At 54.1% G+C, this 92725-nt stretch carries 91 protein-coding genes, 3 tRNA genes and 2 other annotated features (1 of these 96 only partly in view); of the genes, 78 read left to right on the plus strand and 16 right to left on the minus strand.

Annotated features, from left to right (window positions below):
• From rsmH to NI000_RS18165, 27 genes are all read left to right on the plus strand, one after another.
• On the plus strand, window positions 1-416 hold the final stretch of the coding sequence (gene rsmH, locus NI000_RS18035; protein WP_253412861.1) for a 16S rRNA (cytosine(1402)-N(4))-methyltransferase RsmH. Its footprint begins 541 nt before the window's first position; only the last 416 of its 957 coding nucleotides appear in the window; its start codon lies beyond the left edge, outside the window; it ends in the stop codon at window positions 414-416.
• Between the two features lie 13 nt (window positions 417-429).
• Window positions 430-879: a cell division protein FtsL gene (ftsL, locus tag NI000_RS18040; protein WP_253412862.1), complete on the plus strand. Its 450-nt coding sequence runs from the start codon at window positions 430-432 to the stop codon at window positions 877-879.
• A 29-nt stretch (window positions 880-908) separates the two neighbouring features.
• Window positions 909-3311 carry a penicillin-binding transpeptidase domain-containing protein gene (locus NI000_RS18045; RefSeq protein ID WP_253412863.1) on the plus strand — a complete coding sequence of 801 codons (2403 nt, stop codon included), beginning with the start codon at window positions 909-911 and terminating at the stop codon, window positions 3309-3311.
• Window positions 3312-3385: 74 nt separating this feature from the next.
• Window positions 3386-5326, plus strand: coding sequence for a stage V sporulation protein D (locus NI000_RS18050; protein WP_253412864.1), 1941 nt, complete (start codon window positions 3386-3388; stop codon window positions 5324-5326).
• 118 nt (window positions 5327-5444) lie between these two features.
• The gene (locus NI000_RS18055) at window positions 5445-6938 is read left to right on the plus strand and encodes a UDP-N-acetylmuramoyl-L-alanyl-D-glutamate--2,6-diaminopimelate ligase (RefSeq protein ID WP_253412865.1); all 1494 of its coding nucleotides are present in this window, start codon (window positions 5445-5447) and stop codon (window positions 6936-6938) included.
• Window positions 6935-8344: a UDP-N-acetylmuramoyl-tripeptide--D-alanyl-D-alanine ligase gene (locus NI000_RS18060; RefSeq protein ID WP_253412866.1), complete on the plus strand. Its 1410-nt coding sequence runs from the start codon at window positions 6935-6937 to the stop codon at window positions 8342-8344. Before NI000_RS18055 ends, NI000_RS18060 begins: the two co-directional genes overlap by 4 nt.
• A 4-nt stretch (window positions 8345-8348) precedes the next feature.
• A complete protein-coding gene (gene mraY, locus NI000_RS18065) occupies window positions 8349-9311 on the plus strand; it encodes a phospho-N-acetylmuramoyl-pentapeptide-transferase (RefSeq protein ID WP_253412867.1) in 963 nt (320 codons plus the stop codon).
• Between the two features lie 2 nt (window positions 9312-9313).
• Window positions 9314-10735, plus strand: coding sequence for a UDP-N-acetylmuramoyl-L-alanine--D-glutamate ligase (gene murD, locus NI000_RS18070; protein WP_253412868.1), 1422 nt, complete (start codon window positions 9314-9316; stop codon window positions 10733-10735).
• An 89-nt stretch (window positions 10736-10824) separates the two neighbouring features.
• Window positions 10825-11922, plus strand: a complete 1098-nt coding sequence (gene spoVE / locus NI000_RS18075) for a stage V sporulation protein E (RefSeq protein ID WP_253412869.1) — start codon at window positions 10825-10827, stop codon at window positions 11920-11922.
• A 9-nt stretch (window positions 11923-11931) separates the two neighbouring features.
• A complete protein-coding gene (locus tag NI000_RS18080) occupies window positions 11932-13005 on the plus strand; it encodes an undecaprenyldiphospho-muramoylpentapeptide beta-N-acetylglucosaminyltransferase (RefSeq protein WP_253412870.1) in 1074 nt (357 codons plus the stop codon).
• Between the two features lie 197 nt (window positions 13006-13202).
• Window positions 13203-14108 (plus strand): UDP-N-acetylmuramate dehydrogenase, encoded by a 906-nt coding sequence (gene murB / locus NI000_RS18085; RefSeq protein WP_253412871.1) that lies wholly within the window; start codon window positions 13203-13205, stop codon window positions 14106-14108.
• A 15-nt stretch (window positions 14109-14123) separates the two neighbouring features.
• Window positions 14124-15392 carry a UDP-N-acetylglucosamine 1-carboxyvinyltransferase gene (gene murA, locus NI000_RS18090; protein WP_253412872.1) on the plus strand — a complete coding sequence of 423 codons (1269 nt, stop codon included), beginning with the start codon at window positions 14124-14126 and terminating at the stop codon, window positions 15390-15392.
• Window positions 15393-15642: 250 nt separating this feature from the next.
• A complete protein-coding gene (locus NI000_RS18095) occupies window positions 15643-16566 on the plus strand; it encodes a cell division protein FtsQ/DivIB (protein ID WP_253412873.1) in 924 nt (307 codons plus the stop codon).
• Between the two features lie 182 nt (window positions 16567-16748).
• Complete coding sequence (gene ftsA / locus NI000_RS18100; RefSeq protein WP_253412874.1) at window positions 16749-17996, plus strand: cell division protein FtsA; 1248 nt, start codon at window positions 16749-16751, stop codon at window positions 17994-17996.
• A gap of 49 nt (window positions 17997-18045) precedes the next feature.
• The gene (gene ftsZ, locus NI000_RS18105; RefSeq protein ID WP_253412875.1) at window positions 18046-19182 is read left to right on the plus strand and encodes a cell division protein FtsZ; all 1137 of its coding nucleotides are present in this window, start codon (window positions 18046-18048) and stop codon (window positions 19180-19182) included.
• A 465-nt stretch (window positions 19183-19647) separates the two neighbouring features.
• Window positions 19648-20547 (plus strand): sigma-E processing peptidase SpoIIGA, encoded by a 900-nt coding sequence (gene spoIIGA, locus NI000_RS18110; protein ID WP_253412876.1) that lies wholly within the window; start codon window positions 19648-19650, stop codon window positions 20545-20547.
• Window positions 20548-20695: 148 nt separating this feature from the next.
• Window positions 20696-21418, plus strand: coding sequence for an RNA polymerase sporulation sigma factor SigE (gene sigE / locus NI000_RS18115; RefSeq protein ID WP_025853411.1), 723 nt, complete (start codon window positions 20696-20698; stop codon window positions 21416-21418).
• 171 nt (window positions 21419-21589) lie between these two features.
• Window positions 21590-22372, plus strand: a complete 783-nt coding sequence (sigG, locus tag NI000_RS18120) for an RNA polymerase sporulation sigma factor SigG (RefSeq protein ID WP_010491950.1) — start codon at window positions 21590-21592, stop codon at window positions 22370-22372.
• Window positions 22373-22673: 301 nt separating this feature from the next.
• Complete coding sequence (locus NI000_RS18125) at window positions 22674-22973, plus strand: YlmC/YmxH family sporulation protein (RefSeq protein WP_253412877.1); 300 nt, start codon at window positions 22674-22676, stop codon at window positions 22971-22973.
• 98 nt (window positions 22974-23071) lie between these two features.
• A complete protein-coding gene (gene pgeF / locus NI000_RS18130; RefSeq protein WP_253412878.1) occupies window positions 23072-23932 on the plus strand; it encodes a peptidoglycan editing factor PgeF in 861 nt (286 codons plus the stop codon).
• 79 nt (window positions 23933-24011) lie between these two features.
• Window positions 24012-24701 (plus strand): YggS family pyridoxal phosphate-dependent enzyme, encoded by a 690-nt coding sequence (locus NI000_RS18135; protein ID WP_253412879.1) that lies wholly within the window; start codon window positions 24012-24014, stop codon window positions 24699-24701.
• A gap of 29 nt (window positions 24702-24730) precedes the next feature.
• Window positions 24731-25156 (plus strand): cell division protein SepF, encoded by a 426-nt coding sequence (locus NI000_RS18140; RefSeq protein WP_036677368.1) that lies wholly within the window; start codon window positions 24731-24733, stop codon window positions 25154-25156.
• 28 nt (window positions 25157-25184) lie between these two features.
• Window positions 25185-25454: a YggT family protein gene (locus NI000_RS18145; RefSeq protein ID WP_010491958.1), complete on the plus strand. Its 270-nt coding sequence runs from the start codon at window positions 25185-25187 to the stop codon at window positions 25452-25454.
• 26 nt (window positions 25455-25480) lie between these two features.
• On the plus strand, window positions 25481-26263 hold the full coding sequence (locus NI000_RS18150) for a YlmH family RNA-binding protein (RefSeq protein ID WP_253412880.1): 783 nt from the start codon (window positions 25481-25483) through the stop codon (window positions 26261-26263).
• Window positions 26264-26381: 118 nt separating this feature from the next.
• The gene (locus NI000_RS18155) at window positions 26382-26861 is read left to right on the plus strand and encodes a DivIVA domain-containing protein (RefSeq protein WP_253412881.1); all 480 of its coding nucleotides are present in this window, start codon (window positions 26382-26384) and stop codon (window positions 26859-26861) included.
• Window positions 26862-26921: 60 nt separating this feature from the next.
• Window positions 26922-27191 (plus strand) — a binding site (T-box leader).
• Window positions 27192-27241: 50 nt separating this feature from the next.
• The gene (gene ileS, locus NI000_RS18160; RefSeq protein WP_253412882.1) at window positions 27242-30010 is read left to right on the plus strand and encodes an isoleucine--tRNA ligase; all 2769 of its coding nucleotides are present in this window, start codon (window positions 27242-27244) and stop codon (window positions 30008-30010) included.
• Window positions 30011-30091: 81 nt separating this feature from the next.
• The gene (locus NI000_RS18165; protein WP_253412883.1) at window positions 30092-30418 is read left to right on the plus strand and encodes a DUF5665 domain-containing protein; all 327 of its coding nucleotides are present in this window, start codon (window positions 30092-30094) and stop codon (window positions 30416-30418) included.
• A gap of 7 nt (window positions 30419-30425) precedes the next feature.
• Here the strand turns inward: NI000_RS18165 and NI000_RS18170 are convergent, their stop codons facing one another.
• Window positions 30426-31196 carry a TraR/DksA C4-type zinc finger protein gene (locus NI000_RS18170; RefSeq protein WP_253412884.1) on the minus strand — a complete coding sequence of 257 codons (771 nt, stop codon included), beginning with the start codon at window positions 31194-31196 and terminating at the stop codon, window positions 30426-30428.
• Window positions 31197-31312: 116 nt separating this feature from the next.
• Here NI000_RS18170 and lspA point away from each other — a divergent pair, with 116 nt between their 5' ends.
• The 3 genes from lspA to NI000_RS18185 are packed head-to-tail and all read left to right on the plus strand — an operon-like array spanning window position 31313 to window position 33972.
• A complete protein-coding gene (gene lspA, locus NI000_RS18175; protein WP_054976057.1) occupies window positions 31313-31840 on the plus strand; it encodes a signal peptidase II in 528 nt (175 codons plus the stop codon).
• Window positions 31837-32790: an RluA family pseudouridine synthase gene (locus tag NI000_RS18180; RefSeq protein ID WP_253412885.1), complete on the plus strand. Its 954-nt coding sequence runs from the start codon at window positions 31837-31839 to the stop codon at window positions 32788-32790. The genes lspA and NI000_RS18180 overlap by 4 nt, the downstream gene beginning before the upstream one ends.
• An 18-nt stretch (window positions 32791-32808) precedes the next feature.
• Entirely contained in the window at window positions 32809-33972 is a 1164-nt protein-coding gene (locus NI000_RS18185; protein ID WP_253412886.1) for an aminotransferase A, read from the plus strand.
• Window positions 33973-34034: 62 nt separating this feature from the next.
• Here the strand turns inward: NI000_RS18185 and NI000_RS18190 are convergent, their stop codons facing one another.
• Window positions 34035-35183 carry an N-acetyldiaminopimelate deacetylase gene (locus NI000_RS18190; RefSeq protein ID WP_253412887.1) on the minus strand — a complete coding sequence of 383 codons (1149 nt, stop codon included), beginning with the start codon at window positions 35181-35183 and terminating at the stop codon, window positions 34035-34037.
• Between the two features lie 76 nt (window positions 35184-35259).
• Window positions 35260-35973, minus strand: a complete 714-nt coding sequence (gene dapD / locus NI000_RS18195) for a 2,3,4,5-tetrahydropyridine-2,6-dicarboxylate N-acetyltransferase (protein WP_025853391.1) — start codon at window positions 35971-35973, stop codon at window positions 35260-35262.
• 401 nt (window positions 35974-36374) lie between these two features.
• Here dapD and pyrR point away from each other — a divergent pair, with 401 nt between their 5' ends.
• From pyrR to NI000_RS18250, 11 genes are all read left to right on the plus strand, one after another.
• Complete coding sequence (gene pyrR, locus NI000_RS18200) at window positions 36375-36956, plus strand: bifunctional pyr operon transcriptional regulator/uracil phosphoribosyltransferase PyrR (protein ID WP_253412888.1); 582 nt, start codon at window positions 36375-36377, stop codon at window positions 36954-36956.
• Window positions 36953-37861 carry an aspartate carbamoyltransferase catalytic subunit gene (locus NI000_RS18205; protein WP_253412889.1) on the plus strand — a complete coding sequence of 303 codons (909 nt, stop codon included), beginning with the start codon at window positions 36953-36955 and terminating at the stop codon, window positions 37859-37861. Before pyrR ends, NI000_RS18205 begins: the two co-directional genes overlap by 4 nt.
• Before the next feature lie 46 nt (window positions 37862-37907).
• Complete coding sequence (locus NI000_RS18210; protein ID WP_253412890.1) at window positions 37908-39191, plus strand: dihydroorotase; 1284 nt, start codon at window positions 37908-37910, stop codon at window positions 39189-39191.
• Window positions 39192-39511: 320 nt separating this feature from the next.
• Window positions 39512-40687 carry a carbamoyl phosphate synthase small subunit gene (locus NI000_RS18215; RefSeq protein WP_253412891.1) on the plus strand — a complete coding sequence of 392 codons (1176 nt, stop codon included), beginning with the start codon at window positions 39512-39514 and terminating at the stop codon, window positions 40685-40687.
• On the plus strand, window positions 40674-43889 hold the full coding sequence (gene carB / locus NI000_RS18220; protein WP_253412892.1) for a carbamoyl-phosphate synthase large subunit: 3216 nt from the start codon (window positions 40674-40676) through the stop codon (window positions 43887-43889). Before NI000_RS18215 ends, carB begins: the two co-directional genes overlap by 14 nt.
• Before the next feature lie 119 nt (window positions 43890-44008).
• Window positions 44009-44731 (plus strand): orotidine-5'-phosphate decarboxylase, encoded by a 723-nt coding sequence (gene pyrF, locus NI000_RS18225; protein ID WP_309247912.1) that lies wholly within the window; start codon window positions 44009-44011, stop codon window positions 44729-44731.
• A gap of 50 nt (window positions 44732-44781) precedes the next feature.
• The gene (gene pyrE / locus NI000_RS18230; RefSeq protein WP_301292557.1) at window positions 44782-45441 is read left to right on the plus strand and encodes an orotate phosphoribosyltransferase; all 660 of its coding nucleotides are present in this window, start codon (window positions 44782-44784) and stop codon (window positions 45439-45441) included.
• Between the two features lie 136 nt (window positions 45442-45577).
• Entirely contained in the window at window positions 45578-46096 is a 519-nt protein-coding gene (locus NI000_RS18235; RefSeq protein ID WP_054976067.1) for a sigma-70 family RNA polymerase sigma factor, read from the plus strand.
• A 14-nt stretch (window positions 46097-46110) separates the two neighbouring features.
• Window positions 46111-47235, plus strand: a complete 1125-nt coding sequence (locus tag NI000_RS18240; RefSeq protein ID WP_253412893.1) for a hypothetical protein — start codon at window positions 46111-46113, stop codon at window positions 47233-47235.
• Complete coding sequence (locus NI000_RS18245; RefSeq protein WP_253412894.1) at window positions 47232-48185, plus strand: ABC transporter ATP-binding protein; 954 nt, start codon at window positions 47232-47234, stop codon at window positions 48183-48185. Before NI000_RS18240 ends, NI000_RS18245 begins: the two co-directional genes overlap by 4 nt.
• Window positions 48182-49066 (plus strand): ABC transporter permease, encoded by an 885-nt coding sequence (locus tag NI000_RS18250; protein ID WP_253412895.1) that lies wholly within the window; start codon window positions 48182-48184, stop codon window positions 49064-49066. Before NI000_RS18245 ends, NI000_RS18250 begins: the two co-directional genes overlap by 4 nt.
• Before the next feature lie 128 nt (window positions 49067-49194).
• Here the strand turns inward: NI000_RS18250 and mtnB are convergent, their stop codons facing one another.
• The 7 genes from mtnB to NI000_RS18285 all read right to left on the minus strand — a co-directional run bounded on the left by mtnB (window position 49195) and on the right by NI000_RS18285 (window position 56720).
• The gene (gene mtnB, locus NI000_RS18255; RefSeq protein ID WP_253412896.1) at window positions 49195-49839 is read right to left on the minus strand and encodes a methylthioribulose 1-phosphate dehydratase; all 645 of its coding nucleotides are present in this window, start codon (window positions 49837-49839) and stop codon (window positions 49195-49197) included.
• On the minus strand, window positions 49829-50497 hold the full coding sequence (locus NI000_RS18260) for a 2-hydroxy-3-keto-5-methylthiopentenyl-1-phosphate phosphatase (protein WP_253412897.1): 669 nt from the start codon (window positions 50495-50497) through the stop codon (window positions 49829-49831). The genes mtnB and NI000_RS18260 overlap by 11 nt, the downstream gene beginning before the upstream one ends.
• A complete protein-coding gene (locus tag NI000_RS18265) occupies window positions 50494-51792 on the minus strand; it encodes a 2,3-diketo-5-methylthiopentyl-1-phosphate enolase (RefSeq protein ID WP_253412898.1) in 1299 nt (432 codons plus the stop codon). Before NI000_RS18265 ends, NI000_RS18260 begins: the two co-directional genes overlap by 4 nt.
• Before the next feature lie 15 nt (window positions 51793-51807).
• Entirely contained in the window at window positions 51808-52674 is an 867-nt protein-coding gene (gene proC, locus NI000_RS18270) for a pyrroline-5-carboxylate reductase (protein ID WP_253412899.1), read from the minus strand.
• A 46-nt stretch (window positions 52675-52720) separates the two neighbouring features.
• Window positions 52721-53968: a glutamate-5-semialdehyde dehydrogenase gene (locus NI000_RS18275; protein ID WP_253412943.1), complete on the minus strand. Its 1248-nt coding sequence runs from the start codon at window positions 53966-53968 to the stop codon at window positions 52721-52723.
• Between the two features lie 67 nt (window positions 53969-54035).
• Window positions 54036-55169 carry a glutamate 5-kinase gene (gene proB, locus NI000_RS18280; protein ID WP_253412900.1) on the minus strand — a complete coding sequence of 378 codons (1134 nt, stop codon included), beginning with the start codon at window positions 55167-55169 and terminating at the stop codon, window positions 54036-54038.
• 73 nt (window positions 55170-55242) lie between these two features.
• Window positions 55243-55465: a binding site (T-box leader), on the minus strand.
• Between the two features lie 43 nt (window positions 55466-55508).
• Window positions 55509-56720, minus strand: a complete 1212-nt coding sequence (locus NI000_RS18285) for a pyridoxal phosphate-dependent aminotransferase (RefSeq protein WP_301292558.1) — start codon at window positions 56718-56720, stop codon at window positions 55509-55511.
• 291 nt (window positions 56721-57011) lie between these two features.
• Between NI000_RS18285 and NI000_RS18290 the strand changes: the two genes are divergently transcribed.
• From NI000_RS18290 to NI000_RS18300, 3 genes are all read left to right on the plus strand, one after another.
• Window positions 57012-57359: a class I SAM-dependent methyltransferase gene (locus NI000_RS18290; RefSeq protein ID WP_253412901.1), complete on the plus strand. Its 348-nt coding sequence runs from the start codon at window positions 57012-57014 to the stop codon at window positions 57357-57359.
• 19 nt (window positions 57360-57378) lie between these two features.
• The gene (locus NI000_RS18295) at window positions 57379-57531 is read left to right on the plus strand and encodes a hypothetical protein (RefSeq protein WP_253412902.1); all 153 of its coding nucleotides are present in this window, start codon (window positions 57379-57381) and stop codon (window positions 57529-57531) included.
• A gap of 102 nt (window positions 57532-57633) precedes the next feature.
• Complete coding sequence (locus NI000_RS18300) at window positions 57634-58431, plus strand: carbon-nitrogen family hydrolase (RefSeq protein ID WP_253412903.1); 798 nt, start codon at window positions 57634-57636, stop codon at window positions 58429-58431.
• A 34-nt stretch (window positions 58432-58465) separates the two neighbouring features.
• Here the strand turns inward: NI000_RS18300 and NI000_RS18305 are convergent, their stop codons facing one another.
• From NI000_RS18305 to NI000_RS18315, 3 genes are all read right to left on the minus strand, one after another.
• Window positions 58466-59389 (minus strand): LysR family transcriptional regulator, encoded by a 924-nt coding sequence (locus tag NI000_RS18305; RefSeq protein WP_253412904.1) that lies wholly within the window; start codon window positions 59387-59389, stop codon window positions 58466-58468.
• A 203-nt stretch (window positions 59390-59592) separates the two neighbouring features.
• Complete coding sequence (locus NI000_RS18310; RefSeq protein WP_253412905.1) at window positions 59593-59751, minus strand: hypothetical protein; 159 nt, start codon at window positions 59749-59751, stop codon at window positions 59593-59595.
• A gap of 25 nt (window positions 59752-59776) precedes the next feature.
• On the minus strand, window positions 59777-60118 hold the full coding sequence (locus NI000_RS18315; RefSeq protein WP_253412906.1) for a DUF2512 family protein: 342 nt from the start codon (window positions 60116-60118) through the stop codon (window positions 59777-59779).
• Between the two features lie 214 nt (window positions 60119-60332).
• Here NI000_RS18315 and leuC point away from each other — a divergent pair, with 214 nt between their 5' ends.
• The 23 genes from leuC to NI000_RS18430 all read left to right on the plus strand — a co-directional run bounded on the left by leuC (window position 60333) and on the right by NI000_RS18430 (window position 86846).
• Window positions 60333-61751 carry a 3-isopropylmalate dehydratase large subunit gene (gene leuC, locus NI000_RS18320; RefSeq protein WP_253412907.1) on the plus strand — a complete coding sequence of 473 codons (1419 nt, stop codon included), beginning with the start codon at window positions 60333-60335 and terminating at the stop codon, window positions 61749-61751.
• Between the two features lie 35 nt (window positions 61752-61786).
• Window positions 61787-62392, plus strand: a complete 606-nt coding sequence (gene leuD / locus NI000_RS18325; RefSeq protein ID WP_253412908.1) for a 3-isopropylmalate dehydratase small subunit — start codon at window positions 61787-61789, stop codon at window positions 62390-62392.
• Window positions 62393-62580: 188 nt separating this feature from the next.
• The gene (locus NI000_RS18330) at window positions 62581-63453 is read left to right on the plus strand and encodes a 3-hydroxyacyl-CoA dehydrogenase family protein (protein ID WP_253412909.1); all 873 of its coding nucleotides are present in this window, start codon (window positions 62581-62583) and stop codon (window positions 63451-63453) included.
• Window positions 63450-64664, plus strand: coding sequence for an acetate/propionate family kinase (locus tag NI000_RS18335; RefSeq protein ID WP_253412910.1), 1215 nt, complete (start codon window positions 63450-63452; stop codon window positions 64662-64664). Before NI000_RS18330 ends, NI000_RS18335 begins: the two co-directional genes overlap by 4 nt.
• Window positions 64665-64705: 41 nt before the next feature.
• Window positions 64706-66004, plus strand: a complete 1299-nt coding sequence (asnS, locus tag NI000_RS18340) for an asparagine--tRNA ligase (protein WP_253412911.1) — start codon at window positions 64706-64708, stop codon at window positions 66002-66004.
• 58 nt (window positions 66005-66062) lie between these two features.
• A complete protein-coding gene (locus NI000_RS18345; protein ID WP_253412912.1) occupies window positions 66063-66743 on the plus strand; it encodes a DnaD domain-containing protein in 681 nt (226 codons plus the stop codon).
• 307 nt (window positions 66744-67050) lie between these two features.
• Complete coding sequence (locus NI000_RS18350; RefSeq protein ID WP_253412913.1) at window positions 67051-67905, plus strand: ABC transporter ATP-binding protein; 855 nt, start codon at window positions 67051-67053, stop codon at window positions 67903-67905.
• A complete protein-coding gene (locus NI000_RS18355; protein ID WP_309247913.1) occupies window positions 67865-68968 on the plus strand; it encodes an efflux RND transporter periplasmic adaptor subunit in 1104 nt (367 codons plus the stop codon). Before NI000_RS18350 ends, NI000_RS18355 begins: the two co-directional genes overlap by 41 nt.
• Window positions 68968-71859, plus strand: coding sequence for an ABC transporter permease (locus tag NI000_RS18360; protein ID WP_253412914.1), 2892 nt, complete (start codon window positions 68968-68970; stop codon window positions 71857-71859). The genes NI000_RS18355 and NI000_RS18360 overlap by 1 nt, the downstream gene beginning before the upstream one ends.
• A 4-nt stretch (window positions 71860-71863) precedes the next feature.
• Window positions 71864-72742 (plus strand): ABC transporter ATP-binding protein, encoded by an 879-nt coding sequence (locus tag NI000_RS18365; RefSeq protein WP_253412915.1) that lies wholly within the window; start codon window positions 71864-71866, stop codon window positions 72740-72742.
• Between the two features lie 55 nt (window positions 72743-72797).
• Window positions 72798-74249: an ABC transporter substrate-binding protein gene (locus tag NI000_RS18370; RefSeq protein WP_253412916.1), complete on the plus strand. Its 1452-nt coding sequence runs from the start codon at window positions 72798-72800 to the stop codon at window positions 74247-74249.
• A 58-nt stretch (window positions 74250-74307) separates the two neighbouring features.
• Window positions 74308-75777 (plus strand): ABC transporter substrate-binding protein, encoded by a 1470-nt coding sequence (locus tag NI000_RS18375; protein ID WP_253412917.1) that lies wholly within the window; start codon window positions 74308-74310, stop codon window positions 75775-75777.
• Window positions 75778-75845: 68 nt separating this feature from the next.
• Window positions 75846-78071, plus strand: a complete 2226-nt coding sequence (locus NI000_RS18380; RefSeq protein WP_253412918.1) for a hypothetical protein — start codon at window positions 75846-75848, stop codon at window positions 78069-78071.
• Between the two features lie 208 nt (window positions 78072-78279).
• Window positions 78280-78789 carry a GbsR/MarR family transcriptional regulator gene (locus tag NI000_RS18385; protein WP_253412919.1) on the plus strand — a complete coding sequence of 170 codons (510 nt, stop codon included), beginning with the start codon at window positions 78280-78282 and terminating at the stop codon, window positions 78787-78789.
• A gap of 168 nt (window positions 78790-78957) precedes the next feature.
• A complete protein-coding gene (locus NI000_RS18390; protein WP_253412920.1) occupies window positions 78958-82059 on the plus strand; it encodes an efflux RND transporter permease subunit in 3102 nt (1033 codons plus the stop codon).
• A 54-nt stretch (window positions 82060-82113) separates the two neighbouring features.
• Entirely contained in the window at window positions 82114-83370 is a 1257-nt protein-coding gene (locus NI000_RS18395) for an efflux RND transporter periplasmic adaptor subunit (RefSeq protein ID WP_253412921.1), read from the plus strand.
• A 31-nt stretch (window positions 83371-83401) separates the two neighbouring features.
• Window positions 83402-85195, plus strand: a complete 1794-nt coding sequence (locus NI000_RS18400; protein ID WP_253412922.1) for a hypothetical protein — start codon at window positions 83402-83404, stop codon at window positions 85193-85195.
• A 131-nt stretch (window positions 85196-85326) separates the two neighbouring features.
• On the plus strand, window positions 85327-85878 hold the full coding sequence (locus NI000_RS18405) for a phosphatidylglycerophosphatase A family protein (protein ID WP_253412923.1): 552 nt from the start codon (window positions 85327-85329) through the stop codon (window positions 85876-85878).
• A gap of 114 nt (window positions 85879-85992) precedes the next feature.
• Window positions 85993-86157: a hypothetical protein gene (locus tag NI000_RS18410; RefSeq protein ID WP_010492025.1), complete on the plus strand. Its 165-nt coding sequence runs from the start codon at window positions 85993-85995 to the stop codon at window positions 86155-86157.
• 78 nt (window positions 86158-86235) lie between these two features.
• Window positions 86236-86312: transfer RNA gene (locus tag NI000_RS18415), tRNA-Met, on the plus strand.
• A 9-nt stretch (window positions 86313-86321) separates the two neighbouring features.
• A tRNA-Ile gene (locus NI000_RS18420) sits at window positions 86322-86398 on the plus strand.
• 11 nt (window positions 86399-86409) lie between these two features.
• Window positions 86410-86495: transfer RNA gene (locus NI000_RS18425), tRNA-Leu, on the plus strand.
• Between the two features lie 132 nt (window positions 86496-86627).
• Window positions 86628-86846 carry a spore germination protein gene (locus NI000_RS18430; RefSeq protein ID WP_253412924.1) on the plus strand — a complete coding sequence of 73 codons (219 nt, stop codon included), beginning with the start codon at window positions 86628-86630 and terminating at the stop codon, window positions 86844-86846.
• A 115-nt stretch (window positions 86847-86961) separates the two neighbouring features.
• Here NI000_RS18430 and NI000_RS18435 read toward each other — a convergent pair whose 3' ends face one another.
• Window positions 86962-87435, minus strand: coding sequence for an Hsp20/alpha crystallin family protein (locus tag NI000_RS18435; protein ID WP_253412925.1), 474 nt, complete (start codon window positions 87433-87435; stop codon window positions 86962-86964).
• A 137-nt stretch (window positions 87436-87572) separates the two neighbouring features.
• Between NI000_RS18435 and NI000_RS18440 the strand changes: the two genes are divergently transcribed.
• The 7 genes from NI000_RS18440 (at window position 87573) to NI000_RS18475 (ending at window position 90170) form a co-directional block, all read left to right on the plus strand.
• Entirely contained in the window at window positions 87573-87809 is a 237-nt protein-coding gene (locus tag NI000_RS18440; RefSeq protein ID WP_054972039.1) for a spore germination protein, read from the plus strand.
• Window positions 87810-87815: 6 nt separating this feature from the next.
• Entirely contained in the window at window positions 87816-88067 is a 252-nt protein-coding gene (locus tag NI000_RS18445) for a spore germination protein GerPB (RefSeq protein WP_253412926.1), read from the plus strand.
• Window positions 88068-88082: 15 nt separating this feature from the next.
• Window positions 88083-88709, plus strand: a complete 627-nt coding sequence (gene gerPC, locus NI000_RS18450; protein ID WP_253412927.1) for a spore germination protein GerPC — start codon at window positions 88083-88085, stop codon at window positions 88707-88709.
• Complete coding sequence (locus NI000_RS18455) at window positions 88687-88869, plus strand: spore germination protein (RefSeq protein ID WP_253412928.1); 183 nt, start codon at window positions 88687-88689, stop codon at window positions 88867-88869. The genes gerPC and NI000_RS18455 overlap by 23 nt, the downstream gene beginning before the upstream one ends.
• Window positions 88869-89255 (plus strand): spore germination protein GerPE, encoded by a 387-nt coding sequence (locus tag NI000_RS18460; RefSeq protein WP_253412929.1) that lies wholly within the window; start codon window positions 88869-88871, stop codon window positions 89253-89255. The genes NI000_RS18455 and NI000_RS18460 overlap by 1 nt, the downstream gene beginning before the upstream one ends.
• 108 nt (window positions 89256-89363) lie before the next feature.
• On the plus strand, window positions 89364-89753 hold the full coding sequence (locus tag NI000_RS18465; RefSeq protein WP_253412930.1) for a VOC family protein: 390 nt from the start codon (window positions 89364-89366) through the stop codon (window positions 89751-89753).
• A gap of 216 nt (window positions 89754-89969) precedes the next feature.
• A complete protein-coding gene (locus NI000_RS18475; protein WP_253412931.1) occupies window positions 89970-90170 on the plus strand; it encodes a hypothetical protein in 201 nt (66 codons plus the stop codon).
• 39 nt (window positions 90171-90209) lie between these two features.
• Here NI000_RS18475 and NI000_RS18480 read toward each other — a convergent pair whose 3' ends face one another.
• Window positions 90210-90368 (minus strand): hypothetical protein, encoded by a 159-nt coding sequence (locus tag NI000_RS18480; RefSeq protein WP_253412932.1) that lies wholly within the window; start codon window positions 90366-90368, stop codon window positions 90210-90212.
• A gap of 135 nt (window positions 90369-90503) precedes the next feature.
• On the opposite strand from NI000_RS18480, the gene NI000_RS18485 reads away from it, so the two are divergent.
• Together NI000_RS18485 and NI000_RS18490 are read left to right on the plus strand one after the other, a co-directional pair.
• Window positions 90504-90743: a WYL domain-containing protein gene (locus NI000_RS18485; protein WP_253412933.1), complete on the plus strand. Its 240-nt coding sequence runs from the start codon at window positions 90504-90506 to the stop codon at window positions 90741-90743.
• Between the two features lie 14 nt (window positions 90744-90757).
• Complete coding sequence (locus NI000_RS18490; protein WP_253412946.1) at window positions 90758-90928, plus strand: hypothetical protein; 171 nt, start codon at window positions 90758-90760, stop codon at window positions 90926-90928.
• A gap of 69 nt (window positions 90929-90997) precedes the next feature.
• Here NI000_RS18490 and NI000_RS37150 read toward each other — a convergent pair whose 3' ends face one another.
• A complete protein-coding gene (locus NI000_RS37150; RefSeq protein WP_375540984.1) occupies window positions 90998-91168 on the minus strand; it encodes a DUF3973 domain-containing protein in 171 nt (56 codons plus the stop codon).
• 555 nt (window positions 91169-91723) lie between these two features.
• Here NI000_RS37150 and NI000_RS18495 point away from each other — a divergent pair.
• Window positions 91724-92047 carry a MazG-like family protein gene (locus NI000_RS18495; protein WP_253412934.1) on the plus strand — a complete coding sequence of 108 codons (324 nt, stop codon included), beginning with the start codon at window positions 91724-91726 and terminating at the stop codon, window positions 92045-92047.
• 81 nt (window positions 92048-92128) lie between these two features.
• Window positions 92129-92686 carry a 3'-5' exonuclease gene (locus tag NI000_RS18500; RefSeq protein WP_253412935.1) on the plus strand — a complete coding sequence of 186 codons (558 nt, stop codon included), beginning with the start codon at window positions 92129-92131 and terminating at the stop codon, window positions 92684-92686.
• Window positions 92687-92725: the final 39 nt, after the last annotated feature.

Below are 92725 nucleotides of genomic sequence, written 5' to 3' on the forward strand. Positions count from 1 at the left end.
CGATCGAAACGACGGGACAACTCGTCGACTTGATCAAGGAATCGATACCCGCAGCGGCGAGGCGTACCGGACCGCATCCGGCCAAGCGCAGCTTTCAAGCGCTGCGGATCGCCGTGAACGACGAACTCGGCGCCTTCGAGGACGCGCTGGAGCAAACCATCCGTTGTCTGGCTCCGGGAGGCCGGGCTGCGGTCATTACCTTTCATTCGCTCGAAGACCGGATATGTAAACAAACGTTTTCCAAATATGTGGCCAAGTGCACGTGCCCGCCCGACTTTCCGATGTGCGTGTGCGGATCTGCCGGTATCGTTAAATTGGTGAACCGCAAGCCGATCGAAGCCGGGGCGGAAGAGCTCGAAGCGAATCCGCGCGCGCGCTCGGCCAAGCTGAGAATCGCGGAAAAACTGACGAACTGAGGGGGAAAGCATCTTGCCGGCTTATATTCAAGGGAATTTAGCAGTTGAACAGCGGACCGAGAACAAAGTCAAAGTCAAGGAAACGAAAAAGATCGTATACCGGAACAAAACGTTGCCGGTACAAGAAAAGCTGCTCTATTTGTTTACGGTTGCCGTCTGCGTCGTCGTTGCGGGTGTCATCATTTGGCGTTATGCGCAAATTTACGAGATGAGCTCCAGCATTCAAACCATTGAGAAGAAAATCGCCAACCTGGAAGCGGAGAACAGCATTCTTAAACAAAAGGTCGATGCGCTCTCCGATCATCAGCGTCTTGAGGAAGAAGCCCGTAGCCGCGGCTATAGCGTAGCGGATCCGAATCAGACGAAGCCCCAGGGATCAACCAAGTCTTCGGGACAAAGCGTTGCTTCCAAAACGCCTCCGGCTGGTGGAGCCGCATCCAAAAAAACAAAGGATCAACCCTGATCTGTCCGTTGGAATAGGGAGGATATACGATGACAAAAAAGGTAAAATTGCGTTCGTTAATCATCGGGGGGGGATTCACCCTCCTTTTTGTTGTCCTGATCACCCGCATCTATTGGGTGCAAGTCGTCGATGGCGCCAGACTGGTCACGGAGGTTAAAGACAATCAATGGTCGAAAGAGAAGGCCATTCAGCCGGTCCGCGGCAGTATTTTTGACCGGTACGGCAAGGTGCTTGCGGAAGATTCCCCGGCGTTCACCCTGGCCTTGGTTCCCAAGACGATTAAAGACAATAATAATCAGGAAGAAATTGTAAAAGGTTTGGCGAGTATTTTGGCGGGCTCCGGCGATCCCGCGATCATCCCGGCGCTGGAAGACAAAATCCGCAAGCGCTTGGAAACCAAGCGGGAATGGACGCTGAAGGACCAGATTGAAATCCGCAACGAAGGCTGGAAGATCGACACGGAGACGGCCGATAAAATCAATAAATTCGTGCAAGATTTGCAGTCGAAACTTCCCAAAAAGAACACGCCGGTAGGTATTGTGCTTGTACCCGAAATCAAGAGGTTTTATCCGGCAGGCCAGTTGGCCGCCCATCTGATCGGTTACAGCAATAAGGAAGGCAAGCCGGTGATGGGGATCGAAGCCCAGCTCGACAACTATTTGAAAGGCGTTCCGGGCTTTCTGAACTATGAAAAAGACCGCTACGGCGTTGAGCTGACGGGTTCGAAAAGCCGGTACCAGCCTGCAGTGAACGGCAGCAACGTACAGTTGACCATCGATAAAAACATTCAATTTTACATCGAGAGTGCGCTGCAGAAGACGTATGACAAATGGCATCCGAAAAGTCTTACCGCGATTGCGGTCGATCCGAAAACAATGGAAATTCTTGGGCTTGCGAACATGCCGACGTTTAATCCGAATAAATACGGTGAAACGAAAAACCAATCGGATTTCATCAATCATGCCGTAGCCTCGCAATATGAACCGGGCTCGACGTTCAAGATTGTTGCCCTGGCGGCAGCGGTACAGGAAGGCGTATTTTTTCCGGAAGACAAATATCAGTCCGGCAAAATTATCGTAGCGGACCGCGAGCTGCACGACCACAACGTCGTCGGTTGGGGCAGAATTTCGTACCTTGAGGGTCTGAAACGTTCAAGTAACGTAGCGTTCGTGAAGCTTGGTCTCGAGAAGCTTGGGCCGGACAAGCTGCGGCAGTATATCGATAATTTTGGATTCGGCGCCAAGACGGGCGTCGATATCCCCGGTGAAGTTGCGGGCCGAGTCAAAATGCAGTATGCGCCGGAGTACGCAACGGCGACCTACGGTCAAGGGTTAACCAGCACCATGATCCAGCAAACAGCGGCTTACGCTGCGATTGCAAACGGCGGCAAGCTGATGTGGCCGCATGTCATCAAGCAGATCACGAACCCGGACACGGGGGAAGTCATCGAGAAGTACGACCCGAAGGTTATCCGCGAGGTCGTAACGCCGGAGACGGCAAAACAGGTTGGCGAATATTTAGAGCAGGTCGTGTCGGACCAGGAGAAAGGAACGGGACGCAAGGCATATATCGAGGGCTACCGGGTAGCAGGCAAGACAGGTACCGCAAACTTCGTGCTGCCGGGTCAAGTCAAATATGCTGATGGACGATGGATGGTTTCCTTCATCGGCTACGCGCCTCTGGAGGACCCGCAGATATTAGTAGCCATTATGGCAGACGATCCCGATCTCGGCGGCAACTATCATTTGGGGAGCGATGTAACCGCACCTGCTTTTAAAGAAATCGTATCGCAATCGCTGCGGTCTATGGGAATTGCGCCGAGCACCACCGTGCAGCAAACCTCCCAGCCGACGGAAAAAGCGCCGCAGGGCAAGATGCCGGATCTGACCGATCAGTCGTTGGACGAGGCCAAAGCGGCCATGAACAAGTTCGGCATTTCCGTCGAGCCGATCGGTCAAGGGCCGAAGGTCATCTCCCAATCTCCGCTGCCAGGTACCGAAATCGGCGGGGCGCAGCGAATGTATGTACTGATGCAGGAGGGCGAGGATGTTCCGGTGCCTAACTTGTCCGGGAAATCGCTTCGCGATGCCTTGGAGGTATGCTCTTTCCTTAAGGTTCGCTGCCAGTCGACCGGCGAAGGGTATGTGTCGGATCAGGCGCTGGAAGGCTCCGGCGATTCGCGGGTGCTCACTTTGCAGTTGAAATCGTATAAGGATCTGCAGGAAACTGCGGTAGCCGGCAAGACGGACAAGTCCGACAAGTCGGATAAATCCGATAAATCGGGCAAATCCGATAAAACGACGAAGGCGGATTCGTCCTCGGCCAAGACAACGGGCGACAGCGGAAAGTCAACCGCCGGCAAGAAGAATACCGACTCCGTTAAGCAAACTGCCGACGGCGGGTCCAAAAAAACGGCATCGGCGCAGCCATAGCTTGTTCTAACCCCTGGTTGTCCTGAATAGGGATGATATGAAACGATTCTCTTTCAGGAAGGGGAAGAGCGGGCATGAGGGCATCGAACGTAACGGTTCGCCGTCGGTTGTTCGCCGCGCTGATTGTCGGAACGGCTATTTTTCTGGCCTTGGCGGTGCGGCTCGCGTACGTGCAAATCTGGCTCGGACCGGAACTGTCGGATAAAGCGGAAGATTCATGGCGCCGCGACATTCCCGTCACGGCCAAGCGGGGGGAAATCCTGGACCGGAACGGGGCGCAGCTCGCTTACAACATAAGTTCGCCTACGGTGATGGCCATTCCGGCGCAAATTCAAGATCCTTTGGCAACGGCGGCCAAGCTGGCGGCGGCGCTGGATGCAAGCCAAGAGACGATTTACAAGCAGCTGACGACGAGAGCGTCCAGCGCCTATATCAAGCCGGCCGGCCGCAAAATCACGCAGGAAAAAGCCAAGGAAATCCGCGATATGAAGCTTCCCGGCATCGTTGTGACCGAGGATAATAAGCGATACTATCCGTTCGGGAGTTTGGCTGCGCATGTGCTCGGCTTTACCGGGATTGATAATCAAGGATTGACGGGCATAGAATTGAAGTATAACCGAACATTGACGGGCATAGGGGGCAGTATCTCGTATTTGGCCGACGCCGCAGGCAAGTCGATGCCCGGATCGACCGACGAGTACAAGAAGCCGCTCGACGGCCTGAACCTTCAACTGACGATCGACAGTAACATTCAAGCCATCATGGAACGCGAGCTGGATCAGGCGATGCTGAAATACCAGCCGAACCATGTCATCGCGATTGCCATGGACCCGAATAACGGAGAGATTTTGGCGATGGGGTCGAGGCCGGGCTACGAGCCGGGTAACTATAAGGCGTATCCGGTGGAGAACTACAACCGGAATTTGCCGATTTGGATGACCTACGAACCGGGCTCCACCTTCAAGATTATTACGCTTGCAGCAGCACTAGAGGAGAAAAAGGTTAGCTTGGCGGAAGGTTTTTTCGATCCGGGAGCGATTGAGGTGGCGGGCGCTCGGCTGCGGTGTTGGAAGCGAGGCGGGCATGGCAGCGAAACGTTTCTGCAGGTGGTGGAAAATTCCTGCAACCCGGGCTTCGTGGTGATGGGCCAAAGGCTTGGCAAAGAGAAGCTTTTCGAGTATATTAATAACTTCGGGTTCGGTAAAAAAACGGGGATCGATCTCGGCGGCGAAGAAAACGGAATTATGTTCAAGCCGTCGCGGGTCGGTCCGGTTGAACTGGCCACCACATCGTTCGGGCAAGGGGTCTCCGTCACGCCGATTCAGCAAATTACGGCCGTAGCCGCAGCCGTGAACGGCGGCAAGCTTTTTAAGCCTCATGTGGCGAAGGCTTGGTATAACCCGGATACCGGAGCGCTGGTCGAGGAGATAAAGCCGGAGCTTGTGCGCGAGGTGATCTCCGAAGCGACTTCCAAGCAGGTACGTGAGACGCTGGAGAGCGTCGTGGCGAACGGAACCGGGCGCAATGCGTTCATTGACGGCTATCGGGTAGGAGGAAAGACGGGGACGGCGCAAAAGGTCGTGAACGGACGCTATTCCGCGAGTGAGCACATCGTCTCCTTCATCGGATTTGCTCCGGCCGACGATCCGAAAGTCGTCGTATACGCCGCGGTTGACAATCCCCAGGGCATCCAGTTCGGCGGATTGGTCGCAGCTCCGCTCGTCAAGGGAATTATGGAGGACACGCTTCGTTATATGAAGGTTCCGCCGCGCAAAGATCAAATGGACCGCAAATACGTGTACGGCGATACGAAAATCGTGGAAGTGCCGAATCTGGTAGGCATGAGTATCACGGATATTTACGAGAACATGAATATGAATTTTCAACTGGCGAAATCCGGCACAGGCGCTACTGTGATCAGCCAGGTGCCGAAAGCCGGGACCCGGGTGGAACAAGGCACGACGATTCGGATTTATTTGTCCGATGCGAGCCCGCCGGGAAGCGGGAAACCGTAGGCGCAGTGAAGGCTGACGCATCGATGAAAGTACGGTAACATTTGGGGAAATGGGCTTTTCAGCACGCATTTTTTTGTCCATAATGATACCATGTGCAAAAAACGGAGGGGGACACAACATGCAACTGAAGGAGCTGGCAGCCCAGCTTGCCGTCAGCCGGATAATCGGTGACGGCGATACCCATATTCACGGTCTCGCGGCCGATTCCCGCAAGGTCCGGCCCGGAGATTTGTTTTTCTGCGTACCCGGCCTGAAGACGGACGGTCACGACTATGCCGGGCGGGCGGTTGCGCAGGGAGCTGCGGCTTTGGTTGCGGAACGGGAGATTGAAGCGGACGTCCCCGTGCTGCTGGTGAAACAGGTGCGTTACGCGATGGCGGCATTAGCCTGCCATTTCTACGGATATCCTAGCCGGGAGCTGAAACTCATCGGTGTGACGGGAACGAACGGCAAAACGACGACAACCTATTTATTGGAAAAAATATTATCGGACCAAGGTTTTCAAACCGGATTAATGGGGAATATCCATGTGAAAATCGGTGCTGTCCGTCATCCGAACGAAAAGAACAATACGCAAGAGGCGATTGAGCTTCAGCGTATTTTGCGCGATATGGCCGATGCGGGAACCGATTACTGCATCATGGAAGTTTCTTCGCACGGCCTCGATATGGGGCGGGTGAACGGCTGCCGGTTCCGTACCGGCCTGTTTACGAACTTAACGCAGGATCACTTGGATTACCACGGGACGATGGAGCGTTACCGGGAGGCCAAGGGGCTGTTGTTCTCCAGGCTCGGGAACGAATTCGCGCCGGCTGCCGATCAGCGCCAATATGCGGTGCTGAACGGAGACGATCCGGCCTCTGACTACTTTGCCAAGCATACGCCGGCACAGACGATCGTATACGGCATAGACAATCCGGCTGCCGACGTGAGGGCGGAGAATATTGAAATAACCGCCAAAGGCACCAAGTTCCGCTGCGTCACCTACCGCGGAACGGCCGAGGTGAAGATGCGGCTGGTCGGCCGGTTCAACGTGTACAACGCGCTCGGCGCCATCGCCGCAGCACTGGCGGAAGGGCTCGAGCTGGAGCGGATTATCGCCAGCCTCGGCAGCATGGCTTCCGTCGAAGGGCGGATGGAGATTGTGGATGCGGGGCAAGAGTCTCTTGTGCTGGTCGATTATGCCCATACACCGGACGGCCTGGAGAACGCGCTCTCGACGATCCGGCAGTTTGCGGAAGGCAAAGTATATTGCGTATTCGGCTGCGGCGGGGATCGCGACCGCGCCAAACGCCCGCTGATGGGAGGCGTGGCCGTTAAATATAGCGACTACATCTTCGTTACTTCCGACAATCCGCGCACCGAAGATCCGGAAAGCATCCTACGGGATATCGAACCGGGGCTTGTCGAAGCCGGCTGGGACAAAGAGCGTTACGAGCTGATCGCCGACCGCAGACAGGCCATTCAAAAAGCGATTGCCCGGGCAACCTCTAAGGATGTAGTATTGATTGCGGGAAAAGGGCACGAAACGTATCAAGATATCCAAGGCGTCAAGCATCCGTTTGACGACCGGCTGGTAGCGGAAAACGCGATAAGGAGACGGTTGCAGTGATCAGACGTACGTTGGCCGAGATTGCCGTCATGGCCGGAGGAGCTTTGGCGCAAGGAACGCCCGGCGATGCCATGATTCACGGCGTTTCGAAGGATACGCGCACTCTCGCGGAAGGCAGCTTGTATGTGCCGCTGATCGGAGAGTCGTTCGACGGGCATGAGTTTGCCGATGCCGCTTTCGAACGGGGCGCTGCCGCAGCGCTGTGGCAGACGGACCGTCACAACCCGCCGCAGGGCAAGCCGCTGATTCTCGTGGACGATACGCTGTCGGCGCTGCAGCGTCTGGCCCAAGCCTATCGCCGTCAGCTGAAGGTACGCGTTGTCGGCATCACCGGCAGCAATGGCAAAACGACGACAAAGGATATGACGGGAGCCGTGCTGGCCACGGCATTCCGTGTGCATAAAACGGCAGGGAACTATAACAATCACATCGGTCTTCCGCTCACCTTGCTGGAGCTGGATGAGGATACCGAGATCGCCGTCCTTGAGATGGGCATGAGCGGGCGGGGTGAGATCGAGCTGCTGTCCCGGCTCGCCGAGCCGGAGCTAGCCGTCATCACGAATATCGGAGATGCGCATCTGCTGCAGCTCGGCTCACGCACCGAAATCGCTCGAGCCAAAACGGAAATTTTGGCAGGACTTCTGCCCGGCGGCGCACTGATCTATCATGGGGATGAGCCTCTGATAGAGGAGGTTCTGCCGGAGTTGGCCCGGCCCGGACGAATGAAGGCGAACGGCTATGCCAAAGTCCGCTTCGGAGCGGACGCGTCCAACGATCTGTACCCTCTGGAAATGAAGCTTGATGCAAAAGGAACGCACTTTGTAGTTAACACCGATCCGGAAGTTCCTTTCTATATTCCGCTGCTCGGGGGACATAATGTGATCAACGCGTTGGCGGCGATTGCCGTCGGGAAGTATTTCGGGCTGGATGCGGCGCGGATGGCTGAGGGCTTGCAATCGCTGGTCGTTACCGGAATGCGGATCGAAGTGTCGCAGGCGCCTTCCGGATTGACTGTGTGGAATGACGCCTACAACGCTTCTCCGACTTCGATGAGGGCCGCGCTTTCGCTTCTGCACGAGGCGACGGGCTATAGCCGCAAATTCGCGGTGCTCGGCGATATGCTCGAGCTCGGTCCCGAAGAGGCGGAATTTCACCGGGATATCGGCCGTTTCATCAATCCCGACGCGGTTGAGGCGGTATATCTTTACGGCCCGCTTACCCGGCATATCGCCGAGGGGGCGAGGGAGCGGTTTCCGGCGGAGCGCGTCCGGCATTTTGAAGATAAAGAGGAGCTGGCCCGTGCGCTCGGTCAGGCTGCCGCAGCGCGCGACGTCGTGCTGATCAAAGGCTCGCGCGGTATGCGGATGGAGCAGGTGGCATCGTTTTTAATGCAATTGGGGGGATAGTCCGGTGGATTTTCAAATTGTCATGATCACGCTCGGCGTGGCCTTTTTGCTTGCGGTCATTATGGGACCTTTATGCATTCCGCTTCTTCGCAGACTCAAATTCGGGCAGCAGATTCGTACCGAAGGGCCGCAAGCGCATCTGAAGAAAGCGGGCACGCCAACGATGGGCGGGATCATCATCATGCTGGCGCTGGCGCTCGCCGTGCTGCGTTTCGGAGAAAAAAACATCGAGACGCTTATTCTCATTATCGCATCGCTTGGATACGGCTTTATCGGATTTTTGGACGATTATATTAAAATTTTGTTCAAGCGCTCGCTCGGCTTGACGGCCAGACAAAAGCTGTTCGGGCAACTCGCCGTCTCGCTCATCGTATGTATCCTGCTGGTGCAGACCGGACATAACACGGACATCCGGATCCCTTATATCGGTTTTTCGTTTGATATCGGCTGGTTGTACTTCCCGTTCGTCGCTTTCCTGATGCTAGGCACGTCCAATGCGGTGAACTTTACGGACGGTCTGGACGGTTTGCTGGCCGGAACAAGCGCGATCGCGTTCGGCGCTTATGCGATCATTGCTTTGAATAACTCGCAGCCAAATCTCGCGATCTTCTGTGCCGCGATGGTCGGCGCCGTGCTCGGATTTCTGGTATTCAACGCTCACCCCGCCAAAGTGTTCATGGGGGATACCGGTTCGCTCGGCATCGGCGGAGGATTGGCGGCCGTGGCGATTTTGACCAAAGCGGAAATTTTGCTTGCGCTGATCGGCGGCGTGTTCGTGGTCGAAATGTTATCGGTCATCATTCAAGTCGTCTCCTTCAAGACGAGGGGGAAACGGGTGTTCAAAATGAGCCCGATTCACCATCATTTCGAATTGACAGGCTGGTCGGAGTGGCGCGTGGTCATTTCGTTCTGGACGGCGGGGCTGATTTTGGCCGGTATTGGACTTTATATTAACGAGGTGTTGTAGGCATGGACCATCCCGCTCAGTACCGCGGCCGTCAGGTCGTCATCCTAGGTCTTGCGCGCAGCGGCGTTGCAGTCGCCAAATTGTTTCACGAGAACGGCGCGGTCGTCGCCGTCAACGATAAGAAAGAACGCCATTTATGCCCTGAGGCCGCCGAGTTGGAGGCTCTGGGTATTTCTGTTGTTTGCGGGAGCCATCCCGAAGGGCTTATACACGAGAGCATTGCGCTCGTCGTGAAAAATCCCGGCATTCCTTACACGATCGAACCTGTAAAGCGGGCGGCCGAGCTGGGAATCGAAGTGGTGACCGAGGTCGAAGTCGCCTATCATATTTGCAAGGCGCCGATGATCGCCATAACCGGCTCCAACGGCAAGACGACCACGACGACGTGGACCGGTCTTATGCTCGAAGCCGGCGGATTAAAGCCGATCGTCGCCGGTAACATCGGACGTGCCTTGACGGAAGCCGCTTTGGAAGCCGAAGCGGACAACCGGATGGTGGTCGAGCTGAGCAGCTTTCAGCTCAAAGGAACGCGTGCGTTCCGTCCGGCCGTAGGGGCGCTGCTAAACGTGTACGAGACGCATCTCGATTATCACGGGACGATGGACGATTACGTCGTCTCCAAGACGAAGCTGTTTGCGAACCAAACGGAAGCGGACACGGCCGTGCTAAACTGGGACAACCCGGTCTGCCGCCAAACGACTGACTCGATTCGTTCCTCGGTGCTGCCTTTTTCCGTACGCGAGGAGCTGTCTTACGGATTGTTCGTGCAGCCTCCGCTTGCCGCCGGGGATGAAGACACGGTACATACGATCGTTTACCGCGATAAAGACGGGCAAACGCACCGTATCCTGCCGGTACGGGAGCTCGGAATACCGGGCAGCCACAATGTGGAAAATGCGCTGGCAGCCAGCGCCATGGCCGTCGCTTCCGGAGTGAAGCTGGAAACGATCGCCCGGGTGCTGAAGGAGTTCCGCGGTGTGGAGCACCGGCTTGAATATGTGGCGCAGAAGGGCGACGTGCTCTTTTATAACGATTCCAAAGCGACGAATCCTACGGCAACGATCAAAACGATTGAATCGTTCAAGCAGGACATTGTTTTGATTGCGGGGGGGCTTGATCGCGGATCGGATTACATGGAATTGCTGCCCGCGTTCCAGAGCCGGGTGAAAGGCCTCGTCGCCTTCGGAGAGACAAAGGAAAAAATCGTCCGTGTGGCGCGCCTTGCAGGCATGAGCCGGATAGAAACCGTCGATACTGCTGCTAAGGGTGCACAGGAAACCGTGGAGGAAGCGGTAAGGCAGGCGCAGGCGCTGGCGAAACCCGGCGATGTGGTGCTGCTCTCGCCCGCCTGCGCAAGTTGGGACATGTTTTCTTCTTACGAGGAGAGGGGAAGCATGTTTAAGGAGTCCGTGCATAACCTGTAAAAGGGGGGAACAAGCCCTGTCAGCCGACAGGACTGATCCAACGTGAGAGGTCCCTTCCCAGATTACCGAGAGGTAGAGGTGTGGGCGGTATGGTGAAAGCACGTTCGACTCCGGATTGGATGATGTTGGGCTCCACGCTGCTGCTGCTTGCCGTAGGCGTGGTTATGGTGTACAGCGCCAGCGCGGTGCTTGCGTTTCGCGAGTTCGGCGACTCGCTGTACTATTTGAAACGTCAAGCGCTATTTGCGGCGCTCGGTATCGCAGCGATGATTTTTACGATGAACACCGATTATTGGATCTGGAAAAAATATGCCAAAGTCATTTTGATTGCCTGCTTCATCCTGCTGGTCGCGGTGCTTATTCCGGGCATCGGGGTCGTTCGCGGAGGAGCGCGCAGCTGGCTCGGGATCGGTTCGTTCGGGATTCAGCCGTCCGAATTTATGAAAATGGGCATGATTGTGTTTTTGTCCAAATGGTTGTCCGAGCAGCAGAGTTCCATTACGCATTTTTCCCGGGGGCTGCTGCCGCCGCTTGGCCTCGTCGGCCTCGCTTTCGGAATCATCATGCTGCAGCCCGATCTGGGAACGGGGGCCGTGCTGGTCGGCGCCTCATTGCTGATCATCTACACGACGGGAGCCCGGCTGCTGCATTTATCGTATCTCGGGCTGGTCGGTATTCTCGGGTTTGTCGGCTTGATTATTGCGGCGCCCTATCGGCTGCAGCGGATTACCGCTTTTCTCGACCCGTGGCAGGACCCGCTTGGCGCGGGTTATCAAGCGATTCAATCGCTTTACGCGATTGGTCCCGGGGGGCTGGTCGGCCTCGGTCTGGGCATGAGCCGGCAAAAGTACAGTTATTTGCCCGAGCCGCAGACGGACTTTATCTTTTCCATCATTGCAGAGGAGCTCGGCTTTATAGGCGGTTCCTTTGTACTGCTGCTGTTCACCCTGTTGGTCTGGCGGGGGCTGCGTACGGCAATTACCGCGCCGGATACGTTCGGCAGTCTGCTTGCGACGGGCATCGTCGGCATGATCGCCGTGCAGGTCATCATCAACATCGGCGTCGTGATCGGCATGTTTCCCGTCACCGGCATAACTTTGCCGCTAATCAGCGCCGGCGGCTCTTCGCTAACGTTGATGCTGACCTCGATCGGCGTGCTATTGAACATTTCCCGTTATTCGAGGTGACCTTCCTTTATGAAAAAAATCGTCTTCACCGGCGGCGGTACGGCCGGTCATGTGACGCCGAATTTGGCGGTTATGGCCAGCCTGCGCAAGCTCGGCTGGGACATGGAATATATCGGTTCCAAGGATGGAATCGAGAGAGAAATTATCGAGCACGAAGGAGTTCCGTTTCATCATATCGCTTCGGGCAAGCTGAGGCGTTACTTTGACGCCAAAAATTTTAAAGACCCGTTCAAAGTGCTGCAAGGCATCGGCCAGGCTTACCGGCTGCTGGGGAAAATTAAGCCCCATATCGTATTTTCCAAGGGCGGCTTCGTTACCGTGCCGGTTATCGTTGCCAGTAAACTGAGGGGAATTCCCGTCATTTCGCACGAGTCCGACTATACCCCGGGCCTCGCCAACAAAATTACGATGCCCCTCGTTTCCCGTATTTGCGTGACTTTTCCCGAAACGTTGAAGTATGTCCGCAGAGACAAAGCGGAGCGCACCGGTCTTCCGATCCGCGAGCAGATCTTGGAGGGGAAGGCGTCCCGCGGACTGCAAATGAACGATTTTCATTCTCAAAAGCCGGTCCTGTTGATTATGGGCGGCAGCCTTGGCGCCCAGCGGATCAACCAAACGGTTCGCGAATCGTTAGAGGCGCTGCTGGAGGGGTTTCAGGTCATTCATATTTGCGGGAAAGGAAATACCGATCCCTCCTTCGACCGAATCCGGGGCTACCGGCAGTATGCGTACGTAAAGGACGAGCTGCCCGATCTGCTCGCCTGCGCCGATCTGGTCGTCTCGCGGGCAGGCTCCACCTCCATCTTCGAATTTCTTGCGCTGCGCAAGCCGATGCTGCTCATCCCTTTGACCCGTCAGGCGAGCCGCGGAGACCAGATTCTTAACGCGGAATCGTTCCGGGGCATGGGCTACGGCAAAGTATTGTTCGAAGAGGAGCTGAATCCGGAGTCGCTGATCTCCGGTCTTCGCGGCCTGTCTGCGGAGCAGGATGAAATTCGGCAGCGGATGGAATTGAATCCGTATGGCAACGGCACCGATCACATCGTGAAGCTGATTGAAACCCATTGCTTGCCTCGCGCCTAGTGAATTTCGCACTAGGCGATTGTCACACTCTGATACGTTTCACATAAACTACACTATACCGTGACAGACACTTGGCGAAACGGCGCGCAGCCCGGGCGCAAGAAAGCAGAAGCTCTGCGCGTGCCGCCAGTCCTTGGTTCCGGAGCTCGTTTCCCGGAAAGCCGGACGCCGCGTCGTTCTGTGAAGGAGGTTTTCCCATGCAACAGGTCATAACGGAATTGCTGAGCGGGTCCTGCGGCGAGTTGCGGCTGAACGAACCGCTTGCCCCTTACACCACGTGGAAAATCGGAGGTCCGGCCGACATTCTGCTCATTCCCCGTACACGATCGCAGCTTATCGATGCGATAAAGCTGCTGAACCGGCACCAAACTCCATGGACGGCGCTGGGACGGGGCTCCAACATGCTTATAACCGACAAAGGGATACGGGGCGTGGTCATTAAGCTCGGGGATGCTCTGGAAACCGTACGGTTCGAAGGGGAACTCGTCTATGCCGGCGGAGCCTATTCGTTCATTAAGCTGTCGGTGATGGCGGGCAAGGAAGGCTTGACCGGCCTGGAGTTCGCGGGGGGCATTCCGGGAACCGTGGGAGGCGCCGTCTACATGAACGCCGGGGCGCACGGGTCTGATGTGTCACGCATCTTATTGCGGGCTGAAGTACTGCTCCCGACAGGGGAGTTGGTGACGCTGAACAATGAGGATTTGGCTTATGCTTACCGACATTCGATTCTGCAGACGAAGCCGGGGATTGTGACTGAGGCGATATTCCAGCTGCGGTATGGGGACCGCAAGGAGATTGCCGCTACACTTGCGTCGTACAAAGACCGGAGGCTGCGGACGCAGCCGCTGCAGCTTGCTTGCGCCGGAAGCGTCTTTCGCAATCCTCAAGGACACTTCGCCGCCAAGCTGATCGAGGAAGCCGGACTTAAAGGCCTTCGGGTCGGCGGAGCCGAAGTATCGCCGCTGCACGCCAACTTCATTGTCAACACCGGGCAGGCGACGGCCCACGACGTGCTCACCCTGATCGAACAAGTCAAGACTGCCGTGAATGAGAAGTTCGGCGTCTCCCTTGTACCTGAAGTATTGGTGGTGGGTGAGCGGTAAATCGGAGGTGGGACTTTGGAAAAGTTGGTTATCGAAGGCGGGAAACCTCTCTCGGGAGCCATCAGAATTCACGGTGCGAAAAACGCCGCTTTGCCCATTCTGGCAGCCAGTATCATGGCGGAAGGAACGATCACGATTGAGAACGTGCCGGATTTGTCGGACATTCACGTGATGCTCGGCATTTTGCGGGCGCTGGGATGCAAGGCGGAGTTGGTCGGGGATAACGTAACCGTGAGTACGAACGCCGTTCATCAGTTTCATATTCCCGAAAGCCTGATGAGCCAAATGCGATCCTCCATTTTCTTGATGGGCCCTCTGCTTTCCCGTCTCGGACGCGTGGAGCTGTATCAACCGGGCGGCTGTGCGATCGGCGAGCGAAAAATCGATCTGCACCTGCGAGGGCTAGCAGCCCTGGGAGCGCATATCGAGGAAAACGGCAGCCAGATCGTATGTACGGCCAATGAGCTGCAGGGTGCGGAAATCGTGCTCGATTATCCGAGCGTGGGCGCGACCGAAAACATCATGATGGCCGCCGCGATGGCCCGGGGGATGACGACGATCATCAATGCGGCCCGAGAACCCGAAATTCAGGATTTGCAAAACTTTTTGAACGCCATGGGCGCCCGTATTATCGGAGCCGGTACGGATACGATCACCATCGAAGGCGTATCGGAATTAACCCCCTGTACTTACCGGATCATTCCCGATCGCATCGTAGCCGGCACGCTGATGATTGCCGCTGCGGTTACCAGAGGAAACGTGACGCTGGAGAAGGTTTGTCCGGCTCATCTGACCTCCGCCATTCACGTGCTCAAGCGGGCAGGTGTTCAAATCACAATTAACGGTGATATAATGAACGTGTGCGCTCTCAGCCGGCCGAAATCGGTGGAGAGGATCGTGACTTCGCCTTATCCGTCGTTCCCCACGGACCTGCAATCTCAAATCATGGTGCTTCTCAGTCTTGCCGACGGAGTAAGCATCGTGAAGGAAACCGTATTTGAAGGACGATTCAAGCATGTAGACGAACTGTCGCGCATGGGAGCGGATATCCGGGTAGATTTGAACTCGGCTTATATCCGGGGAGTGCCCAGACTGTATGGCGCCACCGTGGAAGCGACCGACCTACGGGCCGGCGCTGCGCTCGTCATCGCCGGATTGGCGGCTCAGGGATCAACCGTCATCGAACAAATCCATCATATCGACCGGGGGTACGACCGGATTGAACTGATGCTCGCGTCACTTGGGGCGGGCATTCATCGTACGACGCCGGTGCCTACGGAGTAGCACTTTATACATCCATATGACCACAGCCGCTGGAATATCCCTTTTTCCATGGGAGAAGGGATACCCTGCGGTTTACATATTCCGTATTTGATTTGCGTTATCGTGCAGTCGATGTCGGCAATGCGGGTGAGGACAACCGTTCCGGCCCAGCCTGCGGACGGCTCCCGTCCTGTCCGGGACAAGCTGCCCGGTGCAAAAGCGTACAGAGCCTGCCATGCGGGCTTTGTTGCGTTCAGAAGAGGAGGCACCTATGGAAGACAGACTCCCAGTGATCAAGAAACCGAATCCGAAAAGCCGGAGCAACAAGAAGCTGCTGGTATTTTTATTTATCTTTTTTATTACGCTCCTGCTGATTCTCTTTTTCCAATCGTCGCTCAGCAAAATAACGGAGATCGAGATTCAAGGGCAGCAGTTGATATCCAAGGAGGAGATCGCCCAAGCGGCCGCGGTCAAAGCGGGGGACCATTTCTTTTCCGTCTCATCCTCCAAAGTCGAAACGCTGGTCAAAGCGCTAAAAATGGTCGAATCCGTCGAAGTGTCCAAAAAGTTCCCGGGACGTCTGATTATACAGGTGCACGAGTACCCGAAGGTAGCCTACCAAGTTGGGGAAAACGGCCAGATCGAGGCGCTGCTCGCCGACGCCAGCGTTGTGCCCGTTAATGTTCAGGGCGTTGCGCTGGACAAGCCGATCTTGACGGGATGGTCGAAGGACGATCCGCTTAAGGTCAAGCTGTGTCTGGCCATGTCCAAGCTGCCGGCCGCTTACTTCTCCGACGTGTCCGAGATCAAGCCTTCGCCGACACTTCCTTATCCCGATAAAATCAAGATGTATACCCGATCCCATTATGAAGTGCAGACGACGATTGAGTATTTGCCCGAAAAGATGAAATATTTGGATTCTTACATCGCCAGCCTGCAAAGTAGTAAAATATCGGGGGGCGTGATTACGATGCTCGAAGCAGATACGCATGCCCCTTTTGATAAGGATTCGGGCAAAACGAACGCCAAGGATACAAAAGACAGCGCGGAAGGAAAAGACAGCAAAGACAGCAAGGATAGCAAGGAAGGTAAGGACGGTAAAACCCCCGCTTCCAAAGAGACGGACAAGCGCGATACCGCATCATCGTCCGCTGACGAAAAGAAGCCGGAAGGCCAGGAAACGGGCCGAAACTGAGCAAAAAACTCTACTCAACCTACTACATTAGTGCTAGAATTGAAATTATGGTATAATTTAAGCCTGGCCGTGAAAAAAAATGAACTAAAAAAGAGGGAATTGCCGAGCCGTGTGGAATATCTACAGGAGGTTTTGCTGACCAAGGCTCATATCGAAATTATTGTCATAGGAGGTGCCACGGGTTGAGCAGCAATGACATCATTGTTAGTTTGGACATCGGTACATCCAAAGTTCGTGCTATTATTGGGGAAGTCGTTAACGGCACCATTAATATAATTGGAGTTGGATCTGCCGACTCGCAGGGAATTCGCAAAGGAGCGATCGTGGATATCGATCAAACGGTCCAGTCGATCCGGAGCGCAGTGGATCATGCCGAGCGAATGGTCGGAGTGCAAATATCGGAAGTGTACGTTGGAATTTCCGGCAATCATATTGCGCTGCAATCGAGTCACGGGGTCGTGGCGGTATCGAACGAAGACCGCGAAATCGGCGACGACGACATCGAACGGGTCATTCAGGCGGCGAAAGTGATTCCTTTGGCTCCCGAACGCGAGATTATCGGTGTTGTGCCGAACCAATACGTAGTAGACGGAACGGATCAGATTCACGATCCCCGGAGCATGATCGGAGTTAGACTAGAAGTCGAAGCGACCATCGTTACCGGTACGAAAACGGCGATACATAATTTGCTTCGCGTCGTGGAGAAATCCGGGCTCAAGGTAGCCGGACTTATCTTGATGTCTCTGGCCGCAGGCCATCTAGCTTTATCCAAGGACGAAAAGGCTGTCGGAACCGTACTGGTCGATATCGGGGCGGGCGCTACGACGATCGCCATTTTTAACGAGAACAATCTGGTTGCTACATCGACGCTTCCGATTGGAGGCGAGTTCATTACGAACGATATTGCTTACGGCTTGCGGACGCAAGCGGACATCGCCGAGAAGATCAAGCTGAAATTCGGGTGCGCCGTCGTAGAGCATGCAGCGCCTGATCAAGTGTTCAAGGTTAACCGGATCGGCAGCAATGTGGACAAGGAATTTTCCCAGGTCGATCTGGCGAACATCATCGAGCCCCGGGTACAAGAAATATTTCACCTGATCGGCCTTGAAGTTCAGCGGCTTGGCTTCACCGATCTGCCGGGCGGTTATGTGCTCTCTGGCGGGACGGTTTCGCTGCCCGGCGTATTGAATGTCGCCCAAGTGGAGCTGGCGTCTTCCGTTCGTATTGCCGTTCCCGAGTTCATCGGCGTGCGCGACCCTGCTTTCACGAGCGGCGTAGGGATTATCCAGTATGCCTCCAAATATTTGCGGCATGCCAAACAAAGCTCCGGCGTCAAGAAGCTGGTCACGACGAAAAAAGCGTCTTCCGGTCAAGAGCAAAAGCCCTCGGCCATGGAACGTTTCAAAAATTGGTTAAGCGAATTTATTTAAACTCGGGTAGCTTGCACGATGAAAGCCTAATGAGGGGGAAGACGCTAGTATGTTTGAATTTGATATGGACATGGAAGGATTCGCCAAAATAAAGGTAATCGGCTGCGGCGGCGGCGGAAGCAACGCTGTTAATCGGATGATTGACACCGGCGTGAAAGGGGTCGAATTTATAACGGTCAACACCGACGCGCAGGCTCTGCATCTAGCCAAATCGGAGATGAAGCTGCAAATCGGGGACAAGCTCACGCGCGGTCTCGGGGCTGGTGCAAATCCCGAGGTTGGAAAGAAGGCGGCAGAGGAGTCGCGCGAGTTAATCGCCAATGCGCTCAAAGGCTCTGACCTCGTCTTTGTTACCGCCGGTATGGGCGGGGGGACAGGAACAGGCGCTGCGCCGGTTATCGCCGAAATCGCCAAGGAGTGCGGCGCGCTGACCGTCGGCGTCGTGACGCGTCCGTTCCGTTTTGAAGGATTAAAGCGCGCTCGACAAGCGGAGCAAGGGATTGCCGCTCTCAAAGAAAAAGTCGATACGCTCATTATTATTCCGAACGACCGTTTGCTCGAGATCGTTGACAAGAAAACGCCGATGCTGGAAGCGTTCCTTGCAGCGGACAACGTATTGCGTCAAGGGGTTCAAGGGGTTTCCGACCTGATCGCCGTTCCCGGCTTGATCAACTTGGACTTTGCCGACGTAAAAACGATCATGACCGAGCGCGGCTCGGCTTTGATGGGAATCGGCTATGCTTCGGGTGAAAGCCGTGCGGCAGAAGCCGCCAAGAAAGCGATCAGCTCCCCGCTGCTAGAAACGTCGATTGACGGCGCGCGTGGCGTGCTGCTGAACATCACGGGCGGCAACAACCTGTCGCTTTACGAAGTCAACGAAGCGGCTGATATCGTGGCTGACGCCGCCGACCCGGAAGTTAATATGATTTTCGGTGCGGTCATTGACGAAACCTTGAAAGACGAGATTCGGGTGACCGTTATCGCCACCGGTTTCGAGCATCGCGAAGCGGCATCACCCGCCAAGAAACCGGCAGCTGCCGGAACAACGGCGTCTGCGAGCCAATCGCAGGAGCCTGTAGACAACCGTCTTGGCAACCTCCGTCCGTTCGGAGGCCAATCGTCGAACGACCAGCTCGATATCCCGGCTTTCCTTCGCAACCGCAACCGCAACGGCTTCGACAAATAATGAATTAATCCATATGGTTTACCACACAGCCACCTCTAAAGATAGAGGCGGCTGTGCTTTTTTTTCGCCTCCTCACGTACCGAGGGGCATAAATATCTATCCTCCCTTGATTGGGAGGAGTGAGTCCTTCCAGATCAGCTTGTGTGGCGGAGAGCAGCGTATGTGCCGTAGAGTCTACGTGTCGCCTTTGAACTCGGGTTTTTACCGCAAGGTAAGTTGAATAGAACCCGAGTTCAACAGCGGCCGAAGGCACATACGGCTGCTCGCAGCCACACGCCCAGCTGATCAAGTTTCAACCCCCGCTCCATCAACTCCGCTCCTCCAACTCACTCCCTCCCAACCCCCTCCTCTCGACAAAAATAGTTCCACCCCCTCGGCATGTTTAGACAGACTTTGGAATACGATTGGGATATACTTGTCTCATTCGCGGCAAGCGGGCGGCAAACAGGGCGGGAGGTAATGAAGATGGTCGTGTACATCGATGTCATTTTCCTCATGAACGTGCTGATCGACGGCGCGCTGCTCTGGACGACGGCCTGGTCGCGCAAGCTTCGTTACCGCCCGTGGCGGTTGGGGCTTTCCGCAGCCATCGGAGGCAGTTATGCGGTGATGCTGTTTTTTCCGCCGTTATCGTTTCTGTTTACGTTCGCGCTAAAATTTGCGCTTTCTTTGCTAATGCTGCTGACCGCCTTCGGATTCGGGGGATTGCAGCATTTTTTGCGGAACCTTGGCGCATTTTACGTCATCAATTTCATGGCAGCCGGTGCCGTCTTCGGGTGCGCCTACTTCTGGCAATCCTCCAGCGAAATCGTAAATGGCATCTTATTCAGCCACGATTTGGGGGTCACGCTGACGATGCTGGCCTTTTCCTTCCCTTTGGCGGTATGGCTATGCCGGCACGTCCTGCAAGCCTTAAGGCGCAAGCAGGAACTGACCTCGTTCTTGGCTAAGGTGGAGGTCCATATCGACGAATTCGCCTCCAGCTGCATCGGACTCATCGATACGGGCAATCAACTATACGATCCGCTGACGAAAACGCCGGTCATGGTCATGGAAGCGGCACAGTGGGGAGAGCGCATTCCCGAAGCCTGGCTAGTCAAAATCCGCCGGGCCGAAGTGGATCAGCTCGTGACGTCGATCGGTACCGAACCCTTTGTCTGGCAGGACCGCTTGCGCTTGGTGCCATATCGTGGGGTGAACCGGAATACGCAGTTTATGCTGGCGCTCAAGCCGGACCGGGTCGTTATCACAACGGGAAGCGAGCAGATCGAAGCGAACAAAGTACTGATCGGACTGGACGGCGGCCGTCTAAGCTCGGACAACGCTTATCAGGCCATCATTCATCCTTCGCTAGTCAACATGTAACACGAGAGGGACACGATATCTACTGCCCGGCTTGCCGCAGCTCAAGGCCGTGCTTGTAAAGGAAGAACGAAGCTTGACCGCAAGAAGGTGTTTTCACAACTGGGGATGTCCGGCTATTAAAACGGTACGAATGGGAGGAAGCGTAAACATGATGGTCAAGTGGAAGCTGATGCTGCAAATTATGTATTTTCGCCTGCTGTTGGTGCTGGGGCTCAAGTCGGACGAAATCTACTACATCGGTGGAAGCGAAGCGCTGCCGCCCCCGCTCACACGCGAAGAGGAAGAATATTTACTGGAAAAGCTTCCTTCAGGAGATGCGGCCATCCGTGGCATGCTGATCGAACGAAACCTGCGGCTCGTCGTTTACATCGCGCGCAAATTCGAGAACACAGGCATCAACATCGAAGACCTCGTATCGATCGGCGCGATCGGCTTGATCAAAGCGGTCAATACGTTCGATCCCGAGAAAAAAATCAAGCTCGCCACGTACGCTTCGCGATGCATCGAAAACGAGATTTTGATGTATTTGCGGCGCAACAGCAAAATCCGCACCGAAGTTTCGTTCGACGAGCCGCTCAATATTGATTGGGATGGCAACGAGCTGTTGCTTTCGGATGTGCTCGGGACGGAAAATGACACCATCTACCGCAATATCGAGGAGCAGGTCGACCGCAAGCTTCTCCATAAGGCGCTTGACAAGCTGTCGGAGCGCGAACGGATCATCATGGAACTGCGTTTCGGCCTGCAGGACGGTGAAGAGAAGACGCAAAAGGACGTCGCGGACATGCTCGGCATCTCCCAGTCGTATATTTCGCGGCTCGAAAAGCGGATCATCAAACGGCTCCGTAAAGAGTTCAACAAGATGGTGTAAACTGGAAAAAGTTTTTTTCATCGGCGATGAAAGCGAAACCGTCCTTGCCGGAACTGGCTTTGAACGATTTTCGGGTGGCAATGGGGCGGGCAGAGAGCCCGAAGGAGCCGCATAAAAAAGCATTCCGAGGAGATAATTAACAGTAATGTTTCTCCTTGGGAGGTAATCACGGTGACCCGAAACAAAGTCGAAATATGCGGCGTCGATACGGCAAAGCTACCGGTTTTGACCAATGCGGAAATGCGTGAACTATTCGTGGACCTGCAAACGAATAACGAACGATCTGCAAGAGAGAAATTAGTCAACGGCAACCTCCGGCTCGTCCTGAGCGTCATCCAGCGGTTCAATAACCGGGGGGAATTTGTCGACGACCTGTTCCAAGTAGGCTGTATCGGACTGATGAAAGCCATTGATAATTTCGATTTGAGCCAGAACGTCAAGTTTTCCACCTACGCGGTTCCGATGATTATTGGAGAGATCCGCCGTTACCTTCGGGACAACAACCCGATCCGCGTATCCCGCTCCTTGCGCGATATCGCATATAAGGCGCTTCAGGTGCGTGATCAGCTGACGAATCAGAATTCGCGGGAGCCCACGATTTACGAAATCTCGGAAGCGCTCGGCGTGCCGAAGGAAGATGTCGTGTTTGCGCTTGATGCCATACAGGACCCGGTATCGCTCTTCGAACCGATCTATCATGACGGCGGCGATCCGATCTATGTGATGGACCAGATCAGCGATGACCGGAACAAAGACGTCTCGTGGATCGAGGGCATTGCCCTCCGGGAAGCGATGCGGAAGCTGAATGATCGCGAGAAAATGATTTTGTCCATGCGCTTTTTCGACGGAAAGACCCAGATGGAAGTGGCCGACGAAATCGGCATTTCCCAAGCGCAAGTATCCCGGCTCGAGAAATCGGCCATATCCCAGATGCAGAAGCATGTGAAAAACTGACGGGAGCTTGCCCGACCTGCGAAGATCCGACCGACTCGCTACACGCTGCGGGCACGGTCTTTTTTTATAGCCTGGCGAGGACATTTTGCCCAAGTTGCTCATATAGTATAAAAAAGGGCATTTGCTGAGACGTCTTTTTTAAACTCTGTTGCTTGTTGCGGTAGAGTGAAAAGTGATCCGAGGCGAGTTTTTTTCAGGTTGTGTTTGAGCCGAAGCGGATTACTTTTCACTCGCAGGCGACCTGCAGAACGAAGGTTTAAAGTACGATTTCTTAGCAATATGCCTCCCCGGTGGTGACAGCGTGAAAATATCCGATTTTCAAACCAAAGACGTGATCAATATCGTCGACGGCAAAAAGCTGGGCCAAATCAGTGACTTGGAGCTCGATCTCCGGCACGGACGCATCGAGGCGATCGTCGTCCCGAATTCCTCCCGTTTTTTCGGATTGTTCGGCGGCGGAACCGATGTGATTATCCCTTGGAGCAACATCGTCAAAATCGGCATGGACGTCGTCCTGGTCAAGCTGGAGGACGTTCGGGCTTTCCGGCAGCAGGATCCGGCGGATAACGTGTATGAGTACAACCGCCAGTCTCGCGGATAGGGCAAACGAAGAGAGGCGTGCATTCACCCGGACGAACAAGGGTGTTCTTTTTTTTCGCTTCGTGTATACTGAGTAGTAAAAAGACGGGAGGCGGACCCATGGAACCTTTTGTAATCCGACAAGCCGAAACCGGCTGTGAATTGCTTATGCTGGAGCGTTTCATGAACGCCTGTCCGGCCGTTACGGCCGGCTTTACGACAAGACGCGGCGGGGTTAGCCGCGAAGCTTTCGGCAGCTTGAACTGCGGGCTTCACGTGGAGGATGCGCCTGCCGATGTGGTTGCGAACCGAAAATTGCTGGCCGAATCGCTCGAGCTGCCGTTCGAATCGTGTACGTACGCGGAGCAGGTGCACGGGAAGGAAATTCAGGTTGTCGGCAGAGGGCAGAGCGGCGCAGGCAACGATTCTCGGGAGAAGGCGCTGCAGGGCAAAGACGGCTTCGTGACGAACGAAACGGGGGTCTTTTTGCACGCGTTGTTTGCGGACTGTGTGCCGCTTTATTTTTACGATCCGGTCCGCAAGGCGGTAGGGTTGGCGCATGCGGGGTGGAAGGGGACCGCACTGCAAATCGCTAAGGCAACGCTGGAGACGATGAGTGCGGCATACGGCACCAAACCCCGGGACGTGAAGGCCGCCATCGGCCCTTCCATCGGCGCATGCTGCTACGAGGTGGATGATGCCGTTATTGCGCGAATGGACAAAGTGCTTGAGCAGGTTACGACGGGAAGCGGTGCCGACGAATCCGGCCGTTCGCCGTTCTACGAAAAAAAGCCCAACGGAAAATACAAGTTGAACTTGCAACAAATAAACCGACAAATTATGATAAAAGCAGGAATTATGCCGTCTCATATCGAAATAAGTGGTTTATGCACAAGCTGCCGTACCGACTTGTTTTTCTCGCACCGCAAAGAGGGCGGAAAAACCGGCAGAATGGCGGCATGGATCGGACTGCGGGAATAGCGGCTGGGGGACTTCCGGCTTGACAACACCGGGGACCGCCCCATAGCCGAGCAGGCCGAAAGCGAGGTGAATTGACGTTTTGACTATACAACTGCAGGAACGGATCGAAGAAGTCCGCAAGCGCATTGCCGCGGCATGCGCCCACGCGGGACGCAATCCCGAAGAGGTGCGCGTCATCGCCGTGACCAAGTACGTTTCGCTCGAAACGACGGGACAAGCGCTGCGGAGCGGACTGACGGATGTCGGCGAGAACCGCTGGCAGGATGCGGCTGCCAAATGGGAAGCATTCGGCAGCGAAGGCGTGTGGCATTTCATCGGACATCTGCAAACGAACAAAGTAAAGGACGTCGTCGGACGATTTGCGTATATTCATTCACTGGACAGGCTGTCGCTGGCCAAAGAGATCGAGAAGAAGGCGTCGGCGCTCGGAATCGAGGTTCCGTGCTTTATTCAGCTGAACGTGTCGGGGGAAGAGACGAAATACGGTTTGGAGCCCGGCGAGCTGCTTGATTTTGCGGCGGAGCTGCGGAGCATGAAGCATATCCGTGTAGCCGGTCTGATGACCATGGCGCCCTACGAAGTGGAGCCCGAGGCGACCCGCCCGGTGTTTCGCGGCTTGCGCGAGTGGCGGGACCGTCTGAACCGGGAAGCCGTGCTCGATTACGAAGTGACCGGTTTGTCGATGGGAATGTCGAACGATTTTGAAGTAGCCATTGAAGAAGGAGCGACTTGGGTGCGTCTTGGTTCGGTCTTGGTAGGTAAAGAGTGACAGAGATGAAACTCCGAGGAGGAAAGGATATGGGCGTAATGAATAAATTCATGAACTTTCTGGGCTTGCAGGAAGAAGAAGAAGTCGTGGAGCGCGAGCGCGTCGTAGAGCATCACGAAGAAGCTGAAACCCCGGCGCAGGAATTGCGTAAAAATAAGGGGAACATCGTCAGCATCCATTCACAAAAAAACGTGCGGGTCGTCTTGAACGAGCCACGGTCTTACGAGGAAACCCAGGAAATTGCTGACCATTTGCGCTCACGCCGGCCTGTCGTCGTCAATCTGCACCGGGTCCGGCCGGATCAGGCTACGCGGATCGTCGACTTCCTGAGCGGTACCGTGTATGCGCTCAGCGGTTCCATCTCGAAGATCGGACCGAACATTTTCTTGTGCACTCCGGATACCGTGGAAATTCACGGTTCAATTTCGGAAATGATGCACCATAACGAAGAATAGCGTACTTAGAAAGAACGAGGTGAACGGCTTGTACTACATTGAAGATTACATTCGCACTTTAATTTCGATTTATCAGTACGTGCTCATCGCCTACGTTCTGCTCTCCTGGCTGCCGAGCGCGCGCGAAAGCTTTATTGGGGAAATACTGGGGAAGCTGTGTGAGCCGTATTTGTCCGTATTCCGCCGTTTCATTCCTCCGATCGGCGGGATGATCGATATTTCCCCGATTATCGCGCTGATTGCGCTGCGTTTCGTAGGGGAAGGAATCGTTGCGGTTCTCCGCTTCATTATTCCGTAGCCTGATATGGCAGGAGACGTAAACCGATGATGCAGGAACAACTATATGCCCACTTCCATCCGGACGAACACCGCTTTGTCGATAAGGCGGCGGAATGGGTGGAGCGAGCGGGGCAGCATACGGTCAAGCTGACCGATTTTTTGGACCCGCGGCAGACCTTCATTCTAACTACGCTCGCCAACCGGAACCCGGACGTGCAGGTGCGATTCGACGGCGGACATCCGGGCGCGGAACGGAAGCGGGCATTGATCGCTCCGGATTATCGCGTGCTGGACGATGAAGAGATGGGGATCAGTCTCATTGAAATTACTTCCGAGGACGAGAAGCTGAAGGAGCTGGACCACGGGGATTTCATGGGAGCGATCCTCGGACTTGGCATCAAGCGCGATAAAATCGGCGATATTTATGTGAGGGAAGACGGCTGTCATTTTCTCGTGGCTTCGGAAATTGCCGATTATATCCGGCTCAATCTGAGTCAGGTGCACCGGCTGCACGTGCGGACGGAGCAGTTGCCGCTCGATAAGCTTAAGGCGACGGAAACGAAGCTGGACGAGATGTCCTTATCGGTCGCTTCGCTTCGTCTGGATGGCATCGTAAGCGACGTGTACCGGCTGAGCCGGGCCAAAGTGCTTGTTCCGATTAAAGCCGGACGGTGCAAAGTGAACTGGAAGCAGGAGGAAGACCCGAGCAAGCCGCTGAGGCAGGGCGATGTCGTATCGCTTCAAGGGTTCGGACGCTTCAAGGTGCTGGAAGTCGAAGGGGTAACCAAAAAAGGAAGATACCGTTTAAAAATCGGCAAATATGCGTGAACGCCGATTTTTTTGTTTGCCGATGCAGGAATATGCCAGCAACTGTCGAATATAGGATTACGCATGCGCGGACAACAAGGATCATAGCTTTTTTGCCAAATTTGCAGGAGGTGCAGCAATGGCTTTAACACCGCTCGATATACATAACAAGGAGTTCAGCCGCTCGTTTCGGGGATATGACGAAGATCAAGTGAACGAATTTCTGGATCAGGTCATTAAAGACTACGAATCGCTGATCCGTGAAAATAAAGAGCTGCAAAATCAGTTGGCCGCGATTCAAGAGCGTCTGGACCATTTTGCCAATATTGAAGAAACGCTTAGCAAAACGATCATCATCGCGCAGGAAGCTGCCGATGAAGTGAAAAATAACGCGAAGAAAGAAGCGCAGCTGATCATTAAAGAAGCGGAGAAGAACGCCGACCGCATCATTAACGAATCGCTGACCAAAGCGCGTAAAGTATCGGTAGAAATCGAGGAGCTGAAGAAGCAGGCATCGATCTACCGTACCCGCTTCCGCACGCTCATCGAGGCGCAGCTGGAGCTTCTTAGCAAGGAAGATTGGAGCTCGCTCGACCGGATGGAAATCGAACAGCCATAATGGGCCCAAAGTTGACGTGGAAGCTCATTTCCGCTATACTCCCTGTATAAGTTAACATGAACCAAAGCGATGACTGGGACGAGTACTTGACGTCCAGCGGAGGCCAGCGAACCGGGGGGTATGGTGCGAGCCCGGACTTCGGCGGTCAAGGAATATCACCCAGGAGCATCTCTTGAACCTCGTTCCGGAAGTAAAGAGCATCGGCTGATCCCGTTATCGATCAATGGAGCGAAGACTTCGAGCCGGGCAGCGGCCGTGAAGATCACGGGTGATTGCTTCGACGATCGTCGTCTTAATCAGGGTGGTACCGCGAGACTTCTCGTCCCTTAGGGATGCGAGGTCTTTTTTTGTTGTAAATTCAGTTAGGAGTGAGACATTCGATGGATTATGGAAAAACGCTAAACCTGCTGCAAACGGATTTTCCGATGCGCGGCAACCTTCCGCAGGCTGAACCGAAAATGCAGCAGCATTGGGACGAGACGGACATCTACCGTCAAGTGCAGGAGAGCCGTAAGGGCAAACCGAAGTTTGTATTGCACGACGGACCGCCGTATGCGAACGGCGACATTCATATCGGCCACGCGCTGAACAAAATTTTAAAGGACATTATCGTCCGTTTCAAAACGATGCAGGGCTACGATGCGCCTTACGTGCCGGGCTGGGATACGCACGGCTTGCCGATCGAGCAGGCCATCACCAACAGCGGCAAAGTCGACCGGAAAAAAATGAGCGTGCCGGAGTTCCGCGACTATTGCAAAGACTACGCTTTGCAGTGGGTGGAGAAGCAAAAAGCGCAGTTCAAACGTCTCGGTATCCGCGGCGATTGGGATCGCCCGTATATTACGCTGCTGCCTGAATACGAAGCGCAGCAAATCCGCGTTTTCGGCGGGATGGTGACCAAAGGCTACATCTATAAAGGGCTGAAGCCGGTGTACTGGTCGCCTTCTTCGGAAAGCGCGCTGGCGGAGGCTGAGATCGAATACCGCGACAAGACGTCGGCTTCGATTTACGTAGCTTTCGACGTACAGGACGGCAAAGGCAAGCTGCCTGCGGACGCCGCTATCGTCATCTGGACGACGACGCCTTGGACGCTGCCGGCGAACCTTGGGATCAGCATTCATCCGGATTTCGACTACGTGCTGGTGGAAACGGGAGGCCGGAAGTTTGTGCTGGCGCAAGGATTGCTCGAAGCGGCGGCCAAGGAGATCGGCTGGACTGATGTGAACGTTGTACAGACGTTCAAGGGCAGCGAGCTGGAGCATGTGCTCTGCCGCCATCCGTTCTACGACCGGACGTCGCTCGTGATGACCGGCGAGCACGTGACGCTGGAAGCAGGGACGGGCTGCGTGCATACCGCTCCGGGGCACGGGGAAGACGACTTCGTGATCGGACAAAAATACGGTCTTGGCGTCTTGTGTCCGGTGGACGACCAAGGGCATATGACCGCGGAAGCGCCGGGCTTTGAAGGGCTGTTTTACGATAAAGCCAATAAAGCGATCACGGAAAAGCTTCAAGAAAGCGGCCATCTGCTGAAAATGAGCTTTATCCAGCACCAATATCCACATGACTGGCGGACGAAGAAGCCGGTTATTTTCCGGGCGACCGAGCAGTGGTTCGCATCGGTAGATAAATTCCGCCAAGCGATGCTGGACGAAATCAAACGCGTGAAGTGGACGCCGGAGTGGGGCGAGATTCGCCTTCATAACATGATCGCCGATCGCGGCGACTGGTGTATTTCCCGTCAGCGGGCGTGGGGCGTGCCGATTCCGATCTTTTACTGCCGCAGCTGCAACGAGCCGCTGGTCAATGAGACGACGATCGAGCATGTCGCTTCGATTTTCGAGAAGGAAGGCTCCAACGCCTGGTTCCTGCGTGACGAGAAGGAGCTGCTCCCGGAGGGTACCGTTTGTCTCAAATGCGGTCACGACCATTTCCGCAAAGAAACGGATATTATGGACGTATGGTTCGATTCCGGGTCCAGCCATTCGGCGGTGCTGGAAACGCGGGAAGACCTGCAATGGCCGGCCGATCTGTATCTGGAGGGCTCGGACCAATACCGCGGCTGGTATAACTCGTCTTTAATTACCGGTGTGGCGGTCAAAGGACAAGCGCCGTACAAAGGCATTTTGAGCCACGGCTTTACGCTGGACGGCGAAGGACGCAAAATGTCCAAATCGCTTGGCAATACAATCGATCCGAACCAAATGTGCAACAAGCTGGGCGCCGATATTTTGCGCTTGTGGGTGTCTTCGACCGATTTCCAAGCGGACCAGCGTATCTCGGACAACATTTTGAACCAGATTGCCGAGAGCTACCGGAAAGTCCGCAATACACTGCGCTTTTTGCTCGGCAACCTGTCGGATTTCGATCCGGCCAAAGATCGCGTAGCCGTCGAACAAATGAGCGAACTAGACCGCTTCGCGCTGCTGCGTCTGCACCGGATGACGGATCGTGTCATCAAGGCTTACGACAATTACGATTTCCACGTGGTGTATCAGACCGTGAACCATTTCTGCGCGGTCGATATGAGCGCGTTCTATCTGGATATTTTGAAAGACCGGCTGTATGCCAGCCTTCCGTCCGATCCGGCCCGCAGAGCGGCGCAAACCGTATTATACGATGCGTTGACGGCAATAACTAAGTTGATTGCTCCGATTTTGCCGCATACGGCCGACGAAGTATGGAAATACATTCCGGGCACGACACTGCCGAGCGTACAGCTCGCGGAGCTGCCAACGGTCGATGCAAGCTTGTTTGATGCGAATCTGGAACAAAAATGGGAAAAACTCAGCGGTGTGCGCGATGATGTGCTGAAAGCTCTCGAGGAAGCGCGGAAGGAGAAGCTGATCGGCAATTCGCTCAGCGCCTCGGTACATCTGTACCCGAGTGCGGAGACGTACGAATTGCTCGGCGGCTTTGAGCGGTTGGATCTGTTGTTTATCGTTTCCGCAGTGAAAGTGCATCATCCTGACGAGACGGCCCCTGAGGGAGCTCAAACGTTCAAGGGGCTTGCCGTAAAAGTCGCTGTGGCCGATGGGGAGAAGTGCGAACGCTGCTGGATCGTTACGCCGGAGGTCGGTCATGACTCCAAGCACCCGACGCTGTGCAAACGCTGCTCGGAAGTGTTGAAAGCCGGCGCTGCAGGCTGAGGGGCTAGCGAGCCATCCATGGGAGGGAAATTTATTCTTCCCATGGAAAGCTCGTTATTTGAACCCCAGGAGGGTTGCGCAATGGAACAGACGACGAAAAAGAACGATCAGGAAAAACTGCTTGAGCAGGTCCACAAAAAAGTGAGCGAAATTGCCGCGAACATCGAACGGACGCAAATTGCCGACTATGTTTTGCTTATGAACAGCCCGATCCGCCTGATTTGGACCAACCTGCTCGCGGGCATTTCGCGCGGCGTAGGCATTGCGATCGGTTTTACCATTTTTGCTTCTACGATCTTGTATCTGCTCCAGGCGCTTAACGTGTTGAACTTGCCGATTATCGGGGATTATATTGCCGATATTGTCAAGCATGTGCAGTATCAATTGGAAGGGAAAAGGACGTTCTAGCCCAACCTTACGAAAAACGGTCTTCGGCCTCTTCCTCGGGTTCGAGCAGGCCGTCTCCTTCGCCGCTGCGCATATAGTGTTGGTACGCCTTGTTGCGGACAACTGTGACCTGACGGCCGTACATGTCGGTCGCAAGGAAGCTTTCGATCGGTTCGACATATCCCTCGGTCTCGTCGGCTTCGATCTGCATCTCATTGTAGCTGTCGGATTCGTTCGGATCGTCGGCCATCGCCGGCGTATTGGACGTTCCCCAGCTTTCGACGATTTGCCAAGCGTCTTCGCCATCGAATTGATTTTGCCCCTCGCGCTCGTCCAAGCTTGTTCTTCCGAACGGCGGGTCAAGAAATTTTTCTTCCGCGGGACGGCGTTGGGACATATCGGGATCGGGTACATGCTCCACGCAGTAGGCGGTTGTAGGCACGGCTTCCAGCCGTTCGGGCGGAATCGGCTGTCCGCATACCCGGCAAATGCCGTATTCGCCCGATTCCATACGCGTCAGAGCTTCGTTGATGTCGGTAAGCTGGTGCTCGGCATTTTCGTGAAGAGCGATATCTTTGCCGCGCTCGTACATCTCGGTGCCCAGATCGGCCGGATGGTTGTCATAGTTGGAAAGCTCTCCGGTCTGGACGCGCATGGAATCGCCGAGTCCCATATGCTCGCGGGACTCCAAGTGCCGCTCCAGCCATTGCTTTTCTTCCGTCAGCTTGGCTTTGAGCGCTTGGAGCTGCTGCCCGGTAAGCGGACCGGATGAACCGGATTCGAACGGAAGGTTTGTCAAGAAAAGCGCCTCCTTTTGATTAAAGCAAGCAAGTATCGTTATTTTTCGCGCTACCCGTTGTTTTTAGCTAGGTAAATGTATGCAGGTTGTCAGCAAGCCAATAAGGAGTTGTTATCTTGAGATATTACATTTACGCTTTCATCGTTCTCCTGTTGGACCAGGCTACCAAATGGCTTATTGTAAGCCGGTTGGAGCTGGGGGAATCGCGATCGGTCATCGGCGAGTTTTTCCAAATTACCTCTCATCGGAACGCTGGAGCGGCTTTCGGTATTTTGCAAAATCAGCGCTGGTTTTTCCTGGTCATTACCGTTCTTGTAGCGGTTGGGGTGGTCTGGTATTTGCAGAAGACGCGAAAAGAAGGAAAGAAGCTGCTGCCTTTTGCTCTGAGTTTGCTGCTTGGAGGCGCGCTCGGCAATTTTATCGACCGTGCGCTGTTTGGCGAAGTCGTGGATTTTCTAGATTTTCACTTCCGTTTCAGTTTCTTCGGCATCCCGGTGGACTATCCGTTCCCGATCTTTAACGTTGCCGATTCCGCTATTGTCGTTGGCGTCGCCTTGATCTTCGTTGATTCGCTGATCAGCTGGCGCCAAGAATCGAAACAAAATGCTGCCAACAAGCTGGAAAGCGGGGACGCGCAATCATGAATGTGACCGAGCAAGGATGGTCGGAGCAGGATCAGCGCTTCGAATGGACGGCCGAACCGGAAGACGCCGGAGAACGCATCGATAAGTTCATTACGGAAGCGCTGGAGGAAGAAGTGTCCCGCACGCAAGTGCAGCAGTGGATCAAGGACGGTTGCGTGAAGGTCGACGGCCGCGCGGTGAAGCCGAACTACAAGCTTTCCGAAGGGGATGCCATGACACTGGTCATGCCCGAGCCGGAAGAGCTGGTGCTTACGCCGGAACCGATTCCGCTGGACGTTGTGTATGAAGATTCCGACGTGATTGTCGTAAACAAGCCGCGGGGCATGGTCGTGCACCCGGCGCCAGGACACTACAGCGGAACGCTCGTCAATGCGCTTCTGTATCATTGCAAGGATTTGTCCGGCATTAATGGCGTCATTCGGCCCGGTATCGTTCATCGTATCGATAAGGATACGTCGGGTCTGCTGATGGCCGCGAAAAACGATCTGGCTCATTCGGGGCTGGCTGCCCAACTGAAAGCCCATACGGTCAATCGCAAATATTTTGCTCTTGTGCATGGCAACGTTCCGCACGAGAACGGCACCGTCGATGCGCCGATCGGGCGCGATCCGAAGGATCGGAAGCTGTATACCGTCACCGAACGGAACAGCAAGCATGCGGTAACGCATTTTCTCGTAGTGGAAAGGTTCGGCGATTACACGTTATTGGAGCTGAAGCTGGAGACGGGGCGCACGCATCAGATTCGGGTGCATATGAAATTCATCGGACATCCGCTTGTAGGGGATCCGGCTTACGGTCCTTCCAAAAGCAAGGGGGTCCTGATGGAGGGACAAGCGCTTCACGCGGCCGTGCTCGGTTTCGAGCATCCGCGTTCGGGACAGGAGCTGCAGTTCGAAGCGCCGATTCCGGACGATATGCAGCGGGTTCTGGAAGTGCTAAGAACAAGGTAAGGAACATGGGGGAACGCTATGGAACAGCTTGAGCGCTTCATTAATCCGAGTGTCAAGGAGATTCAGATCTCCGGTATCCGGAAAATTTCCAATTTGGTTGCGAATTATAAAGACGCCCTCACGCTGACGATCGGCCAGCCCGATTTTCCGACGCCGGACCACATTATGCGTGCGGCCGAGCGGGCCATCGAAGAGCAGCGGACGACCTATACGCCGAATCCGGGTCTACCGGAGCTCCGGCAGGCTGCAGCGGCCTTCATCGAACGCAAATACGGGCTCAGCTATTCCGGGCTGGAGGAAGTGCTCGTTACCGTAGGCGCGAGTCAGGCGCTGGATATTACGCTTCGCACGATTTTGGAGCCGGGAAGCGAAGTGATCCTGCCGGGTCCGATTTATCCAGGCTATGAGCCGCTCATTCGCCTGTGCGGCGGCGTGCCGGTTTATGCAGATACCCGCGGCACCGGCTTCAAGCTGACGGCCGAAGTGCTGGAGCCGTATCTGACCGATAAAACGCGGTGTGTCATTTTGGCTTATCCGTCCAATCCGACCGGTCGGGTGATGAGCGCAGAGGAGCTTGCCGATATCGCCCGGCTGCTCGAATCGCGCAAGCTGTTCGTCATTTCCGACGAAATCTACAGCGAGTTGATCTATGACGGGCCTCATCGTTCCATTGCCTCCCTGCGTGGGATGCGGGAGCGTACCATCGTCATTAACGGATTGTCGAAATCGCACTCGATGACGGGCTGGCGAATCGGCTTTACTTTTGCCCCAGCTTATTTGACGCAGCACATGGTTAAGGTTCACCAGTACAACGTCACTTGTGCAAGCTCCATCAGCCAGTATGCGGCCATCGAAGCGCTGACGGCGGGAATCGACGATGCGCTGCCGATGAGAGCCGAATATGTGAAACGGCGGGACTTCGTCTATGACCGGCTCGTCGAGATGGGCTTCGAGCTGGCGAAGCCGGAGGGAGCGTTTTATTTGTTCCCTTCGATTGAGCGCTTTGGCTTGTCTTCTATGGATTTTGCCATGAAGCTGCTGGACGAGCAGCGGGTAGCCGTTGTGCCGGGGGATGCGTTCTCTGCGCTTGGGGAAGGCTATATCCGCTTATCGTACGCTTATTCGATGGACGTTTTGGAGCGGGCCATGGAGCGGTTGAAGGTATTCGTAAGTCGCCTGTAGGTAAAAATAAAAGCTTCTCATCCCGTTCTCTGTGACAGAGACGGTGTTGAGAAGCTTTTTTGTTAATGTTCGCTTTTCCAAGTCAGGAAGCGACTCATTAGGTCGATGGCCAGGTCGATGGCGCGTTCGTCCGGCTCCAGCTTCGCATGATGCAGTCCGTAAGGGGTCCCGACGCCGAGCCAGAACATGAATCCGGGAATCGCTTCAAGAAAATAACCGAAATCTTCTCCGGTCATGGCTTCGGTACATTCGATCAATTGAAGCGGCGCCGAATGGTTCGTATCTCGAACCCAGTTCATAAATTGGCCCGTCGCATCCGCTTCGTTAAACACCTGCCGGTAATTGGCCCCGTAATCGATCTCGGCCTTGCAGGCGAAAGCCGTCTCCATTCCGGTGACGAGCGCCTCGATGCGGGTCTTGACGAGCGACATCGTTTCGGCCGAGAGTGTCCGTATCGTTCCTTCTAGGCGGGCTGTCTCCGCGATGATATTTTGCTTCGTGCCACCGTCGATTTTGCCGATGGTAATGACCGCCGAATCAAGGGGATTGACATTGCGGGAAATGACGGTTTGCAGTTGTCCCACAAGCTGGCACGCGGCAATCACCATATCGTTCGCGTTGTGCGGGAAAGCCGCATGTCCGCCTTTGCCCGCGAGGGTGATGAACAGCTCGGACGTATTGGCAAACAAGATACCCGGTTTGGTAGCCACGGTGCCTACCGGATATTCCGGCGCGATGTGCAGAGCGAAAATTTCGTCGGGCATCCAGTCCCGGAGCTCTTCGCATTCGAGCATCGGCTTGGCGCCTCCCGGGCCTTCTTCCGCAGGCTGAAAAATAAAGGTCAGATTATCGCGAATCGGCTGCTGTGCAAAATGAGTCAGGATACCGAGGCCGATGGACATATGCAGGTCGTGCCCGCAGGCGTGCATAAAGCCGGGATGCTCCGAACGGAAATCGTACCCGGTGTCTTCCGTAATCGGCAGCCCGTCGATGTCGGCGCGGTAGCCGAACCGGCGTTTGGGTGCGGTTCCTTTCACATTCACGATAATGCCGGTTCGCCAAGTGCGGACTTCGAGCCGCTCCTGCGGCAAGGTTGCGATGTAATCGAGCAAATACCGCTGGGTCTTAAACTCTTGATACCCGAGCTCCGGGATTTTATGCAAATCTCTGCGAAGTTGTACAAAGCGACTCGGGTTAACGGCTACGGACATGGTGTCAAATGCCTCCTTTGGTGAGGAATGAAGAGAAAGGCCCGGCGTCTGATCGCCGAGCCTTGAATGCGCCGAATTACAGGTTGCGCAGATCTTTCAAAATTTCCGTTTTCGACTTCGTTTTATCGTCTACTTTTTTAATGACGCGGGCAGGGGTACCGGCAACGACGCTGAATTCCGGCACGTCTTCCACGACGACTGCGCCTGCAGCGACGACGGAACCTTGTCCGACGCGTACGCCTTCGAGAATAACGGCGTTAGCTCCGACGAGCACATCGTCCTCGATCACGACCGGTTGAGCGGAAGGCGGCTCGATCACGCCCGCGAGGACGGCGCCTGCTCCGATGTGGCACATTTTACCGACTTTCACGCGTCCGCCGAGAATGGCGTTCATATCGATCATCGTGCCTTCGCCGATGGTTACGCCGATGTTGATCACGGCTCCCATCATGATGATCGCGTTGTCGCCGATGCCGACCATGTCGCGGATAATCGCGCCCGGTTCGATGCGGGCATTGATATTTTTGAGGTCCAGCAGCGGTACTGCGGAATTGCGGCGGTCATTTTCCACCACGTAGTCTTCGATTTTGCCGGCTTCTGCGTCCAGCACACTTTTTACTTCCGCCCAATCGCCGAACAGCACGCCGCTCTTGCCGGAGATGAACGCTTGAATATTGTCTCCGAAGGAGATGGATTCCAGGTCGCCTTTGACGTATACTTTAACCGGAGTCTTTTTCTTGCTTGTTTTAATGAGATTAATGACGTCTTCTGTATTCATTTCGATCGACATAAATGGGATTCCAGCTCCTTATGTAGTGATACCGTGAACGAAAACGGGCATGATCCGTTGTCCCGAAGATCACGAACTACATCTTTTATAGCATAAAACGCATGCCCTAGCAATCCTTGGCCGGTCGAATCGGATGTGATTCGGAGAGTATTGACATCGGGTGCCGAACGTGGCATAATTCTTGTAACTGAATAGCACCTTTAAAATCAGTCCCGTGAGGCTGGCAAGGTGAACGACGAATCGAACGGTCCAAGCGGATGCGCCGACGGCATAGATGCCGGTTAGGTGCGTCTGTTCCGGTGTAACCTGTTCTGTTTCTGTGTGCGCAAACCTTGCCGATACGGCAAGGTTTTTTTATGGTCAAAATCGCGAAAGCTTTGGTGAAGGAGGTTGCCTGACCGATGGAGTCTGCTGAGCATGTGTTAATGGATGAAACCGCGATACGGCGGGCTTTGACGCGTATCGCCCATGAGATTTTGGAGAAAAACAAGGGCTTCGAAAACTGCATGTTAATCGGTATCCGGACACGGGGGATTTACCTTGCGAAACGGGTAGCCGACCGAATCCGCGAGATCGAGGGCATACCCGCTCCCATCGGCGAAGTGGATGTGACCAAATACCGGGACGACCGAAGCGGCTTGCTGGAAGCGACCGTATCGGGAGCCCTGGAAGATGCGCCGGGAAGCGAGCAGGCGAACGATCGTCTGGAGGTTCATAACAAAAAGCTCATTTTGTTCGATGACGTGCTGTTCACGGGACGCACGGTAAGGGCAGCCATGGATGCTTTAATGGATCTCGGCCGGCCGCAAATGATTCAATTGGCGGTGCTGGTGGATCGGGGGCACAGGGAACTGCCGATTCGTCCAGACTTCGTAGGGAAGAACATTCCAACGTCCAGGCTCGAAAGCATCGAAGTACAGGTGAATGAAGTGGATGGAGTGGATCAAGTCGTCATCACAGGACAGAGGAGGCCAAACGAATGACACAGCTTCAAGTACAGTCGGAAAAACATTTGCTAGGCACCAAAGGACTTAGCGCCGGAGAGCTGAACGCGATCCTCGATCGTGCGGCCCACTGGGAACAGCATCCGGTAAAAGTGACGAACCAGCTGCAAGGGCGCTTTGTCGCCAACATGTTTTTTGAGAACAGCACAAGAACGAGATTCTCCTTCGAAGTTGCGGAAAAAAGGCTCGGAGCGGAAGTGCTCAACTTCGCGGCCGCCGTCTCGAGCGTACAGAAGGGCGAATCGATCTACGATACAGTGCGAACGCTCGAATCGATGGGCATCGACGCCGGCGTCATCCGCATGAAGCCCAACGGGCTGCTGGCCGAGCTGGCGCAAAAAATCAAAGTCCCGCTGATCAACGCGGGCGACGGCAACAACGAGCATCCGACGCAGGCGCTGCTCGATCTGTATACGATGCGCAAGCAGTTCGGCGAAATCCGCGGCCTTCATGTGGCGATCGTCGGAGATATCCAGCATAGCCGCGTGGCGCGCTCGAACCTGTGGGCGCTGCAAACGCTGGGAGCCAAAGTAAGCTTCTGCGCGCCGCCGGTCATGCAGGCCGCCGAGCTTGCGGAGCATGCGCCTTACGTCTCGATCGACGAGGCGCTGAAAGCCGACGTGGTCATGATGCTGCGCGTGCAGCTCGAACGGCACGAAGGATCGCTGTTCGGCTCGGCCGAGGAATATCGCGCCGCCTACGGGTTGACGGCAGAACGCGCCGCCCGCATGGCGCCGCACGCGATCATCATGCATCCGGCTCCGTTCAATCGGAATGTTGAAATCGACGATGAGCTGGTGGAATGCGAGAAATCGAAAATTTTTACGCAAATGAGCCATGGCGTACCGATCCGGATGGCGGTCATCGAGCGGGCGCTTAGCTAAACCGAATCCTAACCTACTACGAAGATGAAACGAAGCGGAGGTTCCCATGGGAATTTGGATATTGAATGCCAGCCTGGCGGCTGGGGGCAATGAATTGAAGAAAAAGCACGTGTTCGCGAATGGCGAGCGCATCGAGCAAATCGTCGACGCAGGGGAAGCTTTGCCGGATACGGCCGGACATACGGTTATCGATGCCCAGGGCAAGCTGCTGGCGCCCGGACTTATCGACATGCACGTACATCTGCGCGAGCCGGGCTTCGAATATAAGGAAGATATTGCGTCGGGTACCCGCTCCGCGGCGCGCGGCGGATTCACCACAATTGCCTGCATGCCGAACACGCGGCCGGTAATCGATACGGTGGAAACGGTCGAGTACGTGCTGAACAAGGCTCAAACCGAAGGGATCGTGCGCGTCCTGCCTTACGGCTGCATCACGAAAAACGAACTTGGCCGTGAGCTCACGGACTTCGATGCTTTGAAGGAAGCAGGGGTCATCGGGTACACGGACGATGGCGTCGGCGTGCAAAGCGCGCAAATGATGAAGGATGCGATGGCTAAAGCGGCCTCGATCGGTATGCCGGTTATTGCGCACTGCGAGGACAATACGCTGGTCGAAGGCGCCGCCGTTAGCGAAGGAGCGTTCGCTCGCAAGCATGGACTCAAAGGAATCCCGAACGAATCCGAAGCGATTCATGTGGGCCGCGACATTCTGCTCGCCGAAGCGACAGGGGTGCACTACCATGTATGCCACGTCAGCACGGAGCAGTCGGTCCGCCTGATCCGTCAAGCGAAGCAGATCGGCATTAAAGTGACCGCCGAAGTATGCCCGCACCACCTGCTGCTGTCCGACGAAGACATTCCGGGGATGGATGCAAACTGGAAAATGAACCCGCCGCTGCGCACCCCGCGCGATGTGCAGGCCTGCATCGAGGGTCTTGTCGACGGCACAATCGACATTGTGGTCACCGACCACGCACCGCACAGCGAGGAAGAGAAAGCGCGCGGCATGCAGCTTGCTCCGTTCGGCATCGTCGGCTTCGAGACGGCCTTCCCGCTCTTGTATACGAAGTTCGTCGCTACGGGCCAATGGACGTTGGAGTTTCTGCTCGATAAAATGACCAAGCTGCCGGCGCAAGTGTTCGGGCTTCCTTGGGGAACGATCGAGGTTGGCAAAGCCGCCGATCTGACGCTGATCGACCTCGAAACGGAGAAGAAGGTCAACCCGGCGGAATTCCTCTCCAAGGGACGCAACACGCCGTTCACGGGCTGGAGCTTGAAAGGCTGGCCGACCCTAACCATCGTCGGCGGCAACGTCGTCTGGTCCGAATAAGAAAAGGCGAGTAGATGCCCGCTGCGAGGGGAACCTACAGTTAGGAAAAATAAAGGAACAAAGTTCCTTATTTATAGAAGTTGAAAGAACAGCTTGATTGGGTCGCACATCGCTGCGCGCAGCACCGTAAAGCGTGTCCGGACGACCGCGGGGCGTTAGCCTCCGTGCCGTCTGGACAAACGCGATCCCCCGTCGCAGCTCCTTCAAAGCTACATACCCCCTTGTGCGACAACTTGAGGGGTCCAGGGGCAGCGCCCCTGGGGTCCCCTTTGAAAAGGGGGATTTAGGGGGATTAATACCACATAGGGAGATGACAGCAGATGCAGGCAAGATTGTTGTTGGAAGACGGTACGCTGTTTACCGGCAAAGCATTCGGAAGCACCGGCGACTCGGTTGGCGAAGTCGTGTTCAATACAGGCATTACAGGATACCAAGAGGTATTGTCCGATCCGTCCTACTGCGGCCAGATCGTGACCATGACGTACCCGCTGATCGGAAACTACGGCATCACACGCGACGATTTCGAATCGATTCGCCCGTTCATTCACGGGTTCGTTGTTCGCGAGCATGAAATGGTGCCCAGCAACTGGAGAGCCGAGTACTCGCTGGACAGCTTGCTTAAAGAATACGGCATTATCGGCATCAGCGGCATTGATACCCGGATGCTGACCCGCCGCATCCGTCACCATGGCGTCATGAAAGGCATTCTGACCACTTCCGAGAAGCGTGTGGAAGAGCTGTTGGAGCAGCTTAAAGCATCTCTGCTCATGACCGATCAAGTGTCCCGAGTATCTACGAAAAGCGTATTCAGCGCACCAGGAACGAAAGAGCGCGTTGTGCTCGTCGATTTCGGCTCCAAGAGCGGCATTTTGCGCGACTTGACCAAGCGCGGCTGCGACGTCGTCGTCGTGCCGCAGGACACGACCGCGGACCAAATCCGCCGGTTGGCACCGGACGGCATTCTGCTGTCCAACGGCCCTGGGGACCCGAAAGACGTGCCGCATGCGGCGAAAATGATTGCCGAGCTTCTTGGCGAATTCCCGATCTTCGGCATTTGCCTTGGCCATCAATTGTTCGCGCTGGCGAGCGGTGCCGATACGGAAAAGCTGAAATTCGGCCATCGCGGCGGCAACCACCCGGTAAAAGACTTGGCTACGGGCCGCTGCTACATCACATCGCAAAACCATGGCTACACCGTAAATGAAGACTCGATCGCCGGCACGGATTTGGAAGTGACTCATATCAACAACAACGACAAGACGATCGAAGGGCTGCGCCACAAAAAATATCCGGCTTTCTCCGTTCAGTATCACCCGGAGGCAGCACCAGGACCGTTCGATTCGAGCTACTTGTTCGATGACTTCCTGCAGCTGATCCGCGACCATAAGCAAAACAACCCGCAGCTTCCGCGTCAGGCGCAGATCGCAGCGGCATACAAAGCGGGCAGCACGGCCGTATCTGCATCGAAAGGGGAGCTCCACTATGCCGAAAAATAATAACCTTAAAAAAATTCTCGTGATCGGCTCCGGTCCGATCGTCATCGGACAAGCGGCGGAATTCGACTATGCCGGTACGCAAGCTTGCCAAGCTCTGAAAGAAGAAGGCTTCGAAGTCGTTTTGATCAACAGCAATCCGGCGACGATCATGACCGACACGAACATGGCCGACAAAGTATACATCGAGCCGATTACGCTCGACTTCGTCACCCAAATCATCCGCCAAGAACGTCCGGACGGGTTGCTGCCGACCCTCGGGGGGCAGACTGGCCTCAATATGGCGGTTGAATTGGCGCGCGCCGGCGTGCTAGAGCGCGAAAACGTGAAGCTGCTCGGTACCCAGCTGACGGCAATCGAAAAAGCGGAAGACCGCGATTTGTTCCGCGATCTGATGCGCGAATTGGAACAGCCGGTACCGGAGAGCACGATCGTAACGACGGTGCAGGAAGCGCTCGATTTTGCGAATGAAATCGGCTATCCGATTATCGTACGTCCGGCGTACACGCTAGGCGGCACGGGGGGCGGCATCTGCGCCACCGAGGAAGAGCTCCTGGAAACTGTTTCTTCCGGTATTCGTTACAGCCCGATCGGTCAATGTCTGATCGAGAAAAGCATCGCCGGTATGAAGGAAGTTGAATACGAGGTAATGCGCGACGCAAACGACAACTGTATCGTCGTGTGCAACATGGAAAACTTCGATCCGGTCGGCGTTCATACGGGCGACAGCATTGTTGTGGCTCCGAGCCAGACGCTGTCGGACCGCGAATACCAGATGCTGCGTTCCGCATCGCTCAAAATCATCCGCGCCTTGAACATCGAAGGCGGATGCAACGTGCAGTTTGCGCTGGATCCGCACAGCTATCAATATTACGTCATCGAAGTGAATCCGCGGGTTAGCCGCTCGTCGGCGCTCGCTTCCAAAGCAACCGGCTACCCGATTGCCAAAATGGCAGCGAAAATCGCGATCGGCTATACGCTGGATGAAATCGTCAACCCGGTAACGGGTCAGACGTACGCTTGCTTCGAGCCGACGTTGGACTATATCGTTTCCAAAATCCCGCGCTGGCCGTTCGATAAATTTACCGCGGCAAACCGCAAGCTCGGCACGCAAATGAAAGCGACGGGCGAAGTCATGGCCATCGGTAGCACATTCGAAGAGTCGATTCACAAAGCGGTCCGCTCCCTAGAAATCGGTGTGCACCGCCTGCATTTGAAAGATGCGGAGACATTGGACCAAGAGACGCTTGAGCAGCGGCTTGTGAAGCCAGACGACGAGCGCATCTTCCTGATCGCCGAAGCGCTCCGCCGCGGATACAGCGTGCAGCAATTACAGGATTTGACCAAGGTAGATTGGTGGTTCTTGCACAAGCTCGAAGGCTTGATCGCTTTCGAAGCCGAGCTGCTTGCGCCGGAGCTGAGCGAAGAGTTGCTCCGCGAAGCGAAGCGCAAAGGCTTCACCGACCGCGCTATTGCCGAGCTGCGCCGTCAGGCTGACAAAGGGTTGAGCTTGACGCAGGAAGCGGACGTTCGCGCATACCGGATTGGCCTGGGACTGAAGCCGGTTTACAAAATGGTCGATACCTGCGCGGCGGAGTTCGAAGCGACGACGCCTTACTACTATTCGACCTACGAGACGGAAGACGAAGTCAAGGAAACGACGAAGCAAAAAGTCGTCGTGCTTGGCTCCGGTCCGATCCGGATCGGTCAAGGGATCGAGTTCGACTACTCTACCGTGCATGCGGTATGGGCTATCCAAAAGGCCGGCTATGAAGCCGTCATTATCAACAACAACCCGGAGACGGTGTCTACGGATTTCAATACATCGGACCGGCTGTACTTCGAGCCGCTGTTCTTCGAGGACGTCATGAACGTCATCGAGCGCGAGCAGCCGATCGGCGTTATCGTCCAATTCGGGGGACAAACGGCGATCAACCTCGCGGCACCGCTTGCGAAAGCTGGTGTACGCATCCTCGGCACAGATTTGGAGAACATCGACGCGGCCGAGGACCGCAAAAAGTTCGAAGCGCTGCTCCGTCAGCTTGACATCGCACAACCGCCGGGCGGTACGGTAACCTCGGTGGACGAGGCTGTCGGCATGGCCTCCCGCTTCGGGTATCCGGTGCTTGTTCGTCCGTCGTATGTCCTTGGCGGCCGCGCGATGGAAATCGTCTACTCCGACGAAGAATTGCTGAGCTACATGGAATATGCGGTCAAAATCAACCCGGAGCATCCGGTACTCATCGACCGTTACATGCTTGGTAAAGAAGTCGAAGTCGACGCGATCTGCGACAAAGAAACGGTACTGATCCCAGGCATCATGGAGCACGTGGAGCGGGCTGGCGTTCACTCGGGCGACTCCATCGCGGTATACCCGCCGCAGACGGTATCCGCCGAGCTGAAGCAAAAAATTATCGACATTACGACCAAAATCGCAAGAGGGCTGCAGGTCGTCGGTCTCGTCAACATCCAGTTCGTCATCTATCAAGACGAAGTGTATGTGATCGAAGTGAATCCGCGCTCCTCGCGTACGGTTCCTTTCCTCAGCAAAGTAACGAAAATTCCAATGGCCAACGCCGCAACCCGCGTCATTATGGGCGAAAAGCTGGCCGATATGGGCTACGAAACTGGTTTGTGGCCGGAAGACGATTTCGTATCCGTCAAAGTACCGGTCTTCTCCTTCGCGAAGCTGCGCCGTGTCGATACGACGCTCGGACCGGAAATGAAATCGACGGGCGAAGTCATGGGCCGCGACAAAACGTTTGCCAAAGCGCTGTATAAAGGGCTGATCGGCTCCGGCATGAAAATTCCGCCGACAGGCGCGATCATCGCTACGATTGCCGATAAAGACAAAGCCGAAGCCATTGATATTTTCCGCGGCTTCGAAAGATTGGGCTACCGCATCGTCGCTACGGGCGGAACGGCACAGGCTTTGGAGGACGCCGGTCTCCAGGTGAACCGCGTCAACAAGCTGAGCGAAGGCTCGCCGAACATTCTCGACCTGATCCGCAACGGCGAAGCGCACTTTGTCGTCAACACGCTGACGAAGGGCAAAACGCCGGAACGCGACGGCTTCCGGATTCGCCGCGAGGCAGTAGAGAACGGTGTCGTCTGCATGACTTCGTTAGATACGGTTAGCGCGCTGCTGCACGTGTTGGAGTCCATCTACTTCCAATCCACGGCTATGCCTGCGAATCACGCATAACAACAATTGCATTAGCACAGCGTTCCGCTCCTTGCGGAAATGCTGTGCTAATCCCTTGATTAGGCCCTTCTACGAGCCGTCAGATTCATCCGATTTTAAAGAAAAAGGGGCGGTAACTTGTGTCTACCAACTTAGCGGCGGCGAAACGAATCATGGTTGCGCTCGATTATGCAGAGGCGAAGCAAGCGGAGTCGCTCGTCCGGTCGCTGGAAGGCATTCCGTGTTATTTGAAGGTGGGAATGCAGCTGTTTTACAACGCTGGTCCGACGTTCGTGCGGATGCTTAAAGAGAAGGGCTATAGCGTCTTTCTCGATCTCAAAATGCACGATATTCCGAATACCGTCAAAGGCGGCGCGGAAAGCATCACGAAGCTTGGCGTAGACATGTTCAACGTGCATGCGGCCGGCGGCAAGCAGATGATGGAGGCGGCGATGGAAGGCGTGGACAAAGCGCTTCAAGCCGAATCCGGTCCCAAGCCGATCGTCATCGGCGTTACACAGCTTACCAGCACAAGCCAGACGGTCATGAACGAAGAAATCGGCATTGAAGGTACGGTAGAGGATGCGGTGATCCGATATGCCCGATTGGCCCAAGCCGCTGGGTTGCAAGGTGTGGTCGCTTCTCCGCTGGAGGTCGTCCGGATCAAAGAAACGTGCGGAAGCGGCTTTGTGACCGTGACCCCGGGCATTCGTCCTGCAGGAGCGGACATCGGCGATCAATCCCGCGTCATGACGCCGGAACAGGCGTTTGCTCAAGGGACGGACTATATCGTCATTGGTCGTCCGATCACAGCCGCGCCGGACCCAAGAGCGGCGCTGGAAGCGATTATCCCCTCTGTCTAGCGGCAGAGAGGTTTTTTACGAAGACCAACACCTTAAGGAGATGAAATCGAATGACAACCCCATCGATTCGTATAAATCCGGAGCTGGCCGGGCAAATTGCCGCCGATCTGCTCGCGATCGGCGCCGTGGCGCTTCGTCCGCAGCAGCCGTTTACTTGGACATCCGGCATGAAATCGCCGATCTACTGCGATAACCGGCTGACCATTTCGTTTCCTGAGATCCGCGAACGGATCGCCGAAGGCTTCGTTGCGCTCATCCGCGACAATTTCCCGGATGCCGAAGTCATTGCGGGAGCGGCAACCGGAGGGATTCCACATGCGGCTTGGGTCGCTCAAAAGCTCGGTCTGCCGATGGTTTACGTGCGCGACAAGGCCAAGGGCCACGGGAAGGAAAACTTGATCGAAGGCTTGATCAAGCCCGGGCAGAAGACGGTGGTCATCGAGGACTTGATCTCGACGGGCGGAAGCTCGCTCAAGGTGGCCTTGGCCGTAAATGAAGCCGGAGCGCAGGCTCTCGGGGTGCTTGGCATCTTCTCGTATCAGTTCGAGAAGGCGCGCGAGGCCTTTGCGGGATCGGGCATTCCTTTTGAGACGCTGACGAATTACTCGATATTGCTCGACGTCGCTCTTCGGAACGGCAGCATCCAAGAGCAGGATTTGCAGGCGCTGAAAGCATGGCGTGAAAATCCGAGCGAATACGGCAAAGCCTAAACAAAATTTATGGCATTCGAATTCTTCCGCTACAGTAAAGGGAAGAGCTCGGGTGCTTTTCTTTTTTCACCGGGTGATACAAAATAAGGCTGACCCCTGTCTTATGTATAGCTGCAGCTGAAAGGAGGACATCACATTGGAACATCCGGATTCCGATTATTTCCGTCACATATTTTATAAGCATTACCCGTCGGTGCGCCGAAAATTAATCGCGTTAGTCCGCGACGAGGCAGCCGCCGATGATTTGGCCCAGGAAGTATTTCTGCGTCTATACCGCAACCCGCCGGACGATCCGCAATTGATCGGCGCTTGGCTTCATCGGGTATTGACCCGGATCGCCTACGACCATATGTCCAAGCGGGCCCGCGAACGTGCGCTTCAGGAGAAGCAGGAGCTTCATTTGCGGGTAACGGAGCAGGAGGGCAAGTCGAACGAGGAGACGGTTTTGGAGCAGTTTGAACACGAGGAATTGCGCGGGTGGCTGGACCAGCTTTCGGAACGGGACCGGCAAGTATTGCTCCTTCGATTCTCCGGCTACAGTTACGCGGAGATCGCCGAGAAGCTTCAAATTCGCGCACCGCTTGTAGGGACGCTTATCAACCGGGCGACCGCCCGATTGAAACGGCATGCGGAATTGCAAACTCAAGTTGAATAGGAGGACCACGGCATATGACTGAGTCATTTGTAAAGAAAAATTCCGACCCCACGGATGCGGCTTGGGAGAAGCTTCAGCAGCGGCTTGCTTCTGAACAGAAATCGCTTCGTTGGGAGCAGTGGGCAAAGGAAGCCGATAAAATAAACCCGTCGGCGGCAGAAGCCGGGGAGACAGAAACGTTACAATCGATCGCTGTATCCGATATTCGTCCGTTACCTGTTTTGGAACCGGACAGGACAACGGGGGAGACGCCTAAAGCCCATCCGTTCGTCCGCTGGATGAAACGGCGCAGGAAGCGGGTGGCTGCTTCGGCCGCGGTGCTGGTACTGGCCGCTTTCCTGGGCACGCCAATCGGCAACGAAGCGCTGGCTTCCATATTGAATAAATTTCGGATGCAGGAAATGACGGTCGTTCAGGAAAACGATCTGACGTATTTGCTGAACAGCGCTTTTCCGGAAGGACAAACGAAAGAGAGCATCAACAAGCTTGGAGCATTCACGAATACGTCCGGCAAAATAAGAGGATCTTTTGAGGCCAATGAGCTTTCGCAGATGCTGGGACGCAGCATCGTCTTTCCTCAGGATTACAACGCCAAGCAAGATAAGCCTTACGTTAGCCCCTCCAATACGCTGACGTTAAAGTTGAACGTTGACGAAGTAAACCGGGCGATGTCCAGACTTGGCGCGAAGCAGATGCTGCCTGAATCCGTGGACGGGAAACCGATTACGCTTGAAACGGGCGAAAAAGTCCATCTGAACGTAAAAAACGGCGAACGAAGCTACTCTCTGACCCAGGAGCCGATTCCCGTCGTATCTGTCGATCCGTCGATTCCGGTGGCCGAAGCGCTGCAAGCGGTTCTGCAGTTCCCGCTGCTCCCGGAGCATTTGAAGCAGAGCTTGCAGAACGTGGACCTGCTTACTACCGGAAACGTGCCGTTGCCTATCATCACGAATCAGCCTACCGAGAAGGTCAAAGTGGGAAGCACGGATGTGCTGATCATGACGGAATCTACGAAAAATCATAATTATTACAATGCCATGTGGGTGAAGCAAGGTCAACTCTTCAAACTTAATGGCTATGAATATCTCACGGATCGCGAGGCGCTGCTTGGCAAAGTGAAGGAGCTGATCGGCTCTTGACCAGGCTAGCCATTACAGCGCATGAGCTGACGAAAGATTACGGCAACGGCCGCGGCTGCCGCAGCATTACGATTACCGTAGGGGAAGGGGAAGCCTTTGGCTTCCTCGGCCCGAACGGAGCTGGCAAGAGCACCTTTGTGAAGATGCTCGTCGGCTTGATCCGGCCGACGCAGGGCCACGGTGCGATTTGCGGCCATCCGATCGGCTCGTTGGAAGCGAGAAGGCATTTCGGCTACTTGCCGGAGCTGTACCGGTACCAGGATTGGCTCAGCGGTGAAGAAGTGCTGCAGCTGCATGCCCGGCTATGCGGCGTCGAAGCTTCTGAGGCGAAGCGGCGCATTCCGGAGCTGCTCGACCTTGTCGGTCTTGGGCTGCGGGGCAAAGACCGCGTGAAGATGTACTCCAAAGGGATGCAGCAGCGGCTTGGCTTGGCTTGCGCCTTGGTGAACGACCCGCCTATCGTTTTTTTGGACGAGCCGGCCTCCGCGCTTGATCCATTGGGCCGGAGAGACGTACGAGAATTGCTCCGGCTGATGAAGGCGCAGGGAAAAACGATTTTTCTCAACTCGCACTTGTTGGAGGACGTGGAGCTGCTGTGCGATCGCGTGGCCTTGCTGAATAACGGTCAAATTCTGCAGGTTGGTTCCGTGGCCGACGTGCTGCACGAGACATCCCGCTGGCACCTTCGTGTCGGCGGGTTTGCGCCGTTTTTGCTGGCCTGGCTTCAGGAAGCCTCGGGCCTGACCGTACGTCTTCTTGAGATAGGAGTGGAAGAAGATTCGGTCTGGCTGGAAGCGGAGCTGGAGGATGACGAACAGGTCGGCTGGTTGAACGCGCTTGTTATCGAACAGGGGATGACGCTCTACGAAGTAAAGAAGGCAAAAACGAAGCTGGACGAATGGTTCGTCAGCTCTGTTGCCGGACGGAGCCACAGGGGGGAACGCGAATGATTACCATCATCGGCTCGACTTGGAAGGAGCTGCTGCGCAAACGGGTCATGCTGCTGACGCTGCTGATGACCGTTATTTTCTTGTTCGCCTTCTGGTTTGTTGCCAAAACCATCGGAGCAAGCTTGCATGATGGCACCTATAATCCGTCCGACGTGCAATATATAATTGCCGTTTACGAACGAAGCGCGATGATCTTGTCGCTCGGCTTTTTTTTCGGTTCGTTCGTCATTGCTTTTTTGTCCATTTTCAGCTCGTTCTCCGTGATTGCAGGGGAAGCTGAGCAGGGCGTACTGCAGGCGTTAATGACTCGGCCATTATCCCGTTTATCCTGGTATATGGGACGATGGATCGGATTTGTCAGTTGGGGAATCGGTTACGCGGCGCTGCTTTTTATATCGATTCTGCTGGTATCTTGGGCTCATGCCGGTATTCCCGGAGATATCGTATCGCTGACGCGTTCGTTCGCTTTGTTTATTTTTGTTGTGCCGCTGCTCGTATCTTTATCGATGCTGGGCTCTTGCCATTTGTCCTCCACCGGGAATGGCGTGTTGATGACGATGCTCTACGGGGCGGGATGGCTTGGGGGCATGATTGAAAAAGTGGCAGGCTCAGTCCAAATTGATCAAAATATAGCCATTAAGCCGCTGCTGACCATCGCAGGAATCATGTCGCTTGTCATGCCGGCCGATTCGCTGCAAAACCGGATGCAATCGGAGCTGTTTGCCGTGAACGAGCTTCAAGGACTGGTGAATATTAGAAGTCTTTTCGGTTTTTTCGGTGTCGGTCAAGTGCCGTCAAACGCCTTTCTAATGTACAGTGCCGGATATATGCTTGTTATGCTGCTGCTCGGCTTGTGGTCGTTTCGGAGAAAGGACCTATGATCCGCACGCACCTTACCAAAAAAAAGCCCGTCTGCTCCATTCATCGCTTGCATGCGATGAGCGGGGAGACGGGCTTTTGTACGGGTTCAGTTGAGCGCGCGCGAACGATGCAGTCGCGTATACGGGGGTTATTTCTTCAGCAGGGCCCAGCGATAGGCGTACTCGAACAGAAATTCGAACGCTTCGAGGTGCCGCTTCGCTTCGAAGGCATTGGCGCCCCAAGCGTAAATGCCGTGCTTGCGCAGCAAAATGCCGGGGATGCGGGGCACGATCGCGTCTTCGACCAATTCGGCAATCCGCGGAATTTCCGCATAGTTGGGCAGGATCGGGATATCGATGTGCGCTTCTTCTTCCCATATGTTGAATGCTTTGATCAACTCGACGCCGTCCACCGGCACGCTGCCTCGTTCCGCATACAGCTCGGAGACGAGGTTGTTGAACACGGTGTGCACATGAAAAATAGCGCCGCAGCCCGTCAAACGGTAGATCTCGCAGTGGATCAGCGTTTCTGCGGAAGGCTTCAGGCCGGTCGTTTCGATCGCTTGACCCGACTGATCGACCAGCAAATAGTCGGAAGGTGTATTGACCGACTTATCCTTGCCGCTCGCCGTAATGGCAAACGCAAACTGTTCGGGAGAAAATTCCCCCGTCCGGATCGACAGATTGCCGCTTGTGCCCGGAAACCAGCCGCGTGCGGCCAACAAAGTTTTAATCTCCCGCAGCTCGGCGAACGCCTGCTGCTTCTCTTCCAAACGAATGGCGCTAAAGCTCACGCACTTTCATCTCCTCTAACCGCTTGATCACATCGTGAAAATCTTCAAAAGGATAGTAATTCAACCCGAGCTCCTGGCACAGCTCGATCAGATGGGAGCGGGCGAATACCGTATCGGCGAGCTTGGCCCCGGCAAAATCGGTTACGCTGTCGCCGATCATGATACGTTCGTATGTCTCCCGCGGGTAGGAGCGGATAATTCTCGTTTTACACATGCCGCAGTCGTTGTCACATTCCGCGTCGCACGAATGCGGCCACAAAATGCGAATATGCGTACCGCTGAAGTCGCTCGCGTTGCAATAAATGTTCTCCTTCGGAATCGCAAACGACGATAGAACGGGGTAGACGAAAAAGTCGATTCCGCCGCTGGTCACCAAAAAGAGGATGTCCTCCTGCTTGCAGTAATCCAGCAGCTCGCGGAACCCGCTGCGAATCGTCACGTTGCCGATCGCGTAATCGATGACTTCCTGCCGACGGGAGGTCGGAAGCAGGGCAAACATGCGTCCGACGCCTTCCCGGATCGTAATTTCCTTGGAGATGACTTGATTAACCAAAGTATCCCAGCCCTCAGGCTGAAAATGCTTCATAATCGCCACGATATTGTCGTTGACGGTAATCGTCCCGTCGAAATCGCAAAAAATAACTCGCTGCCTGCTCATTCTTTAATCCCCCAAGCGTCAATTGCCGCCTGCAGCTCAGGATGCCCGTCCGCGGCATACTCCCGCAGCGGAACGCCCACTTGGCAGCCATCAATCGCCTGCCGGAAGGCTCTTCCGCCGGCCGCAGCACCCATAGGATGGCCATGGACTCCGCCGCCTGCATTGACGACCACCTGCCCGCCAAAATCCCGCAAGATGAGTGGCACAAGTCCGGGATGAATGCCGGCCGAAGGAACCGGGAAGCTTGCTGCAAGCGGAACTTGTCCGTTCGCGGACGTTGTTGCGCCGTCCCCGCCGTAAATATAATCGGCAGCTTCGGTTGTCAGCAGCGCTTCCTTAATCGCCATGTTCTCTTCCTTCGACATGACGACGGAACCGTACGGCGAAGGGAACAGCACCAGATCGGCCCCGGCGAGCCGCATGAGCTTGCCAAGCAGTACGTTCGCGGCGATGCCGTGATATGGCGACGGATACAAGGCCCCGGCGAGCGACGGGTGAGCCATCAGCGGCACGTTGACGTCAGGGTGCCGGCTCAGCTCGCTGAGAGCGTCGAAGCCGTAGGCGAGCACATTGAACAGCAGCGCGTTGGCTCCGGCGTTGATCGCTTTTTTGGCTTGTTCGACGAGCCCGAAGGTCGGTCCGGTCAAATTAGCCGCGTACAGCAGCTTCTGGCCGGTTTCCCGCTCGGCTTCGGCCGCCGCCTGCATGCACAGCTCGACCCGCTTCTCGATCGGGGTCAGCGAATTCTCAAACAAAATCTCGTCGTCCTTGATCAGATCGACGCCGCCGAGTGCCTGCTGATAAAACTGCTCCCGCAGCGCAGGCAGATCGTGGCCGATCACCGATTTGAAAATGCTCATGAGCAGCGGACGGTCATGGACGCCAAGCAGCTTGCGCACGCCCTCGATGCCGAAGCGCGGTCCTGGAAAGGCGGATAAAAACGACTCGGAAAATGCCAGGTCGATCAGCTTGATCCGGCCGTCCATTGACAGCTTCCCGAAAACCGTGACGAGCAGGGCGGGGATGTCGCGGCTGAAATTAATATCGGGATAAGCGATACGAATATCCGCATATCTTGCGGAAGCGGGCTCGCTCGCAGACGGTTCGTGTACGTCCACGCTGACGACGCGGCCGAGATGTTTTTCCATTTCCGCCTTGCGTGCTTCCGGCAGCTCGGTCCAGCTTCCGACGGTTAGACCGACAGCTATGCCGGTCGCTTTTTTATGAAAATCGGCTTTCTCGTCGTAGCAACGGTAGGTGGCTACGCAATACGCTGAGGATATAGCAAGACTCACAAACGGACACCTTCTTTACTTGGTATGGGAAGCGATGGAAGCACTGATAGCCGCACCCATCTCGGCGGAACGTTCCGTGGCGCGGCGTATCGCTTTGGAGACCGCATCAGTGAAGCCGCAGTGGTCCATCGTCTCGATAGCTGCATGCGTAGCACCGTTCGGAGACGTCACCTTGCGGCGCAGCTCGGCCGGCTCTTCTCCGCTCAGCTCGACCATGCGGGCCGCGCCCATCACCGTTTGCACGGTCAGACGTTTGGCCTCTTCATGCGTTAGCCCTCCGCTCATCCCGCCTTCGATCATGGCTTCCATCATATAATAAATGTAGGCCGGGCCGCAGCCGGATAAACCTACAATCGTTTCCATCAGTGATTCTTCGACGATCGATACGATGCCGATGGAGCGGAACATCTCTTCGCCCAACTGCCGCTGTGCGTCCGAGACGCCGCGGGAAAAGCTGAGCCCGGTTGCGCCAAGCCCGATGGTACTGGATGTGTTGGGCATCGTGCGGACGATGGCCCAGCCGGTGCCGCCAAGAATCGCTTCCATCATGTCGATGGAAAGTCCGGCAATCACCGATACGAGCAGTTGCTCCTTGCGGAGCATCGGCTTCAAATCGAGTAAGCCTTGAGCGGCGTCGCTCGGCTTAAAGGCCAAGACGACGATATCGGCGGAAGCGACAGCTTCGTTTCGCTCGGCAGCCCCCGCGGCGTATCGAATGCCGTACTGCGCCTTCAGTTCTTGCAGACGGGCTTCATTCGACCGGTTGACAGCTACAAGCTGTTCCGGCTGCATGCCCGCCTCGGAGATGAGTCCCCGGATGATCGCTTCCGCCATGGAGCCGGCGCCGACGAACGTGATGTTTTTGGATAAAATCTGTGACATATTGGCTGCTCCTTTCGAACTTTGCAAGTCTATACGATCTTCTGGGTTAACCGCGAATTTGCCCGTCTCCGACAATGCAGTATTTGCTCGACGTCAGCGCCGGCAAGCCCATAGGACCGCGGGCATGCAGCTTTTGCGTGCTGATGCCGATTTCGGCGCCGAAGCCGAATTCGAAGCCGTCCGTGAAACGGGTGGAGGCGTTATGATAAACGGCGGCTGCATCGACTTCCTGCAGGAAGCGTGCAGCGTTCGCCGTGTCCTCCGTCACGATGCACTCCGAGTGCATCGTTCCGTGGCGGCGTATGTGCGCCAGCGCCTCGTCCAGCCCGTTCACGACGCGAACGTTCAAGATATAATCGTTATATTCGGTATCCCAGTCGGCTTCCGAGGCTGCTTTCACCGCCGGCACGAGCCGCTGCGCTTCCGCGTCGCCCCGCAGCTCAACCATTTGCTGCACGAATTGCTCGGCAATGCTCGCCAGATGCCGTTCCGCGAAATCGCGATGCACGAGCAGCGTTTCCATCGAGTTGCATACCGAAGGCCGCTGCACCTTTGCATTGATGGCGATCTTCAGCGCCATATCCGGCTGCGCGCTGGCGTCGATATAGGTATGGCAAATGCCGGCTCCGGTCTCGATCACCGGCACGGTTGCGTTTTTGACGACGTTCTGAATCAAAGAAGCGCCGCCGCGCGGAATAAGCACGTCGAGCAGGCCGTTCAGCTTGAGCATTTCGTCGACCGAAGCGCGGCTCGGGTCCATGACGAGCTGCAGCGCGTCCGCCGGAACGTCGGTCGATTTCAGCGCCTCGTGGAGCACTTCGACGATCCGTTTATTGGAATGGAGCGCCGAGGAACCGCCGCGCAGTACGACGGCGTTGCCGGTTTTCAGGCAGAGCCCGGCCGCATCCACCGTTACGTTCGGACGCGCTTCGTAGATGATGCCGATGACGCCGAGCGGCACACGGACTTTGCGGATTTGCAGACCGTTCGGGCGGTCGAACGCCTCCAGCGTATCGCCGATCGGATCGGGCAAAGCGACGACCTGCCGCAGTCCGTCGGCCATCGCTTCGATCCGCTGGCGGTTCAGCGCCAGCCGGTCGAGCAGCGACGTGCTGATGCCGCTCTCGCGTCCGCGCTGAAGATCCTCGGCGTTGGCCGCGATGATCGATTCGGCCTCCACTACGAGGGCGTCCGCCATGCGCAGCAGCGCATCGTTCTTTTGCCCGGTGCTGAGCAAACCGAGCTTCGGCGCGGCTTGTTTGGCCAGCTTCGCTTTTTGCACCACTTCGCTCAGGTTTAGAGCTTGATCCGTTGTCATGTTCAACTTCCTCCTTCGGAGCGTCGTTTTAGGTCATACTTGCCTAGGTTTCATCTGTATCCTTTGCTTTTGCCGTGGATACGAGGGTAATCCATTCGTCACGATGGATGACTTCGATGCGCGATACCTCGATCCGCTTCTGCACTTCCTCCGTACTAAGACCGGCAACGGCCTGAAGCTGCCAGGAGGCATAATTGACGACGCCGCGCCCGATCGTTTCCCCATCCGGGCCGAGCACTTCGATGACATCGCCGGGATGGAACTCCCCGGTCACTTCCTTGACTCCCGCGGGCAGCAAGCTTTTGCCGCCTGTGACGAGCGCCAGCTCCGCGCCTTCGTCCACATAGACCGAGCCCTGCGGCTGGGAGTGGAAACCGAGCCACTGCTTTTTCATCGGCAAATTATGTTCCGCCGTATCGAAATAAGTGCCTTTCCCGGTTCCTTCCACGGCCAGCATCAGTTCGCCGGGTTCTGCGACGCGCCCGACGAACACCGGCACGCCGCCGCGCATGGCAATTCGTGCGGCCTCGATTTTGGAGCGCATGCCGCCGGTGCCAACACTGGAACCGGAACCGCCGGCAATCCGGTAAATGCTTTCGTCGATTTCCAGCACGCGGTCGATCCGTTTGGCGTCGGCGTTTTTGCGCGGGTCTTCGGTGTACAATCCGTCCGTATCGGTAAGGATGACCAGCCTTTGCGCCCGGACCAGATTGGCTACGAGGGCGGAAAGCGTATCATTGTCGCCGAATTTCAGTTCGTCGACCGAAACCGTATCGTTTTCGTTAATGATTGGCAGCATTCCGCGGCGCAGAAGCTCTTCAATCGTCATCTGCGCGTTATGGATTCGCTTGCGGTTGGAGAAGTCGGAGCGGGTCAGCAAAATTTGCCCTACACCTACGCCATGCCCCGAGAATGCGGCCTGGTATGCTTGCATCAGTAGCGCCTGCCCGACGGAAGCGGAGGCCTGCTTCTCGTGCAGCAGCTTGGGACGCGACGTGTAGCCCAGCTCCCGAAAGCCGGCTGCCACGGCTCCCGAGGTCACGAGAAGCACGGGAAAGCCTTGGCAGTGAAGCGCCGCCAGCTCAGCGGCGAAAAATGCGATTTTTTCCCGGTTCAATCCGCCTTCATCGGACGTTAGCGAACTGCTGCCGATTTTCACTACGATCGTTTGCTGCATAGGAATCACTCTTTCCATGACTGATCTGGCTGTCGCCCGGGATAGGTGCGGAAAACACAAAAAGGCCCCGTCCTTTAAGGACGAAAGCCTCTACTTCCGCGGTACCACCTTACTTGATGAATTGACGACCAACTCATCCTGCTTCAGTCCCTTGTAACGGCAGGGAAAGCCGTCCAGCTCGTCGCTGGCCGTTCAGGGGCGGGTTCGGCAAGGCTCCACGGTAAATTCTCGCAGCCGGTGGAATTTACTCTCTGATCGTGCAGGGGCTTTCCTACTATTCCCATCAATACGTTTTGCTTTTCATTAGCATAGCATGAGGGGGGAGGTTTGTAAAGGCGATCAGTCGAACAGGCGAAGGGCGTCGATTCGGTCAACCGCTTCGCGGAGCCGCTCTTCGGTGCTAAGCAAGCCAAGACGCACGTAGCCTTCGCCGTGGTCGCCGAAGCCGACTCCCGGAGCGACAACAATCTTGGCCTGCTCGAGCAGCATGTCAGAGAACGACTCCGACGTATAGCCTTTCGGCACAGGCAGCCAAGTGAAGAAAGAGCCTTGCGAACGCGACGCCTGCCAGCCGATCCGGTCCAAAGCCCCGAACAGGGCGTCTCTGCGGCTTTGGTACATTTGCACGAGCTCGCGAACGCTATCCTGCGGGCCGGTCAACGCGACGGCCGCCGCCTCTTGGATGCCTCCGAACAAGCTGCAATAGTAATGATCCTGAATCAAGTTGATCATCCGCACGATTTCGGGGTTACCGAGGCAGAAGCCGACCCGCCAGCCGGCCATGTTGTACGTTTTGGACAGTGTATAAAATTCGACGCCGACTTCCTTCGCGCCCGGCAGCTGCAGGAAGCTGACCGGCTTCTGGCCGTCGAAGCCGATGGCGCCGTAAGCGAAGTCGCTGGCGACCACGATGCCGTGCTTCGCCGCAAAAGCAATCGTCTCCTCATAGAAGGAAGCCGGAGCCGAAACCGCCGTCGGATTGTTCGGATAGTTGATGAACATCAGCTTCGCCCGATTCACGTCATCGGCAGAAAGCGCGCTGTAATCCGGCAGGAACCCGTTCGATTCCAGAAGCGGCATGAAGGCCATCCGGGCGCCGGCCAAGGTGACGCCGGACCAGTAATCCGGGTATCCCGGGTCCGGTACCAGACATACGTCGCCGGGATTGAGCAGACATTGGGCAATTTCCACAAGGCCAGTTTTGCCGCCGAACAAAACCGCCACTTCCGTTTCCGGGTCAAGCTCGACGCCATAATCTTCCCGGTATCTTTGGGCGACGGCCTCTTTTAAGAACAAGTAACCGTTGAACGGAGGGTAGCGGTGGTACTGCGGATTTTCCGCCGCTTTTTGCAGCGCCTTAACGATGTGCGGCGGGGTCGGGCGATCCGGATTCCCTTGTCCCAGATTGATCACGTCGTGTCCTGCGGCAATCTGGACATTGGCTTTGCGCACAAGCGTGGCGAAAAATTGGGTAGGCAATTCTTGCAGCCGTTCAGCCGGAATCATGGGAAAAGCGCTAACGGCCGCTTCTGTCGGGTTATTGGTCTTCATCTATGTCACTCCATTAGTTTGGTTTCAAATGTGTTGCCTTACAATAAAATCATTGTATTCTTATCGGAATATGGTAAATATCCTGAGCGGATAGGAATAATGTAACATGAAAAACGGTGTGTGTATACGGGTCTATTTCATCGAATCATCCGTTTATCTGTCGAGGAGAACGTTTTTCATAGCTTATCATGTGCAAAATCAAAAGAATGTGTTATATTATTCGCAGAATGTTTCATTCAATGATATTTAGTTTCATTTAATGAAATTATATTCGCGACGGAGGGAACATCCATGGCGATAAGCTTTCACGATGAATACAATAAATATACCTACACCGGCAGACATGCCGATTCCGGCTGGATGGAGCTGATCCGGAAGAAGGCGCACCCCCAAGGGAAAACGGCAGCGGACATCGGCAGCGGCGGGGGCATTTACTCTGTCGCTTTGGCAGAGCTGGGCGTTTTGTCGGTCGTCGACATCGATTTCTCCGAAGCGATGCTTCAAGGAGCCGCAGAGCATTGCGCGGCGTACGGTCAAATCCGTTTGGCGCAAGGGACCGCGGATCGGACGGGATTGCCCGATGACTCGGTCGAGCTCGTGCTGGCTATGGGAAGTGCGCAAAAGCTACGCAAGCTATAGCGACTATCGGGAGGAGCTTTTGAGCCGGAAGGGGCGCTCCATTTTGCATGAATTGTCGGATGCGGAGCTTCACGATTTGGCGGATGCCATTGCAACGGACTCGGGCTATGAAATGAATGAGCCCGTCCGGGAACAGGACCGCTGGACGATATTCTTTGCGCAGGCGCGTTGAAGTTCCGCTTCCGTTGCTCTATGATAATAGGAAGAAACGGCGCAGTTTCCCAAAGCGGGCCGCTGCGTCCGGAATTTCGAGACGGGTAAGGGGGAAGGTTAGATGGCTGGGCAACGATGGAATTTGGCTCTGCTGCAGATGGACATCGCAATAGGAGAGCCCGAACGCAACTTCGCAAAGCTGGAGAGCCTTCTGCATGAAGCGGTCGCTCACGATACAAAGCCGGATGTGATCGTATTTCCGGAGATGTGGAACACCGGCTATGCGCTGGATCGGATTCAGGAGCTCGCAGACCATTACGGAGAGCGGACCGAGGCGCTGCTGTCGGCGTTTAGCCGAAAGCATGGCGTAAACATCATCGGCGGTTCGATCGCGGAGAAGCGGGACAACGGCGTTTACAATACGATATTCGCATATGACCGGCAAGGAAACCGTGCAGGAGACTATTCGAAAATTCATTTGTTCCGGCTGATGGATGAGGAAAAGTTTCTGCAAAGCGGAGACCGTGCGGGCGAGCTTCAATTGGACGGTATTCCGGCCGGCATGATGATCTGCTATGACATCCGCTTTCCGGAACTTGCGCGAAAGCTGGCGCTCGGCGGCGCGCAAATTTTATTCGTTCCGGCCGAATGGCCGAATCCGCGGCTGCATCATTGGCGTACGCTGCTGATGGCGAGGGCGATCGAGAACCAGATGTTCGTCGTCTCCTGCAACCGTGTAGGCGTGAGCGGGACGACGGAGTTTTTCGGCCATTCGATGGTCATTGATCCGTGGGGCGAGGTGCTGGACGAAGGCGGGGAAGCCGAAACGATCGTTCGCGCTGCCGTCGACCTTAGTCAGGTGCCTGCCGTGCGCAGCAAAATTCCGGTATTTGAAGACAGACGTCCTTCCTTGTATTAATTAAGTACAAACGGCATGCGAAAACCGGCTCGGATCATTCCGGCCGGTTTTTTGCGCGTTCGGCTTCCATCACTGTGCGGAATGTCTCCATGAACGCGGCGACCGCCTTCGATAAATAACGCCCCTTGCGGTGGGCGATCACAAGTGTGCGGGTCGGCCGGTTAGACAGCTGCAGGTACGCAGGCGCCAGCTCGTTCCATCCCCTAAGCAGCATACGCGGGATGAAGGCAATACCCATTCCCGCCGCGACGAGCGACTGGACTGTCTCAATATTGCTGCTTTCGAACACGATGTTCGGCGTAAATCCGGCGTCGTTGCACAATGTGATCGCGATTTGACGGAAGCCCTGGCCTCTTTTCAGCGCGATGAAGGGCTCCTCCTGCAGTTCCGCAATATCGACTGTTTTGCTTCCTACTGCGGCAAGACGCGCGGCCAGCGGATGCTGCGGCGGGACGGCCAGTACGATTTCCTCCTCAATGATTGGCTCGTAGTCAAGCGAGTTGTCGATCAGGGGCAGTGAGAGCAGGCTAATGTCGGCTTGCCCGCTCGCCGTCAATTGTTCGAGGTTCGAGGTCGTCTCTTCGACGAGCACGATGTCGATTTCCGGATAACGCTCCTGGAAGACGGGCAGGACGAGGGGCAGCACGTGCGCGCCCGTAATCGGGAGGCTGCCCACAACAAGCTTGCCTTTGCGCATTTGGGAAATGTCTTCCATTTCTTGTTTTAACTGCTCGACCATGTCGAGAATTTTTTGCGCTTTTTCTACGAAGCGGGTTCCGGCATAGGTGACCTCCACCGAGTTGGTCGTCCGTTGAAACAAAAGAACGCCGAGCTCCTTCTCCAGCTTGGAAAGCTGCTGGCTGAGCGACGGCTGGGCGATATGCAGCTTTTCGGCTGCGCGGGAAAAGTTCTTTTCGATGGCGATTTGCAAAGCGTATTGCAGCTGGCGCAGTTCCATGCGACTCGGCTCCTTTTATAAAGAATACCTATCAATGCTCCATTAATCGTAACGTATTTGTTATAAGAATGAAAGAGCCGGCGTGCGGCAGCTCCCCGTTTGAAAGTAAAAAAGGAAGAAAGAGCGGTAGGCTCCTTCTTCCAGGACAGAACGGAATATTGTCTGATATGTGCAAGCAGCCGCATCTTTTCGGCCGCAAAGCATCACGTCCCGCAAGAGCCGGGATACCCGTCGTTCCGTTTCATTTCTTCCAAATGCTCGCGCATCTCTTCGTCTCCGGGCATTTCGGCGACCAGCTTTACTTTGCCGGGAGCGGGCTCCTTTGTTGGAGCCGCATCCGCAGGGCGAGGCATATCAGTCATTGTGCAGTCCTCCTCGGGGGTATAATCAGGAATACCAACGGACGTCCCATCTTCGGAGCAGCAGGTGGTACCCGAATTCAACGGCAGCCGTGACGACGGCGGTAACGGCAAGTTCAGACCAGGACAATCCCCAATGATATGCGGTCCCGACGGCCCCCAAAAATATAGCGGCCAACAGCACGTCGGCCAAGGTTGCGGCACCGTTTCCGAATTCGTCGAGAATCCATTGATCTCCGAGAAAAAACGCTAGAATGCTCAGACTGACGGAGGCCATCAGCGCTTGAAACAGCGTAGCGTTTGAAAAATAAAGCAGCAGCGGGACGGTAAATAGAGCGTTAATCACGAGTTTGACAAGCAGCTTGCTCATGCTTTCCAACTCCCTTACTTTTGCTTTCGTTGGAAGGTTGTCCAGCTGGCCCTTAATTTATGCAGTGGGAGGGGGAGAGTCCTTCGCCGTTTCTTTCGACAAGCTCATAGCGAAAACCTATGAAGGCTATAGATATTATATCTTGGATCAATGAAGATGGACGTGATACGATAGGTGACATTAGGAGCATCATTCAGATACCGAGGTGGAACCGATGGCAAAAACAATGTTCGAAAAAATTTGGGACAATCACGTTATTCATTCGGAGTCGGGCAAGCCGAGCATCATTTATATCGACCTTCAACTGGTCCATGAAGTGACTTCCCCGCAAGCGTTCGAAGGCCTTCGCATGAGCGGCCGCAAGGTTCGTCGTCCGGACTTGACGTTCGCGACGATGGATCACAACGTGCCGACGAAGGATCGTTTCAATATCACCGATCCGATTTCTAAGCAGCAGATCGATACGCTGTCCAAAAACTGTGCGGATTTCGGAGTTACTCTGTTTGACCTGGACAGCATCGATCAAGGGGTTGTCCACGTTATGGGACCGGAGCTCGGTTTGACGCATCCCGGCAAAACGATCGTCTGCGGCGACAGCCATACGTCTACGCACGGGGCGTTCGGAGCTTTGGCGTTCGGGATCGGAACGAGCGAAGTGGAGCACGTGCTTGCGACGCAGTGCTTGCAGCAAGCGAAGCCGAAAACGCTGGAAGTACGCATCAACGGCAAGCTGAAGCCGGGGGTTACGGCGAAGGACTTGATTCTCGGCGTCATTGCGAAATACGGCACGGATTTTGCAACCGGCTATGTGATCGAGTACACGGGTGAATCGATTCGCAGCTTGTCCATGGAAGAGCGCATGACCGTGTGCAACATGTCGATCGAAGCGGGTGCAAGAGCAGGCTTGATCGCTCCGGATCAAACGACGTTCGATTACCTCCGCGGACGCGAATATGTGCCGCAAGGCGAAGCGTTCGAGCAAGCCGTAGCGGCGTGGAAGCAACTGACGACGGATGAGGGCGCAGTATACGATCGCGTGGTCGAGTTTGACGCGGACAGCCTGATTCCGCAAGTTACCTGGGGTACCAGCCCGGGCATGGGTACCGATGTCACGTCCCGCGTGCCGAATCCGGCGGATTTCAGCACAGAGAACGAGCGCAAAGCGGCGGAAAAAGCGATCGAGTACATGGGCTTGACGCCGGGAACGCCGATGACGGATGTTACGATCGATTACGTATTTATCGGTTCCTGTACGAACGGCCGGATCGAGGACCTGCGCGCGGCAGCTGCCGTGGCTCAAGGCTACAAGGTTTCGCCGAACGTGACGGCGATCGTCGTGCCGGGCTCGGGCCGGGTAAAAATCCAAGCGGAAAAAGAAGGCCTCGATAAAATTTTCATCGAAGCGGGCTTTGAATGGCGCGATGCCGGATGCAGCATGTGTCTGGCGATGAACCCGGACGTGCTGAAGCCGGGCCAACGCTGCGCTTCGACGTCGAACCGGAACTTTGAAGGCCGTCAAGGCCGTGACGGACGTACGCATCTCGTGTCTCCGGCGATGGCAGCCGCGGCAGCGATCGAAGGCCGTTTCACCGACGTGCGCGATTGGAATTTCAAAGTGAAGCAGGAAGCTTAAGAAGATCATCTTATCGAAGCGAGGAGTTAACCGACATGGAAGCTTTTAAACAGCATACCGGCCTGGTCGGTCCGGTGGACCGCGTGAACGTGGACACGGACGCCATTATCCCTAAACAATTTTTGAAACGCATCGAGCGTTCCGGCTTCGGCCAATTTCTGTTCTACGAGTGGCGTTTTGACCTGAATGGCAATACGATTCCGGAGTTCAGCTTGAATCAGCCTCGCTATCAAGGCGCTTCCGTTCTTATTTCCCGCGCCAACTTCGGTTGCGGCTCCTCCCGGGAGCATGCCCCTTGGGCTATTCAGGATTACGGGTTCAAAGTCGTGATCGCGCCGTCGTTCGCCGACATTTTCTACAATAACTGCTTCAAGAACGGCATCCTGCCAATCAAGCTGAGCGAAGAGCAGGTCGAGGAGCTGTTCCAGCGCACCGCAGCGAAAGAAGGCTACAAGCTGACCGTCGATCTGGAGAACAAAAAGATCACCGACGATCAAGGTCTCAGCATCGAGTTTGATTTGGATGAGCACCGGCGCCAATTCCTGCTGCTCGGTCTCGACGATATCGGTCTGACGCTGCAGCATGAAGACAAAATTTCGGCATACGAAGCGGCGCATCAAGCGCGTCTTGCGTACAAATAAGCGACGAATAGCCCGGCCTGACTCTTGAAAAAGAGGCGAGGTCGGGCTTTTTTTTGATCCGGCCGCATTTTATCATACAATGTTCAAAAACTTTCGACAATTTTCGTGAAAAGTGTGATCTATGTTTTTTCAAACGCCGAAAGCGTTGTGTATAATATCACTGGAAGCATGATGGGAGGGTGACAGAAATGAGTTTTGCCAGAATCGGCGTCGTGGGCGCCGGAACAATGGGTCAAGGTATTGCCGAAATGTTGGCAGCCAAAGGGTTGGAAGTCATGCTGATCGAACGGACGCCTGAACGGCTGGAGCAGGCCTGGGAGCAAATCGAGATCAGCTTGGACAAGCAACTGGAGAAGTGGGCGATCACTCCCGTTGAGAAAAAATTGATTCTTTCGCGTATCGTGAAGGAAACGTATATTCACCGGTTGGCCGAATGTGACATGGTCATCGAGACTGTTTCGGAAGATCTGGAGATTAAAAAAGAAGTATTCCGCCAGCTTGACGAGGTATGCCCGCCGTCGACCATCCTCGCCAGCAACACGTCTACGCTCAGCTTGACGGAACTGGCGGCAGAGACGCAATATCCGGAGCGCGTCATCGGCCTTCATTTTTTATATCCTGTCTCGAAAATTCATTTGGTGGAAATCATTCGCGCGTTGCAAACGGGAGAGGATGTCTTCCAGGCGACTCGGGAATTCGTCGAAGAAACGATTCAAAAACGCGGCATTCAGGTGTATGAATCGCCGGGCTTTGTCACGACGCGCCTGATCTGCGTGCTGATCAACGAAGCGATGCACGCGCTCTCGGAGAGAGTAGCCAGCGCGGACGATATTGATAATGCGATGCGAATCGGCTATGATTTTCATTATGGGCCGCTGGAGATGGCAGACCGCTTCGGCTTGGATTCGATATTGGCCGCAATGGAACGTATGTTCCGTGAATTCGGCGATGTGAAGTACCGGCCGGCGGTGCTGCTGAAGCAGATGGTAAGAGCCGGTCATCTCGGCACGAAGACGGGACAAGGCTTTTTCCGCTACGATAAGGATGGTGACCGGATATGATCGTACTCGTCATTAATGCAGGCAGCTCCTCTCTTAAGTTTCAGCTTTACGAGATGGAGGACGAATCCGTGCTGGCTAAAGGGAAGGTGGAGCGGATCGGAATGGAATCCGCGATCTTGACGTACGAGCCGGAGGGCAAGCAGGACGTGCGCGAAGTCAGTGAAATTTTGGAGCACACGACTGCGATCCGCAAGGTGCTGGACATGCTGGTGCATCCGGTCCACGGGGTGCTCGAATCGGCGCAGCAAATCGACGCGGTGGGCCACCGGGTCGTGCACGGGGGCGAGTCGTTCTCCAATTCCGCGCTGGTGAACGAAGAGGTAAAGCAGGAGATCAAGCGGCTGTTCGATCTGGCTCCACTGCATAACCCTGCCCATATGCTCGGGATTCAGGCGGTCGAAGCGAATATGCCGGACGTGCCGCAAGCCGTCGTGTTCGATACGGCGTTTCACCAAACGATGCCGCCGGTAACGTATTTGTACCCGATCCCGATGGTGCTCTATAAGAAGCACAAAATTCGGCGCTACGGCTTCCACGGCACCTCGCACGCTTATGTGAGCGAGCGCGCCGCGGAATTCCTAGGGCGTCCGCTCCGCGAGCTGAAGCTGGTCACCTGCCACATCGGGAACGGGGCGAGCTGCACCGCGGTGATGGACGGGCGGTCGTACGATACGAGCATGGGGATGACGCCGCTGGAAGGGCTCATGATGGGAACGCGGAGCGGGGATATCGATCCGGCCATCGTTCCGTTTACGATGGGTAAGGAGGATTTGACGCTCAGCGAAGTGAACTCGATGCTGAACAAGCACAGCGGACTGCTTGCCATCTCGGGTATCGGCAGCGATATGCGGGAGATTGACGAAGCAAGGCAGACGGGAGACCGTAACGCGGCGCTTGCGTTCGACATGTACGAGTACCGGCTGCGCAAATATATCGGCGCTTACGCGGCTGCTATGAACGGCTTGGACGCCATCGTCTTCACGGCGGGTGTAGGGGAAAACTCCGCCTCGCTGCGGGCCGCGGTGTGCCGCAATCTCAGTTTTCTCGGCTTGGAGCTGGACGAAGCGGCGAACGATCGGCGCGGGTCCGATGAACGCGCCATCTCGACGCCGGGCTCCCGGGTACAGGTGCTTGTTATCCCGACCAACGAGGAGCTTGTTATCGCCCGGGATACGTACAGGTTGATTTTGGATCGAAATGATGTAAACTAATGAACGGTGGTTAATTTTATAAAGTAGGCGGAGGAATGTTTATGAACCGTAACCTGTGTATGATCGGGGATGTGAATAAACATATAGACGAATCGGTGACGATCGGCTGCTGGCTGCATAACATCCGTTCCAGTGGCAAGATCCGTTTCCTGCAGCTGCGGGACGGCTCCGGGTTTATACAGGGCGTCGTCGTCAAGAGCGAAGTGCCGGAGCAGGTGTGGGAAGATGCGGGCAAGCTAACGCAAGAGAGCTCGCTCTATGTCACCGGAACGGTGCGCGAGGATACACGCAGCAAAGGCGGCTTCGAGCTGACGGTAACCGGCGTCGAAATTATTCAAGTCACAAGCGATTATCCGATCACACCGAAGGAGCACGGCGTCGATTTTCTGATGGATCACCGCCATCTGTGGATCCGTTCGCCGCGGCAGCGGGCGATTCTGGTCATCCGGGCGCAAATTATCCGGGCGATTCAGCAGTTTTTCGACGAGCGCAGCTTCCATTTGGTCGATCCGCCGATTTTGACTCCTTCGTCTTGCGAAGGAACGACGAATTTGTTCCATACGAAATATTTCGACGAGGACGCCTATTTGACGCAGAGCGGCCAGCTGTATATGGAAGCTGCGGCGATGGCGCTCGGCCGGGTATACTCGTTCGGTCCGACCTTCCGGGCGGAGAAGTCGAAGACGCGCCGGCATCTGATCGAGTTCTGGATGATCGAACCGGAGATGGCGTTCGTTACGCACGAAGAGAACCTTCAAGTGCAGGAGCAGTTCGTCTCGCACATCGTACAGTCGGTGCTGCAGAACTGCCGTAAGGAGCTTGAGACGCTGGAGCGCGACACGACGAAGCTAGAGCAGGTCGTAGGGCCGTTCCCGCGCATTACGTATGACGAAGCGGTAAAGTTCCTTCAAGAGAACGGTCACGAATTCGAATGGGGCGAAGACTTCGGCGCGCCTCACGAGACTGCTATTGCCGAGAAATATGAGAAGCCGGTATTCATCACGCACTATCCGACGGAGATCAAGGCCTTCTATATGAAGCCGGACCCGAACCGTCCGGAAGTCGTGCTTTGTGCGGATCTGATCGCTCCGGAAGGCTACGGGGAAATTATCGGAGGCAGCCAGCGGATCGACGATCCGGAGTTGATGGAAGAACGCTTCCAGCAGCACGAGCTGTCCAAAGAAGCGTACCAGTGGTACCTCGACCTGCGAAAATACGGCTCCGTGCCGCATTCGGGCTTCGGTTTGGGGCTCGAGCGCACAGTCGCTTGGATTTGTGGGCTCGATCATGTTCGCGAGACGATTCCGTTCCCGCGGCTGTTGTACCGCTTGTACCCGTAAGGCCTCTGCATGCGGGAAGCCGTCTCTCGCGAAGCTGTAAGCGGAAAGTAGGGTAGGCATGAGACGTAGCGATTACGACGCGAAAGAGCTGCCGTCCGTGCTGCTCGCGGGCTGGCAGGACGGGAACGTCGACGTTCCCTACTGGCTGTTCAAATATTACAAGCAGCTTGGGCTGCTGGAGCCGGACGTGATGCTTATTCTTCATGTCATGGCCTTTAAGCAAAAGGAAAATAAAGATTTTCCGACATTGGAAGAGCTTCAAGCCCGCATGTCGCTGCCGCAGGAGAAAGTGATTGCCGTGCTGCAAAAGCTGATCCGGGAGCAGCTGCTGCGGATCGACGAGATCGAAGATCCCGTTACGGGAGTCCACAGCGAAGCTTATAACTTGCGGCCGCTGCTGGAGCGGCTCGCCGAGTGCCGCATCGAAGAGCATCGGGCGGAGCTGGCGGCCAAGAAACAGGCCGAGCGGACGGGCAAAGCGGAGCGAAAAGATATTTTCTCGATTTTCGAAAACGAATTTGGCCGCCCGCTCACTCCGATGGAACTGGAGTCGATATCCGGGTGGATCGACAAAGATGGCTATCCCGAGGAGCTGATCCTCGCCGGTCTTAAGGAAGCGGTGTTTGCCGGCAAGCTGCATTTCCGGTACATCGACCGGATCTTGCTGGAGTGGCAGCGCAACCGGATTACGACCGTTGAGCAAGCGAAGGAGCACTCGCAGAAGTTCCGGTCCCGGTAAGCGGGAAACGAAACAGCCCTGTACGCAAAAAAATGCGTGCAGGGCTGTTTTGCATTACTGGACGGAGCGCCACGCTGGGGGCATCTGCACAAGCGATTTGTGCGAAGGGTGCTACGAACAATCTTGCTGCTTCCTTCGCACTTTAGGCCCTGACTAAAGTACCAGAGCTGCTTCATCAGTCGAAAAACGTGAAAAACATTTTAAAAAACTGTAGTTTTTTTGTAACTTTTTTGTGATTCGTGGCGTCTATTATATTAGGTGTGACATGATTTTACAGATTTATAGAACGGTTAGAAGGAGGGGCCACATGTTCCGATGGCTGCGCAAACCTAAAAACGAAGCGCAGAATGAAGCGGCAGCCGCCGTGCCAGCCGCTCCGCAGGGGATCGACGCCGCGGCGCCGGAAGCTTCGGCCGACGGGGAAGCTGCTGCGGCAAGCGATGGCGCGAGTGTACTGGTCGATACCAGACCACCCATTGACACGAGTATCCCGCTCCTTACCGTAACGGGAGTGGAGCGTTCATTTCCTGTCGGAGGACAGCAGCTTCATGTGCTCAAGGGAATCAATATGGAGCTGTATCCGATGCAGCTCGTTATGCTGAAAGGCCGGTCCGGCTCGGGGAAAACGACCCTGCTTAACATGATCGGCGGTCTGGACCAGCCGAACCGGGGACAAATCATGTTCAAGGAATACCCGTTCCATGAATGCAGTGACGATCAGCGGACGTACATAAGAAGAAAAGAAATCGGCTTTATTTTTCAATCGTTTGCTTTAATGCCTCTTTTGTCTGCTTGGGAAAATGTGGAATTGTCACTGCGCATGGCGAAAGTTCCCCGGTCGGAATGGAAGTCCCGCGTCACCCATTGCTTGGAGCTGGTGGGTCTGGGCAAGCGGATGCATCATCGTCCGTTCGAGCTGTCGGGCGGGGAGCAGCAGCGTGTCGCGATTGCCAAAGCCATCGCGCACAAGCCCAGTCTGCTGCTTGCCGACGAGCCGACGGCGGAGCTCGATTCGCAAATGGGCGCGCAAGTCATGGCGGTATTCCGGGACATTATCCATACCGAACGCATGACGATTTGCATGACAACGCATGATCCGACAATAATGGAGGTTGCCGACCGTGTATTCGAAATGGTGGATGGAAAATTTATCAGTGGTTAAAAAATCGAGCCGCCCGTTGCTGCTCGTCTGCATCGCCGCATCCCTCGCATTGTCGTCCGGATGTTCGTTACTGCCAAAGGAGGACGAGGAGGAAACGCTGCCGGCCATTACTCCGCCGCAGCTGTCCAAAAAACCGGAGTATGCGGTTAAAACTGAGACGCTGGTGTTCGACGTTCCTCTCTCCGGGAAGCTGATGTCGACTGTAGAAGAAGATTTATACTTTACGGATGATGCTAACCGGCGGATCAAATCCCTCCCGGTCAAAACCGGAGACAAGGTTGAGCAGGGGCAAGTGATCGCCGAGCTCGACGTCACGGAGCAGGAAAACAAATTGCGGCAGAAACGGCTGCAGACGCGCCAGGATGAATTAAGTATGATCGAAAAGCTGCGCAAAGCCGACGAGACAGGCCCCGAGCAGCTGGAGCGGGACAAAATCGAATTTGAATTGAAAAAGGAAGAAGTCACCACGCTTGAAAAAACGATTGCCGGCGCCAAGCTGACGGCTCCTTATGCAGGCACGATTATTTCCGTTTACATGAAAAAAGGGGATACGGCCAAGGCTTACGATGCGGTCGCCACGATCGCGGATCTGTCTCAGCTTACGGTGGCTGCAACCATTAGCGCGGATAGCTTGACGAAAGTCGCCGTTGGCATGGAGGCTGAAGCGGACATCAATGGCGTAGGCAAGGTCAAAGGCAAAGTATCGAAGCTTCCGAGTCCGAAGGCTGGGAACAATGGCAATGGCGACGGCGGGTTCCCGGGCGGAGGTCAGCAGAAAAAGCCGGATTCGATCGAAAACTATTTGCTGATCCAGCTTGACCAATTTCCGGAAGGACTTTCCCACGGAACGCCGCTCGGAGTGAAAATTATTACCCAGCGCAAGGAGAATGCCATTACGATTCCACCTGCCGCTCTCCGTTCGTATGCGGGCCGCAATTACGTGCAGGTTGTGGACGATAAAGGCAACAAGCGCGAAGTGGACGTCGAAATCGGACTGCAGACGTCGACGGCTGTAGAGATTGTGAAAGGTCTCACGGCAGGGCAGAAAGTAGTGGGACGCTAATGGCGATGCTCCGGTTTTTATTCCGTAAAATGTGGAACACGCGCTGGCTGACGCTCAGCACGCTCGTCGGTCTCATTATGGCCGTCGCTTTTACGACCAGCATCCCGATGTATTCCGACGGTTCGCTCAAGCGCGTCGTATCGAAATCACTGGAGGAGAAAAACAACGGGCTTTCCGCCGGTGCCGTCATGATCCGATTTCAAGCGTCCGGCAACGAAAAAGCCGATCTGAATGCGCTGAGCGACGTTGACCAATACATAAAGGAAGATTTGCCTAAAGACATCGCGTTTCCATATGATGCTTACGTACGGACGTATTCGATTCGCGGCTCGCAAATTACGCCCGAGGATACGAGCAAGGTCGACCCGAGCAAACGCCGGCAGATGACGCTGATGGCCCAGAACGGCTTGAAGGATCAAGTCGAGCTGACGCAGGGGCAGTGGTTTTCCGAGCAGCCGCAGGGCGGAATCATTGAAGCCGTTATTCACGAGGAAGCGATGTTCCGCAACGACCTTCATATCGGCGACGTCTTCACGTATCCGATCAGCGGCGGAAACGGCATTGCCCCGCTCAAAGTGAAAGTGACGGGAACGTTCAAGCCGAAGAACGAAACCGATCAGTATTGGTATCAAGGCATGGAAGGGCTGCTTACGTCCTTTTTTATGAGCGAAGCCGGCTTTAAGGATTACGTGCTGAAAAGCAAAAAAATCCCGCTTAGCTTGGCCAATTGGTATTATGCTTTTGATTTGCGAGAAATCAAGACAAGCCAGCTATCCTCGCTCGAGACGAAGCTGGAACGTTTGGATATCGTCTTGTTCCAAAAGCTCAAGAACACAAGGGTGGATATTTCGTTTATCCCGCTGCTGCAGGAATTTAAGGTGCAGAGCTTGCAGCTGCAAATGCTGCTCTTTACATTGGCTGCGCCGATGATCGCCATGGTGTTCTATTATATCGTCATGAACGCCAGACAATCGCTCGACCGCCAGCGCACCGTCATTGCGGTGATCCGCAGCCGGGGCGGCAGTACGAATCAAATCATCTGGATTTACTTGCTCGAAGGGCTGCTGCTCGGCACGGTTGCGATGATCATCGGTCCGCTTCTCGGTTGGTTTATGGCGAAGAGCATAGGTTCGTCCAGCGGGTTCCTGACGTTCGTCGACCGCAAGGCGGTACCTGTCGGGGTGTCGACCGAAGCGCTGCTATACGGCGCGGCCGCGGTTGTTATTGCCCTGATGGCAAGCATCATTCCGGCCATTGTTTATGCCAAAGCCTCCATCGTCAGCTACAAACAGAAGCTGGCCAGATCGGATCGAAAACCGTTTTGGCAGCGCTGGTTTTTGGATGTGGTGCTGATCGGTCTGGTGGGCTACGGGTATTACCTGTTCCACGACCGGCAGGATTTATTCAGCCGGACCGGGCTTACGACCGATCAGTTGAGCGTGAACCCGCTGCTATTTTTTATTCCGGCATTATCGATCATTGCGCTTGGACTGTTTTTCCTGCGCATTTTCCCGTGGCTGCTTCGCTTCGGCAACTGGCTGGGCAAAAGGCTGCTTCCGGTTCCCGTCTACCTGACGCTGACCCAGCTCTCGCGTTCGTCTACGGCGTACTATCCGCTCATGCTGCTGCTCATTTTGACGCTCGGGCTCGGCATTTACAACGCTTCTGCGGCTCGGACGATCGATTTGAACTCGACGGAACGGGTGCTTTACGCCTACGGCACCGATGTTACCATGAGAGCGGAATGGACCTCCGTATCCGACGATCTGCCGTCAACGTCCAACCCGAACAAGGGTGGGCAAGGCCAAGGACAGGGGCAAGGCGGAGGGAAGAACCCCGGTCAGGGAGGCGGCGGTAAGCCGGGAGGTCCGGGGGAAGGGCCGCCGCCGAAGCTGCGTTACATCGAGCCTCCGTTCCAAGTGTTTCGGGAGCTGGAAGGCGTCGAGCACGCAGCACGCGTGCTGCAATCGAAGGGGAACGTGGTCGTTTCCGGCAAGTCGCTCGGACAGGGCATGCTGATGGGTATCGATAACGTCGATTTCGCCAAGGTGGCCTGGTTCCGCAAAGACTTGTACAAAACGCATCCTTACAACTATTTGAATTTGTTGGGGCAATACGAGCAGGCGGTCATCATTCCGACCTCTTTTGCCGATAAACATCATATCAAGTCCGGGGATTTGATCAGCATTTCGGTTTCCAGCCAGCCGGTCGAGTTCGTCGTGGTAGCTACCGTGCCTTACTGGCCGAGCCAGTATCCGGATCAGACGCCGTTTTTTATCGCCAACCTCGACTATGTGTATGATCAAGCACCCGTCGTACCTTATGATGTATGGATGAAAATGAAAGACGGAGCCAAGGTGGCGCCGGTCATTGAAGCGCTCAAAGCCAAAAATATTGGCATTGCCAGCGTCAAAGACGTCCGCAACGAACTGATCACGCAGAAAAAGCACCCGGCGCGCGGCGGCGTGTTCGGCATCTTGAGCCTCGGCTTTCTCGTATCCGTTCTTGTCTCTTTGATCGGCTACATTTTATACTGGTTTTTCAACTTGTCCAGCCGGGTCGTTCAGTTCGGCGTGCTGCGTGCCATGGGATTGTCGCGACGACAGCTTACGGGCATGCTGCTGCTTGAGCAGCTGTTTACCGCCGGTCTGGCTATTGCTCTCGGTCTCGGCATCGGTAAACTGACGAGCTACTTGTTCCTGCCGTTCCTGCAAACCGCGGAGAACGTCAAGACGCAGGTGCCTCCGTTCCGCGTCATATTCGATGCGAGAGATACCGATCAGCTGTATGTCGTCATAGCCGTTATGATGCTGACCGGTGCCGGGTTGTTGTTCCTTCACATCAGAAGGCTGCGCGTACACCAGGCCGTGAAGCTGGGAGAGGAGAAATGATGCAGTGATTCATTGCGACGGACTCGTCAAAATATACAAGACCGACGATATCGAGGTCGTTGCGCTTCAAGGGCTGAACATTTCCGTCGCCCAAGGGGAAATGATGGCGATCATCGGAAACAGCGGCAGCGGCAAGTCGACGTTACTGAACATTTTGGGGGGGCTGGACCGCCCCTCCGCCGGTCAGGTGCGCGTGGGCGAATGGAACCTGCTGAAAATAACGGACGACGAGCTGGTGCAGTACAAGCGCAAGACCGTCGGCTTCATCTGGCAGAACAATGCGCGCAACCTTATTCCTTACTTGACGGCGCTTGAGAATGTGGAAATGCCGATGATGCTCAGCGGCCAGTACGACCGCGCCTATGCGAAGCAGCTGCTGGAGTGGGTCGGCCTCAAAGAGCGGCTCAACAACAAGCTGCAGCAGCTGTCGGGCGGCGAGCAGCAGCGGGTGGCCATTGCCATTGCGCTTGCAAATCGCCCGTCCTTGCTGTTGGCCGACGAACCGACCGGTTCCGTCGATACGCGCACGTCGGATATGATTATGGACATTTTCCGGCATTTGAATTCCGAGCTTGGCGTGACCATCGTTATCGTAACCCACGATATGGCGCTTGCCGGTAAGGTGGACCGTGTCGTCGCCATCCGCGACGGGATGACGAGCACCGAATTCGTCAAGCGCAACCCGAACTTGGACGCCGAAGGCGAAACGGCGGCATCGCACGGATCGATTCACGATGTCCATGAAGAATATGTCGTGCTCGACCGGGCAGGACGGCTTCAAATTCCGAGGACATATTTGCAGGCGCTCGGGATCGAAGGAAAGGCATCGATGGAATTCGACGGCGAGAAAATCATTATACGTACGCCGAAGTCGCTGGATTAGCACGAAGGATTTCGGAAAGCGGAGAGAACCATATTAACCGATGAGGATCTGAAACATGAACAAGAACGCTAGGAGAACGGTGCTGCTGTCGTTAAGCGCCGGCTTATTGGCGTCGACGTTAGCTGCTTGCACCAAAACAGGCAGCGGAGACGGTAAAAGCGAGAGAGTACTCCGGATTGCGACCAACGATTACGTAAATGAAAACGAGTATTTCCGGGAGCAGTTCACCGAGTTGTTCGAATTTGCCAATCCGAATATTAAGCTGGAGTTCGTTTCGACCTTGGACGAACGTTTTAGATACAGCGGATCCTCTGATCCGAACGAGAAGCCCAAGGATCCGATAGATAAGCTGAGTGAATTGATGACGGGCGTTAATCCCCCGGATGTCGTCTTGATCGATTACGATCATCTGCCGGAGCTTGTCAGCAACAATCTGCTGAAGCAGCTCGATCAAGATATCGCCAAGGACAAATTCGATACGAGCGATATCGCTCCTCCTATCATCGAAGGCATCAAAAGGGCAGGGGACGGCAAAATTTATGCGCTGGCTCCGACTTTTGATTCTTACGCTCTTATTTACAATAAAAAATTGTTCGATGAGGCGGGAGTTCCGTATCCGGCCGACAAAATGACTTGGGATCAAACGTTCGATCTGGCCCGGAGGCTGTCCAAAGGGGAGGGGGAGAACCGGAAATTCGGTTTTGCATTTTCGACTTACAGCAGCAGGTCAAGCAATCTGAATTATGCAATGCGAGTTTATACCGAGCCTTTGCAGTTGAGAATGTTTGACGATAACGCCGAGAAAATGACGGTGGATTCCGATCAATGGGAAAAAGTGTGGAAGACACTGCTGCAGCTGAAGGCGGAAAAGCTTGTGCCGCAGCCGTCTGATGACCTAAAAGGACGAGGATCGGGGCCGAACGAGGATCATCCGTTTCAAGATGACGATTTCCTGTCAGGCCGTGTTGCGATGTCGCTTATTCACTACAGAGATGTTGAATCGGTTGCCAACGTTATGAAAAATGCGCATAATTTTAAAGGCCTGACCCCGTTCGATTGGGATGTCGTCACGATACCCGTTCATCCCGAAACGCCGGAGAACGGATACGGAGTCCGATTGGACGGTTTGATGGGAATTAGCGCCAGGGCGCAAAATACGGAAGACGCATGGAAGTTCATCAAGTTCATCAACAGCGAGGAGTGGGCCCGTCTTAAAGGAAGCAGTTCCAGCAGCCTGATGGCCCGGCAAAAATATATTAAGCCGAAAGACGGAGCGGAGTTCAATATCAAAGCGTTCACGACACTGCTTCCGGCACCTGACGTCGAAGACAAATTGTATCGCAAGCTGCCGAACTTGTACCAAGTAAGAACGATCGGCAACCGCAAATTGCAAGATGTCAGTGTGAATAACCTTCAGGTTCGCGAGGCGCTGAAGCAATGGCAAAGCGAGGGGGATGCCTTGCTCCTGAAGATGAAAGAAAACCCGAATGCATCTGTCGATCATTAACCTTTTGTTAAAACTTCCTCGATTCATACATAGAAACCAATCCGGAGGGATCCTGAGAATGCAAAAATATGTTAAGAAGACGGTGGCTGTATCGCTCTGCGTCGGCTTGATGGCGCCGACACTGGTTGCTTGCACGAAAGCTGGCAGCGGGGACAGCAAAACCGAGAAAGTGCTTCGAGTCGCAACCAGCATGGGATATGGCGGCGACAATGAGTATTTCCGCCAACGCTTCACCGAATTGTTCGAATTCGCGAATCCGAACATTAAGCTTGAGTTCATCTCGACATCGGATGACCGTTACATGTATGGCGGCCGACCGGATCCGAAAGAAAAGCCGAAAGATCCGATGGATAAGCTAAAAGAAGTGATGACGGGCGACAGTCCACCCGATGTCGTGATGGTTGGCTACGAACAGCTGCCGGAGTTGATCAGCAACAATATGCTGAAGCAGCTTGATCAGGACATTGCGAAGGACAAATTCGATACGTCCGACATCGTTCCTGCGGTCATCGAGGGCATTAAAAAGGCGGGCGACGGAAAAATTTACGCGCTGGCGCCGACCTTCTATTCTTCCGCACTTATCTACAATAAAAAAATATTCGATGAAGCCGGGGTTCAGTATCCGACAGACAAGATGACTTGGGATCAAACGTTCGATCTGGCCCGCAGATTGGCGAAAGGGGAAGGGGAGAACCGCAAGTACGGTTTCTCGTTCTCGCCGCACAACATGGGCGATGACATTTTCTATGCGACACATATGTATACGTCGCCGCTTGATCTCAAGACCTTCGACGATAAAGGCGAGAAGATGACCGTCGATTCCGATCAATGGGAAAAAGTGTGGAAAACGTTGCTGCAGTTGAAAACTGAGAAGATTTTGCCTGAGCCAATCGACTTCTCCAAACGGCGCAACCCTGGGCCTAACGAAGACTACAACCCGTTCATGGACGACGATTTCCTATCCGGCCGTGTAGCGATGTCTATCGTCAACTACTATCAAATTGGCCAGTATACGAACGTCATGAAAAATGCGGCGAACATCAAAGGCATTACTCCATTCGATTGGGATGTCGTTACGGTGCCTGTGCATCAGGAAGCGCCGGAATACGGCGGAAACATCAGTCTGGACGGTCTGATGGGCATTAACGCCAAGGCGCAAAACGCCGAGGACGCCTGGAAATTCATCAAATTTATCAACAGCGAGGAATGGGCTCGCCTGAAAGGCAGCAGCACTAACAATTTGGTATCGCGTCAAAAGTACATCAAGCCGAAGGACGGTGCGGAATTCAACATCAAAGCGTTCACGACACTGCTTCCTGCGCCAAGCCGGGACTACAAGATTTATCGTGAAAAACCGGGCTTGTACGACGTGGAACGCCTCGGCTCCCAAAAATTCCAGCAAGTCGCCCAGAATAAGCTGCAAGTGCGCGATGCGCTCAAGCAATGGCAAACGGAAGGCGATGCGATGCTGCAAAAAATTAAAGAGAATCCGAATGCTCAGTTTGATTCGATGATGCAGGGGGGATAAGATGCCCCTTCTTAGCAAGAATGCGAGCAGTACGTTCGGAGTGAAACTCAACAAGGAGGAACAACAAGATGAATTCCAAACGCAAACGATATAAAACTTGCATAGTTCTGCTGGCAGCTGTGCTTGCCTTCGGGTCCGCGCTCCCCGCCTTTGCGGCGGAGGGCGGCGGCACGACCCCGCCTTCGGGAACAACGGCGACCGTCTCGACAGGGACTGCTCCGGCGATCGGACAGGTAGCTCTTAACGCGACCAGCTATTTCGAACTTAAAAATGTGGTCATGATGCCGGAGCAAGGCAACAAAACCGTGACGTTCACGGTAGGAGTCCACAACGGAGGGACGACCGACCTGCAGTTCATCGACTACTGGCCACGGCTGAGGACGAAAACCGGCAACCAAATTTCCGTTCGCGTCCTGCCGCAGGACAAGGATAAAAACCGCATTCCAGCCAAATCGAGCCAAGACATCAGCTTTTACGCAACGGTGAACGAATCGACGGACCTGAAGGATCTTATTTTTGAAATTATCAAATGGGACTTCAGCATGCCGGAGGCAGATTTCGTACGGAAAATCGGAGATGTGAGCGTTCCTGACGACTATTCCGTCGTTACGCCGGCCGGTAAAGCACATACCATTCAAATGGCAAGCAATCCTGTCAAAGGCACCATCAAAAAAGTATTGATGAGCAAGAACGAGAAGAATTATACTCCGACCGTCGTGCTTAATCTGGAGAACGTAGGCTCGAAGAGCGTAGCGGTACCCGGATATCAATATTTGCTTCGCACAAGCGAAGGGTACATGTATCCGCTTGACGCCAAGACGGTAAAAGATTTGACCCTCAATCCGCAAACGAACAAAGATATCGACCTTACGGGCTCCGTTCCGGTCTCCGTCTCAACGGAAGGCTGGCAGCTCGTGATCGTTCAGAACGCGCAGGATTTGAAGCTCAATCTGCCGATCGCTTTCTTCGCTTTACCGGCCGTATCGGATACGGACGGGGTGGACACGGGCAAAGCCTTCAGCTTCACGAACAAAGCGGGTACTTACACAGCTCAACTGAATACGGTCCAACGGCTGCCTTGGGAGGACCAGGATATTTTGACCGCAGGGTTTACGCTTTCCAACAAAGGCCCCGAAGCGCTTCCGATTCCGGATCTGACAGGGTACTTCAAGCTGGACGATAACGTGAAGGTGGAAGCGAAGCTGGTTCGGACCGACAATGTCATCGGTCTGACCCCGAATGCGGAAGCTCAATTCCAGTTTATCGGCAAAATTCCTTACACGTCGCAATTCGGCAAGGTCAAGCTTGTGCTGCAAGAGAAAACGGGCAGCGGCAGCAGCGACGGGAAGACAGACCAGCAGACGGCGGCGAGCGATTTGCTCGAATTCGTACACCGCGCGGAGCTGATGAATATTCCTTATAATAACTTCGGCGAAACGTATAAAGTGACAAGCATCGGCCGAAGCGCAAACTATAAGGTCCGTTCTGTCAGGACGTATGGCGGCAAAATGAACGACACATTCACTGCTCTCTTAGAAGTAAATAATCTAGAAAAACGGCCATCGGATATTACAAAATTGGTTGCTTATTTCAAGACAGCTGAAGGTACGTATCCGGCTACCATTTCCGAGATTAAGACGAAAGTCAACCCGAACGGAACGGCGATGCTGCTGCTGTCCAGCAATGTGGGCAAGGGAGCTCCGACGTCCGGTATGAGTATATTGATCGGTGAAGCAGTGACTGAAGGAAAATTGACGGAAGCGGACAAAAAACCGGATGCTTATGTAAATGCTGCCGCGTACTGGCTTCCGGAAGAGGATTTCACGGTTCAGGATGGATTTAAAGATATCAATCTCGATCCGTATAAACTATCCATTAGCAAGATTCGTTCCACTATTGAATACGTCAAGGATTCGGATGTTACGCCAGTCAAAATAAAATTCGATTACAACCTGGAAAAGGATTCAATGTTCGTTTCAAACATGGAAGGCCGTCAATTGATTATTGAACTTGAAGATTCTGACGGTAAGACAAAAATGAAAAGAGCGCTCGATTTTAAAGACTTTGAAGGAGTGCAGTCCGATAAACAAGGCACTACTACAACACAAACTGAAACAAAAGAAAAAATGACCGTAGGTGAGCACGTTGACTTTGAATTTACAGAATCTATCAAGGACATAAAGTATAGGATCAATCAGCTGAAAACCTTCAAGCTGAACATCTATGATTCATTCCAAGGGCAAAAGAAATTGATCGCTACCAAAGAGGTCAATTGGTTTGAAACAGCGGAATAATATCCTTACTTTTTTTGATTAAACGAAACCGTTTCTGCATCAGTTGCGTAAAACTGTGCAGAAGCGGTTTTTTGCTGGGAACTCAGTAACTTCTATGAATTATTGGTTAAATGTTCATTGGGGGTATTGACAGGTTTTTCAAGACGATTTATGTTATTAACGTTAACAACATTCTTAACGATCTTAATTCAATATTAAGGAGAAGATAATGAGTAAACCGCATCTCTCGTTCGGTGAATATAAATGGACAGTCACCCAACACATGTCCCGGACTTTTGAATTGGAAGGATTCAGTCCGCTGGTCGGCAAAATATTCGGCCTGCTTTTATTTGCACCCAAGCCGGTCAGCCTGCAGGAAATTGCCGATCAGCTTGGCGTAACGAAAGCCGCCGTCAGTGTCCAAGTCCGCGCGTTGGAGAAATACTCCATGTGTCAAAAAATTCCGATGAGAAGCGACCGCAAAGACTACTATTACATAGCCGACGATTTTACGTTGATCAGCATGCGGGCCAGCAAGCAAAAAATCGAATCGATTACTAATCAGTGCGAAGAACTGTTGTCCACCCTTAAAGGAATGTCTCAGATTGATGAGGCGGAAAAAGAATCTTTTGAAGTTTCCAAGCGAAGATTTGCGGAAGTTTCCGCGATGTACCGGATGTTTTTATCGAGATTGGAGGGGATCGAAGAGGAGTGGATCCGATTAAGAGAGCAGCTGTAAATAGATAGACGAAAGACGGGACGCCCGGATTTTTTTTATGTTATGACTTTTTTCACCTTACAGCCGTTAACGAACCAAGCTATACTGAAAAAAGATTTATGGAAAATGAAGGGGTAACCGGAAACGCCTCGTCTAAGTAGTCAGCAATCGTAATGGAGGAGTAGAGAGATGAATTCATTAACAAATTTTTCGATGAAGAACATCGCCGCAGTATTCATTATTGTGCTGATGTTGTTTGGCGGCGGTACTTATGCGGCTTCCATCTTGAAAATGGAACTCATACCGAGTACTACGCAAACGAGATTCAATATTACCACCCAGTACACGGCTCCTCCCAAGGATGTTTTGGAGCTGGTGACCAAGCCTGTCGAGAAAGCGGTGGCGGGGCTAGACGGCATTAAATCTTTAAAGTCTACCTCCAGCGATAACTTCTCCATGGTTACCGTTGAATTGCAGCAAGGGAAGAAGATCGAGGATGCCAGAAGGGACGCTGAAGGCTTGCTTGCGAACGTAAAGCTGCCCCAAGGCGCGGAAAAACCGAAGGTTCAGACCTCTAGCGCCGAAGCGAGCGCCATTTATTACCTCTCGGTGTACGGCGAGAACAACATGAGCCAACAGGAACTGGATAAAATCTACAAGGATATCGTCCAGCCGGGCTTTGCGGCCATCAAGGGCGTTGACCGCGTCGAAGGGGTCGGCAATAAAGAAGCGGTTCTCACTTTAAGGATGAACGGCAACGCAATCAGCAGCTACGGCCTGACACCGGCGCAGGTATCCCAAGCGATTCAAGCTGCCATTCTGACGAGTCCAGCCGGATTAGTTGACTTCAACGGCAACTCTCAGATGGTACGCGTCAAGAGCGATCTCAACACGATTTACAGCTTGGAAAACATGAAGATTACGGGGCCGGGGGGGCAAACGCTTCTTCTGAAAGACATCGCCAAGGTTGAAGCGATTTCCGAGTCCAGATTCATTTCGCGCCTCGACGGCAAGCCTGCCATCGGTGTGACGATTTACAAAACGAAAAACTCTAACGACGTACAATTGGCTGCGGAAGCAGACGCTTTGATGGCCAAGTGGAAACAGGAATTCCCGAACATTACGTTTAAAGCGCTTTTTGCTACATCGAGCATGATCAAGGATTCGATTAACGGCATGGTTAAGGAAGGAGCGCTTGGCGCCCTGCTTGCCTCGATTATGATCCTGCTCTTCCTTAGAAACGTTCGGATGACCATCATCGTTTTGGTCTCTATCCCGTTATCGTTGTTGATCACGCTGCTCATCATGGCTCCGCTCGATATATCGCTCAATATCATGACACTGGGCGGGATTACGATCGCAATCGGGCGTGTCGTGGATGATAGTATCGTCGTTATCGAAAATATTTACAGCGAGCTCGTGAAAGTTCACGAACGCGGAGAATCGGTCATTAAGAAAGCGACCGCGCAAGTGGCTTCGGCGATTACATCCTCCACGCTTACAACCGTCGGGGTATTTGCTCCAATCGCTTTTGTCGGGGGAGAGCTCGGGGATTTGTTCCGTCCGTTCGCCGTCACACTTTCCGCTGCGTTGATGTCTTCACTGCTGGTGGCCGTGACCGTGATTCCGATGCTTGCCAAGATGCTCGTGCTGCGTTCCAAAAATATTAAGGTTCACGACGAAACGCAAGTCGGCAAAGTATCCGGCGCTTATCTGAAAGTGCTGAAATGGTCGCTTAACAACCGGATAAAAACGATGCTGCTTTCCATGCTGGTTTTTATCGTGGCAATCGTAGGTACGGTTCCGTTGCTGGCTGTGGAGTTCATGCCTTCCAGCGATTCGGATAAACAAATGTTTATTATGATCAAAATGCCTCGGGAAACTTCGCTTGCATCGAACGATTTGAAAATGAAAGAAATCGAAGCGATGATACGCGAGACGAAAAACGAGGCCGGAGAGCCCGCTTTCGAATACATGCAATCCTATGTAGGCGGCGGTACTACGGACAATCGTATAGACTACGAAAGCCAGTTGATTGGTGCGGCATCGCAAGGAACGAACGCCAAGAAGCTGCTGAATGAAATGAAGGAAAAAATACTGTACCTGCTTCCTAAAGGCTCTGAGGTAAATGGTATGCTGCTTAGCGGCGGCGGACCCGGAGGCGGGGGAGACTTCTCCTATATGCTTAAAGGCGACGACCTGAATCTGCTCACTCAGGGAGCCAAAATGGTGAAGGATAAGCTCAAGGAAATTCCGGAATTTAAAGACGTAAAAGACAGCTTGAGCGAATCGAAGAACGAAGTGGAAATCGCGGTAGATCAAAATAAAGCCAGACTGTACAATTTGTCTTCCGGACAAATCGTCGAAACCGTGAATTCTTGGCTGAGAGAGGAAAAGATCGGAGATCTGAAATTCGACAATACGACCTTCTCCACCAAGATCATGCTGGACAAGAGCTTCAAGGATTCCATTGACAAAATCGGCAACTTCCTGATTAAGACTCCTACGGGAGCAACCGTCAAGCTGAACGAAGTAGCGAAGGTTCGTCAAATCGAGGCTCCGGCATCGATTACCCGGGATCAGCAGGTCCAATACGTAACGGTAACGGCAACGATCGAATCCAGGGACAAGGGCGGCGTTAGTGCCAAAGCGGCCGAAATGCTGAAAACCGTGGAGCTTCCGTCGGGAGTTCGTCCTGAAGTCAAAGGGGTATCCGACGATATCCAGAAAAACTTCATGCAAATGTTCGTAGCCATGGCCGTCTCCATCTTTATTGTCTATCTGATCATGGTTCTGGCTTTCGGAAATGCCAGTGCGCCGTTTGCAATCTTGTTCTCGCTGCCGCTTGCGGCGATCGGAGGCTTGCTAGGCTTGCTCGTCAGCGGCGAATCGCTCAACCTTACCTCATTGATCGGGTTCTTGATGCTGATCGGTGTCGTGGTCACCAATGCGATCGTGCTTATCGACCGCGTGCAACAGCTGCGTGAGGCGGGACAGTCCGTACGCGACGCGCTTTTGGAGGGCGGTTTATCCCGGCTTCGTCCGATTATCATGACCGCAGGGGCCACCATTATTGCCCTGCTGCCGCTGGCTCTTGGATTCTCTAAAGGTGCGCTTATTTCCAAAGGCTTGGCCGTAGTCGTTATCGGCGGATTGACCACTTCGACCTTGCTTACGCTGGTCGTAGTACCGGTCGTATACGAAATTATTCACAATACCAAGTCGCGTCTTGGCCGCTTGTTCAACAGAAAGGCATCGGAATCCAAGTCAACGCCGGTGACGAATGCTTAAGAAAGCATTTCAGATAGATAGAGAGTTCCATAAGGGAAAAAGGAGAATCAGCCCATGAATCCGATCATGTCAAAATCTTTCAAGCAAAGTACCAAAGTGATGGGGGCCGTCGTTATTTCGACGGCGCTCCTCGCCGGCTGCGGCGCTCAGCCGCAAGCCGCACCGACGGCTGCCAACGCGTCGGAACCCCAGCTCAAGACGGTTAAAGTCACGAAAATCGAAAAGCAGAGAATCGGCGATCCGCAGGAGCAGGTAGCCGACGTTATTTCTTCCATCCAGATTGACGTGGTGACCAAGGTAGGCGGAGACGTCATGGAAGTATTGAAGAAACGCGGCGATATGGTGGAAAAAGGTGATGTGATTTTCCGCATGGACCCGACGGATGTGAAGCTTAAGAAGGAAAAAGCACAGATTGACGTTTCCAGCAGTCAACAGCAGTTGGAAAAATCCAGACAAGAATTGGTCAACAGCAAGCAGGAGATGAAGAATGGAATCAAGAAGCTGGAAGATTCCATTAAGGAGACCGAAAAGAACTATAACAAAATGCGTAACGATTACGATTTAGGTCTGGTTACAAAATTCCAGCTTGAGCAAATGGAGACGCAGCTTAACAATCTCAAGCTCGAACTGGAAAACAACCGCAACAAGCAGAAGACGCTGGAATCGACGAACTCCTTGGCACCGTTGGAGCAAGCGCTGCAATCCTCGAATCTTTCGATTCGGGAAGCCGACCGGACGCTCGAAAATATGGAAGTGAAAGCGACGGTTAGCGGTGTCTTAACCGACCTGCCGATTGAAGTGGGTATGTCTTTGAACGGCGGTTTCCCAGCCGGGAAGGTACAGCAGCTCGATCCGATCAAAATCCGGGCGGAGCTGACCGAGGAGACGGCCAATTTAGTGCGCGGCAAGCAGGAGCTGACATTTTACGTCCCAGGCACGCTGGAAAAGACGAAAGCCAAAGTCAGCTATTTGGCTGACGTGATGAGCGCCAATTCCAAGTCTTACACGTTGGAGCTTGAGTACCCTAACACAGAGCGTAAGCTCAAGCCTGGCATGAAGGCTCAGATTCTCGTGACGGAAGAAGCCGATCAGATGGTTGTTACCGTGCCTAGCACGGCTATCGTACGTGAAGGCGGAGACACGTTCGCTTTCGTACTCGTAGGCGATGCGGCGGAGAAACGCAAAGTGGCTTTAGGCCGTTTGAACGAAACGATCCAAGAAGTGCTGTCCGGTCTCAAAGAGGGAGAACAGCTCATCATTTCGGGTCAGAACCAATTGAAAGACAAAGAGAAAGTCCAGCTGGCCAAGTAACCCTCAGCGGACCTGACAGGAGGAAAACCAAGTGAACAACAAGCTGAAAAAAACCGTAGCATCCGTCGTTATTACCGCCTCGATTATGAGCACAGGTTACTCCGCTCTGGCAGCAGAGCCTGCAGGAAGCGAGCCTGCGGCGCAAGCTGTCGTAACCTATAAACTGACCGACCTTCTCGATGTGGAAGTCAAGGGCGTATTAAACGAGCGAATTCAGGACGGCACCCGACTCGGTGTCGTAATTCGAATGAAGAATAACAGTACTACCTCGACGCGTGTGCCGGACTACGAACTGCGTGTGAAGACCAGCGAAGGCGTCGAATATACGCTGCAGCCAAGCGTTTCGAATGTGAAAACGATTCAGCCGAAAGCGAACACGGAGCTCAGCTATATGACGGTCATTGACCGCACCGATACCGTAAATCTGGCCCAAGTGAACTGGACCGATGTCGATTACTACGTTTATCCGAAGAAGGAAACGCTGATTGTGGCGGCGCCAATTACGGGGGAGCCTTGGAAGGGCGGCGATACGCCGATTACCGATCCGAGTGCGATTAAGAAATGGTCCGACTCCTTTACGATCCCGACATTAACCTCGCCGATCCAGTATACGCCGGCGGCGATCAACAAGGAGTCGACGGACAAGGGTACCGTATATGTCGTACAATTGCTTGCTTATAACCCCTCGAACCAGCGCGAAGCGATTCCGACTTTCGCCGTAGACGGTAAGGCGGCGGGAAAAGTATTTTCCGGCAGCCAAGTAGAGCAAGGGAACATCACGCTGGAAGCGAAGGAAGAAAAATATATTCATTTTGCCATTCCGACGGACCAAGATACGATCTTGAACAGCCTGAACATTCTGACTCCTGAGAAATTTGCAGTTGGCGGCGCAGGCAGTGCAGGAGCAGGGGCTGGTGCTGCAGCTGGCGCAGGAGCGGGAGCCAATGCCGGCGCAGCCGCGGGTGCTGCCGGCGTATATAACGTAGGGCGCCTGAACATTTTGCTGCCGTCGCAGCAAACCGGAGAAACTGCTCTTTCCTATAAGCTCGGCACTCCAATGACGCTGGACAAACGAAGCCAGCTGATTCATCCGGACATGGATGTTTCCGTAATCGAGTTCCAAATGTTTGACAACAAGGAAGAAGGATCGAAAACCGTCTCGGCCAAATTCAAGCTTACCAATAAGACGGACCGACCGCTTGCCGTTCCGGCGTTTGCGACCGATCTGGTCAGCTCGGACGGTTATGAGTACAACGGCAGCCGTCAAAATATTACGACGCCGAACGTGCTTCCGAATTCTTCGCTCACAGTGAACTACTTCTACACGATCCCGGTGTCCGAAACTGGAAAGGGCTTGTCTCTGAAAATCCAAGATACGAAGACGGCCGCTCCGTACAAGTCGACGATTGGCGCTTACAGCATTGCGCTTCAAACCGAGGAAAGCAAGGATACATTCGAGCTGTATCCGTTTGAAATTAAAGTAAACAGCTGGCAAATCGGTACAAGCTTCAATGCTATGGGAGCGAAAAATTACCAATACAAAGCGAAGTTCTTTATGGAAGTCAGCCGTCACGATCAAGTCCAAGTGGATCCGAGCTTCTCGGGATTGCTGTTCGAGCTGTACGATTCCGCAGACCGATTGATCGGAACAGGCAACGGATCGTTTGTCGGAGCTAATCGTCTGACTACCGGCGAAAACAATATCACCTTTGACGGCAGCACGGAGCAATTCGATCACCCGCTGACGGTTCGGATTTACGAACAGTTCACGACTACGGGCGGACAGAAGTCCAAGCGTTTGCTCACAGTACTTAAGCAATCTTAATTCATAATCATTTGAAGCAAACGAAAGCCGGCCTCTGGGTCGGCTTTTCCCCAACTATCACCAGTTGTCCCATAGTATGCGAATATGGATCATGGTATAATGATAGCACTTCCATTAAAGGAGCGATTCTCATGAAACGTCAGGTTCACAGCAAAGAAATAAAAGCCGCGGTATATCAGAAGCTGGAGGAACGCGGCGTGACGATGGAAGATATAGCCCTGATCGTCAGAGAAATGCAGCTTCCTTATCATCCTGATTTGACGCTGGAGACTTGTCTCGAATCGGTCCATGCGGTACTGCAGAAGCGGGAGCTTCAGCATGCGATTCTTGTCGGTATCGAGCTGGACGTATTGGCTGAAAAAGGATTGTTATCCGAGCCGTTGCAATCGATTATCGAAAGCGATGAAGGACTGTTCGGTTGCGATGAAACACTCGCTCTCGGGTCAGTATTCGGCTACGGCAGCATCGCGCTGACGACGTTCGGCCATTTGGATAAACAAAAAGTCGGAATTATTAAGCGCCTGGATACCAAAAGCGGAAACGGAGTACACACCTTCCTGGATGATCTGGTTGCCAGCATCGCGGCATCGGCATCAAGCCGTCTGGCCCATCGGCAGCGGGATGCGGATGAACGGGACAATGTCGTCGCTTATATTGCCGCGTCGGAAGAAAACGTGGGCTGAAGCCGGAATTTTGTTATATATTGGAGGAGCTTCCTTATGCAAATAAGGGAGCTTTTTTTGGGTTAAGATACTAACAAAACTTCATCTTCATTCGATAAGCGGAGTGAACATAAAATGAACTGGGTCTATTGGGTGAAATTGTACGACAGCAAGTTTCAAGCCGGGTGTCTGGCCAAGCGAATGGAGGAAGACTGGTGGATTTACGGTTACGAATGCCCCAGCGAAGTTCAGGTGTTCCGTTCCAAAAAAGGCCGTTTTGGCGTTCGCTACACTGTTTAAATTTTTTACTTGACTCCAACGTTCTAGTTGGTGTATAGTTATCTTTGTCGCTGTCATTATACAGTGCGGATTTTCTGACGCGGGGTGGAGCAGCCCGGTAGCTCGTCGGGCTCATAACCCGAAGGCCGCAGGTTCAAATCCTGCCCCCGCAACCAAAGCTTCTAGGGCCCTTAGCTCAGTTGGTTAGAGCGGTCGGCTCATAACCGATTGGTCGGGGGTTCGAGTCCCTCAGGGCCCACCAAACAGAACTGCGCCGGAGTGGCGGAATTGGCAGACGCACAGGACTTAAAATCCTGCGGTAGGTGACTACCGTACCGGTTCGAGTCCGGTCTTCGGCAGTTCCAATAGTAGTATCATACATAAAGAGTTTTGCTTTGATCCGTCAGAGCAAAACTCTTTTTCGTTTCAGGAGGAGATTTTTGCTTCGGAGCCTCATATACTTTAGAACACGATCAGGAAGGGGGGCTCCTATGCCTTCGATTATTTTGGCTCCGATCAAAATTACCGGTGCCGACGGGGAAATCATTTTCGGCGATGTACTCCAGGTGAATCCGAAGAGTACGTCAAAAACAAACTCGGGTGCGGGTGGCGGCAATACGGGAGATTTCACCGCAACGTTCTCGCTTGTCAGCCTAACCAATAATTTTGATCCGGACTTTGCCGATTCCAATAACGCGGGGAATAATTAGGGTACATAGATACAACGGAGGAAGCGTGCCTCCTATAGATCTTGACCCATACCGTACGTCTCAAACGGCCGTTTCGCGCCAGATTTGGGACGTTTTTGTTTGCGGAAAAAGGAAGCTACATAAAACGGATATTGACGTCCGTATAGGGGTGGTCAATGGACTGCTTGCGCATGTGCAGTTGGAGAATCCCGTTCTTATAAACCGCTTTACAGCTGCTTGGCACGATTTGGCTAGCGAGCCGAATCGTTTGCGTTTTGTCGTCCGCGAGTCCTTCTAAACGGATGTGATAAGGATTGAGCATCAATCGAATTTTGTGCGCTTGTACTTTGTCGGGGATATGGATCTTGGCGATGATATTATTATGAGTGTCGAAGATTTCCGAATGAAAATGATGCTTGAGCGCCTGAACTTCCACGTTAGGTAATGCCCGGTTCAGAACGTCTTTGATATACCCTTCAACCCAGGATACCGGGTCTCCGTTGTCGCCGCTAAGGGAAGGGGTAGGGAACGGCATTTTCCCGTTAAAGAATTGCTCGAATTGTTTCCAATTCATATCGAAAAACGAGTTGTTATTTTTGGAATCGCCCATGTTTATCCACTCCTTACTGATTTCAGTATATGAGCACGAAGCGTAAACCATGAGTCCCCGCTAGCTGTCTAAAAACATACTTCTTATCCATGGATCATATACTACAATACAAAACCATTTGAGTTAGGGTGTGCCTCATGCCGGCTATCGTGGGCGCCATCAAAATTGTGAACGTCGGTACAGGCTCCATCGTGCACGTAGGAGATTCGATCCAGCTGGCTCCGAGCGTTACGTCTAAAACGTTTGCCGGGGCGGGTTCTTTCAATACGGGGGATAATTTGCGGGTCTGCAATATGGTCAGCACCACCAACACCTACGATAACGATATCGCTGACTCCAATGTGGTTTCCGCCGATAAGGCAGGTGTCGTGTAAACCGCCATGCAGCTAATCATACATCAAAGCATCGTCATTCAAAATTTCAAGATCGGCGCCGTGTCGAACTCTTCCGTGCTTCAGATCGGAACTGCGGGTACGATTCGCGCGTTAGCCAATCTATATAATACCGGAGGGTTTACGGGCCCAGCCCCGCAATTTACCGGTCTGACAGCCGCTCCGCAAGCGGGGCAGCCGGGGGTGACGCAAGAACCCAGCCCTTTGTCCCTGGTCCCGCTTCCTACACCTTCCAGGTAAACGGAGGAATGACGGATGTATTCATCTTACCCGGAATCTTACTTTCAAAAGCTGAACGATTATTTAAAATGGCAGACGAACCGCATCCGTTCCTTGGAAAATAAGGTCGAGTTGCTTTCCCAAGAGCTCGAATCGGTAAAAAAGCAGCGGGGAGTGACGATCGAGCGAATTGAGTATAAATTCGATCAATTAAAAGTAGAGAAGCTCGATGGGACGCTCAATGTCGGGCTTTCGCCTGCCGGACTCGGTGAACAATCGGTCGAGGATATGGAGGTCGGAGGAGAAACGATTCGAACTAATACGGCCAGATCGGAATCATTCGCACGTATCCAGGAGCGTGTGACGGATTATTTGCGGCACTCGTGTCCCGCCGAAATAGTGCAATTGGAAGAGAAGTACCAAGTGAAGCTGGATGAGGATGCGACTGAATCTATCATTGGCGATCTCCAGGGGCAGATCGGGCAGCGGATCGATTATTACTTAAAATATGGGCTCGACCCGGACGTAGTGATCTTGACGGCAGAGCAGGAACAGAGCATTACGGACAAAGTCATCCGGGATATTCGGCTTGGGCTTGAACAATATTTCTTAAAACGAAAAACCGGAGGAGGAACTCCGAATGAATCTGCAGGTGGAGAATAAACAAATTTGTGTCGGCAATATCCAAGTTGAGGGCGTTGCCAGCTCGTCGGTTTTCCTGATCGGTGACGCGGAGGTCATTAGCTTGTCCAGCGTGTTCGATACGCCGCCGGAATCGCTCATTATCGGGCCGCTCGTACCGCTTGCATCCGGACGTGCGTGATGGCTTGTGTTCCGCGTACATCCGTTGTGAGAAGTCTGAAGGTCAACGATACCGGTTATGGCTCCGCTATTTTTGTGGGGGACTTGGTTGATTTTTCTCCGGTCTCTTACGTTTTTGCTGTTCAAAGGGAGATTCCGATTTTTGATGGAGATGAAGGGACTTTGAGCGCTTATCCTATTTATTCCGCCCCGCTTCCTATAGGCCGGCACGAGCCGGCAGTGCAGATGGACGTGACCAACACATGTCCGCTCATCTGTGCCGGGGATGTCCGGGTCATCGCCATTTCCACGGCATCCATGGTGCAGTTCGGATCGGTCCGATCGATTCGTGCGGAAACCAGGGTGAAAAACATCCGTCAGTTGCTGCGCGGACTTCCTCCGAAGTGACGAAGAAAAAGCTTTTGAGAGTATATGGGCTATCGTGGGCTTCCGTCTCCTTTCTGTGATATAATCATTTTGTTATACTGGAAACGAACGGATAAGGGAGAGAACACGATGGCACGCAAAAAAATCGAGCACGTGGGCATCATGGTCCGGAATATCGACACATCGGTGCAGTTTTACAAAGATGTCGTAGGCCTTGAGCTGAAGGATAAACTCGTACATACGAACGGCGTCGTTACGCTGGCTTTTCTCGGTTTCAACGAGTCGGGTGAAACGGAGCTGGAACTGATTCAGGGCTATAACGACGGGCTTCCGGCGGAAGGCAAGGTGCATCATGTCGCTTTCACCGTGGACGACATTGAGGAAGAATTCGCCCGCATCAAAGAACTCGACGTGCGTTTGATCGATCAAGAGATTACGACGCTGCCGAATGGCTCGCGTTATTTCTTTTTCCATGGCCCGGATGGCGAATGGGTCGAATTTTTCCAATCGACGAGATAAAGCGCGCATGAATTCCGGAAAAGCAAAGCCCGATACGAAAATAAATTGTTTAAAATGCAAGCACTTTTATGTGACTTGGGACCCGGGTTTTCCCAGGGGCTGCCGCGCTTACGGCTTCAAAACCGCGGACATGCCTTCCGCTTTGGTGATGCGTTCCTCGGGCAAGCCTTGCTTGTCCTACGAAGAAAAAATTAAGTAAACGGCAGGGGAAACGACATGCTGTTCAGTAATCGTCAAAAGAAGCTGATCCTCGACGTTTTGCTCAAGGAGCGTCGGCGCCTGTTTTCCAAGCATAAGGGCGAACTGCTCGATAAAACGATCGAGGACTTGTCACAGATGCTGCGCAACGAAGAAATCAATGTAGAGCCTAAAGATAACGTTATCGATTGGAGCAGGAAAAGCGGCAAGCGCCGTTAGTCCGGTCGATCCCCAGGCATCCCGTTACGGGGGTGCCTTTTATTTGCGAATCAACTCCAAGGCCAACGCTTGTTCCTCCGTTAAAATAAATTGCTCGCCCAACCCGATCTCCTCGTCCGGATCTCTTCCGAACATGCCCAGTACTTCCAGCCATACCCCCTTCTCCATCGCTTCCGAGGCGGTGATCAAAATTTTCATCACAAGCCCTCCCGTTGAGTTCATTTCCTTTATTTTACCCAGTAAAAAAAAGTTCTACCACTTGAATTACGAACGCATGTTTGGTATATAATAATATAAAAGAACAAATGTTCCTGTTTAGGGGAGGGGGAAGCCGTGCTTCCATGGCAAAAGTACACGGGACGTATGGTTGAGATCATTTACGGGGACCGTTCCGGGCAATTCAGCAAGCGGAGGATCGTCATTCGCTCCGTACAGCCTGCTTTCATTCGGGCTTATTGCATGGAGCGCGGAGCGGTCCGATGCTTTGCCATCGATCGCATATTGGCCGTACAGCCGGTCCCATCCGCGAAGCGAACGCCGTCAACGTCAGCGAGACAGCGGGAATTGGCTTAAGGAGAGGAATGCATGTGAGAAGCAATCTGTACGATGAGTTGAAAGAGCACCGCCACGGAGATCAGGAGCGGCTAAGAAAGCTGATGGAAGAGATTCGTATGCTGATGGAAGCGAAAAAAAAGCGCCCTCTACTGGACAGACTTCGTACGAAACGTCCGAATACGAAGCCGAAAGCTTGGGAGTAGCAGGCATAAGCAAGTTCCCGAGAACAGCGGGGGCGTAGAAAAAAAGCAAAGCCCGGCGGCATGTGCAGATTAAGCGGATACCGGGCTAATGCTAACGTTTTCTTTCGAATCGGAGGCAACCTGACAAATTCCTGCGTTATATTTCATCGAATTGATGAAATGGAAACCTGTCTTGAAGACGACGTATTTCTTGAGCGGGTTCGGCTTGTGCAGCTTTTGGCAAGCGAGGCAATAGTACATAAGTTTTCTCCTTTTCGAGTCACAATATGACAATTATAGACACATTATATGCGTAAAATTGTGAAATATCACTCAAAATGGTGTAAAGTTTTACTAAAGAATTGTCCAATTCCGCTAATCGTCATCGAAACAACTCAAACGCAATAAAAACACAACCTCAAATCTTGAATTAGAGTCGAGCTGTATGTGACAAAAGAAAGAACGGAAAACCGCGCGGACGGTTAGCCGCGCGGTTGTTCCGCATGGTGAGGAGAGGGCGTGGAGGAGGCTGTCAATCGGGGAGGGAGCTAGGTCGATTGGCATATAATATATAAATCCGATGTGATTAATTGGATAATAACAAGAGATACGGGTACTGTCAATCCCTAAATTTATGTTTCGGTGTGCGGCGATGCTTGGACAAAGACGGCCTTTATCCGATAGGATACCGGAGGACCGTCTTCTTTATTTTGCCCAGGCCTTCCATCGGATTGTGAAGTTGTGGTACCCTGTAGTTGTCCGATAGAACTGAAAATAGAGAGCTTTTGACATTATTCGGAAAAGGTGGAGAACTGAATGAAGCATTTTGAGGAATGGGTCATGCAATTTTACGGACAACGAAATTGGACGCAATACGGCGTCTTCGAACGTATGGGTTTTCTGATGGAAGAAACGGGAGAGCTGGCGCAAGCCGTGCGTACGTATGAAATTGGCCGGGATCGTCCGGACGAAGCGGTAAAGCCGGAGCCGGTTTTGAAAGAGGAGCTGATGGGAGAGCTCGGGGACATTTTGGCGAATCTGGCGATTTTGGCCGATAAGTATGGTTTTACGTTGGAAGATGCCGCCAAGGCTCACCAGGAGAAATTATTGAAGCGATTCGAGGCCGACCCGCTGAACTAAGCCGCTCCGATTTTTTGCTAAAGTATAACGATGTGCAGAAGGTGGACAAACTAGAACAAATTTCTCAAGCAGGAGAGAATCATGCTCGCAGTCATCTTTGATGTAGAAACTACATACGTAACCGTAAAAGGCCACATCCCGGAAATCGTGGAGATCGGCGCATGCAAAGTGAATCTGAACGACCCGAGCGAAGCCGGCACGGATTGTTTTCAATGCTATACATTTCCTGAAATTAAAGGACGTTTCGGCAAAAAGACGTTAAAGTTTATCGGTTTGAAAGAAGAGGATCTGGGCAAGGCCGTTCCGTTTCGCGAGGGCTACGACCGTTTTATGGAGTGGATCGGCTCCGAGCTGGTTTACTTCTGCAGCTGGGGGGTCGATGACCGCAAAATTTTGCTGGAGCATTGCAAACGGTTCGATCTGTCGCAAAGCTGGCTGAACCATTACCATGACATTCAGAGGCCGATCTCGCAGCTGCTGGTCAAGCGCAATCAAATGAAGCTGAAGGATGCGATTGAACTGGCCGGTATCGAGAAAGAAGGCAGACTTCACTCCGCCTTGGTCGATGCGATCAACACAACGAAACTGTTTGTCCGGTATTACGATCAGCTTAATTTAAGAGCGGTGATGCGGGGATGAAGTTGGCTCCGATCGCATCAAGCTTTATCAAACCATGGA

The sequence above is a fragment of the Paenibacillus tyrphae genome (assembly GCF_024158745.1).
Classification (GTDB): Bacteria; Bacillota; Bacilli; order Paenibacillales; family NBRC-103111; genus Paenibacillus_G; species Paenibacillus_G tyrfis_A.

Coding starts and splice junctions, on each gene's coding strand:
- NI000_RS18045 (WP_253412863.1), top strand. CDS start 909: ATGACAAAAAAGGTAAAATTGCGTTCGTTAATCATCGGGGGGGGATTC.
- NI000_RS18050 (WP_253412864.1), top strand. CDS start 3,386: ATGAGGGCATCGAACGTAACGGTTCGCCGTCGGTTGTTCGCCGCGCTG.
- NI000_RS18055 (WP_253412865.1), top strand. CDS start 5,445: ATGCAACTGAAGGAGCTGGCAGCCCAGCTTGCCGTCAGCCGGATAATC.
- murD (WP_253412868.1), top strand. CDS start 9,314: ATGGACCATCCCGCTCAGTACCGCGGCCGTCAGGTCGTCATCCTAGGT.
- spoVE (WP_253412869.1), top strand. CDS start 10,825: ATGGTGAAAGCACGTTCGACTCCGGATTGGATGATGTTGGGCTCCACG.
- NI000_RS18080 (WP_253412870.1), top strand. CDS start 11,932: ATGAAAAAAATCGTCTTCACCGGCGGCGGTACGGCCGGTCATGTGACG.
- murB (WP_253412871.1), top strand. CDS start 13,203: ATGCAACAGGTCATAACGGAATTGCTGAGCGGGTCCTGCGGCGAGTTG.
- NI000_RS18095 (WP_253412873.1), top strand. CDS start 15,643: ATGGAAGACAGACTCCCAGTGATCAAGAAACCGAATCCGAAAAGCCGG.
- ftsZ (WP_253412875.1), top strand. CDS start 18,046: ATGTTTGAATTTGATATGGACATGGAAGGATTCGCCAAAATAAAGGTA.
- spoIIGA (WP_253412876.1), top strand. CDS start 19,648: ATGGTCGTGTACATCGATGTCATTTTCCTCATGAACGTGCTGATCGAC.
- sigE (WP_025853411.1), top strand. CDS start 20,696: ATGATGGTCAAGTGGAAGCTGATGCTGCAAATTATGTATTTTCGCCTG.
- pgeF (WP_253412878.1), top strand. CDS start 23,072: ATGGAACCTTTTGTAATCCGACAAGCCGAAACCGGCTGTGAATTGCTT.
- NI000_RS18140 (WP_036677368.1), top strand. CDS start 24,731: ATGGGCGTAATGAATAAATTCATGAACTTTCTGGGCTTGCAGGAAGAA.
- NI000_RS18150 (WP_253412880.1), top strand. CDS start 25,481: ATGATGCAGGAACAACTATATGCCCACTTCCATCCGGACGAACACCGC.
- NI000_RS18155 (WP_253412881.1), top strand. CDS start 26,382: ATGGCTTTAACACCGCTCGATATACATAACAAGGAGTTCAGCCGCTCG.
- ileS (WP_253412882.1), top strand. CDS start 27,242: ATGGATTATGGAAAAACGCTAAACCTGCTGCAAACGGATTTTCCGATG.
- NI000_RS18165 (WP_253412883.1), top strand. CDS start 30,092: ATGGAACAGACGACGAAAAAGAACGATCAGGAAAAACTGCTTGAGCAG.
- NI000_RS18180 (WP_253412885.1), top strand. CDS start 31,837: ATGAATGTGACCGAGCAAGGATGGTCGGAGCAGGATCAGCGCTTCGAA.
- NI000_RS18185 (WP_253412886.1), top strand. CDS start 32,809: ATGGAACAGCTTGAGCGCTTCATTAATCCGAGTGTCAAGGAGATTCAG.
- NI000_RS18190 (WP_253412887.1), bottom strand. CDS start 35,183: ATGTCCGTAGCCGTTAACCCGAGTCGCTTTGTACAACTTCGCAGAGAT.
- dapD (WP_025853391.1), bottom strand. CDS start 35,973: ATGTCGATCGAAATGAATACAGAAGACGTCATTAATCTCATTAAAACA.
- pyrR (WP_253412888.1), top strand. CDS start 36,375: ATGGAGTCTGCTGAGCATGTGTTAATGGATGAAACCGCGATACGGCGG.
- NI000_RS18205 (WP_253412889.1), top strand. CDS start 36,953: ATGACACAGCTTCAAGTACAGTCGGAAAAACATTTGCTAGGCACCAAA.
- NI000_RS18210 (WP_253412890.1), top strand. CDS start 37,908: ATGGGAATTTGGATATTGAATGCCAGCCTGGCGGCTGGGGGCAATGAA.
- NI000_RS18215 (WP_253412891.1), top strand. CDS start 39,512: ATGCAGGCAAGATTGTTGTTGGAAGACGGTACGCTGTTTACCGGCAAA.
- carB (WP_253412892.1), top strand. CDS start 40,674: ATGCCGAAAAATAATAACCTTAAAAAAATTCTCGTGATCGGCTCCGGT.
- pyrE (WP_301292557.1), top strand. CDS start 44,782: ATGACAACCCCATCGATTCGTATAAATCCGGAGCTGGCCGGGCAAATT.
- NI000_RS18240 (WP_253412893.1), top strand. CDS start 46,111: ATGACTGAGTCATTTGTAAAGAAAAATTCCGACCCCACGGATGCGGCT.
- NI000_RS18250 (WP_253412895.1), top strand. CDS start 48,182: ATGATTACCATCATCGGCTCGACTTGGAAGGAGCTGCTGCGCAAACGG.
- NI000_RS18260 (WP_253412897.1), bottom strand. CDS start 50,497: ATGAGCAGGCAGCGAGTTATTTTTTGCGATTTCGACGGGACGATTACC.
- proC (WP_253412899.1), bottom strand. CDS start 52,674: ATGTCACAGATTTTATCCAAAAACATCACGTTCGTCGGCGCCGGCTCC.
- proB (WP_253412900.1), bottom strand. CDS start 55,169: ATGCAGCAAACGATCGTAGTGAAAATCGGCAGCAGTTCGCTAACGTCC.
- NI000_RS18285 (WP_301292558.1), bottom strand. CDS start 56,720: ATGAAGACCAATAACCCGACAGAAGCGGCCGTTAGCGCTTTTCCCATG.
- NI000_RS18290 (WP_253412901.1), top strand. CDS start 57,012: ATGGCGATAAGCTTTCACGATGAATACAATAAATATACCTACACCGGC.
- NI000_RS18300 (WP_253412903.1), top strand. CDS start 57,634: ATGGCTGGGCAACGATGGAATTTGGCTCTGCTGCAGATGGACATCGCA.
- NI000_RS18305 (WP_253412904.1), bottom strand. CDS start 59,389: ATGGAACTGCGCCAGCTGCAATACGCTTTGCAAATCGCCATCGAAAAG.
- NI000_RS18310 (WP_253412905.1), bottom strand. CDS start 59,751: ATGACTGATATGCCTCGCCCTGCGGATGCGGCTCCAACAAAGGAGCCC.
- NI000_RS18315 (WP_253412906.1), bottom strand. CDS start 60,118: ATGAGCAAGCTGCTTGTCAAACTCGTGATTAACGCTCTATTTACCGTC.
- leuC (WP_253412907.1), top strand. CDS start 60,333: ATGGCAAAAACAATGTTCGAAAAAATTTGGGACAATCACGTTATTCAT.
- leuD (WP_253412908.1), top strand. CDS start 61,787: ATGGAAGCTTTTAAACAGCATACCGGCCTGGTCGGTCCGGTGGACCGC.
- NI000_RS18330 (WP_253412909.1), top strand. CDS start 62,581: ATGAGTTTTGCCAGAATCGGCGTCGTGGGCGCCGGAACAATGGGTCAA.
- NI000_RS18335 (WP_253412910.1), top strand. CDS start 63,450: ATGATCGTACTCGTCATTAATGCAGGCAGCTCCTCTCTTAAGTTTCAG.
- asnS (WP_253412911.1), top strand. CDS start 64,706: ATGAACCGTAACCTGTGTATGATCGGGGATGTGAATAAACATATAGAC.
- NI000_RS18345 (WP_253412912.1), top strand. CDS start 66,063: ATGAGACGTAGCGATTACGACGCGAAAGAGCTGCCGTCCGTGCTGCTC.
- NI000_RS18350 (WP_253412913.1), top strand. CDS start 67,051: ATGTTCCGATGGCTGCGCAAACCTAAAAACGAAGCGCAGAATGAAGCG.
- NI000_RS18360 (WP_253412914.1), top strand. CDS start 68,968: ATGGCGATGCTCCGGTTTTTATTCCGTAAAATGTGGAACACGCGCTGG.
- NI000_RS18370 (WP_253412916.1), top strand. CDS start 72,798: ATGAACAAGAACGCTAGGAGAACGGTGCTGCTGTCGTTAAGCGCCGGC.
- NI000_RS18375 (WP_253412917.1), top strand. CDS start 74,308: ATGCAAAAATATGTTAAGAAGACGGTGGCTGTATCGCTCTGCGTCGGC.
- NI000_RS18380 (WP_253412918.1), top strand. CDS start 75,846: ATGAATTCCAAACGCAAACGATATAAAACTTGCATAGTTCTGCTGGCA.
- NI000_RS18385 (WP_253412919.1), top strand. CDS start 78,280: ATGAGTAAACCGCATCTCTCGTTCGGTGAATATAAATGGACAGTCACC.
- NI000_RS18390 (WP_253412920.1), top strand. CDS start 78,958: ATGAATTCATTAACAAATTTTTCGATGAAGAACATCGCCGCAGTATTC.
- NI000_RS18395 (WP_253412921.1), top strand. CDS start 82,114: ATGAATCCGATCATGTCAAAATCTTTCAAGCAAAGTACCAAAGTGATG.
- NI000_RS18405 (WP_253412923.1), top strand. CDS start 85,327: ATGAAACGTCAGGTTCACAGCAAAGAAATAAAAGCCGCGGTATATCAG.
- NI000_RS18410 (WP_010492025.1), top strand. CDS start 85,993: ATGAACTGGGTCTATTGGGTGAAATTGTACGACAGCAAGTTTCAAGCC.
- NI000_RS18430 (WP_253412924.1), top strand. CDS start 86,628: ATGCCTTCGATTATTTTGGCTCCGATCAAAATTACCGGTGCCGACGGG.
- NI000_RS18435 (WP_253412925.1), bottom strand. CDS start 87,435: ATGGGCGATTCCAAAAATAACAACTCGTTTTTCGATATGAATTGGAAA.
- NI000_RS18440 (WP_054972039.1), top strand. CDS start 87,573: ATGCCGGCTATCGTGGGCGCCATCAAAATTGTGAACGTCGGTACAGGC.
- NI000_RS18445 (WP_253412926.1), top strand. CDS start 87,816: ATGCAGCTAATCATACATCAAAGCATCGTCATTCAAAATTTCAAGATC.
- gerPC (WP_253412927.1), top strand. CDS start 88,083: ATGTATTCATCTTACCCGGAATCTTACTTTCAAAAGCTGAACGATTAT.
- NI000_RS18455 (WP_253412928.1), top strand. CDS start 88,687: ATGAATCTGCAGGTGGAGAATAAACAAATTTGTGTCGGCAATATCCAA.
- NI000_RS18460 (WP_253412929.1), top strand. CDS start 88,869: ATGGCTTGTGTTCCGCGTACATCCGTTGTGAGAAGTCTGAAGGTCAAC.
- NI000_RS18465 (WP_253412930.1), top strand. CDS start 89,364: ATGGCACGCAAAAAAATCGAGCACGTGGGCATCATGGTCCGGAATATC.
- NI000_RS18475 (WP_253412931.1), top strand. CDS start 89,970: ATGCTGTTCAGTAATCGTCAAAAGAAGCTGATCCTCGACGTTTTGCTC.
- NI000_RS18480 (WP_253412932.1), bottom strand. CDS start 90,368: ATGAAAATTTTGATCACCGCCTCGGAAGCGATGGAGAAGGGGGTATGG.
- NI000_RS37150 (WP_375540984.1), bottom strand. CDS start 91,168: ATGTACTATTGCCTCGCTTGCCAAAAGCTGCACAAGCCGAACCCGCTC.
- NI000_RS18495 (WP_253412934.1), top strand. CDS start 91,724: ATGAAGCATTTTGAGGAATGGGTCATGCAATTTTACGGACAACGAAAT.
- NI000_RS18500 (WP_253412935.1), top strand. CDS start 92,129: ATGCTCGCAGTCATCTTTGATGTAGAAACTACATACGTAACCGTAAAA.